Origin of the sequence: Cryobacterium sp. Y57 (genome assembly GCF_002929505.1) — a bacterium.
Taxonomy (GTDB): domain Bacteria; phylum Actinomycetota; class Actinomycetes; order Actinomycetales; family Microbacteriaceae; genus Cryobacterium.
Map to the genome: position 1 here is coordinate 1 of NZ_PJJL01000072.1, position 115343 is coordinate 115343.

The window sequence follows — 115343 nt, forward strand, 5'->3', positions numbered from 1 at the left end:
TAACCACTAGGTAACGACTACGAGATAACACAAAAAACGGGCTCTCACGGCGTCAGCGGTGAGAGCCCGTTCTGTGCGCCGTCTGGCCGCAGCGCGTAGGCGTTTCATCAGGAGTTCACAGGCGAGCTGTGCATCGAGGTGACCGAGTCATCCAAACCGATCAGGGATGTCGTCACCGCATATGGTGCCGCCCCCGCCTCTGCGAAATTGGCTGGGCTAGTCTCTGAGATTCATGGCGGCACGGAAACGAACTTGAAGCCGTTGGAACGGGCGCGTCGGGAGGACGTTGAGCGGGAAGTTCACGAGTGGAGCGTGAAGAGCGCATTCTTGGAAAAAGTCAGCGTGCACTTCGTGCGGGAGTGCGGTGCTGAGAGTCAGGAAAGCCGTTTTCAAGCTGATTCGGGCGCAGCTGGGTGATCGCTCACCGCGGCCAGAGGACCGTGCCCGCCACGTCCGCGATGGGAATGAACCCGTAATCCCTTGAATCGATCGAAATCGCGCGATTGTCTCCGAGCACGAAAAGATGACCGGCGGGTACTGTTACTCGGTGGAAGAACGTGCCGTCGGTTTGGCGCGAGTCCACGTACTGCTCAGCGATGAGTACGCCGTCAACGTAAAGTGCGCCGTCTCGAATAGCGACAGTTTGTCCTGCGGCACCAGCCACACGTTTCAACGTGCGCTTACCGTCCTCGGGGCTGCGAAAGACCACCATTTGGCCCACGGTCGGGCCGTCAAGCGACGGTACCGCAGAATGAACGAGAACGATGCTCCCCTGCATCACTGTGGGTTCCATGCTGTCGGACACAACCGTCATCGGCGCTGCCACCCACACGCGAAGTGCGAGCATGACAATGGCACCCACCATAATCACCGAGATGATTCTGGTGGGTGCCTTGGTCGCTATGCCTGGGTGTCCCGTACCGGAGGTGCCGCCGAAATCGGGTCGTGGGGGGTCGACGTCGCTTGCAGCTAGCCCGACGCTGAACTGCACCATCATGTCGTGGTTTTCGTGCGGAAGGTTGTGGCAGTGAATCATGTACTTGCCGCGATGCGGGCCGAACTTCATGAGCAGCCTGACGGTTTCGCCCTCTCCCACGTAGACAACGTCCTTCGGCCCCATCTCGGCGGGAAACGGCACTCTGCCATTACGGCCGAGGATCTGAAAGTCCATGAGGTGAATATATATGGGATGAAACCATCCTCCAGAACTATTCTCGAACTCCCAGATTTCTGTCGCGTCTAGCGCGGGGTCGGCGGCCACCTTGGTGAAGCCACTTTCGACGACTTCCTGCCAGGAACCGTCATCGATGGTCCACAGGTTGGTCAAATCATTGCGCTTCACCCGAAAATGCCGAGTCTTGGTTGATTGCGCGGCAAAGAGGCTCATGACCTCGCTGCCGACCAGGGTCGTCGGAATGGTGTTCCACGTCGGATCCATAGTGTCAACCGGGTCGCCGACCACGTCAAACGCCATGATTTTACTGGTGAAGTCGTAGTCAACGTTGTTCCTGTTGGAAAGGTTCCGAAGCTCGATCCGTTGACCAGTCTGATACTTGCGAAAGTCAATGAATACTTCGTACCGCTCAGCGCCCGCGTGTCGGTAGTTTGCGACGCTGCGGGACCGCGGCATGAGCCCACCATCTGTGCCAACAATTACGAGAGGATCTCCCGTGCTGAGCGTGGGCCTGAGGGAACGCGAAATGCTGGCATTGAGAATTCGAAACCGGTAAACGCGTTTCTGTACCTTCATCCTGTACCTTCATCACCGGCCACGGCTTGCCATTGACCAGAATGACATCGCCCCACAGGCCCGAGTGATCGTTGTCGTCGTACCCGAGTGAGCCACCTACTGCGAACATTGCGTCAGTTATGGTGAGCGGCACATCGAAAGGCCCTTGAGGCAGAAGAGCCCGCTCCAGGGGATCGTGCAAGTGATACTGCCCGGCAAGTCCCGAGTAGGCATTCTGCGCCGTGTTATGCACCCCGTGATCGTGATGCGAGAGCGTGCGTGCCGGCTGAAAGTTGGGGTACTGGTAGTCCTTGTAAAAGCCTGGACGCGTGATGTCACTCGCATACCCGTCGTACTGCGGCAACGACGCCGAGCCGTGCAAATGCGTCGACGTTGACAGGGCATGACCATCGAGCGGATGGGTAGCCGGCAGCTTGTTGCGCACTCGGAGCACCACCTTCGTTCCTTGGTCGACGCTGAGGGTCGGTCCGGGAAAAATCCCGTTATAGCCAAGAATTGGCGTTTTCAGGCGCGGCAAGATCGATGCACTCGCGGCGATTTCGGACACAGAGTAATAATTCACTGGCGCGCCGTCGAGCGGGTCGATGTCGACCCGGGTGGGACGAAGGATGGGTGCCTGCACGAGGGGCGTTCTGAACGGCCTCGGCATCTCGCTATAGGGAAGACGGCTGATAGATTTCGCGTTCAGAGTTTCGCGTGGCAGCCAGAAGGCACCCGCAGCACCGATTCCACCTATCAGCAACACCTAACGGCGTGTGATTGTCATTAGTTCTCCTCGGAAATTCGTGTATGACCAAAGGTCTCTCACGGTCCTTGTAGAAACCCTGCTATCAGCAGGTATGCTTCACGCCGCTTCATTGACCCGGCGCAGAAACGAGGAAAGCACCTGCTGCGCCGCTCGCACCGCAGCCCGCGCGTATGAGTCATCCGACGCCTCGAGTGGTCGCACGCTCCCGTTCGTGATGCGTGACAATTGCTTGTTCAGCACAAGGAGCGCCGTCACCGCATCCGAGAGGTCACTGTGACTGTTCGCCGTAGCAATGAGCATCCGCGAGTGAGCCTCTCGCAGGGTCGCGCTAGGCGCGCACCCGAGCTCACGGTCGAGCACCGACCGGTAGCGCGCGAACTCCCTGAGCCCCTCGGCGAGCTGGCCATCTTTCTCGAACCCGAGGATTACCGCAGTCCACGCAGCCTCATTCAACGGGTCATCGAGCAGAGCCTGATTCGCCCAGAAAATGGACTCACCGGTCCTACCGGTGGCGGCGGCCAATGCAGACGCGTACACGCGAGTGTTGGTCACGACAGCGGCGTGTCTGCGGCGCTCCTCCTCTGCCCAGACCGAACTCAACTCGTCAGTGAGAAGGGGACCGGTGGCAATCGAAAGCGCGTCCAGCAGGAGCGGGTATGCGGCCTCTGCGCTCACTCGCTGCGCTTCGCGCACCAGCGAATCAAATCGGGCCAGGTCAAGATCAACTGTCGTACTGTCGATCAGGTATCCACCCGTCGTCGTGCGCAACGGCCCGGTTTTCCCGTATCCTGGCTGCAAGTGCCGTCTCAGCACACTGACGTAACTTTCAACAGACACCATCGCTTTTTGTGGGGGAGCATCACTCCACAAAAGATCAATGAGGCTGCTTTTCGAGACCGGGCGGCCAAAGTTGATAAGCAGAATCTCCAGGATTTGTCGAGGTTTAGGCCCCCCTAAATCTTGGGCGTGGAGCACCGTATTTCCTCGTTGTATTGTTAGCGCGCCAATAATCTTCATGGACATTGTGAAGTCGTTGTCTTGCCGGGGACGAGTGAAAGTCATGGGATTCCTCGGTTTTGATTGGATTTTTCGATCTCCCCATCGTGCTGTCTAGAGCGTCACGGGGCCATCCCCCGCGTTTGGCGTTCGGTATCCCCAAAATTGAGGATCAACTCCCGATGGTGGCGAGAACAGGATCGAAGTTTCGCGCACCCAATCCCTGCATTGATTGGCGAGTTCAGCCGGTGTGATGACCAGCGCCAAGGGCAAATCGGGCCGCGTCCGTTTCGAGAATCAGATCAACCGCCTGGTTGGGAATTTCAAACACTTGCGTCGCGGTGATTACCTCCCCCTGCGCGAGGATTGCCGATTTTGGGTCCGCCCAAAGCAAACGCGATTTGACGGCGCCTTGCCCGGTGATCGTGAAGTCGTTGGCGCTGTACTCAAGCCCCTCCGCTTCGAGCGCGGTCAGTTCGAAGATGACGCGTATCCGGTGAGTCCCATCAGCCGCCGACTCGGTGAGGACAGTGGCGGGTTCTTCAGGCAGCCAGCCGTCGGTTTCAAGTGGTATCACACCGTTGATCCGAGCGATTCCGCCAGACACCGTTCCGGAAGCGCCGAGCAGCGTCCCCTCAAGCTGTTCCCCCGGAATTGCGACGACAATGACAGCAGCAGCAAGAAACAGCGCGCCAAGACCGATCAGGGGGACCTGTAGTCTGCGCCGTCGTCGAAGACTCAAAACGGTGGGCTCACGTATGGTGGCAGCTGCGGTGGGCGTAGGAAAGTCGTTCATGTTCAAATGTTGAACGTCGGCTCTTGGGAAAACCTTGACGAAAGCGAGGAAGGTGACCCGGCTTGAAGTCGATCTCATCCCGCAGGCACTCGCCTTCGCCCTGCTGGGTTTCTAGATTCTTTCACCGTAAATGATGGCTGTGGCATGGTCGGAAAAGATCTGCCAGTCGATTCGTAACGTTTTGAGGCACTGTTCGCCAGTCGCAGATATCGAATAGTACTTACGTTCAGGGCCACCTGTGCCTTCCCTCCTCGCGACAGCTTCCCGACGAGCGTGCTGTCTGAGCAGCGTCGTCGCGATCCCCGGCTACCAGGGAAGAGCATCCGCTACAGTCACATCGAACCTGGCGCGCTTGTTGAACGGCACCAGAAAGGCCTCCGACACGATGTCATCGGCGACTTGGGGACTGATCCACTGAGCCGCATATCGGTGAACTTTGACGGCGTGCCGACCGATCGCTCGATCGCTTTGTTGTCCGTGCTCACGCTTAGTATTGCTTATTCACGAAGAAAAAGTTCACGATTCGACTTTAGAAGCACGGGCAGGACGAGCCTGCATGATCCATTAGGGCTGCGTCTCTCTTGTGATCTAGCTAGACTTGCGGCGCGCTCTGAGTAGACTCGGGCGCATGGCAAACTCACAGCTTCGTGACCGCCCAGCATCACCCGCCTCCCTCGCGTTGTTGATCGGCGGGGGGCTACTGTTAGCCTCGGTCGTTATCACGGTGATCGCTCAGCCTTCGCTCTTCCCGTACGCCGAGACGGTGGGGCCCGCTCTGTTCTCCGCCGCCCTGTTGGTGTTCGCTTTCGGCGTGCGCGGCGAGGGCAGCGTTACAGCGCGCCGCCCGGTCGGCACTATCGCTCTCGCTTTGTTGGCCCTCTGGCTCCTTCTTGGATCTGTGCTGTATGGCGTTATTGGCGATGCCTTCTCGAACGACCCCACTCCGACCGTACTGATGACTTTCGCCTACGCGGACTCGTTCGTGCAATTCGCTCTCGCATTGGTCGCGGTCATGCAGATCGCCCGCCTCGGCGCCGTGCCGGTTCCGTGGAACTGGGTGCCAGCCGGGATCGTGGCGGCACTGACCGTGACCTGGCTGCTACTGCAAGTGCTGGGCGGGGGCTCGGCCACCACATACGGACCCAATCTGGTGACATGGCTCCTGATGGGACTGGATGGCCTCGCCCGGATCGGCGGTACGGTGCTGCTTGGTGTCATCGCCATTGTTCTCGCCGACCGCGTCAATCGCCGGGCGAGTGCCGATGTACTGCTGGTGCCCGAAGCACAGACCTGAGTTAATCCGCCAATTTCTTGTGGAACGTGGGCGCGCCACGGCCGTCCACTGGCAAGGTCTGGCCGCTCCCGGGATGATGCACGCTTACGGCCCGGCCCGGAATCGCCTCGCTATCGTTACGAGCGCCATCGGTGCCCAGCCGGCCGATACGGTTGCGCATGCCTGCAAGCACCCTTACCGCCGATCCTGTCGAACTCACCCGCGAGCTCGTCAGGTGCGCTTCGGTAGCTCCTGATGATCACGGGGCTCTCGCCATCGTGCAATCTGTGGCAGAACGCCTCGGCTTTACCGTTCCGATGACATCGAAGCTGCCCGGTTCCACCTGTTCGTTACGGCAACGACGATTTGCGGAGCTCAGTGTCTCGTCGTTGCTCGCTGGAGTGCTTCTTCAACAAACTGGTCAAATATCTCGGAACAAGTAGCGGTGTCTGGGCCGCCTCCGACAAGGAAGATACTCATGGCCATTAACTGATCGGCGGCGACAGAGTCGGGGACGCAATCGAGATTCCCCCGACCGCCAGCTTGAGCGCGCAAGACCCCGCCCACGGCTACGCCCGGTTTCAGCGAGCTAGCGTGTCCATGAACAGCACGAAGGCGCAGAGGATGACACTCGAAATGACGAGTATCCAGTTGGTGGCGATCAAAAATAGCCGGATGCCGATAGAGATCCGTGGCGTATCGGCCGACGAGGAGCCGGGTGGCACGATGGGGTCGACCTGATCGGAGTGTTGAAACTGGGCCCATAGGGGTGGGGCGATGAGCAGCACGACCGCCACAATAAAGACCGGTAGCGCGGGAACACTGAACACGATCCGGTCCGCTGACCACAGGGATATCAGCACAAAAACCAGCGTTACTGCCATCCCACCTGCCGCCGCCTCGACGAACGCTCTGACCTTACCGTGCGAAAGTGTTCGCTCGATAATGGTGGGGAGGAGTCGTGGCAGGAACGCAATAATAGCGAGCACTAGGACGGTAATCAGAAGCACCCCGAACCCGACTGTCACGTCTGTCTGATGCGTCAGCGGAAGTACCGTCTGGCCGAGCGCCATCAGCCCGACCAGGCCGAGACCGCTGCGCAGGGCGGCACCCCACACCCCTTTCGCGGCATCTGCGGTTGCCGGAAGGCCCAGCTCCGCGGCGTAGTGACGTGCGCTCCCGAAAGATTCCTCGGCCAGAGCCCCGGAGTCGGCCAGAAACTCGCGTGCGGTCGCCACGGCGTCGCCGATCCTCGTGCCGTTGACGTCGAGCAGGCGCAGCTCGATCGTCAGGCCTTCCAACCACTTCTCGTTCTCGGTGTCGCGGTCGTGTGCGTCGCGAATCTTACTGGTCGTCATGATTTGTCCGTCCCCGTGGTTAGTGCGGTGCTGCCTGTGGATGTGTTGTCGAGGTGCGCCAGAACCATGCCCGTAAAGTCGCGCCAGTTAGCGGTCTGGGTTGCCAACTCATCGCGTCCGGCAGTTGTCAGCGACAGGTATTTGCGCTCGGGGCCCCCGGCGCCGACCCGCCACTGGACAGCGATCCAGCCGGCCGCTTCACAACGGGCCAGCAAGGGATACAGCGTGCCGCCCTTGATCGTGCCGAATCCGTTCTCTTCCAACGCGGCCGCAATGGCATACCCGTAGGTCGGACCTGCCGCGAGAGTGCGCAGCACGCACAGGCCGAGGGCGGCCCGCATCCAATCACTTGGCCACTGTTTCGCGCTCATGACATATTCCTCCAACCGCTGCACTCATGACTACATAGTGTCACTGATTAGTCAGACTGTCTACTCGTTACTCGCGGGTCGGGGCCTGCCCCGCTGCGCCGCGAAAGCGGTCGGTCGGTCAAAGTGGCCCCGCTAACCGACGAGTCACCAGCCCTCGCGGAGATTGGCCGCGGCCACGGAGTCGAGCGTGCGGACTGCGCCTCTCCGTGGGAGGCGCATGTGTTGTGGGCTGCACGGCGTCGAAACTTCCTGTCGCAGTTGCTACGCCATTCGCGGTAGCGCGTTTCGTGGCGGTCATCCCGCTCACCTTGCTCACCGCCTGACGAACGATGCGCGTCCCATTTTTCTTCACCAGCCGATTCAACGCCGCGCTCTCGTCTTGATCCCAGATAGGGAACGTTGTGCGGGCGTCCAGATTGACGCTTGCATCGAGGGGAAACGCTTAGCGGTTTGAGCTTTCAAGACGAGCGCCGCGATGACCAGAGCAAGCAAGGAGTGTTCTCAAGTGATTTTCTATGGCCCCCTCGGGATCACGTTAGCGTTCGTACAGGGTGATGACGGAACGATTCGTTTGCTGCGAACTGGTGTCGAAGAACCCCATCGTGTGGAAGGCCGCGTTTATCTTCCGGGCAGCATCGGTACGTGTTGACCCGGCCGTGACAACCCAGATGCGTTCGAGTCCCACCAGCTTCAGCTCAATCTCGTCGAGTGGTCGTGTTTCATCCGAAAAAGTACCCGTCGTCGTGAAAGATGCCTCGAATGCAATGTCTTCGGTGCTGATGAACGCCGCCGGGTAGGCGTAGAGAGCCAGCCGCGGCCTGAGCGTGGATTTACCCGTATCCTGCAAGTAGATTCCGTCGCCCTGGACCGCGTTGAAGTGAATGTAGTCGGCAATCTGGGCGAGATCACTGCCGCCGTCCTTCGCGAACGGTCCTCGCTGGGAGATGTACGTGGGCGCGCTGGCCAACACAAGAACGCCAATCAATGCCCAGACGACGATCGCCCGCGCCGATAGCGTGAAAGCAATCGCCAGAAGAACGGCGACTGCCGGAGCGGTAAAGGAGAGATACCGGGCGTTGTACAGGGGGCCGACAAGGGCATCGGCGGTTAGGAGCACAACAAGCGGAACCGAAAACAAGGACGCAGCAAGCCGAAATGCGCTGCCGTGCGGACCTGACCAAATTCTTCGACACCGAAAAACGAGCACGAGCACGGCGCACCATGCGAGTACCGCAACAAGCCAGGAACTATCAAACGCCGGCTGCGCAAAAATAGTCCATAAAGTGACGACCGGCAGGTCGGATAGCCATGCAATCTGTTCCTTCTGCTGAACGCTCAGAACAAGAATTGGGAGTGCCGCCACCACTGCGCCGGATGCGGCGAACAACCACGCCGCGAGCACGCGGCGCGCGCGATAGTCCAAAAGCAGGAAAACAAGGTGCACAGCAAGGATGAGCACGGTATACAAGAAAATGTAGGTTCCGGCTGCGACAGTGACCGCGTAAAGAGCCCACCAGCGCCAGTCTCTGGTGCGCGCGGCCACCAGAAGGACAACGGTGACCCACACTGCAACCGCTGCACTCAGCGCAAACGAACGAGCTTCGATACCCATGGAGGTCGTGCGCGGGAGCACAGCAAAGATCACACCTGCGATGACGGCAACTCTCAGGCTCGTCATGGACGTGACCAAGATGACCAGCCCTGCAGCCGCAGCGCCAACGGCAAGCGCTGAGAGCGACCGTGTCGCCAACTCGGACTCGCCGAACATACCCACCCAGAGCTTTAGTAGGGAGTAGTACGCGGCGTGCACCGCATCCTTGTGTTCAACAAACGCAAAGAGCTCCTGACAGCTGAGCCGGACCGCCCGGAGTGTCGCGACCTCGTCACTCCAAAAAGCGGGAACCCCGGAGCCAGCGATTGAGGTGACGAGCGCAACCAGGCCAACGACCGCAGCTGCTTGGTTCCTCCTGCCTGGGGAATGAATGCTTACTGCACCCGCGAGGCGGACTCTCGAAACCACAATTGGAAGTGCGTGCACGGTTGGCCCCCTGATCAATTTCTGAGCCTATTCCAGATCCTTTGGCAAGGGCACGCACGTCCCGCAGGCCGAACCTGGGACGGACGGCCTTATCGCGCTACACCGGAGCAGAACACACCACGTCGCAGTCGTGCTTGCCAGTCGAATGCCTTGTGAAGTTCGAGATTCCGAAACAGCGGCTTGGGGAGCGGGGACCGTGGACTGACTTGGCTCGAATAGTTAGGCTTGGACAAACAGGGATGGGGATGAACTGGGATGCGCGTGATTGGCTTGGGCGTTTCGTGCTCAATGGACCACATGTCTAAGGACTCGCTCTCTTTTTCGCTTCAAGAATTTGTGTGCCTTGACGATTCCTCACAAGTTGCCTTTCGGAGTGATCGCGGGTTTGGAATCAGCTACCGCCCCAAGGGCCGTCAGTTGCAGATGGCGGAATCCGAGCTGCGGCATCACGTCTCGATGGCCTTGCTGCCCGATGAGGGAATTGTAAAGGATGCTGGAGAGCGGCTTCCTTGGCATGAATATTGTGAACTTCTGGAACGAATCGGGATAAGCGCATCGATTGAGATCTTGAAGAATAGTCCTTATATTTTGCTTTTCTCTCCCGAAGTGCGGCGACTACTTGACCTGGAGTAGTCGCGGGGACGATCATCCGGTCAGAAGAAAACAATCTGAAAGGAACTACGAGCGTTCCAATGATGAGTGGTGCGACGACCGATTGAATCCGCCGAACCGTCTACGGGCCACTATTCAAGTACTGGATGGCCGAGACACGGGACGGCACGGTGGCGACCTGGGGGCCGGGAGAAACCAGCAGGGGGTCGTCAGGTTGCGGTTGTTGACCCTGATCGGTGTGTTTCAAAGACCATGATCGGCGAGCCGTCGGTAAAGTTCGCCGGTGTCTTCTACCCGGTTGTGCGCGGTCAGTACGATCTGGCCAGGCTCCGCTTGTTTGACGTCGCACCATTCCCAAAGCGGTCCGCTGACGGTGTCGCCCGGGGCCAGCTCTACAGTGGCCCACTCCTCCCAGGCGCGGGCTTGCGGATTACGACTCTCGAATGCCAGCACGCCGCCGCCGCGGAGTGCCTCGCTGATGTCCCTAAGGCTCCGTTCCCACTCATTGTCGGGAATGTGTTGCGCGACGTTCCCGGTCATGACGGCGCAGTCGAACGGCTCGGCTGGTATGTCGCGGCTATCGCCGAGCATCCAGCGCACGGATCGGTTACGATTTCGCACTCAGGCGTTGAGGTCCCTCCAACAAAGTTTGTGTTCTCGCTCGTTTCCCCGTCTTGACGAAGAATTGCATCGGCTACGCACGCCATTGGGAGAAGAGTCTTGAACATCGCAATCATGTCTTCGCGGGACTGGCCTTGCCCAGCTGTCCGGTGGCGAGACTATCTTGAACTGGTATACATCGCATGTATACGTGTCGTGTATAGTTGCGAATATGGACAATACGCAGACTCTCTTGGGGTTGCTCGGAACCGGGCCAAGCTACGGCTAAGACTTGAAGCACGGTTATGACCGGCACTTCGGTTCGGAGAAACCATTAGCGTTCGGGCAGGTCTACGCGACTCTCGCGCGTCTTCTGCGCGATGGCCTGATCGACCTGCTCGGTGAACAAGCGGGAAGTGGCCCGGACCGCAAACGGTATGAGATCACCGAGGTCGGGCGGGCGCGGGTAACTGCTTGGATGTTCACCCCCGATACTCCCGAGCCGTTGCTGCAGAGCAATCTGTTTGCCAAGACGGTGATCGCCTTGCTTTTAGGGGATGACGCGAATCGCCTGTTGGACGTGCAGCGCGCAGCGCACATGAGACGGCTCCGGGAACTGACGGCGGCAAAACGCGGTGCTGATCTCATGAAAATTCTGGTCTGCGACCATGCAATGTTTCACATCGAGGCCGACTTGCGATGGATCGATTTGACGGGTGCGCGACTGACGGAATTGCAGACGCAGGTGACCGGCGCATGAGCATGCAGCTTGCGGGACCGGTGTTGTCAGGTTGAGATCTTCGGGTCGTGTTTGGAGCCACTGAAGCGTTGCGCGGCGTGGACATCGAGATTCATGCCGGTGAGATCGTCGCGGTGATGGGCCCATCTGGGTCAGGTAAATCCACGTTGTTACACGTCTTGGCTGGTGTGTTGAAGCCTGATTCTGGGACCGTCGTTTACCACGAGACCGACATCACTGGTCTCAACGAAGCCGAGCGTTCTGCACTGCGACTTAGTGAGTTCGGATTCGTGTTTCAGTTCGGTCAGCTACTTCCGGATCTAAACGCGATCGATAATGTCACCATCCCCCTGATGCTCGCCGGCATGAAGCGACGCGAGGCACTGCGTCAGTCCGCGACCTGGCTGGATCGCTTGGGCCTGGATGGACACGGCGGTAAGCTCCCTGGCGAGCTCTCGGGCGGGCAGGCGCAGAGAGTCGCAATCGCGCGGGCCCTGGTGACTGCACCCAAGCTGGTATTCGCGGATGAGCCGACGGGATTGTTGGATTCGCTAGCTGCTGAGAACGTGATGGTGACCCTCACCGAGTTGGCGCGGGCGATGGGAACCACCGTGGTGATCATTACCCATGACCCTCGAACGGCTTCGTATGCGGATCGCGAGATCATCGTCCGTGACGGCAGGATCACTGCCGGTCAGACGGCAGAAGCGGCGCACCGATGAGCTTCCAACTCACGAAACTCCTAACGGTAAACAACCGGGACGCGAAAAAGCGCCTGGTTGGAATCTCGGCCGGCGTCGCAATCGGAGTGGCATTGTTGCTGCTGATTTGGGGAGCGTATAACGGCATGCAACAGCGAGAACTTCGCTCCGCTTGGACGCAACTTGGCGGGCAATCGGCCGTGCATCTGACCGATCAGACAAACCCACGCACCGCCGGTCAGGTACTCGCATCGGTTTCTGGGGACTACTACCAGGGTCAGGCCATCACGCGCGTTACGGTCGCCGCGGAATCTGGCGCAACGGTCCGAATTCCGGGTATAGATCACTTTCCCGAGCCCGGAATCTTTCTGGCTTCGCCGGCACTCGCTGCACTCATCAACGCGGTGCCCGCCGATCAGCTCGGCGATCGGTACGGTACCTCCGGCGGCGAAATCCCGAAAGCTGCCTTGGCCAGCCCGGACTCCCTCGTCGTCATCGTCGGGCAGACGCCCGAGCTCCTTGCGACTGATGTGAGCGTCTATGTAGTCAGCGAATTCACTGGAAGCGCCTTTGGGGGAAACTGGGCTTATCTGACCCTCGCGATCATCGGCGGGATCGCCATCCTCATCCCCGTGCTCCTCCTCGTGAGTATCGTGACCGCGCTTGGGGCAACCCAGAGGAGAGAACGGTTTGCCCCTCTCCGACTCGTCGGCGCCACACCCGGCGTCGTGGCGCGCATTGCAGCAACTGAGACCGCAGTGACCAGTCTTGCCGGTGCCTTGGCTGGGGTGATACTGGCACTGATACTGGCGCCATTGGCCGCGCACGTACCGATCGATGGCTTAACGTTCTTCGTTGCCGACATCCTCGTCGACCCAATCAGTGCCACTGTCATCGTTGCCGCCACCGTCGCCGTGACCACGTTCGTCGCCTGGCGGCGCGCACGACGCGCGCGTTTCGGCCCGCTCGGCACCTCGCGCCAAGAGCATGAGCGCCCACCACGAGTGTTCTCCATCGTCCCCCTGGTCGCCAAGATTGTGGCCCTGGTCGCTACAGCAATCGCACTGAGCCACGACATCGTCATTCCAAGTGCCCCAGTCGTCATCCTCGCGGGATTCGTGCTCACCACGATCGGATTATTGATCGCGGGACCATACCTAACTTTTCTAACCAGCCGGATTGCAGCACGGCACGCGCAGAGTGCAGCCAGCGTCATTGCTTTCAACCGCATCCGTCGCCTCCCGCGAACGACCTTTCGTTCGGTCAGCGGCCTCGTCCTGGCCCTCTTCCTGGTGTCGGTCTTTGCTATTGCGGTGACCACAGTCAAAGAAGCCACCGCTGTCGTCGATGACGACGCGCACCTCTCAATGTCAACGCTAATCAACCGTCCGCTCGCCGATCCAACAGATGAGCAGATCGCGGCACTGACCCAAGCGCCCGGGGTGGACCACGTCGGACTCGCCTACTTCAGGTTGCTAGAGCTGGACGGGCCATTCCTCAGCCGTTCCGACGCCGAGCAACTCGGTCTGATCCCCGAGTCGCCCAGTGAGACCGATACGACCGACTTTGTAGCCATGAATCCGGGCTTCGAGAACAGCGAGCCCATCACGGTCACGGCCGCTCCAGCCATCAAGCGGGCCGAGCTAGGAAACTCAATATTACTCATCGCCACAGACGGTACCCCCGCTGGTCTTGAGCAGGCCCGCACCGCCGCCATTATCAGCGGGATCGAATCCTATAATGTGCCAAGCACGCGGGCGGAACTGCAAAGCAACGACACAAACACCCTTGCGAACAGCTTTGCCGGGCTTGCCAACATAGGCATCCTCATCACCGCGCTCATCTCGGTGATCTCACTCGCCGTGGCGACCATCGGAGGCGTCCTCGACCGACGTCGCGTATTCGGTCTGCTTCGGCTCATGGGAATGCCACTTCGCACCCTCCGTCGCATTATCGCCAGTGAAACCGCACTTCCCTTGGGGACCGTGTTCGGCGCGTGTATCGGTCTCGGCATCATCGTCGCCTGGACACTCGTGGCCGGGCTCTCCAACGGAGCACGCACTATCGACTGGCCCGGTCCCTCCTATTACATCGTCATCTCGCTCAGCCTGATTCTTGCCGCGCTTTCGGTACTGACAACATTCATCAGCGCCGAGAAAAACACAGGCATCACGACCACACGATGCGAATAGTCAACCGAGGGTGGCCGAGACCCACAATGTGGAACCGCGCTGTTTCATCATCTCTGTCCGGGGCACCATTCACGCGCCACATCGCCCGGTTCTTTTGTAGGAACATGACTATGGTCTCGGCGCCAGTTGGCTGCCTCAAGCAGCATCGCAGTGAGAAAGTCGATGTCCCCAAGCGCTTTCCGCAACGTTGTCCTGGTGCGCTTTGAACGCAGAACTGTTCTGGAAACACCCGTCGACCTGCTGCACTGCAAGATCGTCGGTCGACGTACCACTGGACGACAGGTATCCATGCTCCGCCCGCGTTCGAGCCGCGTGATCAAAAAGATGCTCAGCGACGACGGCCGCCTAATCCTGATCAAGGCAGACGAGTTACCCATACAGGTGCACTTGGCTCATGCCATGAGTGTATTCGCCGACCGGAGGGCCGTTCGGGGAATGGCGTCTACTGTGGCCCCGTAAGTCGAACGCTTTGCGGGACGGCGCGCCCCTTCCCGTAGTTCCTAAGCCTTGAGTAAACCTGTGGCGATGAACGCTTTACGGTAAATCTCTTTGATGACGAGTTCCTTGCGGGCGTTGTACTGCATGGAATGTTCGCCGGCGGCCCGTGACAAAGCTGCCGCTTCACGCTTGGTATCTGCATAGAGAACGCGATCGTCTGGATTGGCACGAAGCCAGTCGCGAAAGATTCGATGCTTGATTACTTCGGGACTGTCATAGCCAAAGACGTGCAGATGGCAAGCCGGCGCCAAGTGGCGCAGGACGCGATGTCCAAACCACCACGGTTCTCGAACCCGTAGTTCGAAACCGGCACGTTCAAGCGCCGGAACGTATGACGCCTCATCGTTTGGGTCGGCGACGATCAGGTCAATGTCAATAATCGGTTTGGCGGAGAGGCCTGGAACGGAAGTCGAACCAACATGTTCGATGACCAGCGCGTGCCAGCCCAGAGCATCCTCGATGTCCTTGGCGAGTAATTGGAATTGTGCGGGCCATGCAACACTCCAATTGACTATGTCGAAATCCAGTGATGGTCCGGCGCCAGAAACATAGGGGGATTGCCCTTCGGGAACAGATGGTTCGTGAAACGTCACGATATCGTTCGGGTGTGGCATGGCCCTATTCTCACGGATCCTTGCCGCTTCTGAGCTCTGCACGCTCTCCTAGCGGTAAAGCGCTCCGTAAGCCGAACCTTCAACGGGCGGTTTCTCGCTGCCTTTTTAGTGTGGTACCAGTGCGCGGTAAGAGCCTGCCGCGTTTCATCGAGGTGCGGCAGGGGCAGCCCACCGACACGCGCGCCACCGAAGCACGACCCATAACCCGCGAGCCTTGGACTATCTGATCGGTGTCCACATGCGGGACGTCTGAAGGACAATAAAGATGCTCGCGTGCTCAAACGTCAACTGAGTAGTTCAGCTCCAGCTCGTCAGCGGGCACTCCCCGAATGCCCCAGTTCGCACGTGGCGTCTCCGTGATTGTGATTTCCAGATCGTGCGGAGTGACGCCGACGGCTGCAATCTTGCTAATGAGTTCGCGGATGAAGTTTTTCTTCGTTTCCGTCGAGCGACCCTCAAATATGCTGACCTCGACGATGGTGTAGTCGATCGAACGATCCTTGGGCGTGACGAACTTGTGGGGGTCCAGGGTGATGAAACGATGGAATCGCTTTTCAACCGGCAGCTGAAGCGCCGATACCGCCGCCGCGTGGATCGCGTCGGACAGCGAAGAGATGCGCGGAGCAAGCGCCGATTTGTGACCGTAAACAATGATTTGAGCCATACCTCAGTTTCGCAGGTCGCCCAATGTGCGTCGTCCGAGCACACATGAATTGAAGTCCGAAAGGGAACGGCGGATTCAACCGGTCGTCGCAACGATGGGCTTTTCTGGCTCTGACAATAGTCGTTGCCTGGCTTGAGCGGGTGTGCTGCCGTCGAGTGCGGTCGCCATGATAGTTTGCGCTGTATTTCTACCGGAAGGCGCGGCTGATGCCTGCGGTGATCTGAGTGAGAGAGATCCAGTCCAGGAATCGTTGCAGGAGGCACAGCGGTGAGAATAGGAGGGTCTTCCACGTCGGGCCTGCTGTGCCAGATGACGTCGCGCGCACTTGGCAGCCTCCGGCTACCGCCGTGATTTGAATGCTCAGTTCGATTGCGCGACGCCGGGGGAAGTCGGGGTAACTAGACCGCCAGCTGATGCGATTGGGCTGCTCAATAACGAGTAGCTGCATCTGGTGCCGACGAAACCGCTCCTTGACCCGCACCGGGGTTCCGTCGGGTTGATGGGTAGGTGCCAGGACGGCCCAGATGACACCGGGGACGATCTCTGCGGCTGTGTCGACCTCGACCGACCCGATGAGGTAGTGCCATTCCGGGAGCCGGGCCGGGTCGGCAAGCAGGGTCCACACTGCGGCCGACGGGGCAGGCACGAAGATCTCCACGAGAACGCCTCTTTTGTCAGGCGACTTGCGTGTGCCGTTGGAGAGGGGTGTGGGTTGCGCTGCTTCGGCTGCTAACGCAGTTCGCACGGCGTCCGCTGACGTGTCGAGGTGGGCGAGAAGGTCATTCATCAGGCCGCTCGGTTCGGTCAGCAGTGCGCGCAACACCGCCTCCGCGTCGCCGGCGTTCTTGCCGCCAGCAGCCGTCAGCACGTCCATCGCACGAGGGGTCCATTCGTAGCCCCGTGTCTCATGAAAATTGATCCGCTGAGGTTCTGCCGTCATGGTCGTGACGCCGAGACGCTGCAGATGCGCAGCGTTCATCCTGTGAGTGGCATCGCGGACGCCCTCGAGCGAGAGACCGATCGTGCGGAGCGCTCGTCCGGCGAGCTGGTCATTGAGGACCAGGGCCGCAAAGAGGTGCTCCAAATCCCCCACCCGCAGCCCATGCCGCGAGGCTTCTTCCATGCCTGCCTGCGACAGTTGCTGCATAGTAGCGGCGGCAGTCCTGAAAGTGCTCACGGGTTTCTCCTCGGGACGGGGATGGTCGGATCGATACGACGGTGATATTTCTTGTGCACAGCCTGCCGCGTTACGCCAAGTGCTGCGGCGATCTCCGACCAGCTCAATCCGACGCGGAGAGCAGCTTCCACTTCTCGCAGCTCGAGCGCGTCAGCGTAGGCTCGGAGGGCGACGACAGCACGCAAACCGCTCCGCGGGTCGTTCCCGGATTCCGAGGCCTCTGCCGTGTCGTCATTCTCCACTCTGTTAACCTAAGTTGCTTGATCAAAATAAGCAACTCAAGTTGCGTGATTGTGTACAGGTGACATGCTCGACGCCGTTCGACGCCGTCCTGTTGCCGGCGCTACTTGGCGCAGCCGCCGTTACTTGACCCGGCGCGACCACGGTTCGTGATGGCTGTTGGCCGCCATCAAGACTCTCCCCGACCACTTGGCTAAGACTCTGACGCGGGATCAGGGAACCGAGCTGGCCCAGCACCGGCAGATCACGCTGGCCACCACAATAGCTATCGACAACTGTGATCCACATACGCCGTGGCAGCGAGGCACCAACGAAAACACCAACGGGCTGCTGCGCCAATATTTCCCCACAGGCACCGACTTATCCGTTCATTCGCCCGAGCGGCTACTCGAAGTCGCTACCGCACTCAACAACCGACCCCGCAAAACACTCGATGGCAGCACACCCGCTCAAGCCAAGCAACGACCATTGTCAGAGCCAGAAAAGCCCATCGTTGCGACGACCGATTGAATTCGCCGAACCCCTAATGGGACGACCGGAATTTGAATCCAATTACCGCGCCCACGTTGGAGGACTCTCGCAGATCGGCAGGGGAGATTGCCCTGTTTTCCTGTTTTTATCTGTTTACCGAATCCGCTGCACGAGGTAATCGCTGCTCACGTAGTGCACTATTCCGTCCTCGAATACAATTCCGCCCCGAGAAACGTTGATATTGACTTCGGACTCCTGAAGATATCCGCTGACGGGCTCGTTGGTGCCAGACGATCCAAGACTAATCAGGTAGGCCTTCTTGACCTCCCTTTGCTCAGCTGTCATCTCAAGCGCGGCAAAAACAGCGATTTGGCCGCTGTTGGACACACCGTATTCGCACACGAGCCCGTCATTCTCAACCATGAATTGCATGTTGTCGTTCCACATGCTGAAAACGATGGGGCGCAGACTCTCTGCCTCAAAGTCCGCATACGCGGCGGGTAGCAGGAGCATGTCACAGTCGACTGCGACGGGAGAGTCATTCCTCAGGAGAACCTGGTGACCCGATTATGCGTGGTCCAGGGCGTCAGATTACAGTGCGCGAGTTTGATGACCTCCCACGCTTTTTCGACCTCTTTAGAATGGAACCACTTGTAGCCCACTCGTGCTGCCTGTGCCGACGAGTCAAATCTGTTTCTTTAGTAATCGGTGGCCATTCTCGCCAGGATCGGTAACAGACTGGTAGGACAAGTAACAGGCTGGTATGACAATGGTGGCTCCTCCAAGCAAGCTGTTTTCATCGTCTACTTGCACGAAGAAGAGAGAGCTTCGTGAGTTGGGGACTGAATGTTAGTGATTGGGAGATGTCACGTGGCGGGCAAAAGCAACAAGCAACCCGCATCCAGGCAGTCTCGGTTGCCCAATGACGGCCGCGCGGGCCTTGTGCCGGCATACCGCGCCTGTACCCAATCGGCTTCTGATCCAGATGTCCACCACCCCCACCGTGTCAACCCCGTACAGGGACGTGCTGGCGATAGAACGTGCAACTCAATCACAGGTTGTGTAAAAGTAAATAGCGGCGAAAACGATGCAAATTAGCGAGCAACAAGGAGTGTCTAATAAACGAACGTTTATTGGGATTGCTGCGGTTAATCAATTTGGTAACTGGTTGACTTTTCTTTCGGTCATCGTGTTTGCACAGCAAACATATGGCTCAGCAGCAAGTGCTCTGATATTCCTCGCGCAAACCGTGCCGGCATTACTTGCGGCCCGCTCAATCAGTGATCGGATTCCTGTTAGGTACATTCGGTCTGCCTGGATACTTGGACAAGTTGCTTTGGCCGGAATCACCCTAGGAATAGCCTTCACTTATCACTACTTTGCTGTGATTCTTGCTTATGTAGCCATTTCGATGATGATTCGTGCGGTTCTCAATCCGCTATATATGGCGCTTCTGGTGGAGTCCGTTCCTCAGCCCCAACGACAATCGACGCTCACGGGAGTCGGTGCAGCAGGTTCTCTCGCAGTCGTGATCTCACCTGCTTTAGGGGGCTTGCTGCTTGCGACCGTGGGGCCGACCTACTTGTTCTTACTTGACGCTGCAACCTTCGTAGCTGTCAGCCTCTGGATGCTGATGACGAAAGGGGTCAAGTCGCCAAAGAGCGGTAACCCGCGAACAAGTCACTGGCGGAGTGGTTTGCCGTCACCTCGTGCTTTAGCTCGTGCGCCAGGCTTGGCGAATCGGCATGTCTGGGGTTTCCCGGCGTTGGCTGCCTGGATCTTCTTGCTTTTCGTGGGGGCATTGTTGAATGCACTTGAAACACCCTTGAGTTTCACCATGCTTCACGTATCTGAAGCCGAGTTTGGCTGGATCTTGGCATGTTTTGGCGCTGGTGGTTTGTTGGTACTTATCGCTTCACTATTTTCTGAGACCAAACTATTGAGGCCAGGACTCGCGGTGGTGGGGTATGCCTTCGGGCTCCTCGTGTGGATGGTATTGCCCACTTTTGGACCGTATCTCGGTTTCTTCATCGCGGGACTCTCGGCAGCAACCCTTTCTGGCTGGGTAAGGACTTCGATGGACGCGTGGTCACAAACCAACAATATTGATGCCAAACTGGTGTGGGGCTGGGCTAATCAATCCACACTTTTTGTGAATTTAGTGAGCTATGTCCTGGCTTCTGTTCTTTTTGGTTTAGGGCTTTCCCCGATCTATCTTGCGGCACTGCTCTTTCTCGCATTCGTACCATTGGCCGCATCTGTTCATAGGCAACTCAGAGCGAGCAGACGATTGTGATTTTTCCACAATTAGCAACCCGCATCCTGATGGGCCTGTCGTGTTGTGGCTCATTCGACAGGCTTTCTTCGCTGAACTGGGGAGCTTCCGAAGTTGGCCGATGTGTAACTCAGTGAGCTTCTATCGAGTGCAACTTTGAGGTCGAGGTGCGACCGATGAGCATCAGAGTGGTTCGAGCTCGACGTCCTGATCGCGGTCGGTGGCGTTGACGTCGATGTGCAGCCGAGACTTGCCCTTTTCCGGCTCATCCCTGCGACTGAGGATGATCGTCGGCTGCGCACCTCCGAACCCTTCGCGCGGCCCGATCTCCACCGTGCCGTCATCCTCGCGATCGAGCACGACAAAGTCCAGGACCTCGCACCAGAACCGCGCCAGCAACTCAGGGTCGCGGCAACCGAGCACGACCTCACTGATACGAGATGCCATGTACAAAACCTGCTTTCAGCCTTGGAACTGCCGGAGAGGTCACACGCGAATTTTATGGGCTCCTAGCAATCAAAACAGTGCCTGATATTACCGAACGAGCCGGTGTACGGGCAAGATGATCTCAGCGCCGCCGCTGTGCGAGCAGCCGGGTAAGGCGGTTGGCCAGGCAGTAGTGAAGCTGACCATGCTGTCGTCGCAAGTTTCTCTCACGGATGAAGACGGAAATGTGCTTCCAACACACTTCAAAACCATTTCGCTGCGCGTATCGCGGTGATGGAATATATCGAATCCTGGTAGAAGCGGCGCCGATCCCCACTCCCACAACGGAGGACGACAACCAACTGCCGCGCTGGCCGTGCACCACACTCGCAGCCAAACGGCAGTGGCGTAGAGAAGTAACACATCAGATTGTCTCGAGAACTTGACGGGCGCACTACGCCTGTCAGCGCATGCATCGCTGAGTAAAGGAGTGCAACGGAGAGCCGCTTGCTCGCAGCGTCTGCAAAAACACCGAGTAGGACCTCCTCCTTGCCTGTGACAACGACCTGGGGCACCCGCAGAGCGGACTCAAGCTGTGCAAGTTAGAGCCCTTCCACATGACAGGCCACGGCTGCGGTCAACGGCGCCGTGTAGTTGTCGTTACCGGTGCCGATGGAAGAGGGACCAAGACAGAGTACGTCGGCGGAAGATCAACTGCGGCTGGGTTTACCTCGTGACTCGGAGTGCTCATGGCGCCGTGTCCACCACGGTCGTCTCGATCGCGGTCAGCGACATCTGTTCGCTGACTCCCCATCCGAAGAGCGTTGTGCCGCTCATGGTCCGTTCGCCGATGACGAGGCCGGTGTCGGGATCGATGATGATTTCTTGGCGCTGTCCCGCTCTGAGCATCTCGTTCCGGCCGATCGCGATTCCGGTCACGCCGTCGAGATTGGCGACGTCGTCGGTGGCCGTAACTCCAGATATGCGAGAGAGCGCGTCGAGGAGAGCGGCGCGCTGTGGAGCCGGAACGAGACCGGAGCGGAGGATGTCCGTGATGCGCCCGAAGTTATCCTCGTCTCGGGATGCCGACCCACCGTTGTACTGAGCGTCGATCCACTCATACGCTGCGGCGCCGTCGAGGGGAATGTCTGCAAAGACGACATTCACCCATGAAGAATCCGGCCCATAAAAACGCCCGTCGACCGCTCGGGTTGTCTCGATCGACTCGCCGGTGAGCACGCCAGACATGTTGCCCCAATCACGGTAGAGCGTCCATTCCGCCCCGGGATCGGCGGGCATATACACGTCCAGGATCTGATCGTTCGGCTCGCAGCCTGTGTTATCGCAGACCCCCCAGCGAGCGTGCGTGTGTGAACGAAGGTACTGGTCGGAGCCAGCCACAAGATCTGCATAGTGGATGGTCTGGATGGCCGCGGACCGCAGCACGTCACTCGCGTAGGCCGACTGCGCGTTCAGAGTGACGTTACCCGCCACAAGGACGCCCGTCATCGCGGCGGCCACTCCCGCAGCAGCCCAGGTCAGCCGCGGCATCCAGCGCCGCTTCTTTCGATGCTGCGCCGTCGCGTAAGTCGCGTCGTCCGCGATGCGGCCGAGAAGCGCGGCCCGCCCCGCGGTCAACGCTGTCGGGCTCGGTTCGCGCGAGTCGTCACGCGTGTTGCGGAGCAGTGTCAGTTCGTCCATGGTCCGTCTCCTGTTCGAGGGTTTCGATGCCTGCGGCGCGGCGCAGCTGGCGCCGTGCCCGATTCAGTCGTGAGCGCACTGTTCCGACCGGTACTTCCATCGCTGTGGCGATCGAGGCGTAGTCGAGGTTGCCCCACGCGTAGAGCAGCAGGGTGTCGCGATCGATCTCCGGCAGTCGCCGCAGCGCCTTCGCCAACCGCTGGGTGAGGCGGTGAGCGTCAATACGTGCGCCGGCCAGGTCAATGAGGTCAGGGACGATCTGCGCCGCGAGGTCCGCTGTCATCCCCTTCCACGCCGTCGCCTCCAAGCGGACATGCTTCCGCATCAGCCGCGTGGCAATACCCAGCAACCATGGGCGCGCATCGACCACCGTCACGTCGTAGGCCGCCCTCCGCTCGAATGCCACCAGGAACGTCTCCGACATCACATCGTCCGCAGCGTGGTCGCCCAGCCGCTGTGCGGCATACCGGAAAACTGATGGCGCGTGACGGTCGTACAACGTCGCGAACACGGCCGGCTCACGCGCCGACCGCTCTATTACGTCGTTATCAGGGCTCATATTCGTATTGCTCGATTCAATCGATTGGGTTCACACCAATCTTGCTGCGCGCGAGCGTCCACGAGCGGAGGCGTTCTCCCGCGAGCTCGTCCAAGCATCGATGAACTCGATACTGTCCCATTGGAGGTGCTGCGGATCTTCCAGAGTGTCCACGGGTTTTGAGAAACTCAGGTTCCAAGACAGTTCTTTTCCTTGGGCAATGCGATCTGATAGCACCGCTCAACGCCGACGTTCGGTGCCCGTAAGACGAACGGTTTGCGGGCTTGGTACGGATGTGCTCACGAGCTCAGCCGTCGAATACCTCACCACTGGCGAAGGCCGCACCGTCAGGCATCAGCTCGACGAGGGCCGCCGGGCAGTCATCGAAAGTAACCCGACCCACAGAAGCCGCCACCTCTGGGGAGAAGTCGGCTTCCACCCGGTAACACGTGAAGACCTGGCTTGGGCCGTTGTAGTCCCGACCTCCATCGGTTGGAACATCGGGTCGAGGTCCGGAGGCAATGAATACTGAAAGCTCGGCCGCAGAATCCGACGAAGAGATGTCGTAGAGGACCACACCTCCCTCCCGAAGATCGAGCTCAAGTGTTGATGCAACCGAACCACTCCATCTCTCACCTGGGAGTGAGTCGAGGTAGTTGACCGGTTCATTTACTGATGGCTGGTAGAGGCTTCGGCTCAATGGATCCTCGAAGGAGGCGATCTGTCTCCACAGCGTGCCATCGATCCCGCTGTCGTGGCCGCGGTACTCGGTTTGGCAACCGGTGAGCGAGAGCGCAATCCCGGAGACCACCACGAGAGCACCCCACTTACACCTGCGTGCAAACAACGCGCGGCTTGCTGCTCCCGAACGATCCTCATCCATTCCCCTCGACGTCAACGAAAACGCTCCTCGTCGAACTGCTGAGTGCCACCCTCCATAGTCCACGCCGCAGCGAACGGCATCAGGCCCTCAATGGTGGCGACCCTAACGCCTTCGGCGGTCGGGAGCAGCACCCTGATACCCGGGTAGTAATCGAAAAGGACCTGTCTGTCACGCCCGCAAGGTCCAACAACACCTCGACCGTGATTACCCACAGCGACGATTGTCGTGATTTTTCGCCCGCCTTGTGCGCGCGCCGTACCAAGTGCAACCAACTCGGCACACGGCCCTCCAGTGAAATAGAACAGATTCACCCCAGCGAACATGCGGCCGTCGGCATCTCGAACTGCGGCGCCCATCGTGTGTGCACCATCTTCATTGGGCCCGGCATCCGTGCTTGCGTCGATGGTCTCTCTCGCGAGCTCGACCAGCTCCAGGTCTTCGGCCGTCGGCACCGCGAGTTCAACGTTGGGGAGCATGAGGGTAATCCTACGGATCGAACCGGATGCACTCCTGGCTGGCCTGCCCGTAAGCCGGACGGTCAACGCGACACCCGAACACCTGAGGAAGGCCAACGACGATCCGCAGAGTTCCGCGGGTGCGCGATTTCCGTATGCCCCGCCCGAGAAAATGCTTGGTGAGGGGGGATAACCGGGGCGCTCCAGAAGCACGGCCGGATGCTGAGGGCTACGCACGCGTATCCACAAACGACCGAGACCTCACCGCCCAAAGAACGCTTCCGAATCACTGAACTTTTCCGCGTCGCCAGTTCCATGGGTTACCGCGGCATCCAGGTGTCGGCGACACCACGACCTCATCCACTCAAATGCACATGCCAATTCACTGCCTACGGGCGGAGTCGGGGCGACCGGTAGACTTGGCGGGTCAAGCATCCGCTATCTCGGGGAGAATTCCACACGTGACCGCTGTTTCCAAAACCTCTTCCCGCGGCGTCGCCGACACCGTTTCCAACGCTATTGCGACGCCCGACAAGGAGCAGCCCTACGGTGCACTCGGGCTCAAGGCCGACGAGTACGCGAAGATCCGCGAAATTTTGGGCCGCCGCCCAACGAGCGGCGAGCTGGCCATGTACTCGGTGATGTGGAGCGAGCACTGCTCCTATAAAAGCTCGAAGATGTACCTGCGCCAGTTCGGCGACAAGGCCACCCCCGCCATGAAGAAAAACCTCATGGTCGGCATGGGTGAAAACGCCGGTGTGCTTGACGTCGGCGAGGGCTGGGCGGTCACGTTCAAGATCGAATCGCACAACCACCCCTCGTACATCGAACCGTTCCAAGGCGCTGCGACCGGCGTCGGCGGCATCGTGCGCGACATCATCTCGATGGGCGCCCGCCCGGTCGCCGTCATGGATGCCCTGCGCTTCGGCGACATCAACGATCCCGACACCGCCCGCGTCGTGCACGGCGTGGTCTCGGGCATCAGCTTCTACGGCAACTGCCTCGGCCTGCCCAACATCGGCGGCGAAACCGTGTTCGACCGGGTCTACCAGGGCAACCCGCTCGTCAACGCTCTCTCGGTTGGCGTGCTGCGCCACGAAGACCTGCACCTGGCCAACGCCCGCGGCGTCGGCAACCAGGTCGTGTTGTTTGGAGCCCGCACCGGCGGCGACGGCATCGGCGGGGCATCCATTCTCGCCTCGGACACGTTCAGCGCCGGTGGGCCCACCAAGCGCCCCGCGGTGCAGGTCGGCGACCCGTTCGCTGAGAAGGTGCTCATCGAGTGCTGCCTCGAACTGTTTGCGGGCAAACTCGTCGAGGGAATCCAGGACCTCGGCGCGGCGGGCATCTCGTGCGCGACCAGCGAACTCGCCTCCAACGGCGACGGTGGCATGTTCATCGAACTCGAGAAGGTGCTGCTGCGCGACCCCACGCTCACCGCTGAAGAGATTCTCATGAGCGAGAGCCAGGAGCGCATGATGGCGATCGTCACGCCTGAAAAGCTCGAGGGCTTTCTCGCCGTCACCAAGAAGTGGGACGTCGAGACCAGCGTGCTCGGCGAAGTCACCGATACCGGCCGGTTGATCATCAACTGGCACGGCGAAGAAATCGTCAACGTACTGCCGCGCACCGTCGCCGTCGACGGCCCCGTCTACGAGCGCCCGCTCGCCTACCCGACCTGGATCGACGCCCTGCAGGCCGACACTGCCTCCGTGCTGCCGCGTGCGCTCGACGGCGAGACCCTGCGCGAGCAGTTCCTCGACCTGCTCGGCTCGCCCAACCTCGCCGACCCGAGCTGGATCACCGACCAGTACGACCACTACGTACAGGGCAACACGGCGCTGGCTTTTCCCGACGACGGTGGAATGATCCGCGTCGACGAAGAAAGCGGCCTCGGTTTTGCCATCGCCACCGACGCGAACGGCCGCTACTGCCAGCTCGACCCGTACCGCGGCGCGCAGCTCGCTCTCGCCGAGGCCTATCGCAACGTCGCCGTGACCGGCGCGATCCCGGCCGGCGTCAGCGACTGCCTCAATTTCGGCTCCCCCGAGAACCCCGAGGTCATGTGGCAGTTCCGTGAGGCAGTAACGGCCCTCGCCGACGGATGCCTGGAGCTCGAGATTCCCGTCACCGGCGGCAACGTCTCGTTCTACAACCAGACCGGCGACCAGCCGATTCACCCCACCCCGGTCGTGGCTGTGCTCGGCGTGATCGACAACGTCGCACGCCGCATCCCGAGCGGCTGGCAGGACGACGGGCACAACATCTATCTGCTCGGCGAGACCCGCCTCGAACTCGACGGCTCAGCCTGGGCCGGTGTCGTGCACAACCACCTCGGTGGTCGTCCGCCGGTTGTGGATCTCGGCCGGGAGAAGGCCCTCGCCGGACTACTGCACGCCGCGTCGAAGGAAGCCCTCATCGACAGCGCCCACGACCTCAGCGAGGGTGGGCTCGCCCAGGCCCTCGCCGAAGCCGTGATGCGTTTCGGTGTGGGCGCTCGGGTCTGGCTCGGTGACATTCTGGATCGGGACGAGGTGGACGCATCCACTGCCCTGTTCTCGGAGTCGGCTGGTCGCGTCATCGTCAGCGTGCCGCGCGAAGACGACGTGAAGTTTCTCGGCCTGTGTGCCGGCCGGTACATTCCGGTGCTGCGCATCGGCGTGACCGACGCCACCCTGCACGCCCTCGAGATTCAGGACGTCTTCGCGGCCTCGCTGCCAGAGATGCACAATCGACACCGCGCCACCCTCCCCGCCGCCTTCGCCTAACCATCCTCGGTTTTTCGGTTTTCGGTTTTCGGGGCGTCGACCCGGGCATAACTCCTGCAATTTCTGCAGCGCACCACGCTCGGTCCCGGAATCACGCGGCGCTGTCGCCATCGGCGCGCAAATTGCAGGAGTTATGCGCCGAGAGGCAGGTCGACCGGATGGAAATGGTTAGAGGAACGGTTCGTTGATCAGGGTCTCGGCTCGCTCCCAGAGGCGGGCGGCCACCGCGCGGTCGCGGGAGGTTCGGGTGGCCGACTGGCGAGTCGGGGCGCCGCGGGTGAGCAGGCGCGGGCCGAAGTAGTCGCCGCCATGGGCATCCGGATCGATGGCCGCGCGCACGGTCGACCAGGCGCCGTGGTGCTTGCCCTGGGCTCCGATCGCGGTTTGCAGGCCGTCGATCACGCGTTTGCCGCGCGACACCTCGTTGATCGAACGGATGCCAGGGGTCAGCCCCGAAATGGAATATCCCGGATGCGCCACCAACGACTGCACCATTCCGGCACCATTAGCCCGCAGGCGCCGGTCGAGCTCGAACCCGAACACCTGCATGGCAATCTTGGACTGCGCGTAGGCTTTCCACCCGTTATACGTGGTCGCCAGCTGTAGATCGTCGAGCGAGGAGTCCATCAGCCGGGAGATCAACGACCCGAGCGATACCACCCGGCTCCCGGGCGTGCGGCGGAGCGCCATGAGGCTGCCAGCGGTGAGCGCGAAGTGCCCGAGAAAATTCGTGGCGAAGATCAGCTCGTTGCCGTCGAGGCTCACCTGGCGATCCGTGGACGGATGCACGATTCCAGCGTTGAGAATCAGACCGTCGAGGCGCGGCAGCGCGCGTAAGGTCTCACTCACCTCTCGCACGGACTGTAGGTCGGCCACGTCGAGCTGCAACACCGAGACGGATGCCCCCGGGACGCGGGTGCGGATGGCCGCCGCCGCGGCATCGGCTTTGGCGAGGTTGCGGCAGGCAAGCACAACGTGGGCCCCCGTGCCGGCGAGCTGCTCGCTCGTGAAGTAACCCAGTCCGGCGTTGGCGCCGGTCACGACGAAGGTCTTGCCGGACTGGTCTGGCAGCGAACGCGGGTTCCAGCTCACCCGGTTACGACGCTGCAATCGGCGACGATGCTGGCTCCGACCCGGCAGAGCGCCCCGGCTCGACGGGCTCGCCGCCGGCGATTCGAACGTGGTGGTGGATCACCTCGGCGATGATGAAATTGAGGAATTTCTCGGCGAAGGCCGGGTCGAGATGGGCTTCCTCGGCGAGGCCGCGCAGGCGGTCGATTTGCATGAGTTCACGCGCCGGGTCGGCGGCCGGCAGCCCGTGGGCCGCTTTGAGCCGCCCGACCTGCTGCGTGAACTTGAACCGTTCGGCCAGCAGGTGAATGAGCGCGGCGTCAATGTTGTCGATGCTCTCGCGAATGCTGTGCAGCTGCAGCGTCGCAGCCGCATCGGTGTCGGCGGGCAATTCCTCGTGTACGGCCATCCTTTTACGATAATGCATGCCCACCCGGTCAAGCGGATGCCGCCGCCCGGCTGCGCGCCCCGAACGACCGCAGCCGCAAACGTTTCTGCGTCAGCAGTATGCCGAGCAGCACCAACAGCGCCCCGGTCGGCTCGTGCCAGGAGAATGTTTCCGCGAGCACGAGTACTCCCAGCGCCACGCCGACCACGGGCGTCACGTAGGTCACCGTGGACGCATTGGTCGGACCCCAGGCGCGCAACACGTTGATGTTCCAGATATAGGCCAGGCCGGTGCCGAGCGCACCGAGCGCGACCAGGCACAGCACGATCGGCACGGTCAGCGCGACCGGGCTCCAGGCCAGCGCCGGCGTCAGAAGCAGCATGATGCCACCGGCAATGCCGATGTTCAAAAAGGCGAACGTCGATGCCGCGATCGGCCGCCCACTCAGAAAGCGGCGGGTGTAGCCGAAGGTGAAGCCGTAGCAGACGGCCGCGCCCAGGCAGGCAAACTGGCCCCAGAGATCGCCCGTGAGCGAGGAATACTGCCACGGTCCGATGATCACGACAACACCGACGATGCCGACCACGACGCCCGCGACCTGCGCGCGCACGAGTTTCTCCACTCGAAAGGCGAGCGTCGCCATCAACGCCGTCATGATCGGGGTGACCGCGTTGTAGATGCTCGCCAGGCTCGATGAGACGTATTGTTCGGCCCAGGCGAAGAGCAGGTGCGGAATCACGCATCCGCTGATCGCGATGACCAGGAAGTGTAGCCAGACCACGCCTTCCCGCGGCAGCACCGGCCCGTTCCTGATGCGCGGACGGGTCACGAGCACGATCAGCCCGAGGGTCAGCCCGCCGAGCACGAGTCGCGACCAGGCGATCTGCCCGAAGCTGACGCCATCGAGCGCAACCTTCATGAAAAGAAAGCTCGATCCCCAGATCATTCCCATGCCCAGAAACTGCAGCACGATGAGGCTCTTGCTTGCGGCAGTCGTTGAGGGCACTCCCCGAGCCTATAGCGGCCGCTGCCGAGCACGGGCCCGGCGGAGCTCAACGTCTCACAAGCACCGAACTATGGCAGCGGATGCCGCTCTCTACGAAGACGCGTCGGCTCCGGCGTTGCGCTCGGTATCCGGCGTATCCGGCGCACCAGACGCACCAGGCACATCCGGCGCACCAGGCACATCCGGCAGATCCGGCACATTCCCGGTGGCCCGACCAAAGCCGCCGTGTGGCCCGCCGCCCAGAATTGTGCCGCTCGGCCCGGTGGGACGCAGGTCGCGATAGGTCACGAACCGGCCCGCGAACGCGTCGAGGCGAGCGTGCAGCCCGGCGCGCACGGCCGGCCATTCGTCAGCGAGGATCGAGTAGACAGCGCTGTCCCGCCAGGTGCCGTCGGCCCGCGGGCAATCACGGCGCACGATGCCCTCGAACATGGCGCCGATGCCCAGGATAGCGGTGCGGGAACGCTCGTTGAGGGCATCCGCCTGAATCTTGACCCGGCCGAAGCCGTTCTCGAAGGCGGTACCGAGCACGAGCAGTTTGGTTTCGGCGTTGACGGGGGTGCCCCAAACGCGCGGGTCGTAGGCGGTCCAGCCGAGGTGGATGGATTCCTTGTCGACGTCGATGTCGCCGAGGGTGGTCGTTCCCACGACGTCACCGTCGTTCGGGCCGCCGAGCAGTCGGACCACGTAGGGCAGGGCCTCCCACTGAAAGTAATCGTGCGCCCACTTGATGAAGCCGTCAACATCGCGCTGCAAGGCGGCCGGGCCGCCACCATAGCCGGCCGCGAACACTTCCGGGTGCGCGATAGCGCGCGCCAAGTCGGGCAATACTGCACTGCCGAGCGGTTGAAGCTGCACAAAACGACCGGTCAGGGTCAGGGAATGGGGTCTCACGGCGTTCACCCAACCAGTGTGACAGGTCGAAGTGAGGAATTTTACACTCACCGCGCCAACCGGGCACATTGCGGGCCCGGTTGACGATTCAGATCTAGTCGATCAGGTCGTGACGCACCACGATGGCTTCACGGTCGGGGCCGACGCCGATCGCCGAAATGCGCGATCCGCTCATGCTCTCGAGCGCGAGCACATAATTCTGCGCGGCCTGCGGCAGCTTGTCAAACGTGCGCACGCCGGTGATGTCCTCGGTCCAGCCGGGGAAGTTCTCGTAAATCGGAACGGCGTGGTGAAAGTCGCTCTGCGAGACCGGCACTTCGTCGACGCGCACACCATCAACGGAATACGCCACGCAGACCGGGATCTCGGGCAGACCAGTGAGCACATCGAGCTTGGTCAGCACGAAGTCGGTGACGCCATTGATGCGCGCGGTATAGCGGGCGATCGGAGCGTCGTACCAGCCGCACCGGCGCGGGCGTCCGGTGGTGGTGCCGAACTCGAACCCATTGGCGCGCAGGTAAGCGCCCGACTCGTCGAACAGTTCGGTGGGGAACGGACCGCTGCCCACGCGGGTCGTGTAGGCCTTGACGACGGCGATGACCCGGTCGATGCGGTTCGGAGCGATACCCGAACCGGTAACCGCACCGCCCGAAGTAGCGTTCGACGACGTGACGAAAGGGTACGTGCCATGGTCGACATCGAGCATCGTGGCCTGGCCACCTTCGAACAATACGGTCTTGCCGGCATTCAAGGCCTGGTGCAAGAGCAGGGCGGTGTCGGTGACCATGGGGCGCAGGCGTTCAGCGTAGCTGAGCAGTTCGGTGACGATCTCCTCGACCTCGATGGCGCGACGGTTGTAGACCTTGACCAGCATGTGATTCTTCTGGTCAAGGGCACCCTCCACTTTTTGGCGCAGAATATTCTCGTCGAACAGGTCTTGCACGCGGATGCCGACACGGTTGATCTTGTCAGCGTAGGCGGGGCCGATTCCGCGCCCGGTGGTGCCGATCTGGCGCTTGCCGAGAAAACGCTCGGTGACCTTGTCGAGGGTGCGGTGGTACGCGGTGATGACGTGCGCGTTGAGGCTGACCTGGAGCCGCGAGACATCGACGCCGCGCTCGGCCAACGCATCGAGCTCTTCAAACAACACCTCGACGTCGACGACGACACCGTTGGCGATGACCGGGATGACTCCGGGGCTCAGGATGCCCGACGGCAGCAGGTGCAGCGCGTACTTCTCGTCGCCGACGACGACGGTGTGGCCGGCGTTGTTGCCGCCGTTGAACTTGACGACATAGTCGACCCGGCTGCCGAGCAGGTCGGTGGCCTTACCCTTGCCCTCGTCGCCCCACTGGGCTCCGATGAGTACGATCGCGGGCATCTAGTCTTCTCCTCGAATAACGAAAGCTTCGGTGGGTGGTGCCGGGTCGAAGCCCGGGCTGCCGGTGTGCAGGGTGGCGATGATGGAGATAGCGCTCGCATCGGCATCCGTCAGAAAAGCCGTCAGGCGGGAGACCTCGTCGGACTCACCGATCTCTTCGGCGCCCCGGCGCAACGCGAACAGGGCGCGCAGCACGCCGCGGTTGGGTTCGTGGCGCCACGGAATGGGACCGTGGCCGCGCCAGCCGGCCTTGCGCAGGGCATCAAGTCCGCGGTGGTAGCCGACCCGGGCGTAGGCGTACGACTCCAGGAGTCGACCCTCAGAGTGGGTGGCATCGGCCAATTCAGCCCAGGCCAGCGGAGAGGTCGGGTGCACCTGCACTACCGCAGCGATCTCGCTCCTCGCGGTTCGGCGCAGGGCCTCGAGCACCTCCGGTTCCGCGGGAAGAAGGGTCTCGGGCTCAGAAATCAAATTGTCGCCGGTCACACTCAACCCTACCAAGGCCCAGGTGCCCTCACCCCGGCGACGGGCCCGGTCGGCCGAAAACGCTAGGCCGGGCTTTGCTGCCGGGCTGCGACGCGCCAGCCGCCGTTCACGAACAGGTAGGTCGTCGACATGTTCAACTCGGCGACCACCTCTCCCCGGCGGGCGATCGCCTTGTAGACGACGACACCGGCGTGCTCACCGAGACGGATGATGGCGGGTTCGTGAATGCCGTAACTCTCCCACGGAGCTGCCTGGTCGAAATATGCGGTGACCTGGTCGCGAGTGATGACGGCACCGGGCACGATCATCAGGGCGTCGTCGGTCATTTCGCGCTGATAGTACGCGCCACCCTGCCCACCCAGGATGGCCTGCCAGCCGGCGTTTTCTTCGTGAAGGAGCCGGGCGGGAAGATCGTCAGTGATCGCAGTCATACCGTCACGCTAGCCCCAAACCGCCACCGAATACAGAAAAGGTCAGAACCGGTGCTGAACCACCCAGGAATGCATGGTGACGGCCGCGGCGGCCGAAGCGTTGATCGATCGGGTCGACCCGAACTGGCTGATTTCGACGATGGAATCGGCGGCAGCGATAGCCTCCTCCGACAATCCGGGGCCTTCCTGGCCGAACAGCAGAACGCAACGTTCCGGAAAGGTGAACGTCTCGATAATGACGCTGCCGGGCACGTTGTCGATGGCGATGATCGCCAGCGCCTCCTTCTCGCACCAGTCCACAAAGGCGGCGACGTCGGTGTGGTGCAGAACATGCTGGTAACGGTCGGTGACCATGGCGCCGCGTTTATTCCACCGCTTTCGCCCGATGATGTGCACGGTGTCGGCGCCGAACGCGTTGGCGCTGCGCACGATAGAGCCGATGTTCATGTCGTGCTGCCAGTTCTCAATGGCTACGTGAAACGGATGCCGGTGTTCGTCCAGGTCAGCCACGATCGCCGCCATGTTCCAGTAGCGGTAGCGGTCGATCACGTTGCGGGTGTCACCATGCTCGAGCAGGTCGGCGTCGTAGCGCTCCTCGCTCGGCCACTCCCCCGGCCACGGGCCGACGCCGTAGGTGGATCGCTCGGGCGTGGAGTTGTCGGCGGCGAAGGTTGGGGCGGATGGCTCGGTCACAACTTAACCGTAACCTGCCTACAGCCCTCACATTTGGGCTTTCGGTTTGCCGAAAGTCTGGCTATGGTTTCGGCATGACTAAAACGGATGCTGTCAATCCCGATCGCCTGCTCTCCCAAGCTCCGACCACGGTCGCCTCCAGCCGGCTGCTCTGGCTTCTCGGCCCGGCTCTCGTTGCCGGGGTCGCGTACCTCGACCCGGGAAACGTCGCGAGCAACATGACCGCAGGCGCCCGCTACGGCTATCTGCTGGTCTGGGTGGTCGTGGCCGGCAACGTCATGGCCTGGCTCATCCAATATCTGTCCGCCAAACTCGGCATTGTCACCGGGGCGAGCCTGCCCGAGATTCTCGGGGTGCGCATGACGCGGCCCACGGCGCGGCGCCTGTACTGGATCCAGGCCGAACTGGTCGCCATGGCCACCGACCTGGCTGAGATCATCGGCGGTGCCGTTGCGCTCAACCTCTTGTTCAACCTGCCGCTGATCTGGGGCGGCGTGATCACCGGCACGATCTCGATGATCGTGCTCATGGTGCACACCCGTCGCGGCCCCCGCATTTTCGAACGCGTGATCATCGCGCTCATGCTCATCATCACCGTGGGTTTCACCGCTGGTGTGTTCTTCTCGCCGCCCGAGGCCGGCGGGGTGCTCTCCGGACTCGTACCGCGGTTCGAGGGCTCCAACTCGGTGCTGCTGGCCGCATCGATCTTGGGCGCCACGATCATGCCGCACGCCATCTACGCGCATTCGTCGCTCGCCCGCGACCGGTTTCCCGAATGGCAAGGCGTCGTCGCTACTCGCCGCCTGCTCTGGGCTACGAAGTGGGACGTCACGATTGCCATGGCGATTGCCGGAACGGTGAACCTGGCGATCTTGCTGTTGGCGGCATCCGCTTTGCAGGGAGTGGACGGAACCGACACCCTGCAGGGGGCCTACGCCGCCCTGAAAGACACGCTCGGTCCGGCGATTGCGACGACGTTCGCCATCGGGCTGCTCGCCTCCGGTCTGGCCTCGACCTCGGTCGGTGCCTACGCCGGAGCCGAGATCATGCACGGCCTGCTACACGTGCGCATTCCTCTACTGTTGCGCCGATTGGTCACGCTGATTCCGGCGCTGGTCATTCTCGGTGTGGGGTTCGACCCGACCCAGGCGCTCGTGCTCAGCCAGGTGATTTTGTCCTTTGGTATTCCGTTCGCCCTGATTCCGCTGGTCTGGCTCACCGCGCAGCATGGCCTCCTCGGCACCTTCACCAACCGCTGGTTCACGACCGCTGCCGGGGTCGTCTGCGCCCTCGCCCTCGTCACGCTGAACGTCGTGCTGCTCGTACTCGTTTTCACCGGGGCATGACCGGTAACCTGAAATCGACATGACGCACACGACCGGCGCGGCCGAGGACTATCTCAAGACTATCTATGCCCACACCGAGTGGCAGCCCGACCTGATCATTCCCTCGGCGCTCGCCCTACGGCTGGGATTGGCACCGTCATCCGTTACGGAAATGGTGAAGAAGCTCGCTGCAGGCGGGCTCATCACCCACGTTCCCTACGGTCCGCTGGCACTGACGGATGCCGGCCGGCTGCGCGCGACCGCCGTCGTGCGGCGGCATCGACTGATCGAGACCTGGCTGGTAGGCGAGATGGGCTACGACTGGGACCAGGTGCACGACGAGGCCGAGATTCTCGAGCACTCCATCTCAGACCGGTTACTCGAGGCCATCAATGCGCGGCTCGGGTTTCCGGCGCACGATCCGCACGGCGATCCGATTCCGTTCGCCGATGGCACCGTGCTTCGACCGCCGGCCGTGCTGCTGGAGGGGGTCACGGTCGGGTATTCGGGCACCGTATTGCGCATCAGCGACCGCGACCCGGCCGTACTGCGCGAACTCGCCGCCGATCTGATCGGCCCCGGCACCGAATTCACTTTGGCGGCCCCGCTGACCATCGTTCTAGCGGATGGCCAGAACCGGCTGCTGACGACGGCAGCGGCAGCGTCGATCTGGGTGACCGCCTGAGTACGCGCGGCATCTGCTTATTTGTGTGGTGCCGGTTACCGTGGTGAAACTTGGCGAGGCTAGGCTGAGGACGACGAAAAGGAGCGCCTGATGGCACGACGCGACGAAATCGAATGCTGGCTCACCGACATGGACGGTGTGCTCGTGCACGAGAACCAGGCCCTCCCGGGGGCGGCCGAGCTGCTGCAGCAGTGGACCGACGCGGGCACGCCGTTTCTGGTGCTCACCAATAACTCTATTTTCACGCCGCGCGATCTGAGCGCGCGGTTGCGCGCAAGCGGGCTCAACGTGCCCGAGGACCGCATCTGGACCTCCGCCCTCGCAACGGCAGACTTTCTGAAATCTCAGGCCTCCAGCGGCACGGCGTTCGTGATCGGGGAGGTCGGCATCACGACAGCGCTGCACGAGGCCGGGTTCATCATGACCGAGACCGACCCCGACTATGTGGTGGTCGGCGAGACCCGCAATTACTCGTTCGAGGCGATCACCAAGGCGATTCGGCTGATCCTCGGCGGAGCGCGGTTCATCTCGACCAACCCGGATGCGACCGGACCGAGCAAGGACGGCCCGATGCCGGCGACCGGCGCTATTTCGGCGCTGATCACCAAGGCCACCGGCATGGAGCCCTATGTCGTCGGCAAGCCCAACCCGATGATGTTCCGCTCAGCGATGAACAAGATCGGTGCGCACTCGGAGAACACCGGCATGATCGGTGACCGCATGGACACCGACATCGTTGCCGGCATTGAGGCCGGGCTGCACACGATTCTCGTGATGACCGGCATCAGCGACGAGGCCGAGATCAACCGGTACCCGTTTCGTCCCGACGAGATCGTGGCCGGCGTGCACGAGCTACTCTCGACCGACCCGATCGAAAGTGACGAGATCTAGCGAACTCCTTCCGACCGGTTGTCGGGCGATCCGGCTGTGCGCCAGGCTCGCGCCGGCTTCAGGCGGTCGGACCGGCGCCCATGATGCTTGCCGTGAGCGGCTCGGCCGCGGCTCGGCTCGCGAAGCAGTAGTAGTAGCGCGGCTCAGCGGTCCACTGTTCTTCGCTGATCGGATAGCTCCCCTGCATCTGCAGATTCGGGTAGGCGCCGGCCGCATTCAAGTCGAGGATGCCGGGCACCGTGCAGAGCAGATTGATCTGGGCGGCCAGCACGGCTTCCCCCGGAAAGACTGTGGTCGCGTCGCTGCCAAGATTGCCGCGATACACCAACTGGGCCGTGTGTGCGGCTGCACAATCGAGGACCGTGAAGTTCTCCGCCCAGGGGGACTCGTACGGTTCGAGGCACTCGCCACCGAACAGGGTGTTCCACTCGTTTACCCCGGCAGGCTGCGCCGCCGTGATCTCCGGGGTCGGCGTTGGCGTGGGTGTTGGTGTTGGTGTCGGCGTCGCGGATTGGGTCGGTAGTGGCGCCGCCACGGGGCTCGCGACCAGCCGCTGGCCGAGAGAGAACAATCCCACGAGCACGATGAGTGCGAGTAATCCGACGACGGTCCAGACCAAAGCGGCCTGCGTTCTTCCGGGGGCACTGCCCCGGGACCGGTGGCGGCTCGGCGCCTCGGCGCTAGTGACCTCGGCGCTGGTGACCTCCGCCGTAGTTGCCTCGGTACCGTCCGTTGAGGCAAGCACCCCCGCTACCGGCACGAGCTCCGTCGGCCGGTCTGCCTCTGCCTCTGCTAAGCGGTCGCTCGACGCCGGGGCGGGCGCGATCTCGGCACCGGGGGTCGCGGCAAATTCTGGCTCAACCACGTCGGGTGCGACAACTTCGTGGCCGACACCAGCGAGCGGCACGACAGGATCTGATGACTCCGCGTGCGCAGCTGGTAGAGCCTCAGGGACGGGCGCGTCGGCCGGTTGCGGCAGCGGTGTCGTCCACCAGGGAGCTGGTCCAGCCGAAGCTGGTCCAGCCGGCGCTGCCGGGATGGATGGTTCCGGGAGTTCGGTGACCTCCGGTTGCGCCGGCACCGGTGTGGCGCGACGGGAGCGGCGGCCGAACCGGGTCACCAGCGGGGCGGCATCCACTGCGTCAGTAACCGACATCTCGTCCGCCGAGTCTTCATCAGCCGAGTCAGCGTCAGCTGAGTCTTCGTCCGCCGAGTCATCGGAGCTTTGCCCCAATTGCGACGCGAGCCAGTCGATTCCGCGCTCGTCGTCGTCTGCTGCCACTAGTTGAGCCCCAGATCCTCAAGGGAGATCGCGGCGAAATAAGGGTAGCCGGCAGCCTCGATCACTTCGCGGGCACCGGTGTTGCGGTCGACCACGACAGCGACGCCAGCAATCTCGGCGCCGACCTTGAGAAGGGCCTCGATGGCGGCGAGGGGAGAGCCACCGGTTGTCGAGGTGTCTTCGAGCACGATCACACGCTTGCCAGCGAGGTCGGGGCCCTCAACCTGGCGGCCGCGACCGTGGTCCTTGGGCTCCTTGCGCACGACGAACGCGTCATAGGTCGCGCCGCGAGCTGCACCCTGGTGCAGGACCGCAGCGGCAATCGGGTCGGCGCCCATGGTCATGCCTCCAACGGCGACCACATCCGGAACATCCTTGATGAGGTCGAGCATGACCTGCCCGATCAACGGGGCGACCCGGTGGTCGAGGCTCACCCGGCGCAGGTCCACGTAGTATGTGGCCTTCTTACCGCTGGTGAGAACGAAATCTCCGTGAAAAACGGCCTCGGCCGAGATGAAGTCGATGAGTTTCTGCCGTGTATCAGTCACAATTGTCAGTTTAGGGCATGCCCAGCAGGCCGAACGTGGTCGCCAACAGTCGCGACGGAAGAGGGGTTTTTCACGTGGTGTTCGAGTTTTCAGGCACGAGCAGGCCAGCCTCCGACTACCGCTGCTGGAACACTCGTCGCGAGATCACGATGCTCCCGAGAGACAGGGCCGCGATCGCCACGAGGTAGTACCCCGGAACGAGCAGTGAACCGGTCGTGCTGATGAGGAACGTGAGAATGAAGGGTGCGAATCCACCGAACACGGTCACGCCGATGTTGTAACCGAGAGACAATCCCGTCGTGCGGATCTGCACGGGGAACATTGCTGACATGATCGCCGGCAACGGGGCGAAGTAGGCCGTGGCCAGCACGCCGAGAACCAGCTCGATGCCGATCATGGTCAGAAGGTTGGGCGATTGGTTCAGCAAGAGGAACACGGGAACGCCGAGTACGAGCGTTCCCGCAGCGGCCCAGGTCATCACTCGGGCCGGCCCTACCCGGTCGGCGAGCTTACCGATGAATGGCGAGCCGACACTCATGATCACGCCGAACACCAATGTGGATACGAACGCCGCCGCGGTGGGCATGCCCAGATTCACGATGGCGTAAGTGGGCATGAACAGTGCAATGTACACACCCACCGACCCGAGCGCTACGACACCCACCATCGTCCAGAGGCGTCCGGCGTTCGCGATGAAGGTCTCCTTCAGCGGAGACGCCGACGGCGTCATGGTCAGAAATTCCGGGGTGTCCTGCATCTTTGAGCGGATGTACCAACCCACCGGCCCGATCAGGAGCGCGAAGATGAACGGCACCCGCCAGCCCCAGCTTTCGAGGCTCTGCTGGCTCAGGTAGTTGTTCAAAACGAAACCGAACAGCCCGGCCAACAGTATCGCGGCGCCCTGCGTGGCCACCTGCCAGCTTCCATAGAACGCCTTGCGGTGCGGTGCGTACTCGATGAGGAACGCGGTGGCGGTGCCGAATTCCCCGCCGGCGGCGAAGCCGGTCAGCAACCGGGCCACGAGAATGATCGCGGCCGCGGTCACCCCGATCGTGGCGGCCGTAGGTGCCAGCACGATCAAGAGCGTGCCGACGAACATCACCGAGATGGACACGAGCATGCCCGCCTTGCGCCCGGCGCGGTCGGCATAGCGTCCGATCAGGATTCCGCCGAGCGGCCGCATGATGAAGGAGACGCCGAACGACGCGAAGGCGAGCAGCAGCGACGCCGTCTCGTCGGCGGTCGGAAAGAACAACTTCGCGATGGTCACGGCGAAGGTGCCGTAGACGATCACGTCGAACCATTCCAGCCCGTTGCCAATGGATGCGGCCACGACCGCCTTGCGGGCCTGTCGCCGCTTCTCGGCGAGGGCGGGGCCATCTGTTTGGGACGTGCCGGTAACGGCGGGGACTGCTGACGCGTTGCTCATGGGTTTCTTTCTGTGCGGAAGGGGTGCGTTCAGGTCACTGCTGGTGCGCGAGGTGCCCGGCGAGTGCGCGCAGGAAATCTTCACAGGCACTGATTTGCGCCAGGTCGATGTACTCGTTCGCGGTGTGCCCCTGGCGGATACTGCCCGGACCGCAGACCACGGTGTCGATCCCGGCCAGCTGAAACAGGCCACCCTCGGTGCCGTAGCCGACAGTCTCTTCAGAGCTTGTTTTGGTGAGCTCGTGCACCAGCTGCAGCGCGGCTCCGGTTCCGGCCGCGCTCAGGGAGGGAACGGCGCCGATCGGGGCGAACGACACGTTGGCGGTTGCATGTTCGGCCCGCATCGCGGGGCGTAGTTCCCCGAGTACGAAGTCTTCGATGCGGGAGAAGATCGCGGAGGAGGACACTCCCGGGATCGCGCGAAATTCGAATTCGAAATCGCATCGCTCGGCGACCGTGTTCACGGCCGCCCCGCCCGAAATCGTGCCCACGTTAATGGTTGTGTACGGTACCTCGAAGCTGGGATCGAAGGGCCCGTTCACTCGGTGCTCGTCGGCGATCGAGCGGATGAACGCTATGGCCCGGGCCGCGTACTCGATAGCGTTGACGCCATTGGGTGTGTTGGAGGAGTGCGAGGCGAGCCCGGTGAAACTCACCCGATACAGGTGGCTGCTCTTATGCGCCGAGACCGCCCGCATGCTGGTCGGCTCCCCCACTATGCAGATCTCCGGTCGGATGCCCCGCGCGGCCAGGTCGGCCAGCAGGGTGATGGCCCCGTGGCATCCCACCTCTTCGTCATAGGTCCACGCGAGGTGCAGCGGTGTGGCAAGCGGCCGTGACACAAGCTCGGGCAACAACGCCAGGATGACACCGCTGAACGCCTTCATGTCGGCGGCGCCCCGGCCATACAGCCGGTCGTCGCGCAGCTCGGCGGTGAACGGGTCGCTGTTCCACGCCTGCCCGTCCACGGGAACCACATCGGTGTGGCCTGCGAGCATCACGCCACCCGTCGTGGACCCATCGTGAGCCGGGATGGTGACCACGAGGTTGGCCTTCGTACCATCGGAGTTGGGTACGAGCACCGGCTCCAGCCCGTGCTCCCGCAACTCCGCGTCGATCACGTCGATCAATTCCCGGTTGGAGTTGCGGCTGGTGGTGTCGAAAGCGATCAGGCGGGTGATCCACGCGAGGGTGGTGGGCGCGAGAACGGTGGAGTGAGTGATGAGAAAACCTTTCGAGGGAGGAGTGCTGATTAGCCGATGCCGAGCTGCACAAAGCAGAGCCACACGAGCACGGGCACGACGGCGATCATGACGACAGCCCAGACCAGCAGCGCGCGGAAGAATAGCCGCTCGTCCTTGGGCGGGGCGCTGGCCATGAGCAGTGCCCCACTTGTGGACATGGGGCTGACATCCACCACGGATGCGCTGATGGCGATTGCCGTAATGACACCGATGGGGCTGAGCAGCGGGTCGACGGCGATGGGCGTGACGAGCGGACTGATCACGCTCAGGGTGCCGGTGGTCGACGCGAACGCCGAGACAATCGCCACGACATAACTCGTCACGAGGGCCGCGAGCGAGCTGTTACCGAGCCCGGCGATACCGTTCTGCAGTTCCTCGAGCGCACCGATGGCTTCGAGCATGCCGACATAGGTGACGATCCCGGTGACCAGCAGAATGGCCGACCATGGCATGCTCTCCACGGCCGCCTTCTGCACGCTCGAGTTCACCACGATGAGCGCGAGGGCGATCACGAACGAGGCCACCCCCACATCGATACCGAGCACGGTCGTGAGTACGAGCAGCGCCCCGAGGCCGATGAGCGTGAGCACCCGAATCGGCGTCGCGGCGACCTTCACCGGTGCTGTCTTTCGGGGTGTCACCTTCACCGGGCGGGTCAGAACGGATGTCCCCCCCTGTTTCACGGAGGCGGGGCCGCTGACGCCGGCGCCCGTCACGATCTCGCGGGTACCGTCGCCCGACAGCGCGGCCGCACGGCGAAGACGCCCGCCCATGATCTTCTGCGCTGCCGCATAAGCGACGAGGGCGAGAAGCGCATTGAACACGAAGCAATATATGAAGAGCTTGAGTGAGTCGGCGCTGGCGCCGGCATCGTCCAGCATCACGTTCGCGAGCACGCCGAACGGGTTGACCGGCGAGAACGCGCCGGCATTTGCGCCCTGCACCACAACGAGGCCCATGGCCAGCGTGCTGATTCCAAAGCGGCTACCGAGCGCAAGCGCTACCGGGGCCACGATAGCGATCGCGGCCGGGGTGAAGGCACCCGCCGTGGCGAGCACGGCCGTGAGCAGGAACATGAGCACGGGTACCAGTAGCTTGCGGTCACCCGCGAGACGTTCGGCCCAGTAGGCGAGCAGGTCGATCGTGCCGTTGATACGCACAATGGCAAAGAGCAGCGTCGCTCCCACGAGAACGAAGAACAAGCCAGATGGGAACTCGCTAATCACCTCTGTGATAGGCAGGCCAGCCACGAGCGTGCCGACGCCGAAGGCCGCCACGAGCGCGATGAGCCCGGCGTTGATCTTGGTGAACGAGCCGATGGCGAAGGCCGCGATCAACACGAGGAAAGCGATGAGTGCGATGGACATGGCCCTGCCCTACGCGGCGGTGCGAATGCGAGGAACCAGAGATGCCAGGGTGCCGGCCAGCAGCCCGCCGGCGTTCGGGATCGCCGGGGTGTGGCCGAGCAGCTGGAGGATTTCCCAGGTGGTCGCGGTCGCCGCGGTGATCACGGGCAGGCCCAGCTCGTCTTCGACGGCCTGCACGGCGGGAAGCGAGGGCATCTGTACGCAGGCTGAGAGCACGATGACGTCGGCTCCCTCATGCTTCAAGTTGCGCGCGAACTCGGGCAGATCGAGCGGATTGAGACAACCCACGGCCAGGTTGTCGTCCACGCCCAGGCTCACAGTGTCGAGCACCTCGATACCCGCTCCCTCGATGTAGTCGCTCACCATTTGGGTGAGCGGTTCCATGTACGGGGCGACCATCACCACGCGGCGGGCGCCGAGCTGCTGCAGTGTGCGCACGAGAGCGCCGGCACTACTCGTCACCTCGGCCGGGTGACCGTTGTCCAGGGTCGCCTGGCGGATAACGTTCTCGGCCGGCTCGTGCGCGCCGGGGCCCTGCGCCATGACGGCCACGAGGCAGGCATACGCGATCACGTCCACGTCGGCGTCGGAGACGGCCGTGGCGCAGTCGGCAGCCTTCGCGGCCATAGCGAGCAATTCCTCTGTCGTCACGTTTTTCAGCGCGGCACGGGCGGAGTGAAAGGTGTAGTTGTGGCCGGTTGCCGCGGTCTGACGACGAAAAAGCTCCGGCAGCTCGGTCTCCATGGTTGTGTTGGAACTCGGGACGATCAGGCCGATTCGCGAGGACCCGAGCCGGCTCGCAGTCATCATGGGGTCCGTTATGAGGTTGGACGGTGTCATTGCTGTCTCCACGTCGTTGTGTACTGAGCTGAACTGAGCTGGGCTGGGCTGAGCTGAAGTTGCAACCCATCAGATAGGTCGCAGTCCCATCATGTGGGTTACGTTGGATTCTGTCAAGGCGCGGCAACCCGTCGGAGCCGGCACGGCCCTATTCTGGAGTCGATGCCTAGAGCAGCTAAGTAGGAGCAACAATCGTGTCAACGGAGCAGGTGAATCGTCGGTCACCCACGCTGGTGCTGCACAAAATCACCGAGATTCTCAACTGTTTCCGGGTGGATGCCCCCGAACTCACCCTGCAGCAGGTGATCAAGAAAACCGGCCTGCCATCGAGCACCTGCCAGCGCCTCGTGCAGGACATGGTGCATGAGGGACTACTTGATCGCGATCAGGATCGGTACCGCATTGGAATCGCAGTGGTGCGCTGGGCTGCGCCCGGCACGCTCGGCCTCGACGCAGTGCAGCTCGTGAAGCCGGTGCTGCAGGACCTGCGCGACGAGACCGGCGAGACGGCATGCTTCTACGTTCGCGACGGCGCCTTCCGCACCATCGTGGCCGTAGCCGAGACGCGGCACGTGGTGATCCGGCCGTTCATGGTCGGCATGGTCATGCCGCTGCACGCCGGCGCTCCCGGAAAGATTTTTCTCGCCTTCGATCCGGACGCCCGCGCCGCCATCGAGAGGTCTGATCTCGAGGCATTCACGGGTTCCACGCCAACCGATTTGGCACTCCTCGATGCCCAGGTCACGAGCGCGCGCGCGCAGGGCTACTACGCCGCCTTCGGCGAGCGCAACCCCGGCGTGGGCTCCATCAGCGCACCCGTCTTTACACACATGGGCGAGCTAGCCGGGGCTATCGGCCTGGGCTTTCCCACCCAGAGGGTCACGCCCGACGACGTCGACCGACTCGGCCCGCTTGTGGCCCGGGCGTCGATCGAGGCGAGTCGTCGCTTGGGCTACGACTCGGCCGTGCGCGGGTAGAACTCCCGCCCCGTGACGGGGTACAGCCGAGGGGCCAGGCCTCGATGCAAGAGGCTTCTGCTAGAAGATGCGAACGAGGTTGCGACGCTCGACCTGGCGGTAGCCATCGCGGTGTACCTCGACGACGAGGGCAATGATTGAAACAACGGCAACGAGCACGATGGCGGTAAGAATGAACACGAGGTGCCTTTCACAAGAAGTGGACTGGCCCGGCACGGAGGCGACACTGCTCGTGTAAGACTCTCTTATTCGACCACCCCTGACCGTGCAGCACAATCGCTTTTTTCTGCATGAATTATTTAGACTAGCTACATGGACGTGCAGCGACTCGAACTGCTCCGTGAACTCGCCGACCGCGGCAGCATCACGGCCGTCGCCCTCGCCACGCACCGCACACCCTCGGCCGTCTCCCAGCAACTCAAGGTGCTCGAGCGCGAAGCTGGCCTGCAGCTCACCCAGCGGCACGGGCGTGGCCTCGTACTCACCGATGCTGGCCGCGCCCTGGCTCGCAGTGCAACGGATGTCGCGGTGTCGCTCGCGAAGGCAACCGCGCTCTGGGACGAATTTCGCAACAACGCCACCGGCGACGTGAGCCTCGTCACCTTTCCGACGGCCGGTCAGATGCTGTTGCCCGGGGTGATTAAAGACCTGGGGCCCGGGCTCGTACTCAACTGCGCCGACGAAGACCCCGAACTGAGCGACTTTCCCGCCCTCACCGCCGAGTATGACATTGTGCTGGCCCACTCGATCAGCGGACAATTGTCCTGGGCCGGCCGGGGCCTCACGGTCGTTCCGCTGATGAACAAGCCGCTGGATGTGGGACTGCCGGTGGGGCATCCGCTTGCTGATCGCGCCTGGGTGCGCCCAAGCGACCTTATCGGTGAGACCTGGATCGGGGTTAGCGACGGTTACCCGTTCGAGCGTATTCTGCACGCGATCGAGCAGGAAGCCGGCGCTCACTTGTCAATGGCGCAGCGCTTTGCCGACCTCGCCTTGATCGAGTCGTTTGTGATTGCCGGGCTTGGCATCGCCCTCGTGCCGCGCTACACCTCCAGCGGGGGCCAGCCCGGCCGCCTCGTATTGAAGCCCTTGCGGGGCGTCGAATCCCAGCGCCAGATCGTGGCGCTCATGCGCCCCGACCGAGCGGAGCGCTTAGCGGTGCGCACCGTACTGGGCGCCCTTCGCGCCCAAGCGTTGCAGGTGCAACATTCTCACACGGTGAAATAGGTCGGCCTTCGCGGCGTTACTGGTTCTGAGGAAAGCCCAGGTTGATACCGCCGTGGCTTGGGTCGAGCCAACGGCTCGTCACGGCCTTCTCGCGCGTGAAGAAGTTGACCCCGGCGGGGCCGTAAGCCTTGGCGTCACCGAACAGCGAGTTCTTCCAGCCTCCGAAGGAGTGGTAGGCGACCGGCACGGGAATGGGCACATTGATGCCGATCATGCCCACCTGCACCTCGTTCTGGAACCGGCGAGCGGCGCCGCCGTCGTTGGTGAAGATCGCGGTGCCGTTTCCGTACTGGCTGGCGTTGATGAGGTCGAGGCCCTCCTGGTATGTCGCCACGCGCACGATCGACAACACGGGTCCGAAGATCTCGTCGAGGTAGACGGCCGAGTCGAGGCTGACCTTGTCGAACAGGGTCGGGCCGAGCCAGAAACCGTTCGGGTCACCGTCAACTGTGATATCCCGACCGTCGATGACGATGTCAGCTCCGTCATTTTGGGCGATGTCGATGTACCCGGCAACTTTGTCGCGGTGCACCTTCGTGATCAGCGGGCCCATGTCGCAGCCGCGGGTGCCGTCTCCGACCGTGAGGCCCGTGACCCGTTCGGCGATCTTCATGATGAGGTCGTCGGCGACCGGCTCGACGGCCACGATGACGCTGATGGCCATGCAGCGCTCACCGGCGGATCCAAAACCGGCGTTGACGGCGGCATCCGCGGTGAGGTCGAGATCGGCGTCTGGCAGCACGAGCATGTGATTCTTCGCGCCGCCGAGGGACTGCACACGCTTGCCGTGCTTGGCCGCCGTCTCGTAGATATAGCGGGCGATGGGCGTCGAGCCGACGAAGGAGATCGCCTGTACGTCGGGGTGCACGAGCAGAGCGTCGACAGCTTCTTTGTCACCGTGCACGACGTTGAGCACACCCTCGGGCAGCCCGGCCTCGGTGAACAGTTCGGCGAGCCAGTTCGACGCGGAGGGGTCTTTCTCGCTCGGCTTGAGCACGACGGTGTTGCCGGCCGCGATGGCGATCGGAAAATACCAGAGCGGCACCATCGCCGGAAAGTTGAACGGGCTGATGATGCCCACGACGCCAAGCGGCTGGCGCAGTGTGTAGACGTCGACGCCGGTCGAGACGTTCTCGGAATACTCGCCCTTGGACAGGTGCGGCATGCCCAGCGCGAATTCGACGACCTCGAGCCCGCGAATGATCTCACCGAGCGCGTCGGAGGTCACCTTGCCGTGTTCGGCGGTGAGAATGTCGGCCAGGTCACCTTTTCGCGCATTGAGCAGCTCGCGAAAGTTGTACATGATGCTCTGCCGGCGGGCCTGGCTCATATCGCGCCAGGCCGGGTAGGCCGCCTGGGCGACCGCGACGGCGGCGTCGAGGTCGCGCGCGCTCGCGAGCAACACGTTCTTGGCGACTGTGCCGGTGGCCGGGTTGAACACCGGCGCGGTGCGCGAAGAAGTACCGACGGCTGCTGCGCCGTTGATGTAGTGCGAAATGGTGGGGACGTCGGTCATGGTTGAGCCTTTCCGTGGATCGGTTGAGAAAGCAGGTCGAGGCTGAGCACCTCGTCATAGATGGCGAGCGCTTCAGCCACCTCCGCATCGGTGACGACGCAGGGCGGCACAACGTGGATGCGGTTCTCCACGAGGAACGACAGCAGGCCGCGGCCGAGCAGTTCGCCCTTCACCCGGGTCATGACGGCGGCACTCACCGGCTCGCGGGTCACCGGGTCGGCCACGAGTTCGAGCGCCCAGAAGACGCCGACACCGCGCACTTCGCCGATAATCGGGTGTTGTGCCTGCAGCGCCTTCAGGCCCGGCTCGAGCACGTCTCGACCGATGCGGGCGGCGTTCTCGACGATGCCCTCGGCCTCCATCGCGTCGAGCGCGCCGACGATCGACGCCATGGCGAGCGGATGCCCACTGTAGGTGAGTCCGCCGGGAAAGACTGTCTCGTCGAAGGTGGCCGCGATGGCATCGGAGATGATCACACCGCCGGTGGGTATGTAACCGGAGTTGACACCCTTGGCAAAAGTGATCAGGTCGGGCACGACGTCGTACGCTTGAAACGCGAACCAGTGGCCGGTGCGACCGAAGCCGCACATGACCTCGTCGAGGATGAGCATGATGCCGTACTTGTCGCAGAGCGCGCGCACACCGGGCAGGTAGCCGGCCGGCGGCATCATGATGCCGGCGGTGCCGGGAATGGACTCGAGCAGAATGGCGGCGATCGACGCAACGCCCTCGCTCTGGATGACGCGTTCGAGGTGGTGCAGGGCACGCGCGCATTCCTCGGCCTCGCTGGTCGCCCAGAATTCGCTGCGATACAGGAACGGGCCGAAGAAGTGCACATGGCCGCGCGAATACTCGTTGCGCATGCGGCGCCAGTCGCCGGTGGCGACGATGGCCGCTCCGGTGTTGCCGTGGTACGACCTGTAGAGCGAGAGCACCTTGTCGCGGCCGGTATGGAGGCGGGCCATGCGTATGGCGTTCTCATTGGCATCCGCTCCACCGCTGGTGAAGAAGACCTTGTTGAACCCGGCCGGGGCACGGTCGGTGATGCGCCTGGCCGCTTCACCGCGGGTGAGATTGGCCGTGGTCGGCGCGATGGTCGTCAGCAGGGCGGCCTGCTCGGTGATGGCTTTCACGACAGCCGGATGCTGATGGCCGATATTCACGTTCACCAGCTGACTGGAGAAATCGAGATAGGTTCGTCCGTCGTGATCCCAGACGCGGCAGCCGAGCCCACCGGCGATGACGAGCGGCTTCAGCGCCGCCTGCGCCGACCAGGAGTGGAAAACGTGCGCGCGGTCGAGTGCGCTGGTGTGCGCATTGAGGCTTTTGGTGCTGGTGTCAGTCACGGATATCGCTGGCTTTCTGTGTGGGTGGTGGAGATGAAGAATGCTGTTTTCTGGCCGTGATGGTGTCGGTCATGGCCGGAATCACGGTCTCGCCGTAGACGCCCATCGTTTCTTCCTTGTTGTCGTGCTGCAGGTACCCGGCAAACTGGTCGACACCGAGTTCTTTGAGCGCCTCGAGCTTCTCGATGTGGTTTTTTGCGGTGCCAAGCAGGCAGAACCGGTCGACGATCTCGTCGGGCACGAAAGCGGCGTGCTCATTGCCGGCCTTGCCGTGCTGGTTGTAGTCGTACCCCGCACGGTCCTTGATGTAGTCGGTGAGCGCCTTCGGCACGGTCGAATCGGCGCCGTACTTGGCCACGATGTCGGCCACATGGTTGCCGACCATGCCGCCGAACCAGCGGCACTGGTTGCGCATGTGCTCCCAATCCGCTCCGATGTAGGCGGGGGCGGCGACGCAGAACTTGATCGACAGGGGATCGCGGCCGGCGTTGGAGGCGGCGGTGCGCACGCTCGCTATCATCCACTCGGCGACATCGAGGTCGGCCATCTGCAGGATGAAGCCGTCGCCCACCTCTCCGGCGAGCTTGAGCGCGAGCGGGCCGTAAGCGGCGACCCACACGTCGAGCCTGGAGCCGCGGCTCCACGGAAACTGCACCGTGGCGCCGTTGTATTCGACCGGGCGGGAGTTGGCGAGCTCCCGAATGACGTGGATCGACTCGCGCAGGGTCTTCAGGGTGGTCGGGGCCCCGTTGGTGGTGCGCACGGCCGAGTCGCCGCGGCCGATGCCGCAGATGGTGCGGTCTCCGTACATCTCGTTGAGGGTCGCATAGGTCGACGCCGTGACCGTCCAGTCGCGGGTGGCCGGGTTGGTGACCATGGGACCGACGATGATCGTGCTGGTCTCGGCCAGGATACGGCTGTAGATCACATAGGGTTCCTGCCAGAGCAGGTGCGAGTCGAAGGTCCAGACGTGGCTGAAACCGTGTGCCTCGGCCAGTTTGGCCAGTTGCACGGTGCGCGCCGACGGCGGGTTGGTCTGTAGCACTGCTCCAAAATCCATGGTTCCCCCTAGATGAGGTACTGGCTCAGGCCGCGCGTGATGAAACGACCGTCGCCCTTGGTGCCGAGGTAGGTGAAATCGTCGACGACGACCTTGCCGCGGGAGATCACGGTGTCGACGTGGCCGTCGATCTCGTAGCCCTCCCAGGCGGAGTAGTCCATGTTCATGTGGTGTGTCTTTTCCACACCGATGGACGTGTGCCCGTTCGGGTCGTAGATCACCACGTCGCCGTCGGCGCCGGGCGCGATCACACCCTTCTGGCCGTACATGCCGAACATTTGCGCCGGGGTGGTGGAGCACACCTCGACCCAGCGTTCGAGCGAGATCTTGCCATCGACCACTCCCTGGTACAGGAGGTCCATGCGGTGTTCGACCGAGCCGATGCCGTTGGGAATCTTGGAGAAGTCGGTCAGTCCCAGGTCTTTCTGACCCTTCATGCAAAACGGGCAGTGGTCGGTGGAGACCATCTGGATATCGTTGGTGCGCAGGCTCTGCCACATGTGATGCTGGTGCCCATCAGCCTTGGCGCGCAGCGGCGTGGAGCAGACCCACTTGGCCCCCTCGAAACGGCCCCACTCGTCGCTCTCTGCGCCCAGATTGTCCTCGAGCGAGAGGTAGAGGTACTGCGGGCAGGTTTCGCCGAACACGTTCTGGCCGTTGTCCCTGGCCTGTGCAATCTGGGCCACGGCCTGCTGGGCTGAGACATGCACTATGTAGAGGGGTGCTCCGGTGAGGTCGGCGAGCATAATCGCCCGGTGCGTGGCTTCTTCCTCGGCCTGCCAGGGTCGGGTGAGCCCGTGGTAGAGCGGACTCGTCTGGCCGGCAGCGACCGCCTGCTGCACGAGCAGATCGATGACGCTGCCGTTCTCGGCGTGCATCATGATCATGCTGCCGTTCTGGGCAGCCCGCTGCATGGCCTTGACGATCTGGCCATCGTCACTGAGGAACACGCCCTTGTAGGCCATGAACAGTTTGAAACTCGAGACGCCCTCGTTCACGAGTTCGTCCATAGCGGTGAGGGAGCTGTCCTGCACGTCGGAGAGAATCTGGTGAAAACCATAGTCGATGGCACACTGGCCGGAGGCCTTCTCGTGCCAGGCGGCGTAGCGCTCGAGCACACTCTCGCCGGCGTACTGCACGACGAAGTCGACGATGCTCGTGGTGCCGCCCCAGGCGGCGGCGCGGGTGCCGGTTTCAAAGGTGTCGCTGGCCTGGGTGCCCCCAAACGGCATCTCCATGTGGGTGTGGGCGTCGATGCCCCCGGGGATGACGTACCTGCCGCCGGCGTCGATGACGCGGTCGACATTGGCCGCCACATCGAAGCCGAGCAGGTTCGCGCCGGGCGCGAGCACCGCGGCGATTTTCTCACCGTCGATCAGCACATCGGCGAGCCCTCGGCCCGTGGCGTTGACCACGGTGCCGTTCTTGATCAAAGTCTTCATGGCATCCGCTCTAATCCGTGGCAGCTAGGGCGCAACGAGGGGCTCGTAGGAGTCGGGGCGGCGGTCGCGATAGAACTGCCAGGAGTTGCGCACCTCACGGATCACGCCGAGGTCGAGGTCGCGCACGACGATCTCCTCGGTGTCGGTCGAGGCTCGTTCCCCCACATAGTTGCCCATGGGATCGACGAAGTAGGAGCTGCCATAGAAAGTCACGGCCTCGTCGCCGAACTCGGCTTTCTCGTTGCCGATGCGGTTGTTGGCGCCGATGAAGTACTGATTGGCCACGGCGGCGGCCGGCTGCTCGAGCTCCCACAGGCGGTTGGACAGGCCAGGCTTGGTGGCCGAGGGGTTGAACACGATCTCGGCGCCGTTCAAGCCGAGTGCGCGCCAGCCCTCGGGAAAGTGGCGGTCGTAGCAGATATAGACGCCGATCTTGCCGTACTTCGTGTCGAAGACCGGGTAGTCGGTGTTGCCGGGGCGAAAGTAGAACTTTTCCCAGAACTGCGGCAGGTGGGGGATGTGGTGCTTGCGGTATTTGCCGAGGTAGGTTCCGTCGGCGTCGATGACCGCTGCGGTGTTGTAGAGTACGCCGGGCTGCTCTTCTTCGTAGATCGGCACAACGATGACCATCGTGAATTCGGCGGCGAGCTTTTGAAAGCGCTCGACGATAGGGCCCGGCACGGCTTGAGCGTAGTCGTAGTACTTGGCGTCCTGCACGATGCCGAAATAGGGGCCGTGAAAGAGTTCCTGAAAGCAGATGACCTGTACGCCCTGGGCGGCCGCGGTACGCACGAAACCCTCGTGCTTTTGGATCATGGATTCTTCGTCGCCGGTCCAGGTGGCCTGGGTGATCACTGTTCGAACGATGTTTCCACTGTCAACACTCATGCTGTGCCTTCCACTTGCTTTCGTTCGTCAAAGGCAACACGAACCGCGCTGTTCGTGTTGTTATTCATTGACGTAAACATTTCAAATGTGTTTTTCTATGTATCGCACGCATTAGTTATCCTGTCGGCCAGCGCACCCGGAGGCAAGGGCAATGCAGAACTTTATCGGCGAGATCGAGCAGCGCTCCCCCGCTGGGATTGCCGCGGCCATCGGCCGGCTGATTGCCTCCGGTCGGCTCGCACCGGGCGACCGCTTGCCCACCGTTCGAGTGCTGGCCGGCGAGCTCGGCGTGAGCCCCGCCACGGTCAGCCACGCCTGGCAGGCGCTTTCCGCGGTCGGCCTGATCACGTCACGCGGGCGCGGCGGCACCTTCGTGCAGGACACCGCGCCCCAGTGGCTGCCGGCCCGCAGCCAGTCCATGATTGGCGCGGTTGGCGCGGTTCGCCTCGATCTCTCGCGCGGCACGCCCGACCCACAGTTATTGCCGAAGCTGGGGCCCGCGCTCTCCCGGGTTTCCCAGCGGGCGGTGACGCCGAGCTATCAGGATCTGTCGATTATTCCCGAGCTGCTCGACGTGCTGCGGGTTTCGTGGCCCTACCCGGTCGATTCCATCACCATCGTCGACGGCGCCCTCGACGCCATCTCGCGCAGCCTCGACGCGGTGACCCACTTCGGTGACCGGGTCATCGTGGAGAACCCGTCGTTTCCGCCGTTCTTCGACCTGCTCGACCAGCGCGGGCTCGAGCGGTTACCGGTCGCCGTGGACGAGCACGGCATCGTTCCGGCCGGCTTCGCTGCAGCACTGCAGCTCGGCCCGGCGGTTGTGCTGTTGCAGCCGCGCGCGCACAACCCCACCGGAGCGTCGATGACAGCGCATCGGGCCGAAGAACTGGCCCGGCTGCTGCGCACGACTGCGGCGAGCGCTGACACCATCGTGATCGAAGATGACCATTCCGCCGAGATCAGCATCGCACCCGACGTGAGTCTTGGCGTCTGGCTGCCGGAGCGCACGCTGCACGTGCGCAGCTTTTCCAAATCGCACGGCCCCGACCTGCGCATTGCCGCCCTCGGCGGGCCGGCCGCGCTCATCGACCCGATCGTGTCACGGCGCATGCTCGGCCCCGGCTGGACCAGCCGCATGCTGCAGACCATTTTGCACGACCTGCTCACCAACGGTGAGAGCATGGCGCAGGTCAGCGAGGCCCGCCGCATCTACTTCGCCCGCCAGCGTGCCCTCGCCAACGCCCTGGCCGAGTTCGGGCTCGACGTGGTGCAGGCCGACGGCATCAACACCTGGCTGCCGGTGCACAGCGAACGTGACGCCATGGTGCATCTCGCTGCGTCGGGCATTCGCGTGGCCGGTGGCTCGCCGTTCCTGGCGAACACCGGTGGCCCCGAGTTCATTCGAGTGACTGCCGGCGCCCTGCCCGACGACATACGACCTGTAGCTGAGGCGCTCTTCGCCGCGGCGCATCCGCGTGATGCCGCTGTGCATCCGGTCGCTGCGCGCTGGTCGTAGCCCTGCCGGGGGCCTAGGGTTGAGGCAGACCACCGGTTTGCTTTGACCGGTTCTGCTGGCCTGGATTTGGGCTGAGGTCCACCACTGCTGTGTCACCAACAGCGTGCCAGTCTGCGCCTGATTTGCCTGGAGCATGGGGCCGCACAGAGTCGAAAGAAACCCCATGCCACGAACTGTCGCGCGCCTCGCCGCACTGGCCGCTGCATCCCTCTTGCTCTGCGGATGCGCCGCCACGGTCGCCCCCGCCACCACCAGCACTGACGCGCCGGCAGCCAGCGCGAACTACCCGATCACCGTCGACAATTGCGGCACGAGCGTTACCGTCACGGCCGCCCCCGAACGCATCGTGTCGATCAAATCGTCGGCGACCGAACTGCTACTGGCCCTCGGCGTCGGTGACCGCATCGTGGGTTCAGCCTTTCTCGACGGCCCGGTGCCAGAGTCGCTCGCAACGACAGGCGCCGACCTCAACGTGATCAGCGACTTTCTGCCGGGTCAGGAGGCCGTGCTCGGGCTGAACCCCGACTTCATCTACGGGGGCTGGGAATCCAATTTCACTGCGGACGGCGCGGGAGAACGTGACGCCCTCACGGCTCTCGGCGTGGGAACCTACGTCTCCCCCGCGGCTTGCAAGGGCGAGCGGATGCCGAACCCACTCACCTTCGACACCGTGTTCGCCGAAATTGAGGAGGCTGGCGCAATCTTTGGGGCAGCGCCCGCAGCCGCCGACCTGGTCAGCGCCCTGCAGCACGAATTGGCCGCGCTCGAACCGGCCTCCACGGACACCTCGGCCCTCTGGTACTCCAGCGGTACCACGACTCCCTACGTCGGCGCCGGCATCGGTTCGCCGGAAATGATCATGCAGGCCGCCGGCCTGAGCAACATCTTCGCTGACGTGAAAGACACCTGGACCTCGGTGGGCTGGGAATCGGTCATCGAGGCCAACCCGAGTGTCATTGTGGTGGTCGACGCCACGTGGAACACGGCCGCCTCGAAGATCGCCCACCTCGAATCGGACCCGGCCACCCAGGTGCTCGATGCCGTGAAGAACCAGCGCTACATCATCTTGCCGTTTGCCTCGACCGAGGCCGGTATCCGCAATGTAGAAGCGGCGTCCTCCGCGATCATCCAGCTAGCCGACCTGAACGAGTGACCTGGTCCAGTCGGGAACTGCGGTGACCCGGAGCAGGTACCTCGGGTGGCTCCTCGCGGCCACCATCACGTTGATTCTGGGGTGCGGGGTGGCGGTGACCATTGGGCCGGCCGCCGTGTCCCTTGGACAGGTGATGAGCAGCATCGGCGCCCACCTCGGTGTCGCGACGGAACCGGTTCCGCTCCTCATCGACTCCATCGTCTGGCAGCTGCGGCTGCCGCGCGTGCTCACGGCTGCGCTGGTCGGCGCCGGCCTTGCGCTGAGCGGCGCCGTGATGCAGAGCGTGACGCGTAACCCCCTCGCCGACCCGTACCTGCTCGGGCTTTCGAGCGGGGCATCCGTCGGCGCGGTCTGCGTTGTGATTCTCGGAATCGGCTTTTTTCTGCCGGCGGCGGCTTTTGCCGGCGCACTACTCGCCCTCGTCGCGACGCTGAGCATCGCCAAGGTCGGCGGCACGATCACGCCGGTGCGAGCCGTATTGGCGGGACTCGCTATCGCGCAGCTCGCCGGCGCCCTGACATCATTCATCATCTTTTGGGCCGCCAAGGGCGACTCTTACCGCGAGATCCTCAACTGGCTGCTCGGCTCGGTGGCTGGCGCCACCTGGCAGAGCGTTGCGATCGCCGCGACGGCCGTGGCCGTCGTGGGCACGGGTATCCTGCTGTCGGCGACCCGGCTGGACGCCTTCGCCTTCGGTGATACCTCGGCGGCAAGCCTGGGCATCAACGTGAACCGCACCCGCTGGGCGCTGCTCGGATCGGTCGCGCTGCTGACCGGGGCGATGGTGGCCGTCAGCGGGTCGATTGGATTCGTCGGGCTTATTCTGCCGCACCTCGTGCGCGGCGTCAGCGGCCCGGGGCACCGCCGGCTGCTGCCGCTGGTAGCGGTTTGCGGCGCGCTGTTCCTGGTCATCGCCGACACGCTCGCACGCACGGTGTTCGATCCGCGCGAACTGCCGGTGGGCATCATCACCGCGTTCATTGGCGTGCCCGTCTTTATTCTGCTGATCAAGAGAAAGAAGTCGCACCTGTGGGCGTAGACCTCGACCAGCTGTCGTTCACCATCGACGACACCATAATTCTGCGGGACGTCTCGGCGTCACTGCCCACCGGCAGCGTCACCGGTCTGCTCGGTCCGAACGGTGCCGGCAAATCCACCCTGCTGCGGCTCATCGCCGGCATCGACAAAGCGGATACCGGCGCTGTTTCCCTCGACGGCACCTCGGTCGGGTCGTTGCCCCGGCGCGAAGCGGCCCGCCGGATCGCGTTGCTCGAACAGAATGCGGCGCCGAGCGTGGAATTGACCGTGCTCGACGTCGTGCTGCTCGGCCGCATCCCGCACCGCACCAAGCTGATGGGGTCGTTCGGCGGTGACGACGACCGCGCCGTCGCCTTCAGCGCCCTCGAGGCCGTCGGCGCGGCGCCGTTGGCCGACCGGTACTGGCAGACCCTGAGCGGCGGGCAGCAGCAACGCGTGCAGATTGCCCGGGCCATGGCGCAGCAGCCGAGCCTGTTGCTGCTCGACGAACCGACCAACCACCTCGACGTCAGCGCCCAACTCGCTCTGCTGGGGCAGGTGCGTGAGCTCACAGTGACGGCAATCATGGCCTTGCACGACCTCAACCTCGCGGCGGCGTACTGCGACCAGCTTCTGCTGCTCGATGGCGGCCGGCTCGTAGCCTCGGGCACCCCCGAAGAGGTCCTCACCCCCGAGATCATCGGCGAGGTCTACGGCGTGGACTGTTTCATTGTGCAACACCCGCGCGGCGGGCATCCGGTCATCGTGTACTCCGCCGCCACGTCGAAGGGCAACTCATGAGGAACGTCACCGTGCTGGCCGGCGGCGTCGGCGGCGCCCGCTTCACCCGCGGGCTGCTGGCCCACCTCGCCGCGGCCGCCCCCGACGCAGCCGTGACGGTGATCGTGAACACCGGCGACGACATGTGGCTCGACGGGCTGCGCATCTGCCCCGACCTCGATACCGTCATGTACACCCTCGGCGGCGGCATCAACGAGGAGCAGGGGTGGGGCCGTCCCGAGGAAACCCAACGGGCCTCATCGGAGATCGCCGCCTACGGCCGGGGCTGGTCATGGTTCACGCTCGGCGATCTCGACCTCGCCACGCACATCGTGCGTACCGATCTGCTGCGAAACGGGTCGACCCTCAGCGAGGCAACCGCGTTTCTCTGCCGACGCTGGCAGCCCGGGGTGCAGTTACTGCCGATGACCGACCAGCCCGTCGAGACCCACGTATGCCTCGCTGAGAATGTGGATGAGCACGCAGCCGGTGATTATATTCATTTTGAGGAATGGTGGGTGCGTTACCGGGCCCGGGTGGCCGTAACCGGTTTCGAGCAGCGCGGGCTGGCCGACGCGGTTGCAGCGCCCGGCGTGCGTGAGGCCATCCGAACGGCCGACCTCATCGTGCTTCCACCTTCAAACCCGGTCGTATCGATCGGCACAATTCTGGCCGTGCCCGGCGTTCGCGACGCCCTGCGTTCCACGACCGCCCGGGTGGTCGGAGTATCCCCGATCATCGGCGACGCGGCCGTGCGCGGTATGGCCGATGCCTGCCTGCGCACGATCGGAGTCGAAACGAGCGCCCTTGCCGTCGGACTGCACTACGGCTCCCGCAATCGAGGCGGGCTGCTGGACGCCTGGCTCGTCGATGAAACGGATGCCGCGGCGCTGCCCGCGCTGGCGGCCGCCGGCATCCGCTCTGCTGCGGCGCCACTGTGGATGAGGGGCCTGACCGCCACGACCGCGATGGCCGCCGCCGTACTCGCCCTGTGAACTACAGCCCGGTGAACTACAGCCCTGTGAACTAGAGCCCGGCGAGCAGCGCGCTCGTGTGCGGGCCGAACCCGAACGCCCGGGCCACGTCGAGGTCGACAACGGTATCGACATCGTGGCGCAGCGTCGAAGTGGACGACAGGTTAAGCACAACGTGTCCGGCGGCCTGGTGCGCGGCGCGTGAGCCGACACCGAACTGCGGCGTGAACACGATGCCAGCACGGGCGAACAAACTCGTCGTTCCCACGCCTTCGGCGTCGGGCACCACAGACCGCGGGTGCTGGGCGGCGAGCGCGAAAGCGTCGTCGAGGTCGGCCGGGCGCAGGGCGGGCAGGTCCCCGGTCAGCACGGCCAGGTGCGCGTCAGGCTGGCTCAGTCGGGCGGCAGCGATGCCCTGCATGATCGCAGTATTCAACCGGGCATGCCCCGTTTCAGCTCCCGCCGCCTCACGCACGATGACCGCGCCGAGCCCGGCGAGCAGCGCGCCCACACGCGCACTCGGGGTCACCACGAACACGCGCTCCACAACGGATGCGGCCACCAGAGCCGCCACCGTGTCGAGCGCGAACGCATCGGCGAACGCTGCCCGTTGGGCCCCAGCCCCGAGTCGGCTCTTCGCTTCCGGGCTTCCCTTGATGGGAACGACGACCACCCAGCTCGCCGTGCCCGAAAGCGCCGACGGCCTTCGGTCGGCTGCGCCGCAGGTCTGGTCCATAGTAAAACGCTAGCAGCGTCGTGCGCACTCGGGGCGCGGTAGCCTCACGGGTCGACTGCAACCATACGACGACCGTTGTCACCCGCGTCGAGGGCAACTTTTCGGGCCGCAGCGTCGAGCAGAACTACCGTTTCACGCTCCACACCGAGAGCGGCCTGATCGAAGCCCTCACGATCTCGATCTAGGCCGTTCCGGCCGCGAAGCCGGCGGCATACCCCTCGGCGTACCCCTCGGCACAGGCCTCCGCCGTGCCGAGACGGAACATGTCGCTGTCGCTCGGGCGTTGCAGCGCCCGAGCGCCGGAGAGCGCCAGGTCACCGACCAGGCGGCCGAGTCCGCGTACCACGGCGACCGGGTTGCCGCTGGTCTTGCCCTTGACCAGATCGGCAGCGGCAGCGATCTCGTCGGCGACGGCCGCGACGGTGACATCGAGGCGGCGGCCGGAGGTATCCGCTGTGCCGCGCAGGTCGTCGAGTACCGCGAAGCCGGCTGCGCCAATGGCCAGGTCAGTCTGGCCTTCCCGCCAGGGGCGTCCGGCGGTATCGGTCACCAGCACGCCGAGCCGCAGCCCGGTGCGCTCACGGAGGGCCGCGCAGATGATGCGCGCAGATGAATCCGGATCAACCGGCAGTAGCAGCACCACGCCATCGGGCGCGTTGCTGGTGTCGACGCCCGCTGCGGCCATGACCAGGCCCTGGCGGTTTTCGACGATGCGAGTGACCCCGCCGGGGTACGCCCGCGACGCCACGACGCGCACCGTCTCGTCGGTGATTGCCTGCTCCCGGTCCACCGCCGCGACGACGCGACCCTCGGCTTTTGAGACGATTTTGCTGGTAACTGCCACAATGTCGCCGTCGAGCAGGCGTGACTGCGCCGCCTCCGCGATCAGACCGGCAAGGTCGTCGCCGGCCTCAATCTCGCCGAATCCACCGAGCGTGAACACCTTGAGGCCGAACAGTTCCATAGCGCCCACTTCGGCGGCGGCAGCGTCGGGCTGCGAATCGTGCGTCATCTACCGAACGAGCTTCGGCAGAACGGATGCCCCAAAAACGTCGATCCACTGCTTCTGGTTGCGACCCACGTTGTGCAGGTAGATGCGATCGAAGCCGAGGTCGACGAACTTTTGGATGTACTTGCGGTGCTCGTCGGGGTCGGCTGAGATGATCAGGCGACCCTCGAAGTCTTCCGGGCGCACCAGCTTGGCCATCTGCTCGAACTCGAACGGCGAACGGATGTCGCCCTTCGGAAACTTCATGCCACCGTTCGGCCACTCGTGCAGCGCGCTGGTCATGGCCTCTTCGTCGCTCTCGGCCCAGCTCATGTGCAGCTGGAGCACCTTGGGCATGATCGAGGGGTCCTTGCCGGCTTCGCGGGCACCGTCGTCGAACTTGCCGAACAGCATCGAGATCTTCTCCAGCGGGGCACCGACCGTGATGAGGCCGTCGGCGAGCTTACCGGCACGCTTGGCGGTGACCGGGCCGGCGGTGGCGACCAAAATCTCGGGGGCCACCTCGGGCATGGTCCACAGCCGAGTCGACTCGAGCTTGAAGAACTGGCCGGAGTGCTTGACATCCTTGCCCGCGATCGACCCGGCGAACAGCTTCGAGATGATTTCGATTGCCTCGAACATGCGATTGATGCGCTCGGGTGCTTCCGGCCAGTAACCACCAACGATGTGCTCGTTCAGGGCCTCACCGCTGCCGAGACCGAGCCAGTGCCGGCCGGGATACATCGAGGCGAGGGTCGCGGAGGCCTGGGCCACCATGGCCGGGTGCCAGCGAAAAGTCGGGGCGGTCACGCCGGGACCGAAATCGCCCGTGGTGCGCTCGGCAATGGCGGCGAGTACGCTCCAGACGAAACTCGACTGGCCCTGGGCCGGTACCCACGGTTGAAAGTGATCGGCCGCCATGACGCCGGTGAAACCATGCTCCTCGGCGTACGCCGAGAGCGCGACCGCCTCAGCCGGTGCGAACTGCTCCAACATGGCCGCGTAGCCAATCTGCAACTGCGTCATTGTGCCCTTCCTGCGCCTCAAGATTTTCTACTGATTCACTCGCACCCTATTCAATCGCACCCTGAGGAGAACTGCATTCGATACCGCGGGGCGGCATCCGCTCGGCGCCTTATAGGCTGGAAGCATGCGCATCGCCACCTGGAACGTCAACTCAGTTCGTGCTCGTTCCGGGCGTATCGTCGACTGGCTGGAACGTGAGGACATCGACGTTCTCGCGATGCAGGAGATCAAGTGCAAGCCCGAACAGTTTCCGTTCCAGGTGTTCGAAGACGCCGGCTACGACCTCGCCATTCACGGTCTGAGCCAGTGGAATGGCGTGGCGTTTGCCAGCCGCGAACCGATGACGGATGTCGTCACCGCTTTTCCGAATATGCCCGGCTTCCAAAAAGGTGCCGTCGGTCCCGATCAGCCGCTCGAGGCGCGCGCGCTCGGTGTGACCGTGAATGACCTGCGGCTCTGGAGCCTGTACGTGCCGAACGGGCGCGCTCTCGGCGACCCGCACTACTCCTACAAACTGGCCTGGTTGAACGCCCTCGAGGCCCACGCAGCCGAGGAACTGAGCCGGCACCCCGCGCTCGCCCTGGCGATGATGGGCGACTGGAACGTCGCGCCCCGCGACGAAGACATGGGTGACCCGAGCTTCGTGCCCGGCACCTCGACCCACATCTCGCCGGAGGAACGCAAAGCGTTCGACGCCTTCGAGCAGGCCGGCCTGACCGACGTCGTGCGGCCGATCGTGCCGGAGGGTTTCACCTTCTGGGACTACAAGCAGCTGCGATTTCCGCGCAACGAGGGCATGCGCATCGACTTCATCCTCGGCTCGCCAGCCTTTGCCGACCTCGTGACGGATGCCAGCATCCACCGCAATGAACGCAAGGGCGACGCGCCGAGCGACCACGTGCCGGTGCTCGTGGACCTCGACCTCGGCGGCGATGACGACGATCGCCCGATGATTTTCTAAATCCTTCGGCCGGCTACGTGCTACGTGCTACGCGGAGATCTTCTCCCGTGCCTGGTACTTCGGGTGGGCCTGTTCGGCAGCGGCATCGAACTCGGCGTCGATGTCAGCGTTGGGCTTGTAGGTCGCGAGGGAAACGACAACGGCCACGATCAGGCTGGCAGCGAAGCCGGGCACGATCTCGTACAGGATGTCGCCGAGCGCGGAGTTGCCCCAGACGAAGACGACGACGGCACCGGTGGTCATGGAGGCCAGCGTACCGGCGGTGGACAGCTTCTTCCAGTACAGGGAGAGGAGGACGACCGGTCCGAAGGCAGCTCCGAAACCGGCCCAGGCGAAGCCGACCAGGTCAAGAATGGTCGAATTCTGCTGCAGGGCGATGAGCCCGGCAACGACCGCCACGACCAGCACGCCGAGGCGTCCGAACGTGACTAGCTGCTTCGGGGAGGCCTCCTTGCCGACGATTCGATACAGGTCCTCAACCAGTGCCGAGGATGACACGATCAGCTGTGAGGAGATGGTGCTCATGATGGCGGCCAGCACCGCAGCCAGCACGAGGCCGGCGATGAACGGGTGGAACAGGGTCTGCGAAAGCAGCAGGAAGACCGTTTCCGGATTCGCGAGCGATAGGTCGGGGTTCTGCTGGAAGTACGCGATGCCGATAAGCGCCGTGGCTACGGCACCAAGAGCGGTGAGAATCATCCATCCGATTCCGATGCGGCGGCCGGCCTTGGCATCCTGCGGGGTGCGCATGGCCATGAACCGCACGATGATGTGCGGCTGGCCGACGTAGCCAAGGCCCCAGGCCGCGGCCGAGATAACGCCCAGAACGGACCCACCAGCGGTGAGGGAAAGCAGGTTCGGATCAACTTCGCGGATGGAGTCGAGGGTGGCGGTGATGCCGCCGGTGGCGTTGAGAGCTACGAGCGGAACCGCAATCAGCGCGACGAGCATGAGCAGGCCCTGGGCGACGTCGGTAAGAGTCGCTCCAAGGAAACCGCCAAATAGCGTATAGAGCAGGGTGACGCCGGCCACGATCAGCATGCCGGTGAGGAATGTGGAGCCGAAGGACTCCTCGAAGAACACGCCGCCAGCCACCATGCCGGACGACACATAGAACGTGAAGAACACCAGGATGATGATGCCGGAGACGACCCGCAACAGGCGCGACGTGTCCTTGAGCCGGTTTTCGAAGAAGCTCGGAATGGTGATCGAGTTGTTCGATACCTCGGTGTACGAACGCAGCCTCGGAGCAACGAACTTCCAGTTCAACCAGGCACCGATGGTGAGGCCGATCGCGATCCAGGCCTCGACGAGGCCGGACACATAGATGGCTCCGGGAAGTCCGAGCAGCAGCCAGCCGGACATATCGGAAGCGCCGGCGCTCAGCGCAGCGGTACCGGGTTTGAGGCCGCGGCCGGCGAGCATATAGTCGTCAAGATCTTTGGTCTGCCGAAAAGCAAAATACCCGATGGCGACCATGCCAGCAAGGTATAAAACGATCGCGATTATCTGAAATGTTTGATCCGTCAATGGGATTCCTTTGTTGGGATGCCCGACGTACAGGACGTGATTACCCGCGTTGCGGGCAAGGTCAAAACTTCAGTCTCGCAGAAATACGGGCTTTATGCCACGTTTGACCACCCATTTGCCTACGTAACCGTTTGGTGACAGAGGGGCTTACCCCCTGCCCAAGGTTGCACTCAGCCCGTCCAGAATGACCTCACACGGCCGACGGCCCCGCAATCCCCTCCGTCGGTTGACAGAATTGGATACAGTATCCAGATGATTGGGAATGTTGACGCAACCCTCACGACCGGGCCGCTGGACGGCATCCGTGTTGCCGATTTTTCCCGCGTGCTCGCCGGGCCATTTGCCACGCTGAGGGTGGAGCGCCGTCGGCACTGACAAACAGTTCAGCACCCTCCTGCAGTTCAGCACCCTCCTGCAGATGGTCGGGCTACCCGAACTTAGCGGCGACGCCCGCTTTGAACCAACGCGAACCGCCTCGTGCACCGCACCGTGCTCAAGTCCTTGCTCAAGAAACAACTCAAGACGCGCTCCGTCGCCCCGCTCGGCGAGCACACCGGTGCCACATTCTTCGATAACCGGCCTTGCTGAGCGCCGCGCAGCCTGACCGATCCTAGAAACCGACCGTAAGCATCCGCTTCACCGACCGAAAGACGACTCATGCCCGCTGCCGCCCTGAGCAATGCCGAACCGACCGAAACCGACCTGACCGATGCCGCCGACCTCGTGGGCATCGATTCCCTGCTGACCGAGACCGAGACCGCTCTGCGGGGCGAGGTGCGAGCGTTCGTCAACACCACCATCAAGCCCAACATCGCCGGGTGGTATGAGAAAGCGGTCTTTCCGCTCGAAATCATTCCGCAGATGGCCAAACTCGGTCTGCTCGGCATGCACCTCACGGGCTATGGCTGTCCCGGACGCAGCGCGGTCGAATACGGACTCGCCGCTCTCGAACTGGAGGCCGGCGACTCCGGGCTGCGCACCTTTGTGAGTGTGCAGGGCTCGCTCGCGATGAGCGCTATCCACAAGCACGGCTCCGAGGATCAGAAGAAGGAGTGGCTGCCGCGCATGGCCACCGGTGAGGTGATCGGCTGCTTCGGGCTGACCGAGCCCAGTGCCGGCTCCGACCCGGCCAGCATGACCACCTTTGCGCGCCGTGACGGCAGCGACTGGGTGATCAACGGCATCAAGCGCTGGATCGGCCTGGCCTCGGTCGCACAGGTCGCGATCATCTGGGCGATGACGGATGAGGGGATCCGCGGCTTCGTCGTGCCCACCGATACTCCCGGTTTCCTGGCGACGCCGATCGAGCAGAAGCTCTCGATGCGTGCCTCGATTCAATGTGAGATTCAGCTGACCGAGCTGCGCCTACCCGACTCGGCGATGCTGCCCCAGGCACGCGGCCTGCGCGGACCATTCGAATGCCTGAACGAGGCCCGATACGGCATCGTCTGGGGCGTCATGGGCGCGGCCCGCGACAGCTACCTCACCGCGCTGGCCTTCTCGAAAGAGCGGATGCAGTTCGGCACACTGCTCGCCGGCTTCCAAATCACCCAGCAGAAGCTGGTGAACATGGCCCTCGAAATCAATAAGGGCACCCTGCTTGCATTGCAGCTCGGCCGACTCAAGGACGCCGGCACGCTCGCCCCGCACCAGATCTCGTTCGGTAAGCTCAACAACTGCCGCGAAGCCATTGCCATCTGCCGCGAGGCTCGTGCGATGCTCGGCGGGAACGGCATCACCCTCGACTATTCCCCGATGCGACATGCCAACAATCTGGAGAGCGTGCGCACCTACGAGGGCACCGACGAGGTGCACACCCTCATTCTCGGCCAGCAAATCACCGGCATCGCGGCGTTTCGCTGAGTCGCCTTATTCGTTGAGTTAGGGTTTTCACCGTGCCTTCCCCCGAGCGAACCCAGCATCCAACAAAGCGCCCGCCGACCGTTCCGGCGTTCGTGCTCGGTGAGCTTCGCCGGCTGATTGCCGTCGGCGAGCTGGTTCCCGGCCAGCCATTGCGGCAGGAAGACCTGGCCGAACGCCTCGGCGTCAGCCGGGTTCCGGTGCTCGAGGCGCACAACACGCTCGAATCCGAGGGCATGTCGTGCACGAGCCGCATTACGGCTACCGGGTGACCGAGCTGTCCCTCGCCGACCTGATCGAGGTCTACCGGCGGTTTCACTTCGTGCTTGTGACAAGCGCCGGGCTTCCGCGGCTCGAACGTATTCTGCGCGCGCTCTGAGATTCAACCGAAGCCTACCGCCGGCTTTACTATGAGGATCCCGGTAACCGGGCGCTGGTCGAAGGCGAACACGCTGGGATCGTCAACGCGTTCGCCGCCGGTGATGGCGAGTTGGTCATCCTTTTGCTGGATGAGCATCGCGGCCATGCAATGACTGCCCTCGGTGCGCTGCTGGAGCATTGAGGCTGCGGTCAGACCACGCGAAAGGTGAGGTCACCGACCCCGTCAATGCCGGCGGTAACGACGCTTCCCGGCTCAATTCGGCCGACACCGGCGGGAGTGCCGGTAAAGATGAGATCACCGGGCCGCAAGGTGACAAACCTCGATAGAGCGGCGATCACGTCGGGCACGGGCCAGATCTGGTCGGCAAGGTCGCCGTCCTGATGGGTCTCACCGTCGACGCTGAGCCAGATTCGAGCCGAAGCGGGATGGCCGATAGCGTTGGCGGTGACGAGCGGCGTGCAGGGTCCGGAGAAATCGAAGCCCTTGGCGAGATCCCACGGACGACGCAGCGCCTTGGCAGCATCCTGCAGGTCTCGCCGGGTGAGGTCGACACCGGCGCCGTAACCGACGACGTGGGTGAGGGCATCCGCTCTGGCGATATCGGCGCCGCCGACGCCGATCGCGACCACGAGCTCCATCTCATAGTGCAGGTTGTCGGTCTCTGGCGGAAAAGGAACCGTGTGCGGAGCGACCTTGTATGCGGAAACGCCCTCGTCGACCGCGAACACGGCGTCGGCTGGCTTCGCGAAAAAGAACGGCGCCTCACGCTCAGGGTCATTGCCCATCTCCCGGGCATGCGCGGCGTAGTTGCGGCCGACGCAATACACCCGGTGCACGTAGAAGCGCTCAGCCGAGCCGACGATCGGCAAGCTCGTGGGTTCGGGTGCCGTGAACGGGCCAGAAGTAGTCATGCGGTCCTTTCGGGACTCAGGCGAGCAGGGCCGCGATCACGAGCAAAGCGGGCATCGACAGAATCGTGGTGAGTAAAACGGTGTCCCGCGTGACAACCAGGGCTCGATCGTAACGCGAGGCGAAATTGAAGATGTTCTGCGCGGTCGGCAACGCTGACACGGCGACTACAGCGAATAGTTCGGCGCCCTCAAGGCTGAAGACGAAGCGTCCGAACAGAAACGCGATAGTCGGCATCAGTACGACCTTGATCAGGGTGGCTGCTACGACCTGTTTGCGTCCGGTTCCGGCCTTCAGCAGTCGTTGGCCGTGCAGCGACATGCCAAACGACAGCAGCACCAGGGGAATGGCGGCTCCGCCGATCAGTTCGAACGGTGCGAGTATCGGGGCTGGAACCGTGATTCCGAAGGCCGCTACGAGCACGCCGGCTAGCGAGCCGAGAATCATCGGGTTTCGAAACGGCTGTGTCACGATCGACCCGAACGAGGCCCGTCCTCGGGTGGTCATGTCGAGCACGGCCAGGATGGCAGGTGCCAGAATCACCAGCTGCAGCAGCAGCACGGGAGCCACATACTGGGCGCTGCCGAGCACGTAGATGGCCACGGGCAGACCGATGTTGTTGGCGTTGACGTAGGTCGCGCTCGACGCACCGAGCACAGTCTCGGCCAGCGGCGTTCGAAAGAACAGCCGCGCGAGGGCGATGTAGATGAGCACGCCGACCACGATGGTGCAGACAATGGTGACCAGAAATTTAGAGAAGAGCACCGACACGTCCGCGTGGGAAAGCACGGTGAACAGCAGCGCGGGAGTTGCGACGAAGAAGGCCATACGGTTGAGTACCCGGCCTGCGCCCACCCCGGCAATGCCGAATCGCTCGACAAAGTACCCGATCAGGATCACAAACCCGATAATCGAAAAACCGACCACAACACCGCCCATTCTGACGATCCTAGGGCGTGCCCGAGCAGGAACCCGCGCGGCCCTTTCGGCCGCGCGATCGACGTTGCTACGCTCAACGCATGCCCCGACTCGACGTTTCTGGCGCTTCCCTCTACTACGAGACCTACGGAGACCCCGACTCACCAGCCCTGCTCCTGTTTCACGCGGGCATCGCGACCCTGCGCATGTGGGACCCGCAGATCGCCGCCCTTTCGGCTCACCACTACGTCATCCGCTTCGATACCCGCGGTTTTGGCCAGACTACGACCGAGAATGTTGAATTCTCCAATCGAGCGGATGCCACGGCGCTGCTCGATCATCTCGGCGTGGCTCGGGCCACCCTGATCGGGTGCTCGCGCGGAGGCACGATTGCCATCGATCTTGCCGTGGAAAGCCCCGAGCGCGTCGCGGGCCTGGTCACGATCGGGTCAGGACCCAGCGGCTTTCCCGATGTGGAGCTCACCGAACGTGAAGACGCGCTGTTCGACAAGCTGGATGCGGCCTTCACCGGCCGCCAATGGCCGCGACTGGCGCGGCTCGAGGTTGCACTGTGGGCGGTCGGGCCGACCCGCAAGGCGGCCGATATCGACCCCGCTTTTCTAGCCCTCGCGCAGGAGCTCAATCTGCGCAACGTCATCCACGCCACGGAAGCGCCGATACCGATTCCGCTCGAGCCCGCCGCGCTCGACCGGGTCAGTGACATCGACGTTCCGGCGCTGGTGACCGTGGGCGAGCTCGACGTCACGTCGTCGCTGGCTCACTACGAATTTTTGTTAGAGATGCTGCCGCAGGCCAGCGGCTGCACGTTCCGCGACACCGCGCATCTGCCGAGCGTCGAGCATCCGCTGGAATTTCAGCGCGTGCTGGTCAGCTGGCTCGCGACCAACAACCTCTGATCCTTCCGTCTCCTCCCCCGCCCTCCGCGTCGACAATTCTTCACCCCCTGCGGCGGGGTCTGCCCAGGTTTTCTGTGCCCGGTAGCCTGTGGGCAGAGTGACCGACCGCGGGGAGATCGATGTCAGAGCACGAGCCAGTCCAGAGCGGAGAATTCTACCTCCGGCATGCCGGTCGCATCATGTGGCCGCGCGATGCGCGGGACCTTATCGATACGGCGCTCTGCCCGGCCTGCCACACACCGCTGAGGTCGCCGGTCTGTTCCAGTTGCCGGCTCGACCTGCAGCACGGGACCGCAACCGAATTACTGGTCAGTTCAGCGGATGCCGCAGCAGCGCTGCAACGTCGCGCCGAGCTGATCGGGCGCATCCGCTACGAAACGGAGACCAGCCGGGTCGCCGTACTTCGGCCTTTCAGCACAGATTCGGTTGCCACGACGTTGGCGTCACCGGTTCTGCCGGTTCTGCCTGTTCTGCCTGTTCTGCCGACAGCCGCTCCCGCCGTACCGCCCGCCCCGCCCACAAAGCCCCGGCGTTCCAGCGTGCAGGTCGTACTTCTCTTCATCGGTGTGCTGTTGGTCTCGGTTGCTGCGATCTTCTTTCTCACCGTTGCGTGGATCGTCGCCGGGCTGGGATTCCGCTTTGTTGTCGTCGCGCTGCTGACCGTGGCGGCTCTCGTGGTCGCCGCCCGGATGCATCGTTCGCGGCTGACATCCACGGCCGAGGGAATCGGAAGCTTCGCAGTGGTGCTCGTGCTTCTCGACGTATGGGGCATGCGGCAGAACAACCTCTTCGGCCTCGCCGCCGGAGATGGGGCGCTCTACTGGGGAGCCGCCCTGATAGTGTGCGCGACGCTTTTTCTCGGCTGGCACAACCGATCGAAGCTGCGCGTGGGCAGTATCGCCGGTTTCGTCGTCGCGGTTCCCGGTGTCGGACTCTTCGCGGCCGGTCTCTTGCAGGGCCAGAACACGCTCACTCGCGTTTTCGTCGGCTTTGTCGGTGCCGCCATCGCAGCCCTGCTGCATCGTGCAACGTTGTCCCGGCCCGCGGATGGGCGCCGCTCGCCGGCCTTCGATCGATTCCCCGAGCGGATACTGCTGCTCGCGCTGGGCGCGCTCGCCCTGGTCACGGCGGCCATCGTCGCGGTCTTCGTAGAGTCCGACAGCCTGATCGCGCCCGTCTGGTGCCTCGGCGCGGTCGCGCTTGTTGCCACGGCCCACGCCGTGCTCGTACTGCGCGCGCCGCGGTCCGCGTTGATCGTTGAGAGCGTCGACGTTGCGCAGCCGGCCCGGCACATGGGGGAATACCACGCTTTCGCCTATCTGGCGGCGTCTCTGGCCGCGTTCGCGGCGGCTGGCATCGCGCCGGTCGTTGCCGGTCGCTCCGACAGTCTGCCGTTTTCACTCACCGTGCCCCTGCTCGTCGCCACCGCTCTGGCCGTGGCACTCGAACTATTCGCTCGTCACCTCGCTGCGCCCTCAGCCGCACGTACGGCCGGGTTGGTGGCAGCCGTTTCGGCCAGCACCGTCGCAGCCATTCCGCTACTCCTCACTGCCGGGTATGCCGCCTGGCCACTCATCCAGGCCATAGCAAGCGGGCTACGCGGCCACGAGGTCGTCCTTGACCTTGCCAACGCCGACAACGTCTGGGCAGTGCTCGCACTGGTCGGAGTCGGCGCGACACTGCTCATCGGCTGGGCCCTGGGCGGTTTGCTGCGCGCCCGGCGCCAGATCGTGACCGCGCTCGCACTGGCCGTTGTCATTCTCGCGGTGCCCCTCTGCCCCTCCATCGGGGTTATCGTCGCGCTCTACCTGCTGCTGGGCGCCGGCGCACTCATCAGCCTGCTCCGCGCTCGATCGCCTGAGCCAACTTCGGTGCCGCCCACAGTGAATGACGCCGGTCGGTTCTCGCTCGGCTTTCTGGCACCGGCCACCGTCGTGTTCCTGGTCGCCGGCGAGACGTTGGGCTATGTCATCAGCTGGGCACACCCCACAACTTGGTGGTTCGGCACGGTATCGCTCGTACTCGCGCTGTGGTTTGCCCGCCTGTTGGTCACGCACAGGGCTTCAAGCCCTGCGCTCACCAGCCCAACACTCGCGAGCGCCTCCCACGCTCACGCCCGCGGAGCTCTGTTGGCCGCGGCGATCGCTATCACCTTGGTCGGGGTTGGTCACGTTCCACTGGCCCTCGCGCCGGAACTGCAGTGGTTTGACGCGATCAATCTGGCCAACGTCACGGCAGCTATCGCCCTCGTAACGGCCCTCCTGCACCTGCTCGTCGCTGCGGCAGCACTTCGGCCAAGGGCGCTCTCCCTTCTCGATCGGCGCTGGGCATTCTTCACCCTCCTCGTTCCGAGCGTGGTTGTCTTCGTCCTTCCGATTCGAATGTGGTCGCTTGCCGCCGGCGAATCCCTGCTGCAGCCCGAACCTCTCGGATCCATCCTGCGCGCCAGTATTCTGGTCGCCGCGTGCTCTTCGTGGATCTTTCTGCGCGCCAACCATGGCGGGCTGCACTCGGAACGTGCAATCGCTGCCATCGCCTTGGCCCCGGCGGTGTACTTACTGACATGCGAGGTTCTCTTCATAACGGCTGCCGTCACATCCGTTTTCACACTCGCCGCACCGGCTGTCGCCCTCGTAGTCTGCTCGCTCGCGCTGTTGCGCGGTACAAACCGTGACGGCGGTGCAACCCTGAGCGGCGGTGCGACCGGCACCCTGGATGTGGATTCGACGGCACGCCGCGACCGGATTGCCCTCGAAATCGGTGCCGCGATTGTGCTCGTGCCTGCCGTGTTCGCCGCGGTAGGCACGGCAAACACGTTAGGCACCGCAGGCACGTTCCGCTCCCTCGGCTGGCTCGTGATCGTGTTCGCCGGCATCGTGGCGCTCATTATGGCGATCGCGCCCGACGGGCTGTTCGGCTCCCGGTCGAATCGCCGCCACTTTGGCTGGCTTGCCCTGTTGCTCGGCACAGCCGGCCTCTGGCTCGGCCTCGATCAGGCAGGTATCGTGGCACTCGAACCGTATGTGCTGCCGGTCGCCGGAATCGTGCTCACCACGGCCGCACTGATTCGCCACTATGGCATAACCGATCGCTTGAGCGAAGCAAGTCCGGTAGCCGGTGTGCTGACTTTCGCCGGGCTGCTCATTGCTCTGGTACCGCTCGCCGTGTCGTCCGAGTCGGGGTCGCTGGTGCGCCCCATCGTGCTCGCCCTCGTGTCTGTGACCCTCATGATCGGCGCCGCACTGGTGCGATGGGCTCCGCCGTCGTCAACCTATCTGGCTGCGGCCGGTCTGGCCGGCTCGATAGCCCTCGTCGTCACAGTCTTTGCACAGACGCAGCGTCTGGTCGGGGCGCCCGGCGCTCCCGATGGGCGACTCGAGCTCTGGCTGGTTCTTCCCACCCTGGCGGCGATCATGACCGCGGTTTTGCTGGTCCGCCAAACGGATGCTGAAACCACGGCGCTGCGACGCGGCACGAGCATCGCGCTTGTACTGGTGTGGGCATCCGTTCTGACCTGGGTCGAACTCACCGTTGTCAGCGCCCCCGCAGATGCCGGGCTGTCAACGCCTCGGGCCGTTCTGCTCGTGCTCGCTCTCTCTGCGGTGCATGTGATCGCTCTCGCGCAGCCCCGAGCGCCGTTAGGGGCAATCACCGCCTGGATCGTACTCGGGCTGGCCGGCTTGGCCGCTATCACGGTGGCCGGCTCTGGCAAGGTCGACCCGTTTGAACTCGTCACCGTACCGGTGGCGTTGGCGCTGATCGGGTCGGGCTGGCTGCGCCTGCACAGCGATCCACGAGCGCGCAGTTGGCCCTGGTTTGGTCCGGGACTGTCGTTGCTGCTGGTGCCGTCGCTGCTGCTCGATCTCACGTATAACGACCTGTGGCGCATCGTCAGCCTCGGAATTGCAGCGATCATTGTGCTTGTGATCGGTAGCACGTGGAAATTGCAAGCGCCGTTCGTGATTGATGCTGTCGTGCTGCTCATCCACGGTGTCGCCCAGCTCTGGCCATGGATCGCCCTGACCTACAGTGTGATTCCGTGGTTCCTCTGGCTCGGTGGCGGCGGCATTCTGCTCATCGTGCTCGCTGCACGCTACGAACAGCGCATCGCGAACCTCAAGTCGGTTGCCCTGCGCATCAGTGCGCTGCGGTAGCCGAGCGGCGCGGCGCGGTGCCGACCGGTCTTCCAAACGGGCGGGGCTGCGAACCCCGCACCTAGAACGGCTGCGGGTTGGGGTCGGTTATGTCCCAAGCAGAGGCTGTCGAGTCGGGCGGGGTAGAACTGGGCGGAGTCGGGTCGAGTGTGGTCGGGTCGAGTGTGGGCCCGGGTTGCAGTGTGGGCCCGGGTTGCAGTGGTGATATGTCGGCCTGTTGTCGCGGCGGACTGATGCGGGTGGCGGGATCGGTGGCGTAGTGCTTACCCGCCGGACTGGTCCAATTCACGGTACCGTCGGGGTCGGCGATGACGGTCCACGCGGAGTAGTGCTTGAGGTTGTGGTGGGAGGGAGAGAGAAAGTGCAGGTTGGTGGCAGTAGTGGGGCCGCCGAATTGTTTGTCGCGGGTGTGGTCGAGGTCGCTATGCCCGGCGGAGCGGTTGCAGCCGGGAAACCGGCACGTTCCATCACGCAGGCGCAGGTATTTCTTCAGGCTTGCTGGCACTCGAAACGGTTCTGCGCTGACGTCGAGCACGATGCCGGTGTGCGGATGCGTGAGGATGCGCAGAAAACTCGTCGCGGTTCCCGCCAGCCGGCGGGCGGTCTCCGGCTCAATCGGCCCGTACCCCTCGAGTTCCCCCGGCTCCTCGCTCTTCCCCATCAATGTGAGGACCGGCACAGTGATGTTGACGTTGGCCGTCAGGCCGGCGCCGAGGCCGGTGCTGGTGACCCCTTGGGCGAGCAGGTCGACGGCGACATCGGCGCGGAGTTGACTGAGCGTGCGGGGCTCGTCGGGGCCCTGCAAGCTGATGGCGGCGTCGGTGACGCGGGTGTAGATGCCGTGGAGGTCCTCACCGGCGGCGCGCAGCCAGAGCGTGGCCATGCCGTCTTTGTCCGGAAAGAACATGACTTTGCGGTCGGCCAGGCACTTGGTACGGCGAACGGTGATGCTGTCAGGGTGGAACCGTTCACGCAATTTTCGGGCCTTACCGTCGAACTGTGCCGGAGTAAGCGTGCGGGCGTGCGGCAGCAACACCTCTTCCAGCTCGGCCCGGGAGGGCTGGGGCACAGAGTCGAGCTGGTCAAGCACCCGCCGCGCATGACGCAGGGAGATCTTCCCCGCACGGAGCGCATCAAGGGTCTGCGGACGCGATTCGACCAACACCTGGCTCTCGTGTAGAAGACCGGACGCGGTGCCGCACGGGATGCGCAGCGCACAGGCCATCTCCGCGACCAAACCCTGCTGGGCGGCAAAGGTGGCATCCCAATCGTGTTCGTGTTGCGGCCCAGCCTGCGGTCGGCCGGTCTCGGCGGTGTTGGTGGTGTAATCCCACGCCGCGGTAAGAACCTCAGCCTTGCTCGCTTGCGCCCAGGCAATGACCCTCTCGAGATAAAGCACCCGGTCGACGAACTGCGCCTGCCGGCGCTGGAACGGGTTCACGTCACTGGGCACGTCCTGCGCGGGCACGTCCTGCACGGGCGGGTCAGCGCGGAGCTGGCGAGCGGTGTACTCAGCGAAGAGAAACTCCTCGCGGAGGTTCTCGTCGAACAGGCGCTCGGGCGGGACGGCAGCGAACACTTCAGCCAGGTCGAGGTCGGCTGGTATGGTCGGACCGTCGGCGAGCTGCAAGTCCTGCTGGATTTCTACCCCAACGGTCGCGGCGGCTTGTGCCGCGACTTCGTCTTCGGCCTGCCACTCGGACAAGCACTGCAGCCGGAACGCGTCGAAGAATGCACGGTCTTCAACCGAGAACGACCACTCGGCGAATTCTGCCTCGGACACCCCGTCGGAGTCGGAGTCGGAGTCGGAGTCGACTAGGCCCGCTTGGGGAGTTTCGCCGCTCTGGCTCATGCTTGAATTCTACCAAAATCAAGGCTATTAGTCGAGGAAGTCTCAGTGTTTTTTAGATTTCAGTACGAAGTTATATTCGGGACATCGTTCGCGTTTTGAGACCGTTTCGCCTTCGTTGACGGAGCCTCGACAGACTCGACCAACGGCGCTCAATTCAGAGTCCCCATTTGTTTCGGCTTGCGTCAACGCTGAAGTGACGCCGGACGATGCGTTGGCGATGAACAAGTCGGTTCAGCACCGGTGCTGGCGTTCCTGGAGCCTGTCACCCTCACCGAAACTGGGCAGCTATCCGCGACCGACCCAGCGGTCCATTGACCGGTAGACACCGAAAACGCGACCGGCCACGGCGTCCCACGCGGCCAACGGCAGCACGCCGCGAAGCACCTTCGACAGGTTCACCGTCCACGGCAACAGCAGTTGCGGCTTGCCGGCCAGCATCGCCCGCCAGACCCGATCAACCACGTATTCCGGCGTCATCAGTGAGGTGAGCAGCGGCCCGCGGGCCCCCGTGAACATGCCAGTGTCGATGTAGCTGGGACACACCGTGGTCACCTTGACATAGCCGTGCCCTTGCTGCACCAGTTCGAGCCGCAGCGAATCGCTCCAGCCGATCATGGCCGCTTTCGAGGCGGCATAGACACTCATCCGCGGGGTGCTGAGGGTGCCGGCGGCCGACGCGATGTTCACGATGCGTGACTCGCGCCATCCGCTCGCAATCATCGCCGGCAGAAACTCGCGCGCGATGTACATGGGCGCAAGCGCATTGATCTGCATGGTCGGGCGGGTGTCTGCACCGTTGTCGTGCTCCCAGAAATACTTGCCCCGCACGATGCCGGCATTGTTGATGACCACGTCGGGGTCGCCGATCTCCGTACGCACCCGCTGCGCGGTCTGCGCGATGGCGCCGAGGTCGGCGATATCAACGACGTAGGGGGCGACCCGCGTGCGTCCGCGGGAACGTTCCGTCAGGATGGCAGTGGTCGCGGCGAGCGCGGCGCCGTCGCGGTCCCACAGGATGACGGTTTTCGCCCCCTCGGCGACGCAACGTTCGGCATACAAACGGCCCATTCCCCGGGCGGCTCCGGTAATCAGCACGCGGGCTCCGGCTACGGTTCGACTCATACCCCCATCATGCCGCCTGCGCCTTCTCTTGCGGGACTACGCTCGGGCTAGCAGCAGAATCGGGGAGGTGCGTATGGACTTTCATACCCTCGCGATCATCTCCGTGATCGCCCTGCTCGGGCCGCTGCTGGCGACACCGCGCCGGTGGAACATTCCCGTCGTGATTGGTCAGCTCGGTGCCGGTGTGATCGTCGGCCGCACCGGTTTCGGCTTTGTCGACGCGGGCGACCCCACGCTGACCCTTCTAGCGGATGTCGGCTTCGCGTTGATCATGTTCGTGGCCGGCACGCACGTGCCCGTTCGTTTCGGCGCAATTCGCGCAGCACTGTCGGCCGGCCTGGTGCGGGCGATTCTGGTGACCCTCTCGGCGATCGCCCTCGGCGTGGCCATCGCGTTGATCTTCGGCACAAATCATGCACTCCTATATATAGTCCTGCTGGCCTCCTCGTCGGCCGCGCTCGTGCTGCCTCTTATTCACTCGCTGGGCTTGCGTGGCCGATCGATGCTCGAGCTCACCGCGCAGGTCGCGATCGCTGATATTGCCGCGATCGTGGCGCTGCCGCTGGCCATTGACCCGCCGAATGCCGGCCGCGCCGCCCTCGGGGCCGTCCTCGTCGCGCTGCTGGCCGTGGCGCTCTACGTTGTGCTGGCCTGGTTGGAGCGAAACGGCTACCGCCTACGACTGCACAAGTTGTCGGCGAACCGCAAATTCGCGCTCGAGCTGCGCATCCAGCTGGCCATTCTGTTCGCACTCTCGGCGGTGGCCGTGTTCAGCCACGTCTCGGTCATGCTCGCCGGGTTCGCTTTCGGCCTCGCCGTCGCGGCCGTCGGCGAACCGCGCCGCCTAGCCCGGCAGCTCTTCGCCCTCGCCGACGGATTCTTCGGACCCCTCTTCTTCGTCTGGTTAGGCGCCTCCCTCGCCCTGCGCGACCTCACCGATCACCCGCAGATGATCGGCCTCGGCCTCATGCTCGGCGTCGCCACCCTGATCACCCACGCGACCACGCGCGTGCTGGGCCTCCCGCTGTCGCTTGGAATGCTCTCAGCCGCCCAGCTCGGCATTCCGATCGCGGCCGCGACCATCGGCACCAAGCTGCAGGTGCTCGCCCCCGGAGAGGCAGCGGCCCTGCTGCTCGGGGCGCTTTTGACCATCGCGGTGATCGCGGTGGCGAGCGGATGGGCCAAGCCGCGCGCGGCATCCGTTTCTGGGCCGACGGGCGGTTAGAGAAACATCAGCACGATACCGGCCACACCGGCGAGAACGCCAATACCCAGCAGCACCAGACCGATCAGGCGCAGTCCCTTGCCGTCGAGGTCGGGGTCGTGCGTGCGGCACTTCTCCGGCCAGCTATTGCGAAACCAGACGCGCACGTCATCGCCCGGCACCAGATGCTGCGTCTCGTGGGTGTCGGCTGGGCACTCGTGCACATCGCCGTCGTTATCAAACCAGCGGATGACCGTGGCGGGCCCCGATGCGGCCGTACGCGATGCGGCCGTTCTCGACGCGGCAATCACGGCGGTCGAGCGAGTCCAGCGGCCACTGATGCCGCGCACGGACAGGCCGACCAGGTAGAGGAGCGCTCCGATGATGAGGCCGACGAAAGTGAGAATCTCGCTCATAATGCCGGCGAAGTCGAGAGCGTGCACTGTCACCGCCGTCCGTTGTCTATCGTCTGCTCGCGGCACTTACCCCGATGGCTAAAGCGTATCGTTTAGCTTCGCACCGGCGGGCCTCTAGGCTGAATCCATGTGATTTGGACTCTTTGTACCTCAGGGCTGGCGACACGATCTGGTCGGAATCGAACCGGCCGCGCAGTGGGCGACAATGAGGGGCCTGGCCGCCCACGCTGATGCCGGTGCGTGGGAATCGATCTGGGTCTATGACCACTTTCACACCGTTCCAGTGCCGAGCGAGCAGGCCACCCACCCACGAGGCTTGGTCCCTTATGTCCGCTTTCGCGGCGACGACGAAACGGGTGCGCCTCGGACAGATGTGCACCTGTATGAGTTACCGCAACCCGGGATACCTGGCAAAGGTCGCCACGACCGCCGACATCATCTCGGGCGGACGCATCGAAATGGGTATCGGCGCCGGTTGGTACGAGCACGAGTGGCGAGCCTATGGCTATGGTTATCCCCGTGCCGGCGAGCGTCTGGCCCGCCTCGACGAGGGCGTGCAAATCATGAAACAGGCCTGGACCACGGGCACCGCCACCCTCGACGGTGCGCACTACCAGATGGACGGTGCCATCTTTCAGCCGCTCCCACTACAAGAGGGTGGCATTCCCATCTGGATCGCCGGCGGCGGCGAAAAGGTCACCCTGCGCATTGCCGCGCAGTACGCCGACTACACCAACTTCGACGGCTCACCCGAGGGCTTCTCACACAAGAGCGCGCTGTTGGCCGAGCACTGCTCGGCCCAGGGCACCGACTTCGATCGCATTGTTCGCTCGGCGAACTACAACACGGTGATCGGTGCGACCGAGGCCGAGGTTACCGAGCGGCTCGACGCGATTGAGGCCCGGGTGACCCCTTATCTCGGGGTTGAAGGGGCCGCCGCGTTCATGGCCGAGTATCGTGACGGCGACGCACAGGGTGTTGGCACGCCGGAACAGATCGTCGAGCGCCTGACCGCGATGAAGAAGCGTGGCCTCGGTTACGCGATCCACTACTTTCCGGAGGCCGCCTACGACCGGTCGGGGATTGAATTGTTCGAGCGGGAGGTCATGCCCGCCCTGACCTAGCGTGCGTCAGCGGGTGGTCAAGGAAGCATCGAACTCCCGTATGAAATCGATGAATGGGGCGTTGGAGACAATGCCGACCCGCCGAGTGTTCATATTGTGTCCTCTTCTCGCGGGGCGAGATAGGCCCGGGATTGTCAGGGTTGGGCCGGCTAGTTTGAGAGACCAGCGCCATCCACCGTGTCGTGGTGATCTCGAATCGTGGCGGCAGTCTGCATGACGTGAGCCATCATGCACACCGCTGCCCGGTCGCCGTCGTGCTCGCGCAGCGCCTCATAAATCTGGCGGTGTTGCTCCCACGAACCGGCGGCCCGCGTCACGACAACCTGGTAGAAATACCATCGGATTCGTCGCTGCAGCACCCCGAGCATCCGCGCAATCACGGAGTTGTCTGCGGCCTCCACGACAATATTGTGAAAACGGTCGTTGAGCTGCAAGAGGTGCTTGGCGTCCTTGGCCGCGATCGCTGCATCACCATGCCCCAGCAGTTCCCGGAGTCGGTCTAAATCAACGTCTGAAATATTCTCGGCGGCCAACCGAGCGCAATCGCTTTCCAGAAGTGAGCGGGCGTGGAAAACCTCCTGCACTTCCTTGTCACTGGGAGCGTGCACGAAGGCACCCTTCTTTCCTAACCGATGTTCGACGAATCCGTCGTGCACGAGCCGCTGAATGGCCTCACGCACCGGGTTTCGGCTCACCCCCAGTTGCCTGGCGACTTCGTCTTCGCGCAGGTGGGAACCCGGTGCGATGACACCGTCGACAATGGATTCTTCCAACACCTCGTAAACCCGTTCGCCGAGGGTTTGCGCAGCTTTGAGCAAGCCCAGCGTGCTCAAATCATCCCCTTTCGACTCTAAGACGTCCCACACTTCAACTACTCCTCTTCGCCCATTCCTACATTGCGGATCGTCATCTGCCGCCGTCCGGCGCGCATAAACATTTGTTGATTATGCCGCAGTTCTCTGGGCGCCTCACTCAGTGCCCCGTGCGACTAGCGCCCGACGGCGTAGCCCTGGTTACCCCGGGGGTTGGCGGCAGCCTTGAGCCAGCCGCCATCGCGCGCCACAGCGCTTACCCGCCCTTCGGACCACGGCCCACCAACCACGACGAGGTGGCCGCGACGCCGCAACTCGTCGAGCACGGCCGGATCAAACCGGCTCTCCAGATGCACCTCAGCTGGATGCGCATCCCGTGGGAAGAAGGAGTTGGGCATGTGGGTGGAGTGAAAACCGGGGGCATCGATGCCCTCCTGCAGATTCATATTCCCGTGCACGAGGTTCAGAAAGTAGTTCAACGACCACTGATCCTGCGCGTCGCCACCAGGGGTTCCGAAGGCGAGCCACGGCTTACCATCGCGCAAAGCGAAGGACGGCGTCAACGTGGTTCGTGGACGAGCGCTAGGGCGCAGTGAGTTCGGCAAGCCTTCCTGCAGCCAAAACATTTGTGCGCGAGTGCTGAGGCAGAAACCCAGCGCGGGGATTGTCGGCGAGGATTGCATCCAGCCACCACTGGGCGTGGCCGAGATCATCATTCCGTTGGCGTCGACAACATCGACGTGGCACGTGTCCCCCCGGGTTTCCCCCGACTTAGCGATTGTCGGCTCGCCGGATCCGATCAAATTCTCATAACCACCTGGGGACGCCGGGTAGCGCGGCAGCCGCGCCTGGACTCCACCGGGGTTACCGGGGCGCAGTTCCACGGACGCCGTGTCGGTGATCAGCAGGCGACGTTGGGCGTTGTATTCCGGGCTGAGCAGTGCGGCCATGGGCACATCGGTGAAGTTGGGGTCGCCGTACCAAGCCTCACGATCGGCAAACGCGAGTTTGCAACTTTCGAGGACGGTGTGCACCCAGTCAGCGGAACCGGGTCCCATCGCGCTCAGATCGAAGCCTTCGAGCAGCGCAAGTTGCTGCAGAAAAACGGGTCCCTGCCCCCATGGGCCCGTCTTGCAGACGGTGTAGTTGTGATAATCGTAGATAAGCGGCTGTTCAACCGTCGGCTCCCACAGTGCCAGGTCAGTGGCCGTCAAGAGTCCACGATGACGTTCCCCTGAGGTGTCCATCACCTCATTGTCCGCGCAGAAGTCACCGATGGCTTCGGCGACAAAGCCGCGGTACCAGCAGTCCCTGGCGGCTCGGATTTGCGTTTCTCGCGACCCGCCGGCAGCTTCGGACTCCGAAATTATCCGTCGCAGGGTCGCCGCCAGCACAGGATTTCGGAAACAGCTCCCCGCTGTGGGCACCTGTCCGCCCGGCATCCAGGTCGCAGCTGAGCTGAGCCACTCGTTCGTGAACAGCTCCTGCATCGTTCCAATTGCATCGGATACCCGTTTGAGCAGCGGATGCCCATCCTCGGCATAGTGGATGGCCGGTTCGAGCACCTGACGCAGCGTCATCGTTCCGTGTCGTTCCAAGAGGAGCGTCCACGCGCCAAAGGCACCCGGTACGACCGCGGGCAACAGGCCCGTCCCTGGCATAACGTCCAGACCCAATCCGGTCACGGCCTTGATGGTTGCCGCAGCCGGCGACACGCCCTGACCACAAATGGTGGATACTTCTTGATCAGTTTCTGACCACACCAAAATCGGAACCTCGCCACCGGGGCCGTTGAGGTGCGGCTCAACAATTTGCAGCACGAAGCCGGTAGCTACGGCGGCATCGGCGGCGTTGCCCCCGCGCTCGAGCACGCTCATTCCGGTGGCGGAGGCGATCCAGTGAGTTGATGCCACCATGCCGACATTTCCAATGAGCTCAGGACGCGTTGTGAACAAAATTCTTGTCTCCTTGGTGAATGAGCGGCGCACCGTTTTCTGCGGTGACGAGGTGGCATGCGCTTTGGTGATCAGGGCCGGTTACACCGAGCAGCAGTGGTGCTTCGCTCGTGCAGCGATCAATCGCAACCGGGCAACGGGCGTGGAACGGGCATCCACTTATTTCTTCGGTCGGACTTGGCAGGTCCCCGCTGAGAATGATGCGTTCACGACCGCGGGCGCTGGCGGGGTCTGCCGTTGGAGCCGCCGAGAGCAGCGCCTGGGTGTACGGATGCTGTGGGTCACGAAACAGCTCAGCTCGCGTTGCCGTTTCTACAATTTTTCCCAGGTACATCACTGCGATGCGATCGCTGATGAATTCAACGACTGACAAATCATGGGTAATGAAGAGGCAGGAGAACCCGAGGTCGATCTGCAAATCGAGAATAACATTGAGAATGGATGCCTGCACCGATACGTCGAGCGCCGAAACCGGTTCGTCCGCGATCACGAGTGAGGGGCCGAGCACCAGCGCGCGGGCCAGTGCGACACGCTGGCGCTGGCCACCGGACAGCTCATGCGGGAAACGGCCCACCAACTCCAGGCTGAGTCCCGTGCGTTCAAGCATGTCAGAGACGGTCCGGTTGCGTTGGGCTCGAGTGCCGCGATGATGCTGCCGCAACGGCTCGGTGACGATCTGGCCGACCGTCATACGCGGATTGAGTGACGAGTACGGGTCTTGGAACACCACGTGCACTTCGGAACGGAGCGGGCGCATCTCCCGTCGGCTCAGGGTGGAGATATCGCGGCCCAGCAGGCGGATGGTTCCGCTCCTGGGCTGCGTGAGCCGGGCAATGCAGCTTCCCACAGTGGATTTCCCGCTGCCGGATTCGCCGACCAGACCGAGAATTTCGCCGCGTCCGATGGTCAGATCAACGCCGTCGACGGCCCGAACCACTGTGCGCCCTCCGCCCCAACGCGAACCGGATTGGAAATGCTTCACCAAGTTGGAAACTTCCAGGATTGGTTGTTCGCTCATAGCATCGCTCCTACTGCGGGGTGGTAACAGGACACGCTGTGCCCCACCGCGACGAGGTCCGCTGCGGGGCGGGCGGCGGTGCACGCGCCACTGGCGCTGGCGCAACGCGGGGCGAATTGGCATTCGTCCGGGTCGGTCGACGGTGAGGGCACCAGGCCGGGAATGTCGGTGAGGCGCCGACGGCCATCCGTCTGCATGACCGCCCGCGATGGCAGCGCGCCGAGCAGCCCACGCGTATATGGGTGGGTGGGAGCTGCGAAGATCGCGACGGTTGGCGCCATCTCCACGATTCGACCGGCGTACATGATCGCGACCCGGTCGGCGATGTCGGCGACAACTCCCAGGTCGTGCGTGATCAGCACGATCGACGTGCCCAGGTTGTCCCGCAGCCGCCGGAAGATGTCGAGCACACCGGCCTGAATGGTTACATCTAAGGCGGTGGTGGGTTCATCGGCGATTAGAACGAGGGGGTCGCACGCCACCGCGATAGCGATCATGACGCGCTGACGCATGCCGCCGGAGAGTTCGTGGGGAAAAGCAGCAATGCGACGCTGGGCATCAGGAATGCCGACCAGTTCAAGTAATTCAACAGCACGCGCCAGGGCCGCTCGGCGGGACAGGCCCTCGTGCCGGAGCAGCACCTCCGAAATCTGGCTTCCCACGGTGTAGGCGGGATTCAACGAGGTCATCGGTTCCTGAAACACGACCGAGATTTCCTTGCCGCGCACCGCCTGCATCCGCTTTTCGGAAAATGCCGACAGGTCGACACCGTTCAGGCGCACCGATCCGCCGAGGGTGACGTTCGAGTCTCCCAGGAGTCGGGGAATGGACATGGCCACAGTGGATTTCCCGCAGCCGGATTCACCCACGAGGGAAAGAATCTCACCCTTCTCCAGCTTGAACGACACGTCTTTGACGGCGATGACCGGTCCATTCTCCGTGCCGAATTCAACCCGAAGGTGTTCGACCGCCAACACACTCATCGGGTCTCCTTGGGGTCGAGTACGTCGCGAAGTCCATCGCCAAGCAGATTGAAACCGAGCGCAGTGAGGGCGATGGCGATTCCGGGGAACAGGGCCAGGTACGGTGCCTGAGCGAGGTATTGCTGCGCGCTGGTGAGCATGATCCCCCAGGACGACATGGGTGGCTGAACACCAAGGCCGAGAAAGCTCAGAGTGGACTCGCCGATGATGGCCGCCGGAATGGAAACAGTCGCCTGCACGATGAACGCGCCCATAGCGTTAGGGGCGATGTACCGGAACATGATCGTCGCGTCCCGAGCGCCGTCGGCGACAGCGCCCCTGACGAACTCCTGTTCCCGAATCGCCATCGCCTCGCCACGTGCAATACGGATCACTTCCGGAACCTGTGACACCGCCAGCGCGATGATGACGTTCGTGAGAGACGCGCCAAGAATAGCGGCCAGTCCGACCGCGAAGATGAGAAAAGGGAAGGCCAGCATCACGTCAACGATTCGCATGACGACGACATCAACCCATCCCCGGTAGAAGCCGGTGATCAGGCCGATGGAGATGCCGATGATGAGTGCCAAGGCCGTGGACATGACGCCAGCCATGAGCGAAACCCGGGCGCCGTTGGCAATCCGGGCGAACACATCCCGGCCCAAATCATCGGTGCCCAGCAGGTGCGCAAACGAGGGGGTCTGGAGGATAGCAGTGAAGTCCTGCTGATTCGGATCGGTCAACAGGATCGGTCCGAGAAGGGCGAACAGTACGAAACTGACGACGAGAATCAGTCCGGTCACGGCCATTGGGCGGCGGCCAAAACGCCGCGCAACGCGCTGCCACCGCGGTCGGGGTGTGCTGCTTGCGGCTTTCAGTTTGGACGTGATCGTTTTCTGGCTCATCGGGCTCCTCCCGCCAGGCGCATACGCGGATTTAGATAGGCATAGGCGATATCGACCGCCAGGTTTACCAGGACGTACCCGGTGACGGCTACGAGCACGGCACCCTGCAGTACGGGATAGTTGCGCGCCGACACGGCGTCAATGATGAGCTTGCCGAAGCCCGGAATGACGAAGATCTGCTCCGTAATGATGGCTCCACCGATCAGCGCACCGAGTTGGAGTCCGAGCACCGTGACGACGGTGGTCAGGCTGTTTCGCAGAGCATGCTTGACTTCGCGACTACGGCTCACGCCCTTCGACCGTGCCGTTCGCACGTAGTCGGCCGATAACTGTCCCAGCAGAGCTGCTCGGGTTTGCCTCATCAAGACCGCCGAGAGTCCGGTGCCGAGTACCAGCGCCGGGAGGATCATCCGTCTCAGGTTTTCGGCCGGATCTTCTGTAAATGCCACGTAACCGGAGGCCGGAAGAATCTGCAGATTGATAGCAAAAAACAGAATAGCTAACATCCCAAGCCAAAAGTGCGGCACGGACAGGCCGATGAGTCCGAACACGTTGGCGGCGTAGTCCGCAAAACTTCCGCGCTTCACGGCCGACACGATGCCCGCCGTCAAGCCGATGAGCACGCCAACCAGGATGGCCAGTCCGGCCAGTTCAAGGGTGATGGGCAGCCGCTGCAACAAAATCTCGGCCACGGGAATGCGATCTCGGGTGGACACACCGAAGTTTCCTTGCAGCGCCTGCCCAACGTAGTTGAAATATTGGATCCATATCGGCTGATTGAGACCGAACTGTTCCCGAATTGCCGCGACAACGGCTGGATCAGCGGTCTCGCCGGCCAGCACTAAGGCGGGGTCGCCCGGAAGGAGGCGCACCCCGACGAAGACAACGATGCTAGCGAGAAACAGGGTGACGATTGAAGTGATCACCTGTTGGAGCATGAAGCGAGCCACTGGTCCAGCCGTTCCGTCTCGGTATTCGGGCTACTTGGTCAATTCGGCGGTCTTGAAGCGCGGGATCGCGTCGGCGGAATATTCCACCCCGGTGATGCCGTCCAGACCGAGGAACCAGGTGTCGTGATACAGGTAGATGAGCGGCTTGATCTCATCGATCCGGTCAAGGACCTGGGCGTAGAGGTCCTGGCGAGCATCCGGTTCGGTGACGGACGCCGCCTCGGAAATCAGGGAATCCACCTCGGAATCAGCCATTCGCGAGTAGTTATTGGTGCCACCGGTAGTGAGCAGGTCATTCAGGTCGCCATCCGGGTCCATGCGGCCCGACCACCCGATCAGGAACATGTCGAACTCGCCAGCACGGCCCAAGTCAAGCGCTGAGACGAATTCGACCGGCTTGATCGTGACGTCGAAGCCAACATCGTTCGCCATTTGCTGAATGACTTCAGCTGTTTTCTGGTCGGTTGGTCGGGCGGGAATCAACAGTTCGACCGGAATCGGAAGCGTCTCGCCCGACGCCTCTACCAACGCACGAGCGGCGTCGGGGTCGAAGTCCACGCACTGGATGTCATCGGGTCGGAACGCCATTTGTTTCGGCAACGGCACGCAGTCCGGAGTGGTCTGACCAGCAAATACCACCGCGTTCAGGGCATCGCGGTCAATACTGAGTTCGAAGGCCTTACGCAACTCGACCGAGCTAGCCAGGGGGCTGGACGACATCGTCGGGTCGATGTTAATGGTCAGACCCTGATAGCCAATGGCGCTGACGCTCCGAACGTCGACCCCGTCGGCGCCCAGCTGGTCGACATCGCTTGCGTTGAGGCGCTCAGCAACGTTGAGATCGGATGAGCGCAGGTTTGCCGCCCGAATGTTCGGGTCGGTGATGAACTTATAGGTCACGCCATCGAGCTCGACCAGATCCTTGTCGTAGTAATAATCAGACTTGGCGAAGTTGATCTCACTGCCGGGAACTCGGTCCGTGAAATCGAACGGACCGACGCACACCGGGTCGGTTCCGAAGTCGAGGCCGAGCGTCTCAAGTGCAGTGGGGGACATTATCGCCCCCGCGCGGTCGGCGAGTTGGGCACCCAGGGGACTAAATGGGCGCGACAGGATCAGGCGAATGTTGTTCTCATCAACGACCTCGACGCTCTGAAGTGCAGCCAGTTCCTTCTTCCGTGACGAGGTATCGAGTGTGAGGTTGCGATCGAGGGTGATCTTCACTGCGTCTGCATTGAACGGTGTTCCGTCATTGAAGAGGATGCCTTCCCGCAGTGCGATATCAACCGTCAGACCGTCAGCGCTAGTGACCGGCAGGGACGCAGCGAGTTGCGGCACCAGCTCGAGGCTGTCGTTGGAATCGTAGAGTTTCTCGCAGAAAGCGGTGAACACGACCCTGGCCACAAACGTGTTGGCGACCGTGGGGTCCAAAGTGTCCGGTTCGTCCGACAGCGCGACCACGGCAATTCCGCCGGCCACGACTTCGTCAGCACTGGGCGAGGCCGACTGCGTGGAGGCACACGATGCCAGCATCAACGACGCCGCGGCCATACAACCTATGTTCAACGCTCTTCGAAGCATCATGTCTCCAGTGGAAGTAGTGAAAAAGTTCGTCTGTTGTTTGGATACTGTATACGGTATAGAGACAGATCGTCTACGAATAGGACACCAACCATGGAAATTGAGATAGGCCTTCTCAATGGCACGATTATCTTCGTGGCGGGGATCGCGGCCGGAATCATCAACGTGGTGGCCGGCGCGGGAACGCTGATCACTTTTCCGACCCTGCTCGCCCTCGGCATCCCTCCGATCACCGCGAATGTGTCGAACACCGTTGGCCTGGTACCGGCCTCAATCACTGGCACCTACGGCTACCGACGAGAACTCCAGGGGCAGTGGCACGCCGTGGGGCTCATGGCCGTCTTCTCTGCCATTGGCGGGATCACCGGCGGCATCCTGCTACTCGTTCTGCCGGCATCCGCCTTCTCCGTTGTTGTTCCGTACCTGCTGCTCCTCGCGGGCGTGCTGTGCGCAATCCAGCCGCGCGTCGCGAGATTCGTACGGCGCAAATCTGACGTAGCCCATGCGGACACCCGCCCGGTGACGATTGGCCTCATCCTCGGCGTGTTGGCGACGGGCGTGTACGGCGGCTATTTCGGTGCAGCCCAGGGCGTCGTACTTCTCGCCCTTCTCGGGATTCTCTGGTCGACCGACATGCACCGCGCCAACGGGGCCAAGAACGTTCTGGCCGGCGTCGCCAACGTCGTGTCGGCGGTGATTTTCATTTCCAGCGGCACAGTCGACTGGATGATTGCCCTTTTGATCGGCGTGGGCTCGGCCCTCGGCGGCTGGGTCGGCGCCAGAATCGGACGGCGCCTGCCCGCTCCACTATTGCGCACGATTCTCGTGATCGTCGCGCTGACGGCCGCGGTCGTTCTGCTGGTTGCCTAACTAATCCGGTCAGGCGTTCTGACAGACTGGATGAAATGATGCTCACCGACAACGATGTCCCGGCCTGGTGGCGTCGCCTCGGCCTACCCGGACTCGTCGACCTGCACACCCACTTTTTACCCGAACGGATGCTGCGGCGCGTGTGGGCCCACTTCGACAAGATCAAACCGTTGATCGGTCACGAGTGGCCGATCCAGTACCGAGACGATCAACAGTCGCGGCTGGCGACGATGCGACGGCTGGGTGTACGCCGATTCACCGCGCTGTCCTATGCGCATCGACCGGGCATGGCGGCTTCCCTGACCGATTTCTCGCTCGGTCTGGCCGCCGAAAACGCCGATTGCGTGCCGAGTGCCACGTTTTACCCAGAAGAGGGCGTGCTCGAGCAGGTTCAATCCGCCCTCGACCGCGGCGCTCGGGTGTTCAAGATTCACGCGCAGATCGGCGCGTTCGACCTGCGCGAACCCCTGCTCGATCCGGTCTGGGGGTTGCTCGCAGACGCCGGAATTCCGGTCGTGATCCATGTCGGCAGCGGGCCGGTGTCGCGGCCGGGAATCACCGGGCCGGACAAGCTTGCGGGGGTGTTGGCACGGCATCCGCTATTGACGGCCGTCGTCGCCCATCTCGGCGCCCCGGAGTACGGGGAGTTTCTCGATCTCGCCGAACGCTATCCGTGGGTGCACCTCGACACCACAATGGCGTTCACCGACTTTTTCGAGCGGCTCGCGCCGTTCGACCCCACGCTGCTGTCACGGCTGGCCGACTTGCCCGACCGGGTAGTGCTGGGCAGCGACTTTCCCAACATTCCGTACCCATACGCGCACCAACTGGAGTCGCTCGAACGCCTACGTGACCGGGAACCGCGCCTCGACGACGACTGGCTGCGCGCCGTCTGCTGGTACAACGGGCTACGGCTGATCGGCGAGTAGGGCGCCGCGCACCTTGGTCAGGCCGTATTTGGGCAACTCCGGGCAAGACTGCCGCTACCGGTAATATGATCCACTTTATTGCTTTATCGAGCATTATTCATCCAACCGCTATGCCGAATTCGAGGACGACCATGACACCGGCCACCGATCTCTCCCGCCGCGCCGTTATTTTGATCGGAAGCGCAGGTACCGCTGCAGCGCTTGCCGGATGCTCGACCGACGCATCCGCCGGGGTGGATGCTGGTAGCCAGACGGCGACGTCCGCGGGCGGGAGTGCGCCCCAGGAGGTCGCCAAACTTGCCGATATCCCGGTCGGCAGCTCCATTTCAGCCACCCTGGACGGGAAACCGATTCTGGTCTCCCAGCCGCAGGAGGGCAGCATCATCGCCTTTAGCGCCATCTGCCCGCACCAGGGCTGTGTCGTCAAACCCGGCAACGGTGAATTCGATTGCCCATGCCATCAGTCACGCTTCAACACGGCGACCGGCGAGGTACTCGGTGGCCCCGCGCCCTCGCCACTGGAAAAGATTCCAGTGCACGTCACCGGCGGCGTCGTGCTCTCCGGTTCCTGAACGTACGGGCGGCCATCCGCGAGTGAGCATCCACAATGGTCTGCCCGGTCAAGAAAGTAATTAACTCTGTGGGAGATCTGCGGACTCAGCGCAGGACACAGCCCGCAAGACAGACCATAGAGCGGGCTACCGACTCGTCTGAGTCGATAGCCCGCTCTGGCGCATCTCGGCGCTAGCCGTCGTTGCTTCTGTTTCTGCTTCTGCTTCTGCTTCTGTTGCCAAATTTGAAGCAGCCGCTGTCACCACCGACATCAGGGTCGAAGTTACTGCCTCACCGTCCTCCGTCGCTGTCGTCCGGAGCGTCGCTGGCATCCGGAGCGTCGCTGACGTCGTGCGCTGGGTCGTGCGCGGCATCATCCGCGGCGTCATGGCTATGATCCGAAGGAGCTTCGGTGCCTGCGGGCGAGGGTGCCGGCTCGTTTGCCATATCCACGCCAACCCCGGCGGTCGAGCGGGAGGAAACGATGACTGCTTCCGGCTTGGTGTGCGCCGCGCGTGCCATGCCGTTTTGAACCGAATTTATCAGCTCATCGCTCAGGAGCGGACCGGTGTAGGTAACGTCTAACTCACCGGCGCGCAGGGTGGTGGAGTAGTTGCCGAGCGCGTCAGACAAGATGCCTTCCTTGGCGATGGACTCCTCCAGTGCGGCCGGGCTGGTCGCCCGAACTGCGAACCGGAGATCGTGCACCAGGACCTCAGCGACGTGGTAGTGGTCCACCTCGGAAACCGCTGGGTCTTGGAAGTAGGCACGATCGACCAGTTCCCCAGCTTCGGCAACGGTACTCCCCGCCGGCAGCGCCACGATCAGCTCCGGCACGAAGTGCTCCAGCGAGGCGGGGTCCAGCACGTCGGGGGAGATATCGATCAGGTTTGTCTGGCTCTGGTTGGCCGCTTTGTCCAGCACAGTGCGGAGCGCGGTGACGTCGGCGTCGGGAGTCGAGTGGATTGCGATCACTACCCGACGTCGAACCATCAGCCCGTCGAAGGTCACGATAGGTCGGTCGTTGCCCGCATCGGTACCCGTCTCAGCGGAGCCGATCAATCCGGTCGAGATGGGAGTGCCGGTAGGGGGCGTAGCCACGGCGGTACATCCACTCAGTGCGAACGCAATGAGTACCGCCGTGACCACCCTGGTGGCATTGTACATCTCAGGTTCCCGGGGCAAATTCCGGCCGGTACACCGGCGGATACGAATCCATGGGGGTGGTGTCCACGACCGGATAGTCCGAGCTGACCGGGTCGTTGTTTTGCCAGTCGCCCACCGAGAACTGCACCATCATGTCGTGATCTTCGTGCACCAGGTTGTGGCAGTGCACCATGTACCGCCCACCAGTGTGAGCACCGGTGTTGAACTGCATCAGCACGGTGACGGATTCGTTCTCTCCCGCATAGAAGACGTCTTTCGGCCCCCCCCTCCCAAGGGAACGGCTTGCCGCCGTTGGTGTTTCGGCCGATGATCTTGCCGTCGATCAGGTGAATGTGTAACGGGTGGAACCAACCTCCCGACTCGTTCGTGATGGTCCACTGCTCAACGGAGAATGGCTGAGTGCTGGCGAAGCACCGGGAGAATCCGGAGGCTTCCACGTCCTCCCAGGTCTCATCGTTGATGGTCCACTCTCCGCCCTGGCGCTTCACCCGAAGTATTCGCTTCGCCACCGCCATGTCCGGCGTCAGCTTCATCACGTCGAGGCCGCCGAGCTCGGGATTCGGTGAGCCGCCGTCGTCGAGAGTGGTCGGGACGGCGGAGATCGATCCGGCCGTGGAACCTGAGTCGGCCACCACCTGGAACCGCATGATCTTATTCGTGTTGGCGTAGTTGACGTTGTTCTTGTTACTCAGGTTGCGCATCTCGATCATCTGGCCGACCTTGTACTTGCGAAAGTCGATCAGGATTTCGTAGCGCTCCGCCGTCCCTTGCCGCCAGGACTGCACCGCCTCCACCTTGGGCGTCATGCCGCCGTCAGTGCCGACGATGTGGAACGGATCACCGGTGGACAGTGTGGGTCGATAGGAGCGTGTGATCGAGGCCACGAGCACGCGGAAGCGATAGATGCGCGGCTTGACCTTCATCGTCGGCCACGGAACCCCATTGACCATGATCACGTCACCCCACAGACCCGCGTGGCCGTTGTCGTTGAATCCCAAAGAGCCGTCGGCATTGAACGTTGCGTCCGAAATCATCAGCGGCACGTCGAACTCGCCCTGAGGCAGCTGCGCCTGCTCGAACTGGTCCGACATCGGGTAGAAACCTGCGAGTCCCGAATACACGTTCTGGCTCGTGACCAGGTGGTCGTGGTCGTGGTACCAGAGTGTGCGCGCGGACTGCCAGTTGGGGTACTGGTAGTTCTTGACTTTGCCCGGAGCAGTGAAGTCGTTGGCATACCCGTCGTACTGGGGCAACGACGCTGAGCCGTGCAGGTGGGTGACGGAGTTGAACGCCGACGCGTGCAGGAGCCCCGTAGCTGGCAAAGCGTTGCGGATGCGTATCTCGGATCGTGTTCCCTGTCGCACCCGAATGGTCGGACCAGGAAAAACACCGTTGTAGCCTGCCAGGGTGGTGGAGAGCCCCGGAAGGATTTGGGCCTGTCCGACCTTCGCGGTGAGGGCGAATTTGGCGAATGGCCGAGCCGGGTCGCCGTCATCGAAGCCCGTGGCGTACGGCACCAGCTCGGGCGGGCGACGGAATACGCTCCGGTACGGCACCGGCTTGTTCGCGGGGGCCAGCACGCTGGGGACCGGGTCCGCCATCTTCGCCATGCCAAGAGCGCTCATCGCACCCGCGGCGCCCACTGCGCCCAACTGCAGTACTTCCCTACGTGTGGTCATAATCACTCCAGAGTGGTGCATCGATATGAGGTCACAGGAAAGAATGCCGTGGCGGCCTTGTGAAAACCTTGCCCGCTGAAGTGAGTTGGTGCACGTTCGGAACCGGCCCCGTTGCCCGATTGCTGGTCACAATCAAACAGCGTTGTCGTGTCTCGGCTCGTCATTCGACAAGTCACGATGAATTCGAGCGCCACTGCGCCCCAGGAGCGACGATTCGTTGCGAGAAATCGCAAGAAAACGCCGGGCATCGCCCGATATTCTGAAGTGGCACGCCCGCCGCAACCGCGACACTCATTCGAATCGGAGGTTCCCATGTCGATATCTGTTGAAAAAACACACGTAGCTAAAGCTCTGGTCGGAGAGCCCGAGGTTCTCGAAGACGGCCTCGCCCGGCATCCCTCCTGGCTCAGCCTCAAGGCAGCGGCGACCTCGCTGCAGGCGGCGCAGTCGCAAGACGGGTCGATTACCGACGCGGGCCGGCACGCGGATGCCGCGGCATCCGTTGCGCGCATCACCGCGGCCGTCACCGACCTCGCCCCGCACTTTGCGCACGACGCCGCGTATCTGGCCGCTCTGGTTGTGGACTTCGACCGCTGGACGTCAGACGGGTTCGGTGTACCCGACTTCTACGACTCCCTGCTGGCCTTCCAGCCACAGCAACACCGCGTGAACGGGCTGCGCCACCTCGTGGTGTTCCCGATGTACACGCAAAACGGCAGCGCCAATCGCCTGGTCGAAGCGATGCTGATCGAAGTCATCTGGCCGGAATTCGTCGGCGAACTCGAAGCCGGGTACACGAACAAGCTGTTCGTGCCGATTCGTTTTCTCGATTTCACCCCCGGATACGACACCAACTCGGCCGTGTTGTTTCCGGAGACGGTCGCGATGCGCGAGATTCCCACGTTCACCTGGGGGGCGATCTTCGCCGACCGCGAAGCCGCCCGTTTTCGCCGGGTCGTACGCGCGGCCGCCGAGATCACGCGGCTCGAGCTGCCCGCCGATGCGGCCCTGCTGCTGAACGACCAGCACCTCACTGAAGAAACCTTCGTGATGTGGGACCTCATCCACGACCGCACGCACATGCGCGGGGATCTGCCGTTCGACCCGTTCATGATCAAGCAACGCATGCCGTTCTTTCTCTACTCGCTCGAGGAGTTGCGCTGCGACCTGACCGCTTTTCGCGAATCGGTCACGATCGAGCGCAGTGAGCTGGCGAGCCCCGAGGCTCGTCGGCACGCGAAACTGGTGCAGTACGCGGTCATCTTCGACCGCATCTTTCGGTTCGCGATCACCGGCAACCGGGTGCGTAACTATGACGGCCTCGGCGGTCAATTGTTGTTCGCCTGGATGCACCAGCACGGCGTGCTGCACTGGACCGACACCCGGCTCACCTTCGACTGGGACGCCGTGCCCGACGTGGTCATCGCACTCGGAGCGCAGATCGACGAGCTGTACTGGGCGTCGATCGACCGGCCGAAGAAGGCGCACTGGCTCGCGGCCTACGAGATGATCTCGAAGACCCTCACGCCGAATCCGGCCTCGGCCTGGGCTCGCGGGCTGCCGCTCGAGGTGCTCGCCGGTTCTCCCAAGGGCTACACCGACCAGGTTCTCGACGACGAATTCCCGCTGTCGATGTTCTTCGAAGCGCTCGAGAAAAAGATGCGCACGGTCATCGAGTCGACGGCCGGTATCACCGGCAGCGCGGTCGACTAATGGGGGCCCGTCCGGCCGTCGCTGGCCGCACCGTGCTGATCGCCGGGGCGTCCAGTACGGCCGGTCTGGCCGTCGCCGCTGCACTGGCGGACGCCGGCGCGCGCGTCGTCGCCGTCGGCTCCAATCTCAAACGCCTCCAGCCGGTGCTGGCCGTGGCACCGGAGGCGGCGCTCTACGAATGCGACCTGACGGATTTTGCCGCAGTGACCGCTTTGGCGGCTCAGCTCTCGCCCATTGACGGGCTCATCCACCTGGTCGGCGGCTGGCGCGGCGGCGGCGGCCTGGCCGGCCAGAGCGACGAAGACTGGGCTTTTCTGCACTCGCACGTGGTCACCACGCTGCGCAACACCACCCGAGCGTTCAACGCCGACCTGCTGGCCTCTTCGGCCGGGCGGCTCGCGATCGTGTCGAGCGTGTCGGTCGACCAGCCCTCGGCGGGCGGCGCGAATTATGCGACAGCGAAGTCCGCAGCCGAAACGTGGGTGTGCGCGGTCGCGGCGGGATTCGAGAAAGCCGGCGACACCGCCGCGGCGGTGATTTTCGTCGTGCGTTCCCTGGACGGCTTGGAAATAGAGCTGGCTACCGGCGTGACGAGTCTGTGGGATGAGTCGGCGGCATCCGTCAATTCCAGCCGGGTTGTGCTGGCTCGAAAGGCCCCCGCAACCTGACGCGTACTCACGTCGAAGGCTTCCTTCACCCCCAGTCCGGCCGGAACGCGTTTCTGGACCGGGTGCATCCCATATGCTGCACCCAGGGGTCTTTGCAGCGCAACAATACTTTGTGGCCAGAACTTGAGCCAGCGGATAGGCGGACTCCCCGCCACGATCAGCTTTTTTCGACCAGTGATTCGCCAACAGCGCGACTTCCACGTTCCAACATCAAGATTGGCTCCAATGACTTTTGCACGTTCTCGTTTACGACACCGTGGCTCTACCGTGGCCCTGACGATCGCGGTCGTACTCGCATTCGGCACACTCTTCGCCGCGCCTGCCAGCGCCAACAGCGCTGAATCGGGCCCGGTCACCATCGTCGGCGACCCGATCATCGGGCAGACCCTGACCGTCGACGAAGGCACCTGGGACGAGGGGACGACCTTTGCGTATGAGTGGCGCTACGGATCGGGCAACCCCATCGAAGGTGCAACCTCAGATTCGTTCGCTCCAACCGAAGCGCAGCGTTTTTACTACATCTACGTTGCGGTGACCGGGACTCTGTCTGGTACCTCTGAGATGGTGGCCTCTGCGTCCGTTAGAGTCCTCCGGCCGCTCATGGCCACGGGCACCGTCTCTGTCTCCGGCTCCGCAGTCGTCGGCAGTGTCCTCACTGCAACGGCGGGTAACGACTGGCCCGAAGGCGCCACTCTCTCATACTCGTGGGAATGGAGCAATGGCGAGTGGGGTGACGGGATCGAAGGTGCGACCGGCACGACGTTCGTCGTGCCCGCAGCTCAAGTAGGCCGGCAGATTGTGGGCGTTATCGAGGCGAGCCTCGATGGGTTCGAGCCAGCTCGGGCCTACGCGTCCACTGCCTTCGTGACCGCAGCCCCCACCCCGGTCGCTCCCGTCACCACCCCGGTCACCCCAGTGACGGCAGCCCCCACCCCGGTCACCCCCGCCTCCTCAACACCGGCTTCCACCGCCGCGGCACCGGTCGCTACCTCGGCCGAGCTCGCCGCATTCCTCACCGCGGCCCGCGTCGAAACGCGCACAGCGGCATCGGCTGGCCTGCCGGCCACCGGCCTCGACGTGACCAAGCCCTACACGGCCACCGTGGACTGGGCCGCCGCCGACGGCTTCGTTGACGTCTACGCCTACTCGACGCCGACCCTCGTCGGCACGTTCCCCGTCGTCAATGGCAAGGTACAGGTCGTTCTGAGCAGCGCCATGCTGGCATTGCTCGCCTCGGGCTCACACACCCTGGTCTTCACCGGCCAGTCCTCGGGTGCCGTATCGGCGGTTGCGTTCAGCATCGCAGCTGTTGCAGCAGCTCCCGCCCTCGCCGCCACCGGTGTCGATCCCATCGTGCCGCTCGGTTCTGCCGCGCTTCTGTTTCTGCTCGGTGCCGCGCTCGTCGTCGTGCGTCGCCGACTCACGCTCGCGTAATACGGCAACAACGTAAAGGGGCGAGGCCAACTAGCCACGCCCCTTTTCTGTGCACGCTAGCGTGGAGTCATGAGCACCACAGACTCCCCCCTCAGCGACGAGTGGCAGAGGCCCAGCCCCAGCGGGCCGAGCCTGCGTAAAGACCTGTGGGTCGCGCTGGTTCTGGCCGGCGCTACTGCCCTGAGCGTGTCGCTCACTCGCAGCGCCGGCGTCTTCACCGAAGCGCCGGTCTGGCAAGTGGCGCTCTGGGTAGCGCTCATCAGCCTGCCGCTCACGCTGCGTCGTCGGTGGCCCGAAATTGTGGCCATCACGGCATCCGTGGTCTTCGCCGCCGGCACAATGCTCGCGGCGAGCGACATGCTTTTCTCCAACATCTGCCTCTACCTGGCCATCTATTCGGTCGGAGCCTGGAGCCGCCACCGTGTTGCCGCCAAGTGGGTGCGGGTCGCGATCGTTGCCGGCATGTTCACCTGGCTGTTCGCGCAGATCATGGTGCAGGCCAACCAGATGACCATGATGCCCGAGCTCTCACGCGACGGATTCTTTTCGCCCTACGCAGCATTCGGGGTGTTGCAGGTTTTCATCAACCTGGTCTACTTCGGTGCGGCCTGGTATTTCGGGGAATCCGCGTGGAACTCCGCCCGCAATAATGCCGCTTTACAAAGCAGCACCACAGAGCTCGCCGCCGAGCGCGAACGCAGCGCCGCCCAAGCGATCACATTGGAACGCGTGCGCATCGCCCGCGAGCTGCACGACGTCGTCGCCCACCACGTGTCGGTCATGGGCGTGCAGGCCGGCGCAGCCCGCCGCATCCTCTCAAGCGATCCGGGCCAGGCTGCCGACGCGCTCACCATCATCGAACAGAGCGCACGCAGCGCCGTCGACGAGTTGCACACCATGCTCGGCGCCCTGCGCGGTGACGACGCTCAGGGCGCCGAACCGACTAGCCAGAGCAGCAGCACGCGCGGCATCGCCCAGCTCGGTGAACTCGCCGACGAAAGCCGCACCGCCGGCGTTCCCGTGCGCCTGTCGGTCATCGGCGACGAACGAATGATTCCTGCGATCATCGGCCTGAGCATCTATCGCATTGCCCAGGAAGCCCTGACCAATACCCGTAAACACGCCGGCCCCGGTGTTAGAACCGAGTTGCGGCTGCGCTACGAAACGGATGCGGTCGAGCTCGAGATCACGGACGACGGAGTCGGCCCCCGGCGTCAATTCGCCGCGACCGGTGCCAGTGGCGCGAGCGTTGAAGCGACCGGGCTCGGCCAGCGGGGTATGCGCGAACGGGTCGCTGCCGTCGGCGGCGAACTGCACCTTGGCGGTCGACCACGCGGCGGCTACCTCGTACGCGCGCGGTTTCCCCTCGTGAACCGAGAGAACGCATGAGCGAGGCGGCCGGCATCCGCGTGGTCCTCGTCGACGACCAGGCGCTCGTGCGCGCCGGGTTTCGCATTATTCTGCAGTCCGAGCCGGGCATCCACGTTGTCGGGGAGGCCGCCGACGGCGCCGCCGCGGTCGATCTGGCTCGAACACTTCAGCCCGACGTCATCTGCATGGACGTACAGATGCCCGGCGTCGATGGCCTCACCGCCACCCGGTCCATCGTCGACGACCCATCGATCCACGCCGCTGTTCTCATGCTCACGACCTTCGACCGCGAGGACTATCTCTTCGCCGCACTGCAACACGGTGCGAGCGGGTTCATCCTGAAGAACTCCACACCTGACGCGCTGATCGACGCCGTGCAGGTGCTGGCCCGCGGCGACGCACTGCTGGCCCCCGACGTCACCCGGCGCGTGATTGAGCGGTGCGTGAACCTGAGCGGGGCATCCGTTTTGGCGACACCCCCGCCCAAAGAATTACACGAGCTGACCGAACGCGAGTCCGAGGTGTTTGCGATGCTCGCCCAGGGGCTGGCCAACGCTGAAATCGCCGCGCAACTCTTTCTCGGTGAGGCCACGGTGAAATCGCATGTCTCAAAGGTGCTGATGAAGCTGGGGCTGCGCGACCGCATCCAAGCCGTCGTCTACGCCTACGAGCACCGCGTCATCGTGCCCGGCGGCGCGCTCGAAGCCTAGCTCCCCCGCCAGGTGGAGCCCGGTTTCACCCGCCAGGCGGATGTTCCACCCCGCTGCCCCGCGCTACCGTGAAGATACGCACGACGAAAGGGCGGGAATGCTTGACATCAGGGCAGTCACCAAGCGTTATGGCACGAGAGAGGTGCTCACCGACGTGAGCTTCACGGTCGGGGATGGCCGCATGACCGGCTTTGTCGGCGCGAACGGTGCCGGTAAGACCACAACTATGCGCATCATTCTCGGTGTGCTGTCGCCGGACTCGGGCACCGTGCTCATCGACGGAGTGCCGGTGACAGCGAACGACCGCCGACGGTTCGGGTACATGCCCGAAGAACGCGGCCTCTACCCGAAGATGAAGGTTGCCGAACAGCTGGTGTACCTGGCGCGCCTGCACGGGCTGGCACCAGCATCCGCCCGGCGCAATACCGACGATCTGCTCGAGCGCCTCGGCCTCACCGAACGCGCCGGTGACACCGTCGAATCACTCTCACTCGGCAACCAGCAGCGCGCTCAGATCGCCGCTGCTCTCGTGCACGACCCCGAGTTTCTCGTGCTCGACGAACCGTTCTCCGGCCTCGACCCGCTCGCAGTGGAGGTGGTGATGAGCGTGCTCACCGGCTACGCCGCGCAGGGCGCGCCCGTGCTGTTCTCCTCGCACCAGCTCGATATCGTCGAGAGGCTCTGCGACGACCTCGTCATCATCGCCGACGGCGAGATTCGCGCGCACGGCTCCCGCGAGGCGCTGCGCGAGCAGCACAGCAGCCCTCGTTTTGAGATTCGCACCGCGGGCGACACCGGCTGGATCCGCTCGCAACCCGGCATCACCGTCATCGACTTCGATGGCGACTTCGCCGTCTTCGAAAGCGAAACGGATGCCGCCAGCCAAGCCGTTCTGCAGCGTGCGATCGCGCTCGGAGCTGTACACACCTTCAGCCAGCAGCGCCCTTCGCTCGCCACCATCTTCAAGGAGGTCATCGCATGAGCAACGTGACACGTCCGGTGCACACCGCGCCCACCTTCGCCCAGAGCGTCTGGCTGGTTTCCAACCGCGAGATCACGGCACGCCTGCGCAGCAAATCCTTTCTCATCGCGACCGGCATTCTGCTGCTCATCTCCGTGGCGTCGGTCATCGTCGGCAGTCTGGCCAGCCAGAATGAAAGCCTCACCAAGGTGGCCGTGGTCGGCACGGCCATCGGCGTCGTCGAACAGACCAAAGCCTTCGATATCGTCGAATCCGACACTGTCGCAGGCGCCGAAGCGCTCGTGCGTGACGGCACCGTCGATGCGGCCGTAGTGCCCTCGGACAGTGCCGATTCGCTGCTCGGCATCACGGTGATCGCCCTGGATTCGGCCCCGCGTGATGTTCTCGGCACGCTCAGCGTGAGGCCCGAGGTGAAAATTCTCGAGCCGGCCTCGCAAGACGGTTTTCTCGCCTACCTCGTTGCCATCGGCTTTGGCATCATCTTTCTCATGTCGGCGACCACCTTCGGCGCCACCATCGCCCAGAGTGTGGTCGAAGAGAAGCAGACGCGCATCGTCGAGATTCTCATGTCGACCATCTCGGTGCGGGCGCTGCTGGCCGGCAAGGTGCTCGGCAACAGCTTGATGGCGTTCGGACAGATCGTCTCCATCGGCCTGCTGGTGTCGATCGGCCTGGCGGTGACCGGGCAACGGGTGCTCCTGGCCGACGTCGGCCCGGCCATCGTCTGGTTCGCCGTGTTCTTCGCCTTCGGATTCGTGTTGCTCGCCGCGCTCTATGCGGCAACGGCGTCTATGGTGTCCCGGCAGGAAGACGTGGGCTCAGCGACCTCACCGGTGCTGTTCCTCGTCATGATCCCTTATTTCATGGTGGTCTTCTTCAACGACAACCCGCTCGTGCTGGCGATCATGTCGTATGTGCCGTTCTCGGCGCCGGTCGGGATGCCGGTGCGCATCTTTCTCGGCCAAGCCGAATGGTGGGAACCCGTGCTCTCCCTGGTCGTGCTGGCACTGTCGACAATGGTGGTGATTTTGATCGGGTCGCGCATCTACTCCAACGCGCTGCTGCGCATGGGCGCCCGCGTGTCGCTGCGCGACGCCCTGCACAAGTAAGACCGTGGGCGGACGGCCAGCCGAATGCGGGAAGATGGAGGAGTGACCCAACTCCATGATCTGTCTTCTCGCGGTTTCGCCTCCGACAACTACTCTGGAATCCATCCGGAAATTCTGGAGGCGATTGTAGAGGCCAACGGTGCCCACCAGATCGCCTACGGCGAAGACGTCTACACGACCCGGTTGCAGGAGGTCTTCGCCCGACAGTTTGGCGAGGGCGTCGAAGCTTTTCCGGTGTTCAACGGCACCGGCGCCAACGTCACCGGCCTGCAGTCGATGCTGCCGCGCTGGGGCGCCGTGATTTGCACAGCCACCGCGCACATTCACAATGACGAGGGCGGCGCTCCCGAGCACGTCGGCGGGTTCAAACTGCTTCCGGTGATCACCTCAGACGGCAAGCTCACCCCTGAGCTCATCGACCAGGAAGCCTGGGGGTGGGGCGATGAGCACCGCGCGCAGCCGCTCGTCGTGGCTATCACCCAGACCACCGAGCTCGGCACCGCCTATACGGTCGACGAGGTGCGCGCGATCGCCGATCACGCCCACTCCAAAGGCATGACGCTACACATGGACGGTGCTCGCATCTCCAATGCGGCGGCGAGCCTCGGGGTGCCACTGCGTGCCTTCACGCGCGATGCCGGCGTCGATGTGCTCAGCTTTGGCGGCACCAAGAACGGCATGATGCTGGGTGAGTGCATCGTGGTACTCAACCCCGCAGCATCCACCGGCCTGAAATTTCTGCGCAAGTCGAACATGCAGCTCTCCAGCAAGATGCGTTTCGTCTCGGCGCAGCTCATCGCGCTGCTTGACGGGGACCTGTGGCAGCGAAACGCGAGCCACGCAAACGCGATGGCCGCCCGTCTGCGCGACGCGCTCGAAAGCGCAATCGCCGAGGGCACCATCACCGGGCTGGCCTTCAGCCAGACCACGCAGGCCAACGCCATTTTCGCCACCCTGCCCGCCGGCGTCGCCGACCGGCTGCGTGAACATTTTCGCTTCTACGACTGGGACGCCAGCAAGAACGAGGTGCGCTGGATGTGCGGCTTCGACACCACCGAGGACGACATCGATCAGTTCGTGGCTGCGATCACCCGGGAGTTGTCGTGACCTTCACGAGTCGGCCGTGGCTCGCCTCGTACGCCCCCGGCGTTCCCGGCACGATCGCCGAGATCACCGAAACCCTCACCGACATGATGGAGACCTCGGCTGAACGGTTTGCGCCGGCGATCGCACTGGACTTCTTCGGCTCCAGCACCACCTACGCCGAGCTCGGAGAACAGATTTCCCGGGCCGCGAACGGCCTGCGCAAACTCGGCGTGAGCCCGGGCGACCGCGTTGCCCTCGTGCTGCCGAACTGTCCGCAGCACGTCGTGGCGTTCTACGCGGTGCTGCGCCTCGGTGCCATCGTGGTCGAGCACAATCCGCTCTACACCGACCGAGAACTGCGCCATCAGTTCGAAGATCATGGCGCGCGCGTCGCGATCGTCTGGGACAAGGTCTACGAGGCGGTGCGCATGTTCCCCAAAGATATGGGGGTAGTGGATATCGTCACCGTCGACCTCACGCGTGCGATGCCGTTCTCGAAACGGCTGGCCCTCCAGCTGCCGATCAAGAAAGCCCAGGACGCTCGTGCTTCTCTGACCGCCGGGCCCGGAAAGGGCGCGATCAGCTGGGAGTCGATCGTGGGCGCCCGCAAACTGCACCCGTCACACCAGCGGCCCTTGCTCACGGATACGGCCGTCCTGCAGTACACGAGCGGCACGACCGGAACCCCGAAGGGCGCCATCCTGAGCCATTACAACCTGCGCGCCAACGCCGCGCAGGGTTCCGCTTGGGTAGCAGGCCTCCGACCCGGTGATGAGACCGTCTACGGCGTTCTTCCGATGTTCCATGCCTACGGCCTCACCCTTTGCCTCACCTTCGCGATGAGCATCGGCGCCCGTCTCGTACTGTTTCCCAAGTTCGACGAGAAGCTCGTGCTCGACGCGGCCAAGCACGCACCGCCCACCTTTTTGCCGGCGGTGCCGCCGATCTACGACCGCTTAGTCACGGCCGCAGCGAAGAAAAAGGTGAGCCTTGCGGGCGTTCGCTTTGCTATTTCGGGCGCGATGAACCTGCCGGTGTCCATCGTGGAACGCTGGGAGAACGCCACCGGCGGGCTGCTGGTCGAGGGTTACGGCATGACCGAGGCGTCACCGATCGTCGCCGGTAACCCGATCGGCCCGAGCCGTCGCCCCGGAACGGTCGGTGTGCCATTTCCGAGCACCGACATTCGTGTGGTCGACCCGGAAGACCCCACGATCGAGCGCGGATTCGACGAGGAGGGCGAGCTGCTCGTAGCCGGCCCGCAGGTCTTCTCCGGTTACTGGGACCGCCCGAGCGAGAGCGCCGAGGTACTGCTCCCCGGTGGCTGGCTGCGCACCGGCGACATCGTGCGAGTCTCGGCCGACGGCTTCATCACCATCGTCGACCGCCTGAAGGAACTCATCATCACGGGCGGTTTCAACGTGTCGCCCTCCGAAGTTGAAGAGACTCTGTTGTCGCACCCCGACATCAACGACGCGGCCGCGGTCGGGCTACCGAGCCCGACCGGCGGCGAAGACGTCGTGGCGGTCGTGGTGCTGCGGCCCGACGTCGACCTCGATGTGACTGCGGTGCGTGAGTACTGCCGTACCCGGCTGTCGTCCTACAAGGTACCGCGGCGCATCGTCGAGGTCGACGACCTGCCGCGCAGTCTGCTCGGTAAAGTGCTGCGCCGCGAAGTGCGTAACCGCCTGCAAGGCAAATAGGCTGCGCGGTCAACACTGAAGCCTTAGGCAAAATAGTACGCACTCCGAATGAGATCGCTCCGGCGCAAGCAAAATGCCCGTTGGCCTCAGCCAAACGGGCATTTTTTGCTGTCGCGGGAGGGTTATGGTCGCAGCAGCACCTTGATGGCTCGGCGTTCATCCATCGCGGCGTAGGCTTCGGCCACCTCGGACAAGGGAAGCTCCAGGTCGAAGACTCGACCGGGGTTGATTTGGCCCGAGAGAACCTCGGGTAGTAGTTCCTCGATATAGCCACGAACGGATGCCACGCCGCCGTTCACGCCCACGTTGCGTCCAAAAAGCGAGCGGATGGGCAGTTCAGCGCCGCCGTTGGGCACGCCGACGTAGCCGACCATCCCACCGGGCCGGGTTGACCGGATGGCCTGATCCATGGATTCCTTGGTGCCGACGCACTCCAGCACGCAATCGGCGCCGATTCCATCGAACAGTGCCTGCACCGCGGCAACACCCTCATCACCACGTTCTTCGATGATGTCCGTCGCACCGAATTCTCGAGCCACGGCCTGTCGATCAGCGTGACGGGACATGGCGACGATGCGGCTCGCGCCGAGTCGCTTGCTCGCGAGTATGGCGCAGAGCCCGACGGCTCCGTCACCGACGACAACAACGGTACTGCCGGCGGTGACGCCGGCAGACACGGCCGCATGGTGACCGGTGCCTAAGACGTCCGAGAGGGTCAATAGTCCCGGAATCAAAGCGTCATCCGGCACCTCGGCGGTTGCCAAGAGCGTGCCATCGGCATGGGGAACCCGTACCCGCTCGCCTTGAGCGCCGTCGGCGAAGCCGCCCATGTCGTCTTTCTCGCCCCACGGAACAAGGTGGAGGCAGGAAAAACTCACGCCATTGCGGCAGTTGACGCAGGTATTGTCACAGTCGTAGAACGGCGCAATGACGAAGTCTCCGACCTTGACGGTGGAAACGTCTGGGCCGATTTCCTCGACGATGCCCACAAACTCGTGGCCAATGCGGTGTGGCTCTTTAGTAGCGGTCACCCCGCGGTAGGGCCACAGGTCAGACCCACAGACGCAGGCCGCGACCACCCGAACGACGGCGTCGCCACCGGTCGAAAGTACAGGGTCAGGAACTTCTTCGAGGCGAATATCTCGTTCGCCATAAATCACAGTTGCTTTCATTGATAAACTCTAACCCGCCCAACCCGGATCTACCCCCCTTTCGGGTCACATTGTCGCGGCGAGCGACGGAGCGGATGCCACGGTGAGCGCGTCACCGTCGGCCGCCAGCGCCACCAACACCGTGTCGCCGTCACGAATATCGCCGGCCAGCAGCGCCCTCGCCAGGCGGTCGTCGATCTCGCGCTGCATGAGACGCCGTAGCGGACGCGCACCGTAGATCGGGTCGTAACCACGCTCGGCCAGCCAGCGGCGGGCATCCGGTGTTACGGCAAGGTCCAGCCGGCGTTCGGCGAGGCGCTTCTGCAATCGGTCGACGTCGAGTTCGACGATTTCGCCGAGCTCGTCGGTTGTCAGCGAGGAGAACACCACGATGTCGTCGAGCCGGTTGACGAACTCCGGCTTGAAAGCCTGCCGCACGAGGCTCTGCACTGCCGCCTCTTTCTGTTCCACCGACAGGGTCGGGTCGATCAGAAACTGCGAACCGAGATTCGAGGTGAGCACGAGAATGGTGTTGCGAAAATCTACCGTGCGCCCCTGACCGTCGGTGAGGCGGCCGTCGTCGAGCACCTGCAACAGTACGTCGAACACCTCGGGGTGCGCTTTCTCCACCTCATCGAACAGAATCACCGAGTATGGGCGACGCCGCACGGTCTCGGTGAGCTGGCCGCCCTGCTCGTAGCCGACATAGCCCGGAGGCGCCCCCACCAGGCGAGACACCGAGAACTTCTCGCCGTACTCACTCATGTCGATGCGCACCATGGCTTTTTCATCGTCGAACAGAAACTCGGCGAGCGCCTTGGCCAGCTCGGTCTTTCCGACGCCGGTCGGGCCGAGGAAGAGAAAGGATCCGGTCGGCCGGTCGGGGTCGGAGATGCCGGCACGCGAACGCCGCACGGCGTCGGCGACCGCGCGCACGGCGCGCTTCTGCCCGATCAGGCGGTGGCCGAGCTCGTTTTCGAGGTTGAGCAGTTTGTCGGTTTCGCCCTGCAATAGCCGGCCGACCGGAATGCCTGTCCACGCGGCGACCACGGCGGCGATATCCTCGCTGGCAACCTGATCGTTCACCATGCGTGGGCCGACGGATTCCTCCTGTTCGGCGTCGGCGAGCGCGCGCTCCATCACCGGAATGTCACCGTAGAGCAGCCGGGATGCCTTCTCGAGGTCTCCCTCACGCTGTGCCCGGTCCGATTCAATGCGGGCGGCATCGAGCCGCTCACGCAGCTCGCCGACCCGGTTCAGCGAGGCCCGCTCGCTGTCCCAGCGTGCTTGCAACTCTTTGAGGGTGGCCTGGCGCTCCACCAGATCGCTGCGCAGCTTCACCAGACGTGCCTTCGAGGCATCGTCCTTCTCCTTCTTGAGAGCGAGCTCTTCGAGCTTGAGCCGATCGACGCTGCGCCGCAGTTCGTCGATCTCCACCGGCGAGGAATCGATCTCCATGCGCAGCCGGCTCGCGGCCTCGTCGATGAGGTCGATGGCCTTGTCGGGCAGCTGGCGAGCGGTGATATAGCGATTGGAGAGGGATGCCGCGGCCACGAGGGCAGAATCGGCGATGGTCACCTTGTGGTGAGCTTCATAGCGTTCCTTGAGCCCGCGGAGGATGGCAACGGTGTCCTCAACCGACGGTTCATCGACGAGTACCGGCTGGAAGCGGCGCTCGAGCGCGGCATCCTTTTCGATGAATTCGCGGTATTCATTGAGGGTCGTGGCACCGATCAGGCGCAGTTCGCCGCGGGCGAGCATGGGCTTGAGCATGTTGCTGGCCGCGACGGAGCCTTCGCCGCCACCAGCACCCATCAGAGTGTGCAGTTCGTCGACGAAGGTGATGATCTGCCCGTCGGCGTCGTTGATCTGCTTGAGTACGGCCTTGAGCCGTTCCTCAAATTCACCGCGATATTTGGCACCGGCTACGAGGGCAGCGAGGTCGAGAGAGACCAGTTGCTTGTCTTTGAGTGAGTCGGCGACATCTCCGGCCACGATGCGCTGGGCCAGCCCCTCGACCACGGCCGTCTTGCCGACGCCGGGTTCCCCGATCAGCACGGGGTTGTTCTTGGTGCGCCGGGTGAGCACCTGACTGATCCGGCGAATTTCGGCGTCACGCCCGATCACCGGGTCGAGCTTGCCGCTGCGGGCGATGTCGGTGAGGTTCACCCCATACAACTCGAGGGCCGTCTTGGCGTCTTGCTGCGGTGGTCGCTGACCGGCTTGCATCGCTGTCTCCTCTAAACTTGAGCCTTACTGACTCAAGTTTAGTACCCCGACCATCTTCCCGGCGTCGAATATTCGCGGGCTGAATATCTCGTCGGCCACAGGCGGCTGACACCAGTCATCCGCCGGTATCGCGGCACTTGTCAGAGTTCGGGGCACCCCGGGTTAGGAGCGCCAACGTCACCGACACGTGCCGCGAGAGCGGCGGAATCAGCGCGGGGCCGTGCAGCCTCCCGTGAGACAATAATCGTTGGTCCCTTTTTCTTACGGAGCTCCCCCACCTATGGCTCATTCCCTCAGCACCCACGAGATCGCCCGCATCGTTGGCAGCCAGTCGTTCTCGCGCGGTGAACGGTACGCCCGCAACGGGCACGTCACCGAGCAGTCCTGGGCCTCGTCGGGAACACACCTCACCGGTCGAGTGAGTGGCACCAGCCCGCAGCCGTACACCGTGCTCGTCTCGTTCACGCTGAATGCTGCCGGCCAGGCTGTGCGGGCCAGCGGAACCTGCACCTGCCCCATGGGCAGCAACTGCAAACACGTCGCCGCCCTGCTCCTGGCCAGCCGCAGCACGCCCGCCGAACTGAACGCTGAGCGCGCAGCCTCGAACATGCGCGCCATCGGCGACCGTCGCACGCCGGTGTTCGAATCGACCTTCGTGCCGGGCGCATACCAGCCGGCCGCCCCAGCACCGGTCATTCCCATTCGCCCGCCGGTGCCCGCCTGGCGCGCCGCCCTGGGGCCGATCGCCAAGTCGACTGCCGGCGCCGCTGTCACAAGCACGGCCCTCGCGCTGCAATTCGACCTGCTCGACCCGGCCTACAGCCCGAGCAAACGTCCGGCCCCCCGCCGTCTCGGCGCACGCCCCATGGTCATGGGCAAGAAGGGCAAATGGATCCGAGGCTCCCTCACCTGGGACAACCTGTCCTGGACCCCCGGCACCTATAACCGCGGCCACCGCAAAATACTGAACGCCCTCTACGCCCTCTCGGCCACCGGCCAGCGCTATTACAGCTACACCGACCACTGGCTCTACCTCGACAACTTCGAGAACAAGGCCTTCTGGGACCTGCTCCACGAAGCACAGTTGAGCGGGCTGCCCTTGGTCTGCGCTACGGATGCCCAGAATCCCGTTCTGCTCTCGCCCACGCCGGCATCGCTCGAGTTGAACATTCGCCGCGACGATGAGGGCCTGCAACTGACCCCGTTGCTCATGCTGGGCGAACAGCTGCACCGCGGCGCGGAATTCGGATTCATTGGCGACCCGGCGCACGGCGCTTACACGTTCACGAGCCCCGCTGACCCGCTCGCAACCGGCAGGCAGCTCGTTCTCGCACCACTGAATGTGCTGGTCAGCTCTGAGATCCGTGCGCTCGCCGTCACCGGGGGCTTTGACATTCCAGCCGACGACGAGCCCTCATTCCTGTCTGATTACTACCCGTTTCTGCAGCAAAAACTGACCCTGACCAGTCACGACACCTCGTTCGAGCTGCCCAGAACGGCCCGACCCCAGCTGGCGCTGACGATCACCCACCAAACGGATGCCCGCATCGCCGTCGCATGGGAGTGGCTCTACGTCGCGCCCACCGAATCGAACGCCGAATCGGTCCCGGATTCGATCAGCACGGACGCGGTCGAACCGGCCTCCGTGCTGTACCGCCACCCCCTGCGCCCGACGCCCGGCGACACCCACTTTCGCGACCTCACCCGCGAACACGACACGCTGCAAGCGGTCAACCGCGAAATCGCCTCGTTCACGGAGCTCTGGCAACCGGCCACACCGATCAGCCCGGCCCGACTCCTCGAGCAGTCGGAACTGCGCAGCGCCATCATGATCACGTTTCTCGGCGAGGCCGTGCCGAAACTCGAGGCCGCCGGCATTGCCGTGCAGATCTCGGCCGACGCCCCGAGCTACCGTGAAGCCGACGAAGCGCCGGTGATCAGCCTCGCCACCACTGAAAGCACCGACACCCGAGACTGGTTCGATCTCGCCGTCACCGTGACGATCGAGGGCGAAGACATCCCCTTCGACGATTTGTTTCGGGCGCTGGCCACCGATCAAGACCTGATGATCCTCGACAGCGGCACGTACTTCAGTCTCGACCGGCCCGAACTGCAGCAACTGCGGCGGCTGATCGAAGAAGCGCGCGGCCTGCAGGAGAGCAACGCAGGCACGCTTGGTCTCAGCCGTTTTCAGGCCGACCTGTGGGACGAACTGCAACTGCTCGGTGTCGTCGCCGAGCAGGCCGCGTCCTGGCGCAGCGCCGTCGAGGGCCTCGCCGCCCTGCACGGCTCGGCTGAGGCCGCGCCCATCGCCCAACGCCCGCTCCCGCCGGCCGTGCACGCCACCCTGCGTGCCTACCAGCAGACCGGATTTGACTGGCTCAGCTTTCTCTACGACCACCAGCTTGGCGGCGTGCTGGCCGACGACATGGGACTCGGCAAGACGCTGCAGGCCATCGCCCTCATCGCCCACGCCCGCGACAGCCAACGCGCTGCGGAAGGCTCCACTCGCAAGCCCTTTCTCGTGGTCGCTCCCACCAGCGTCGTCTCCAACTGGGCCACCGAATGCGCTCGGTTCGCGCCTGACCTGACGACAACAGCCATCACCCAGACCACCGGAAAACGCGGCTCCAGCCTGCTCGATGTAATGGGCCAGGCAGACGTTGTGATCACCTCATACACGCTGTTCCGACTCGACTTCGAGGAGTACAACGCTTACGACTGGGCCGGGCTGCTGCTCGACGAGGCCCAATTCGTCAAGAACCACCAGAGCAAGGCACACGTGTGCGCCCGCCGCCTGCGCACTCCCTTCAAGCTCGCTATCACCGGCACCCCGATGGAAAACAACCTGATGGAGCTGTGGTCGCTGCTCTCCATCACCGCTCCGGGCCTGTTCCCGAGCCCGAGCCGCTTTGCCGACTACTACCGCAAGCCCATTGAAACGGATGCCGACGCCGACCGGCTCGCACAGCTGCGCCGCCGCATCCGTCCCTTCATGCTGCGGCGCACGAAGGCTGAAGTCGCCAGCGACCTGCCCGAGAAGCAGGAACAGGTGCTCGAACTCGACCTGCACCCGAGGCACCGCAAGGTCTACGACATGCACCTTGCCCGCGAACGGCAGAAGGTACTCGGTCTGATCGAGGACATGAACGCGAACCGGTTCGAGATTTTTCGCTCACTCACCATGCTGCGCCAGCTCAGTCTCGACGCGAGCCTGTATGACGCGAAGTACGACAGTATTCCCTCGACCAAGCTCGACGCCCTGCTGGAACTTCTGGAAGATACCGTCGCCGAGGGTCACCGAACCCTGATTTTCAGCCAGTTCACCCAGTACCTCGGCAAGGCACGGGACCGGCTCGACGCCGCTGGGATCAGCTACTCCTACCTCGACGGCAAGACCCGCAACCGGGCCAAGGCCATCAGCGACTTCAAAGAGGGCTCGAGCTCCGTTTTTCTGATCAGTCTCAAGGCTGGCGGATTCGGCCTCAACCTCACCGAGGCCGACTACGTCATTCTGCTGGACCCGTGGTGGAATCCGGCGACCGAAGCCCAGGCCGTCGACCGCGTACACCGCATCGGACAAACAAAGAACGTCATGGTCTATCGCCTGGTGTCCAAGGACACCATTGAAGAAAAAGTCATGGCCCTCAAAGCCACCAAAGCGCGCCTGTTCGAAAGTGTCATGACCGACGGAGCGCCGCAGGGTGCCGCCCTGACCGCGGCCGATATTCGCGAGCTCCTGGCCTGAGACGACACCAACAGTTCATCCATACCCCCTAGACTGCACGCGACGGCACCACGTCGCACACTGCAGAAACGGTCCTATGTCCACCATTTTTGATCGGGTCGACGCCCGCCTTGCTCGCATGCTCACGCCGGCTCGCCGCCTCACACTGCAACGCCCACGCACCCTCGCGCTGGGTTTTCTCGGTCTGCACGCGGTGTTCCTGTTCGCCCTGCTGCCCACCATCCTGACCGGCCGGGTACTCGGCGACCTTCCGCTGTACCGCACCTGGGCGGAACTCGGCTTGCAGCACGGCATCTGGCAGGGTATCGACACCGGGTGGGTGTACCCGATCGGCGCCATGCTGCCGATCGCGTTTGCGGGCATCGCCGGTCCGCTGCTCTACCAACTCCTGTGGTACCTGCTGACCACGGCGTTGAATGCCGTCGCGGTCGGAGCGCTCACCGATTGGGGACGTCGCCGCGGCGGCTTCAAATCGGCCTGGTACTGGCTGTTCGCGTCGTTTCTGCTGAGCCCGGTCGGGCTACTGCGACTGGAAGGACTCACCGCACCGCTCGTCATCGTCGCACTCGTGCTGCTCGCGCGCCGGCCGGTCGTCGCCGCGGTCGTGCTGACCCTCGCCACCTGGATCAAGGTGTGGCCAGCGGCCGTGTTCCTCGCAGTCGCCACCGTGTCGCCGCGTCGCCGCACGGTGGTACTTGTCGGTGCGGCCGTCTCGTCGGGGGTGGCGGTATTCGTCTGGCTGGTGGGGGGCCTGCAATATCTCATCAGTTTCGTCACCCAACAATCTGACCGCGCACTGCAACTCGAGGCGCCCATCACCACTGTGTGGGTGTGGCTGGCCACACTCGGTCACCAGAGCACGTTCATCTACGAGAATTTTGCCATCGCCACCCGTGAGGTGAGCGGACCCGGTACCGACGTGGTCGCTTCCCTGATGACGCCGGTCATGTTCGGCGCCATCGCGGCGATTTTCGTGCTGATGCTCATTGCCCAGCATCGGCGAGCAGATGCCGGCCAACTGCTGCTCGTTGGAGCCCTCGCCCTGGTCAGCGCGTTCATCGTCTTCAACAAGGTCGGTTCACCGCAATACATGTTGTGGCTGGTGCCGGTGGTTGCGGTCGGTGTCGGCCGCAGCTGGGCTGAGTGGCGGGTCCCCGCCACGCTGACGCTGGCTATCTCCGGCCTGACGACGCTCGTCTTTCCCATTTTCTACCTGCCGCTCATCGACGGCGATCTGTTCTCCCTGCTGCTGCTGACGGCGCGCAACGCGCTGCTCGTCGTGCTGCTGGCCTGGGCGATCACAGACCTGGCCCGCTTGGCTGGGGCTCTGCCGAAACGGGAAGCGCGCATTGTGGCCCGCCGCGCACTCCCAGTCGGCCAAGGCAGAATAGATCAGTGACCACGACGACAACCTTCGCCCTCATCCGCCACGGCCAGACCGATTGGAACGCCGCCGCGCGCATCCAGGGCGCCACCGACATTCCGCTCAACGACGTGGGGCGCGGTCAGGCAGCGGATGCCGTCGCCCCACTCTCCCGGTATGACTGGGATTTCATTGTCTCGTCGCCGCTTTCTCGTGCGGCCGAAACCGCTGATCTGATCGGCGAAGAGCTAGGCCTCGACGCGGCCCGCCGCATTCCGGGTCTGATCGAGCGCGATTACGGACCAGCCGAGGGCCTTCGCGCCGGCGCCCAGCTCGACGCCCTGCGTTTTCCGGGCGGATTCCATGGAGCCGAGACCGAGGAAAACGTCGCCGCGCGTGGCATCGACGCCCTGTGCGAGCTCGCCCGAAATCACCCCGGAGAGCGCATCATCGTCGTCGCCCACGGCACGCTCATTCGACTGAGCCTCGAAAACGCCCTGGACCAGTCCATCGGCAGCATCAACAATGCCTCGATCAACCTCGTGCATCACCACTACGACCACGCGGATGGCGCGGCCGCGTGGGAGCTCGAGGTACTCAACGGCGAACTGCTCGTGCGCGCCTGACCACGGCGAAACGTCAGCGGCCGGTCGACACCGTCACCGTGAACTTGGTGTTGCGGCCAACCTGGCGGGTCGAACCGACGATGCGGGTGAGCATCGGGCGGTAACCCAGGTGGGTATTCCACACGGTCCACAGTTCGCCGCCGGGTGCCAGTACGCGCGCCGCGTCGATGAAGAGTTTCTCAGCGAGGCCAGCATGCACCGACGCTCCAATATGAAACGGCGGGTTGAGCAGAATCAGATCAGCCGAGTTATCCGGCTGGCCAGAGAGGCCATCGGCGCGCACGACGGTGACACGATCGGCGAGTGCGTTGGCGTCGATCGTTGCGCGAGCGGATGCGACGGCCACAGCCGACTGATCCGTCGCGAGTACCTGCAGCAGCGGGCGCTGGGCAGCCAGGGCCGCGGCGAGCACTCCGGTGCCGCAGCCGAGGTCGATGGCGCGCTCGGCGTCGGGCTTCATCCGGTCGAGCACCTCAAGCAGCGCTCGGGTGCCGATGTCGATGCTGGTTCCGGCGAACACGCCACCGTGGCCGCGCACGGTGAGGTCGAAGTCGTCGTGCTTTTCGCTGCGTGGCCAGTCGCTCGTCGACGAGGCCAACGGTGCGGAAGCGATGAGCACGCGGGACTTCTGGCGGGCCGGGCGCACATTGAGGGCTCCGAAGTGGCGGCGCAGCACCTCATTCATGCTCACGGTCATGTGCTTGATACGGCCGCCGGCAAAGACGATCACGTCGGGAGCGGCGTACTTGGCGATGGCGCCGGCGATCTCGTCGAGCGCGTCGAGGCTCTTCGGCAGCTGTAACAGCACGACGTGGGCGTCTTTCAACAACTCTTCGCCGAGCGGCAGTGAGCGGTAGGCATCCGTCAGGTTGACGCCGGAGGCATTGCTGTCGAGCGCGTATTCGCCCGAGAGCGCATCCTGGTAGACACGGATGCCGCGGGCGTCGTGCAGGGCAGCGGCGCCGAGGGTCAGGGCGCCATAGCGATCCTCGAGCACGACGACGCCACCGGAACGGTATGCCGCGAGTGCGCCGGCGGCTTCATCGAGAATGAGGCGGTCACTCGCGTCGACGGCGAACAGGTTCTCCGCCTCAATGTCGGGGCGACGACGCAGGCGGTCGAAATCGAACCCGTTCATGCTGTCATTCGACACGGCCCCGAACTCGTCCGACATGGTGTTTTTCGACGAAGTGTTGGCGTTCCGCAGCGCGGACTGGTCATACGCGTCCGATTTGGACATGGATCCCCCTGAGAGAAGTGCTGGTGCAACCAGTTCGTGCTGTGGGGCAGAAACGTGAAGCTTGTTACAGATAACTGACTATGGTCTGGGCTGCCGCCAGATGACAACCTGGTTGCTGCGCCTGGTGCGGGTGCCCGCCTTCATTGAAATAACATCACCAGCCGAGCCAGCCGCGAAAACGCGGCGGCCCGGTCGGTTCAGTAGTTCGTCGGCGAGCGTCGATTCCAACTCGCGCAGGCGATTTTCGAGCCCGCGCACGTGATCCTCGAGTTCGAGGATACGACGGATGCCTTCCAAACTCACGCCTTCAGAGCCCAGTTCCGCAATTTCACGGAGCTTTGCCACGTCGAGCATGGAGTACCGTCGGCTCTTGCCGGGGGTACGTTCTGGGCTGACGAGGCCCAGGCGATCGTATTGACGCAGGGTTTGCGGGTGCATTCCCGCCAGCTCGGCCGCCGTGGAAATCACGAAAACCCGGGTGGTCTCGTCCATAATCAGCCCTTGGCCCGAGCAATCAATTCATCGCGCGGGTTTTCCTTGGGCAGCGCATCGGCGAACGCGGCCAGTTTCTCTTCCGCATCCTTCGACAAATGTGAGGGCACAGCGACCTGCACGACGGCGAGCAGGTCGCCCGTGCCCTTGGCCGTGGTGACGCCGCGACCCTTGACCCGCAGCACCCGGCCACCAGGAGTACCGGGGGCAACGCGCAACTTGACGGGGCTGCCGCCGAGGGTGGGTACCTCGATCGTCGCGCCGAGGCTGGCCTCGACGAAAGTGACCGGTACGGTTACCCGCAGATTGAGTCCGTCGCGTTCGAACACCGGGTGCTTGCGCACGGTGATCGTCAGCACGATATCGCCGGTTTCTCCACCGTCCGGGCTCGGCTGCCCCTTGCCACGCAGTCGAATCTTCTGCCCATCGGCGACTCCGGCCGGAACCTTGACCTTGATCGGTCGACCGTCCTGAGTTTGCAGACTGATCTGGTCGCCCTGGGTGGCTGTGATGAAATCAATGGTCGTCGAGGCGATCACGTCCCGCCCGCGCGTCGGTGCGCCCGAGCCGCGGTAGCCACCGGTCGGGTTGCCGAAACCGCCCCCACCTTGGCCACCTCGTCCGAACATACCCCCGAGGATATCGTCGAAACCGCCCTGCTCGAAGGTGTAACTCTGCTGACGGCTTCCGCCGCCGAACATGCCTCCGAAAGCGTCCTCGAAGCCGCCACTCTGAGCCCGGCCGCCGGGCGCGGCGAACCGCGCCCCGCTGCCCATTGCCCGTACGGCGTCATATTCCTTGCGCTGGGCGGCATCATTCAGCACCGAGTGCGCCTCACTCAATTCCTTGAACTTTGCCTCAGCGGCGGGGTTCCCCGGGTTGGAGTCCGGGTGGTATTTACGAGCGAGTTTGCGATACGCCTTCTTCAACTCGGCCGGCGTGACATCTTTCGATACCCCGAGAACCTTATAGAAGTCTTTGTCGAACCAGTCCTGGCTAGCCATCGCTCGGTACCTGAACGACGACCTTGGCCGCACGCAACAGCGTGGAACCGAGGTAGTACCCCGTCTCCGCGACGTCGCCAACGGTTTCGGTGTCGACGACCGCACTGGGCTGCTGGAAGATCGCCTCGTGCATAGTCGGGTCGAAGGGGTCGCCGACCGCGCCGAACGAGGTGAGTCCAAGTCGCTCAACGCTCGACCGCAGCTTGGCCGCGATCGTGGCGAAAGCCGAGTCGGGCACGAGATCGCCGTGCTTCTCCGCCCGGTAGATATCGTCGAGTACCGGAATCAGTATCTTGACGATATCCCCGGTGACGCGCTCTTTCTCAATGGCACGGTTGGCCTCTGTACGCCGACGATAGTTGGCGTACTCTGCCGTCACACGCTTGAGGTCGGCGAGGTGTTCACTCGTCGGCTCGGCAACTTCGCGCTCTGCCGCGTCCAGAATGTCCTGAACGGTCAGCTCGTCTTCTTCGATCCCGTCGGCCGAGGCATCAGCGTCGGCAGCGGATGCTGCGTCGGGCGTTGCGTCATCGGGCGCGCCCGCGGCGGTGCCGTCATCCGGCACTCCCGCAGCGGACGCGTCGTCGTCTGGATGTTTCTTGTCAGCCATAGTTGCGGCCTACTTCTTTGTCTTGTCGTCTTCGTCGTCGTCAACAACCTCGGCGTCGACAACGTCTTCGTCTTTGTTCTCCTCGGCGGGAGCCTGATCGGTACCGGCTTCGTCAGAGCCGGCTGCGGCATCCGCCTGGCTGGACTTGTAGATGGCTTCGCCGAGCTTGCCCTGGCTTTCGTTGAGCTTGTCGTACGCGGTCTTCACCGCGTCGTCGTCGTCGCCCGCAAGAGCAGACTTGAGGGCGTCGACATCACTCTGCACCTCATTCTTCACGTCTTCGGGCAGCTTGTCGACGTTGTCCTTGATCAGCTTCTCGATCGAGTAGGCCAGTTGCTCGGCCGTGTTGCGGGTCTCGGCGACTTCGCGCAGGCGCTTGTCTTCGGCGGCGTGCTCTTCGCCCTCGCGTACCATGCGCTCGATGTCTTCCTTCGCGAGCGAGGATCCGCCCGTGATGGTCATCGACTGCTCGGTGCCGGTGCCCTTGTCCTTGGCGGACACGTGCACGATGCCGTTGGCGTCGATGTCGAAGGTGACCTCAACCTGCGGAATTCCTCGCGGCGCCGGGGCGATACCGGTGAGCTCGAAGGTTCCGAGGTTCTTGTTGTCCCGGGTGAACTCACGCTCGCCCTGAAAAACCTGGATTGCAACGGACGGCTGGTTGTCGTCGGCCGTGGTGAAGGTTTCGCTGCGCTTGGTCGGGATGGCCGTGTTGCGCTCGATCAGGCGGGTCATGATGCCGCCCTTGGTCTCGATGCCGAGGCTCAGCGGGGTGACGTCGATGAGCAGAACGTCCTTGCGCTCGCCCTTCAGCACGCCAGCCTGGAGGGCAGCGCCAACGGCGACGACCTCGTCCGGGTTGACGCCCTTGTTCGGGTCCTTGCCGCCGGTCTCGCTCTTGACGAGCTCGTAGACGGCGGGCATGCGGGTGGAGCCACCGACGAGAACGACGTGGGCGATGTCGCCGACCTTGACGCCAGCCTCACGGATGACGTCCTGGAAGGGCTTCTTGGTGCGGTCGAGCAGGTCTTCGGTCATCTTCTCGAACTGGGCGCGGGTGAGCGTCTCGTCGAGGTTGGCCGGGCCGTTTTCGGTCAGCGACAGGTAGGGCAGCTGGATGCTCGTCGACATGCTCGACGAGAGTTCCTTCTTGGCCTGCTCGGCTGCTTCCTTCAGGCGCTGCTTGGCGATCTTGTCCTTGGACACGTCAACGCCGGTGGTCTCCTTGAAGCGCTTGATCAGGTGATCAACGATGCGCTGGTCCCAGTCGTCGCCGCCGAGGCGGTTGTCACCGGCGGTCGAGCGCACCTGGATGGTGGAGAAGTCGTCGTCCTTGCCCACCTCGAGCAGGGACACGTCGAAGGTTCCGCCGCCGAGGTCGAAGACCAGGATGAGCTCGTCTTCCTTGCCCTTGTCGAGGCCGTAGGCCAGCGCGGCGGCGGTGGGCTCGTTGATGATGCGCAGCACGTTGAGTCCGGCGATCTCGCCGGCCTCCTTGGTGGCCTGGCGCTCGGCGTCGTTGAAGTATGCGGGCACGGTCACGACGGCGTCGGTGACCTTCTCGCCCAGGTACTGCTCGGCGTCGCGCTTGAGCTTGGCGAGGATACGCGCCGAAATCTCCTGCGGGGTGTACTTCTTGTCGTCGATGGCGACGTTCCAGCCGGTGCCCATGTGGCGCTTGACGCTGGAGATGGTGCGGTCGACGTTGGTGACGTTCTGACGCTTGGCGGTTTCTCCGACGAGAACCTCGCCGTCCTTGGTGAACGCGACCACCGAGGGGGTCGTGCGCAAGCCTTCAGCGTTGGCGATGACGGTGGGTTCTCCACCTTCGAGCACGGCCACCACAGAGTTGGTGGTTCCGAGGTCAATACCTACTGCACGA

The 115343-nt window shown here is 63.4% G+C and carries 101 protein-coding genes and 6 pseudogenes (1 of these 107 running past the window's edge); 42 read left to right on the plus strand and 65 right to left on the minus strand.

Translation table 11 applies throughout. The features are described from left to right. Window positions 1–421: 421 nt before the first annotated feature. From lepB to CXY72_RS15650, 5 genes and pseudogenes are all read right to left on the minus strand, one after another. Window positions 422–1630, minus strand: coding sequence for a signal peptidase I (lepB, locus tag CXY72_RS20215; RefSeq protein WP_233197882.1), 1209 nt, complete (start codon window positions 1628–1630; stop codon window positions 422–424). Further along, a complete protein-coding gene (locus CXY72_RS20220; RefSeq protein WP_233197883.1) occupies window positions 1584–2297 on the minus strand; it encodes a multicopper oxidase family protein in 714 nt (237 codons plus the stop codon). The genes lepB and CXY72_RS20220 overlap by 47 nt, the downstream gene beginning before the upstream one ends. A gap of 297 nt (window positions 2298–2594) precedes the next feature. Further along, window positions 2595–3266 carry a bacterial transcriptional activator domain-containing protein gene (locus CXY72_RS15645; RefSeq protein WP_233197884.1) on the minus strand — a complete coding sequence of 224 codons (672 nt, stop codon included), beginning with the start codon at window positions 3264–3266 and terminating at the stop codon, window positions 2595–2597. 3 nt (window positions 3267–3269) lie between these two features. Next, window positions 3270–3560 (minus strand): annotated as a pseudogene (locus CXY72_RS20710) (winged helix-turn-helix domain-containing protein); the annotation flags it as partial. A gap of 175 nt (window positions 3561–3735) precedes the next feature. After that, the gene (locus CXY72_RS15650; RefSeq protein WP_104128620.1) at window positions 3736–4290 is read right to left on the minus strand and encodes a hypothetical protein; all 555 of its coding nucleotides are present in this window, start codon (window positions 4288–4290) and stop codon (window positions 3736–3738) included. Between the two features lie 628 nt (window positions 4291–4918). Between CXY72_RS15650 and CXY72_RS15655 the strand changes: the two genes are divergently transcribed. Beyond that, a complete protein-coding gene (locus CXY72_RS15655; RefSeq protein ID WP_104128621.1) occupies window positions 4919–5584 on the plus strand; it encodes a hypothetical protein in 666 nt (221 codons plus the stop codon). Window positions 5585–6144: 560 nt separating this feature from the next. Here the strand turns inward: CXY72_RS15655 and CXY72_RS15660 are convergent. The 3 genes from CXY72_RS15660 to CXY72_RS15670 form a co-directional block, all read right to left on the minus strand. After that, a complete protein-coding gene (locus tag CXY72_RS15660; protein ID WP_104128622.1) occupies window positions 6145–6921 on the minus strand; it encodes a hypothetical protein in 777 nt (258 codons plus the stop codon). Further along, entirely contained in the window at window positions 6918–7292 is a 375-nt protein-coding gene (locus CXY72_RS15665; RefSeq protein ID WP_104128623.1) for a PadR family transcriptional regulator, read from the minus strand. The genes CXY72_RS15660 and CXY72_RS15665 overlap by 4 nt, the downstream gene beginning before the upstream one ends. Window positions 7293–7827: 535 nt before the next feature. Further along, window positions 7828–9102, minus strand: a complete 1275-nt coding sequence (locus CXY72_RS15670) for a glycosyltransferase family 39 protein (protein WP_104128624.1) — start codon at window positions 9100–9102, stop codon at window positions 7828–7830. A 525-nt stretch (window positions 9103–9627) separates the two neighbouring features. Here CXY72_RS15670 and CXY72_RS15675 point away from each other — a divergent pair. Further along, window positions 9628–9963, plus strand: coding sequence for a hypothetical protein (locus CXY72_RS15675; protein WP_146071207.1), 336 nt, complete (start codon window positions 9628–9630; stop codon window positions 9961–9963). 222 nt (window positions 9964–10185) lie between these two features. On the opposite strand, the gene CXY72_RS15680 is transcribed toward CXY72_RS15675, so the two are convergent. After that, window positions 10186–10563 carry a class I SAM-dependent methyltransferase gene (locus CXY72_RS15680; protein WP_158252604.1) on the minus strand — a complete coding sequence of 126 codons (378 nt, stop codon included), beginning with the start codon at window positions 10561–10563 and terminating at the stop codon, window positions 10186–10188. A gap of 271 nt (window positions 10564–10834) precedes the next feature. On the opposite strand from CXY72_RS15680, the gene CXY72_RS15685 reads away from it, so the two are divergent. The 3 genes from CXY72_RS15685 to CXY72_RS15695 all read left to right on the plus strand — a co-directional run bounded on the left by CXY72_RS15685 (window position 10835) and on the right by CXY72_RS15695 (window position 14174). Then, window positions 10835–11302, plus strand: a complete 468-nt coding sequence (locus CXY72_RS15685) for a PadR family transcriptional regulator (RefSeq protein ID WP_233197885.1) — start codon at window positions 10835–10837, stop codon at window positions 11300–11302. Between the two features lie 77 nt (window positions 11303–11379). Then, window positions 11380–12003 carry an ABC transporter ATP-binding protein gene (locus CXY72_RS15690; protein WP_233197886.1) on the plus strand — a complete coding sequence of 208 codons (624 nt, stop codon included), beginning with the start codon at window positions 11380–11382 and terminating at the stop codon, window positions 12001–12003. Then, window positions 12000–14174, plus strand: a complete 2175-nt coding sequence (locus tag CXY72_RS15695; RefSeq protein ID WP_104128628.1) for an FtsX-like permease family protein — start codon at window positions 12000–12002, stop codon at window positions 14172–14174. The genes CXY72_RS15690 and CXY72_RS15695 overlap by 4 nt, the downstream gene beginning before the upstream one ends. A gap of 500 nt (window positions 14175–14674) precedes the next feature. On the opposite strand, the gene CXY72_RS15705 is transcribed toward CXY72_RS15695, so the two are convergent. The 4 genes from CXY72_RS15705 to CXY72_RS20225 form a co-directional block, all read right to left on the minus strand. After that, window positions 14675–15286, minus strand: a complete 612-nt coding sequence (locus CXY72_RS15705; RefSeq protein ID WP_104128630.1) for a GrpB family protein — start codon at window positions 15284–15286, stop codon at window positions 14675–14677. A 277-nt stretch (window positions 15287–15563) separates the two neighbouring features. Beyond that, window positions 15564–15950, minus strand: a complete 387-nt coding sequence (locus CXY72_RS15710; RefSeq protein ID WP_104128631.1) for a tautomerase family protein — start codon at window positions 15948–15950, stop codon at window positions 15564–15566. 187 nt (window positions 15951–16137) lie between these two features. Then, on the minus strand, window positions 16138–17127 hold the full coding sequence (locus CXY72_RS15715; RefSeq protein WP_146071209.1) for an SRPBCC domain-containing protein: 990 nt from the start codon (window positions 17125–17127) through the stop codon (window positions 16138–16140). After that, window positions 17124–17369, minus strand: a complete 246-nt coding sequence (locus CXY72_RS20225; protein ID WP_104128633.1) for a hypothetical protein — start codon at window positions 17367–17369, stop codon at window positions 17124–17126. Before CXY72_RS20225 ends, CXY72_RS15715 begins: the two co-directional genes overlap by 4 nt. Window positions 17370–17523: 154 nt before the next feature. Here CXY72_RS20225 and CXY72_RS15725 point away from each other — a divergent pair. Further along, a pseudogene (locus CXY72_RS15725) lies at window positions 17524–17877 on the plus strand (IS30 family transposase); the annotation flags it as partial. A 114-nt stretch (window positions 17878–17991) separates the two neighbouring features. On the opposite strand, the gene CXY72_RS15730 reads toward CXY72_RS15725, so the two are convergent. Further along, a complete protein-coding gene (locus CXY72_RS15730; RefSeq protein ID WP_104128634.1) occupies window positions 17992–18351 on the minus strand; it encodes a hypothetical protein in 360 nt (119 codons plus the stop codon). 574 nt (window positions 18352–18925) lie between these two features. Between CXY72_RS15730 and CXY72_RS19335 the strand changes: the two genes are divergently transcribed. Further along, window positions 18926–20134 (plus strand): MFS transporter, encoded by a 1209-nt coding sequence (locus CXY72_RS19335; protein WP_146071210.1) that lies wholly within the window; start codon window positions 18926–18928, stop codon window positions 20132–20134. A 165-nt stretch (window positions 20135–20299) separates the two neighbouring features. Here the strand turns inward: CXY72_RS19335 and CXY72_RS15735 are convergent. From CXY72_RS15735 to CXY72_RS15755, 5 genes and pseudogenes are all read right to left on the minus strand, one after another. Further along, window positions 20300–20560, minus strand: a pseudogene (locus tag CXY72_RS15735) (VOC family protein); the annotation flags it as partial. 726 nt (window positions 20561–21286) lie between these two features. Continuing rightward, window positions 21287–22240 (minus strand): hypothetical protein, encoded by a 954-nt coding sequence (locus CXY72_RS15740; RefSeq protein ID WP_104128635.1) that lies wholly within the window; start codon window positions 22238–22240, stop codon window positions 21287–21289. Continuing rightward, window positions 22206–22799 carry an RNA polymerase sigma factor gene (locus CXY72_RS15745; RefSeq protein WP_104128636.1) on the minus strand — a complete coding sequence of 198 codons (594 nt, stop codon included), beginning with the start codon at window positions 22797–22799 and terminating at the stop codon, window positions 22206–22208. The genes CXY72_RS15740 and CXY72_RS15745 overlap by 35 nt, the downstream gene beginning before the upstream one ends. Window positions 22800–23085: 286 nt before the next feature. Continuing rightward, window positions 23086–23661: a hypothetical protein gene (locus tag CXY72_RS15750; RefSeq protein WP_158252605.1), complete on the minus strand. Its 576-nt coding sequence runs from the start codon at window positions 23659–23661 to the stop codon at window positions 23086–23088. 11 nt (window positions 23662–23672) lie between these two features. Continuing rightward, a complete protein-coding gene (locus CXY72_RS15755; protein WP_199184067.1) occupies window positions 23673–24137 on the minus strand; it encodes a cytidine deaminase in 465 nt (154 codons plus the stop codon). Window positions 24138–24490: 353 nt separating this feature from the next. Between CXY72_RS15755 and purL the strand changes: the two genes are divergently transcribed. After that, window positions 24491–26884, plus strand: coding sequence for a phosphoribosylformylglycinamidine synthase subunit PurL (gene purL, locus CXY72_RS15760; protein WP_104128638.1), 2394 nt, complete (start codon window positions 24491–24493; stop codon window positions 26882–26884). 168 nt (window positions 26885–27052) lie between these two features. Here purL and CXY72_RS15765 read toward each other — a convergent pair whose 3' ends face one another. From CXY72_RS15765 to CXY72_RS15800, 8 genes are all read right to left on the minus strand, one after another. Continuing rightward, window positions 27053–27994 (minus strand): SDR family NAD(P)-dependent oxidoreductase, encoded by a 942-nt coding sequence (locus CXY72_RS15765; protein WP_233197887.1) that lies wholly within the window; start codon window positions 27992–27994, stop codon window positions 27053–27055. Further along, entirely contained in the window at window positions 27981–28364 is a 384-nt protein-coding gene (locus CXY72_RS15770; RefSeq protein ID WP_104128640.1) for a chorismate mutase, read from the minus strand. Before CXY72_RS15770 ends, CXY72_RS15765 begins: the two co-directional genes overlap by 14 nt. Before the next feature lie 28 nt (window positions 28365–28392). Further along, window positions 28393–29349 carry a DMT family transporter gene (locus tag CXY72_RS15775; protein WP_255409295.1) on the minus strand — a complete coding sequence of 319 codons (957 nt, stop codon included), beginning with the start codon at window positions 29347–29349 and terminating at the stop codon, window positions 28393–28395. A gap of 90 nt (window positions 29350–29439) precedes the next feature. Continuing rightward, window positions 29440–30252, minus strand: coding sequence for a GNAT family N-acetyltransferase (locus CXY72_RS15780; RefSeq protein WP_233197888.1), 813 nt, complete (start codon window positions 30250–30252; stop codon window positions 29440–29442). Between the two features lie 85 nt (window positions 30253–30337). Further along, complete coding sequence (locus tag CXY72_RS15785) at window positions 30338–31624, minus strand: adenylosuccinate synthase (RefSeq protein ID WP_104128642.1); 1287 nt, start codon at window positions 31622–31624, stop codon at window positions 30338–30340. Continuing rightward, a complete protein-coding gene (locus CXY72_RS15790; protein ID WP_104128643.1) occupies window positions 31625–32110 on the minus strand; it encodes a DUF3151 domain-containing protein in 486 nt (161 codons plus the stop codon). 62 nt (window positions 32111–32172) lie between these two features. Then, window positions 32173–32541, minus strand: coding sequence for a nuclear transport factor 2 family protein (locus CXY72_RS15795; RefSeq protein ID WP_104128644.1), 369 nt, complete (start codon window positions 32539–32541; stop codon window positions 32173–32175). A gap of 42 nt (window positions 32542–32583) precedes the next feature. Next, window positions 32584–33234 (minus strand): TrmH family RNA methyltransferase, encoded by a 651-nt coding sequence (locus tag CXY72_RS15800; RefSeq protein ID WP_104128645.1) that lies wholly within the window; start codon window positions 33232–33234, stop codon window positions 32584–32586. Between the two features lie 74 nt (window positions 33235–33308). On the opposite strand from CXY72_RS15800, the gene CXY72_RS15805 reads away from it, so the two are divergent. From CXY72_RS15805 to CXY72_RS15815, 3 genes are all read left to right on the plus strand, one after another. Then, on the plus strand, window positions 33309–34580 hold the full coding sequence (locus CXY72_RS15805) for an Nramp family divalent metal transporter (RefSeq protein ID WP_104128646.1): 1272 nt from the start codon (window positions 33309–33311) through the stop codon (window positions 34578–34580). Between the two features lie 19 nt (window positions 34581–34599). Beyond that, window positions 34600–35244 (plus strand): metal-dependent transcriptional regulator, encoded by a 645-nt coding sequence (locus CXY72_RS15810; protein WP_104128647.1) that lies wholly within the window; start codon window positions 34600–34602, stop codon window positions 35242–35244. Between the two features lie 90 nt (window positions 35245–35334). Continuing rightward, window positions 35335–36135 (plus strand): HAD-IIA family hydrolase, encoded by an 801-nt coding sequence (locus tag CXY72_RS15815; RefSeq protein ID WP_104128648.1) that lies wholly within the window; start codon window positions 35335–35337, stop codon window positions 36133–36135. Between the two features lie 58 nt (window positions 36136–36193). On the opposite strand, the gene CXY72_RS15820 is transcribed toward CXY72_RS15815, so the two are convergent. The 6 genes from CXY72_RS15820 to CXY72_RS15845 form a co-directional block, all read right to left on the minus strand. Further along, window positions 36194–37417 (minus strand): hypothetical protein, encoded by a 1224-nt coding sequence (locus tag CXY72_RS15820; RefSeq protein ID WP_104128649.1) that lies wholly within the window; start codon window positions 37415–37417, stop codon window positions 36194–36196. Then, entirely contained in the window at window positions 37417–37965 is a 549-nt protein-coding gene (gene pyrE, locus CXY72_RS15825) for an orotate phosphoribosyltransferase (protein ID WP_104128650.1), read from the minus strand. Before pyrE ends, CXY72_RS15820 begins: the two co-directional genes overlap by 1 nt. A gap of 115 nt (window positions 37966–38080) precedes the next feature. Beyond that, window positions 38081–39394, minus strand: coding sequence for an MFS transporter (locus CXY72_RS15830; RefSeq protein WP_104128651.1), 1314 nt, complete (start codon window positions 39392–39394; stop codon window positions 38081–38083). 34 nt (window positions 39395–39428) lie between these two features. After that, window positions 39429–40679 carry an acetylornithine deacetylase gene (gene argE / locus CXY72_RS15835; protein WP_233197889.1) on the minus strand — a complete coding sequence of 417 codons (1251 nt, stop codon included), beginning with the start codon at window positions 40677–40679 and terminating at the stop codon, window positions 39429–39431. After that, window positions 40646–42004 (minus strand): SLC13 family permease, encoded by a 1359-nt coding sequence (locus CXY72_RS15840; RefSeq protein ID WP_104128652.1) that lies wholly within the window; start codon window positions 42002–42004, stop codon window positions 40646–40648. The genes argE and CXY72_RS15840 overlap by 34 nt, the downstream gene beginning before the upstream one ends. A gap of 9 nt (window positions 42005–42013) precedes the next feature. Beyond that, window positions 42014–42844, minus strand: coding sequence for an Asp/Glu racemase (locus CXY72_RS15845; RefSeq protein WP_233197890.1), 831 nt, complete (start codon window positions 42842–42844; stop codon window positions 42014–42016). Between the two features lie 194 nt (window positions 42845–43038). Between CXY72_RS15845 and CXY72_RS15850 the strand changes: the two genes are divergently transcribed. Together CXY72_RS15850 and CXY72_RS15855 are read left to right on the plus strand one after the other, a co-directional pair. Next, on the plus strand, window positions 43039–43821 hold the full coding sequence (locus tag CXY72_RS15850; protein WP_104128653.1) for an IclR family transcriptional regulator: 783 nt from the start codon (window positions 43039–43041) through the stop codon (window positions 43819–43821). Window positions 43822–44133: 312 nt separating this feature from the next. Further along, window positions 44134–45048: a LysR family transcriptional regulator gene (locus CXY72_RS15855; RefSeq protein WP_104128654.1), complete on the plus strand. Its 915-nt coding sequence runs from the start codon at window positions 44134–44136 to the stop codon at window positions 45046–45048. A 16-nt stretch (window positions 45049–45064) separates the two neighbouring features. Here the strand turns inward: CXY72_RS15855 and CXY72_RS15860 are convergent, their stop codons facing one another. The 5 genes from CXY72_RS15860 to CXY72_RS15880 are packed head-to-tail and all read right to left on the minus strand — an operon-like array spanning window position 45065 to window position 51300. Next, window positions 45065–46564 (minus strand): CoA-acylating methylmalonate-semialdehyde dehydrogenase, encoded by a 1500-nt coding sequence (locus CXY72_RS15860; RefSeq protein ID WP_104128655.1) that lies wholly within the window; start codon window positions 46562–46564, stop codon window positions 45065–45067. Beyond that, window positions 46561–47910: an aspartate aminotransferase family protein gene (locus CXY72_RS15865; protein ID WP_104128656.1), complete on the minus strand. Its 1350-nt coding sequence runs from the start codon at window positions 47908–47910 to the stop codon at window positions 46561–46563. The genes CXY72_RS15860 and CXY72_RS15865 overlap by 4 nt, the downstream gene beginning before the upstream one ends. Then, complete coding sequence (locus CXY72_RS15870) at window positions 47903–48970, minus strand: TIGR03842 family LLM class F420-dependent oxidoreductase (RefSeq protein ID WP_104128657.1); 1068 nt, start codon at window positions 48968–48970, stop codon at window positions 47903–47905. The genes CXY72_RS15865 and CXY72_RS15870 overlap by 8 nt, the downstream gene beginning before the upstream one ends. Window positions 48971–48978: 8 nt before the next feature. Further along, entirely contained in the window at window positions 48979–50412 is a 1434-nt protein-coding gene (gene hydA, locus CXY72_RS15875) for a dihydropyrimidinase (protein ID WP_104128658.1), read from the minus strand. Between the two features lie 24 nt (window positions 50413–50436). Then, window positions 50437–51300 (minus strand): nitrilase-related carbon-nitrogen hydrolase, encoded by an 864-nt coding sequence (locus CXY72_RS15880; protein ID WP_104128659.1) that lies wholly within the window; start codon window positions 51298–51300, stop codon window positions 50437–50439. Window positions 51301–51451: 151 nt separating this feature from the next. Between CXY72_RS15880 and CXY72_RS15885 the strand changes: the two genes are divergently transcribed. The 5 genes from CXY72_RS15885 to cofD all read left to right on the plus strand — a co-directional run bounded on the left by CXY72_RS15885 (window position 51452) and on the right by cofD (window position 56764). After that, on the plus strand, window positions 51452–52819 hold the full coding sequence (locus tag CXY72_RS15885) for a PLP-dependent aminotransferase family protein (protein ID WP_104128660.1): 1368 nt from the start codon (window positions 51452–51454) through the stop codon (window positions 52817–52819). Between the two features lie 163 nt (window positions 52820–52982). Continuing rightward, on the plus strand, window positions 52983–53972 hold the full coding sequence (locus CXY72_RS15890; RefSeq protein ID WP_104128661.1) for a putative F420-0 ABC transporter substrate-binding protein: 990 nt from the start codon (window positions 52983–52985) through the stop codon (window positions 53970–53972). A gap of 22 nt (window positions 53973–53994) precedes the next feature. Then, the gene (locus CXY72_RS15895; RefSeq protein WP_104128662.1) at window positions 53995–55011 is read left to right on the plus strand and encodes a putative F420-0 ABC transporter permease subunit; all 1017 of its coding nucleotides are present in this window, start codon (window positions 53995–53997) and stop codon (window positions 55009–55011) included. Continuing rightward, window positions 55002–55790, plus strand: coding sequence for an ABC transporter ATP-binding protein (locus CXY72_RS15900; protein ID WP_104128663.1), 789 nt, complete (start codon window positions 55002–55004; stop codon window positions 55788–55790). Before CXY72_RS15895 ends, CXY72_RS15900 begins: the two co-directional genes overlap by 10 nt. Continuing rightward, a complete protein-coding gene (gene cofD, locus CXY72_RS15905; protein WP_104128664.1) occupies window positions 55787–56764 on the plus strand; it encodes a 2-phospho-L-lactate transferase in 978 nt (325 codons plus the stop codon). Before CXY72_RS15900 ends, cofD begins: the two co-directional genes overlap by 4 nt. 31 nt (window positions 56765–56795) lie before the next feature. On the opposite strand, the gene cofC is transcribed toward cofD, so the two are convergent. Continuing rightward, window positions 56796–57479 (minus strand): 2-phospho-L-lactate guanylyltransferase, encoded by a 684-nt coding sequence (gene cofC, locus CXY72_RS15910; protein ID WP_104128665.1) that lies wholly within the window; start codon window positions 57477–57479, stop codon window positions 56796–56798. A gap of 20 nt (window positions 57480–57499) precedes the next feature. On the opposite strand from cofC, the gene CXY72_RS19645 reads away from it, so the two are divergent. Beyond that, window positions 57500–57664, plus strand: coding sequence for a hypothetical protein (locus CXY72_RS19645; protein ID WP_158252606.1), 165 nt, complete (start codon window positions 57500–57502; stop codon window positions 57662–57664). Here the strand turns inward: CXY72_RS19645 and CXY72_RS15915 are convergent. Both CXY72_RS15915 and CXY72_RS15920 read right to left on the minus strand, forming a co-directional pair. Then, on the minus strand, window positions 57661–58443 hold the full coding sequence (locus CXY72_RS15915) for a coenzyme F420-0:L-glutamate ligase (RefSeq protein ID WP_104128890.1): 783 nt from the start codon (window positions 58441–58443) through the stop codon (window positions 57661–57663). The genes CXY72_RS19645 and CXY72_RS15915 overlap by 4 nt on opposite strands. 48 nt (window positions 58444–58491) lie before the next feature. Further along, on the minus strand, window positions 58492–59493 hold the full coding sequence (locus CXY72_RS15920) for a TIGR03557 family F420-dependent LLM class oxidoreductase (protein WP_104128666.1): 1002 nt from the start codon (window positions 59491–59493) through the stop codon (window positions 58492–58494). Window positions 59494–59617: 124 nt separating this feature from the next. Between CXY72_RS15920 and CXY72_RS15925 the strand changes: the two genes are divergently transcribed. Beyond that, complete coding sequence (locus CXY72_RS15925) at window positions 59618–60454, plus strand: exodeoxyribonuclease III (protein WP_104128667.1); 837 nt, start codon at window positions 59618–59620, stop codon at window positions 60452–60454. 27 nt (window positions 60455–60481) lie between these two features. Here the strand turns inward: CXY72_RS15925 and putP are convergent, their stop codons facing one another. Next, a complete protein-coding gene (putP, locus tag CXY72_RS15930; protein ID WP_104128668.1) occupies window positions 60482–61984 on the minus strand; it encodes a sodium/proline symporter PutP in 1503 nt (500 codons plus the stop codon). Window positions 61985–62236: 252 nt separating this feature from the next. On the opposite strand from putP, the gene CXY72_RS20230 reads away from it, so the two are divergent. The 3 genes from CXY72_RS20230 to CXY72_RS20235 all read left to right on the plus strand — a co-directional run bounded on the left by CXY72_RS20230 (window position 62237) and on the right by CXY72_RS20235 (window position 64116). Beyond that, entirely contained in the window at window positions 62237–62359 is a 123-nt protein-coding gene (locus CXY72_RS20230; protein WP_233197891.1) for a CoA transferase, read from the plus strand. A gap of 282 nt (window positions 62360–62641) precedes the next feature. Continuing rightward, on the plus strand, window positions 62642–63847 hold the full coding sequence (locus CXY72_RS15935) for an acyl-CoA dehydrogenase family protein (protein WP_104128669.1): 1206 nt from the start codon (window positions 62642–62644) through the stop codon (window positions 63845–63847). A 32-nt stretch (window positions 63848–63879) separates the two neighbouring features. Further along, complete coding sequence (locus CXY72_RS20235; protein WP_233197892.1) at window positions 63880–64116, plus strand: GntR family transcriptional regulator; 237 nt, start codon at window positions 63880–63882, stop codon at window positions 64114–64116. A 110-nt stretch (window positions 64117–64226) separates the two neighbouring features. On the opposite strand, the gene CXY72_RS20240 is transcribed toward CXY72_RS20235, so the two are convergent. Genes CXY72_RS20240 through CXY72_RS15950 form a run of 3 tightly spaced genes read right to left on the minus strand, consistent with a single transcriptional unit; the run spans window position 64227 to window position 66074 of the window. Then, a complete protein-coding gene (locus CXY72_RS20240; RefSeq protein WP_233197893.1) occupies window positions 64227–64403 on the minus strand; it encodes a hypothetical protein in 177 nt (58 codons plus the stop codon). An 11-nt stretch (window positions 64404–64414) separates the two neighbouring features. Beyond that, window positions 64415–65137 carry a fumarylacetoacetate hydrolase family protein gene (locus CXY72_RS15945; RefSeq protein ID WP_104128670.1) on the minus strand — a complete coding sequence of 241 codons (723 nt, stop codon included), beginning with the start codon at window positions 65135–65137 and terminating at the stop codon, window positions 64415–64417. A gap of 16 nt (window positions 65138–65153) precedes the next feature. Beyond that, complete coding sequence (locus CXY72_RS15950) at window positions 65154–66074, minus strand: AEC family transporter (protein WP_104128671.1); 921 nt, start codon at window positions 66072–66074, stop codon at window positions 65154–65156. 80 nt (window positions 66075–66154) lie between these two features. Here CXY72_RS15950 and CXY72_RS15955 point away from each other — a divergent pair, with 80 nt between their 5' ends. Both CXY72_RS15955 and CXY72_RS15960 read left to right on the plus strand, forming a co-directional pair. Beyond that, the gene (locus CXY72_RS15955; RefSeq protein WP_104128672.1) at window positions 66155–66970 is read left to right on the plus strand and encodes an alpha/beta fold hydrolase; all 816 of its coding nucleotides are present in this window, start codon (window positions 66155–66157) and stop codon (window positions 66968–66970) included. Between the two features lie 119 nt (window positions 66971–67089). Further along, entirely contained in the window at window positions 67090–71124 is a 4035-nt protein-coding gene (locus CXY72_RS15960; protein WP_146071211.1) for an SCO7613 C-terminal domain-containing membrane protein, read from the plus strand. 61 nt (window positions 71125–71185) lie between these two features. Here the strand turns inward: CXY72_RS15960 and CXY72_RS15965 are convergent, their stop codons facing one another. After that, entirely contained in the window at window positions 71186–72976 is a 1791-nt protein-coding gene (locus CXY72_RS15965) for an HNH endonuclease signature motif containing protein (RefSeq protein ID WP_104128674.1), read from the minus strand. A 285-nt stretch (window positions 72977–73261) separates the two neighbouring features. After that, window positions 73262–74098, minus strand: a complete 837-nt coding sequence (locus CXY72_RS15970; protein WP_104128675.1) for an SDR family NAD(P)-dependent oxidoreductase — start codon at window positions 74096–74098, stop codon at window positions 73262–73264. 73 nt (window positions 74099–74171) lie between these two features. Between CXY72_RS15970 and CXY72_RS15975 the strand changes: the two genes are divergently transcribed. Continuing rightward, on the plus strand, window positions 74172–75323 hold the full coding sequence (locus CXY72_RS15975; protein WP_104128676.1) for a cation:proton antiporter: 1152 nt from the start codon (window positions 74172–74174) through the stop codon (window positions 75321–75323). Here the strand turns inward: CXY72_RS15975 and CXY72_RS15980 are convergent. Then, window positions 75320–75751, minus strand: coding sequence for a DUF3592 domain-containing protein (locus tag CXY72_RS15980; RefSeq protein WP_233197894.1), 432 nt, complete (start codon window positions 75749–75751; stop codon window positions 75320–75322). The two genes, CXY72_RS15975 and CXY72_RS15980, sit on opposite strands and share 4 nt — an antisense overlap. A gap of 172 nt (window positions 75752–75923) precedes the next feature. On the opposite strand from CXY72_RS15980, the pseudogene CXY72_RS15985 reads away from it, so the two are divergent. Further along, window positions 75924–76842: pseudogene (locus tag CXY72_RS15985) on the plus strand (LLM class F420-dependent oxidoreductase). Window positions 76843–76991: 149 nt separating this feature from the next. On the opposite strand, the gene CXY72_RS15990 reads toward CXY72_RS15985, so the two are convergent. From CXY72_RS15990 to CXY72_RS16020, 7 genes are all read right to left on the minus strand, one after another. Beyond that, window positions 76992–77675 carry a GntR family transcriptional regulator gene (locus CXY72_RS15990; RefSeq protein WP_158252607.1) on the minus strand — a complete coding sequence of 228 codons (684 nt, stop codon included), beginning with the start codon at window positions 77673–77675 and terminating at the stop codon, window positions 76992–76994. Between the two features lie 155 nt (window positions 77676–77830). Further along, the gene (locus CXY72_RS15995) at window positions 77831–79570 is read right to left on the minus strand and encodes a gamma-glutamyltransferase family protein (RefSeq protein ID WP_104128678.1); all 1740 of its coding nucleotides are present in this window, start codon (window positions 79568–79570) and stop codon (window positions 77831–77833) included. 19 nt (window positions 79571–79589) lie between these two features. Continuing rightward, window positions 79590–80627 (minus strand): ABC transporter ATP-binding protein, encoded by a 1038-nt coding sequence (locus CXY72_RS16000; protein ID WP_104128679.1) that lies wholly within the window; start codon window positions 80625–80627, stop codon window positions 79590–79592. Continuing rightward, window positions 80624–81610, minus strand: coding sequence for an ABC transporter ATP-binding protein (locus CXY72_RS16005; RefSeq protein ID WP_104128680.1), 987 nt, complete (start codon window positions 81608–81610; stop codon window positions 80624–80626). The genes CXY72_RS16000 and CXY72_RS16005 overlap by 4 nt, the downstream gene beginning before the upstream one ends. Further along, the gene (locus CXY72_RS16010) at window positions 81607–82494 is read right to left on the minus strand and encodes an ABC transporter permease (protein ID WP_104128681.1); all 888 of its coding nucleotides are present in this window, start codon (window positions 82492–82494) and stop codon (window positions 81607–81609) included. Before CXY72_RS16010 ends, CXY72_RS16005 begins: the two co-directional genes overlap by 4 nt. Continuing rightward, complete coding sequence (locus CXY72_RS16015) at window positions 82491–83432, minus strand: ABC transporter permease (protein ID WP_255409296.1); 942 nt, start codon at window positions 83430–83432, stop codon at window positions 82491–82493. The genes CXY72_RS16010 and CXY72_RS16015 overlap by 4 nt, the downstream gene beginning before the upstream one ends. 42 nt (window positions 83433–83474) lie before the next feature. Then, a complete protein-coding gene (locus tag CXY72_RS16020; RefSeq protein ID WP_104128683.1) occupies window positions 83475–85028 on the minus strand; it encodes an ABC transporter substrate-binding protein in 1554 nt (517 codons plus the stop codon). Between the two features lie 90 nt (window positions 85029–85118). Between CXY72_RS16020 and CXY72_RS16025 the strand changes: the two genes are divergently transcribed. From CXY72_RS16025 to CXY72_RS16035, 3 genes are all read left to right on the plus strand, one after another. After that, the gene (locus CXY72_RS16025; RefSeq protein WP_104128684.1) at window positions 85119–85895 is read left to right on the plus strand and encodes a sulfite exporter TauE/SafE family protein; all 777 of its coding nucleotides are present in this window, start codon (window positions 85119–85121) and stop codon (window positions 85893–85895) included. A gap of 35 nt (window positions 85896–85930) precedes the next feature. Next, window positions 85931–86824: an amidohydrolase family protein gene (locus CXY72_RS16030; protein ID WP_104128685.1), complete on the plus strand. Its 894-nt coding sequence runs from the start codon at window positions 85931–85933 to the stop codon at window positions 86822–86824. 131 nt (window positions 86825–86955) lie between these two features. Then, complete coding sequence (locus tag CXY72_RS16035) at window positions 86956–87396, plus strand: ubiquinol-cytochrome c reductase iron-sulfur subunit (RefSeq protein ID WP_104128686.1); 441 nt, start codon at window positions 86956–86958, stop codon at window positions 87394–87396. Window positions 87397–87667: 271 nt separating this feature from the next. Here the strand turns inward: CXY72_RS16035 and CXY72_RS16040 are convergent, their stop codons facing one another. From CXY72_RS16040 to CXY72_RS20720, 3 genes and pseudogenes are all read right to left on the minus strand, one after another. Further along, window positions 87668–88477: a hypothetical protein gene (locus tag CXY72_RS16040; protein WP_146071212.1), complete on the minus strand. Its 810-nt coding sequence runs from the start codon at window positions 88475–88477 to the stop codon at window positions 87668–87670. 67 nt (window positions 88478–88544) lie between these two features. Further along, window positions 88545–88781, minus strand: a pseudogene (locus CXY72_RS20715) (multicopper oxidase domain-containing protein); the annotation flags it as partial. Between the two features lie 913 nt (window positions 88782–89694). Further along, window positions 89695–90243 (minus strand): annotated as a pseudogene (locus CXY72_RS20720) (multicopper oxidase domain-containing protein); the annotation flags it as partial. Window positions 90244–90534: 291 nt separating this feature from the next. On the opposite strand from CXY72_RS20720, the gene CXY72_RS16055 reads away from it, so the two are divergent. The 9 genes from CXY72_RS16055 (at window position 90535) to CXY72_RS16095 (ending at window position 100998) form a co-directional block, all read left to right on the plus strand. Further along, on the plus strand, window positions 90535–91935 hold the full coding sequence (locus CXY72_RS16055; protein ID WP_104128689.1) for a DUF6421 family protein: 1401 nt from the start codon (window positions 90535–90537) through the stop codon (window positions 91933–91935). Continuing rightward, the gene (locus tag CXY72_RS16060) at window positions 91935–92603 is read left to right on the plus strand and encodes an SDR family NAD(P)-dependent oxidoreductase (RefSeq protein ID WP_104128690.1); all 669 of its coding nucleotides are present in this window, start codon (window positions 91935–91937) and stop codon (window positions 92601–92603) included. The genes CXY72_RS16055 and CXY72_RS16060 overlap by 1 nt, the downstream gene beginning before the upstream one ends. A 225-nt stretch (window positions 92604–92828) precedes the next feature. After that, the gene (locus CXY72_RS19650; protein WP_158252608.1) at window positions 92829–94037 is read left to right on the plus strand and encodes a hypothetical protein; all 1209 of its coding nucleotides are present in this window, start codon (window positions 92829–92831) and stop codon (window positions 94035–94037) included. A 69-nt stretch (window positions 94038–94106) separates the two neighbouring features. Next, the gene (locus CXY72_RS16070) at window positions 94107–95426 is read left to right on the plus strand and encodes a sensor histidine kinase (protein WP_104128691.1); all 1320 of its coding nucleotides are present in this window, start codon (window positions 94107–94109) and stop codon (window positions 95424–95426) included. Continuing rightward, a complete protein-coding gene (locus tag CXY72_RS16075; protein ID WP_104128692.1) occupies window positions 95423–96118 on the plus strand; it encodes a response regulator transcription factor in 696 nt (231 codons plus the stop codon). Before CXY72_RS16070 ends, CXY72_RS16075 begins: the two co-directional genes overlap by 4 nt. Before the next feature lie 97 nt (window positions 96119–96215). Beyond that, window positions 96216–97100, plus strand: a complete 885-nt coding sequence (locus CXY72_RS16080) for an ABC transporter ATP-binding protein (protein ID WP_104128693.1) — start codon at window positions 96216–96218, stop codon at window positions 97098–97100. Beyond that, window positions 97097–98209, plus strand: coding sequence for an ABC transporter permease (locus tag CXY72_RS16085; RefSeq protein ID WP_104128694.1), 1113 nt, complete (start codon window positions 97097–97099; stop codon window positions 98207–98209). Before CXY72_RS16080 ends, CXY72_RS16085 begins: the two co-directional genes overlap by 4 nt. Window positions 98210–98233: 24 nt before the next feature. Beyond that, window positions 98234–99316, plus strand: coding sequence for a low specificity L-threonine aldolase (locus CXY72_RS16090; RefSeq protein WP_104128695.1), 1083 nt, complete (start codon window positions 98234–98236; stop codon window positions 99314–99316). Then, window positions 99313–100998: a long-chain-fatty-acid--CoA ligase gene (locus tag CXY72_RS16095; RefSeq protein ID WP_104128696.1), complete on the plus strand. Its 1686-nt coding sequence runs from the start codon at window positions 99313–99315 to the stop codon at window positions 100996–100998. The genes CXY72_RS16090 and CXY72_RS16095 overlap by 4 nt, the downstream gene beginning before the upstream one ends. A gap of 122 nt (window positions 100999–101120) precedes the next feature. On the opposite strand, the gene CXY72_RS16100 is transcribed toward CXY72_RS16095, so the two are convergent. Together CXY72_RS16100 and CXY72_RS16105 are read right to left on the minus strand one after the other, a co-directional pair. Then, complete coding sequence (locus tag CXY72_RS16100; RefSeq protein WP_104128697.1) at window positions 101121–102170, minus strand: zinc-dependent alcohol dehydrogenase family protein; 1050 nt, start codon at window positions 102168–102170, stop codon at window positions 101121–101123. A gap of 45 nt (window positions 102171–102215) precedes the next feature. Continuing rightward, window positions 102216–104378 carry an ATP-dependent Clp protease ATP-binding subunit gene (locus tag CXY72_RS16105; RefSeq protein ID WP_104128698.1) on the minus strand — a complete coding sequence of 721 codons (2163 nt, stop codon included), beginning with the start codon at window positions 104376–104378 and terminating at the stop codon, window positions 102216–102218. A 280-nt stretch (window positions 104379–104658) separates the two neighbouring features. Here CXY72_RS16105 and CXY72_RS16110 point away from each other — a divergent pair, with 280 nt between their 5' ends. The 3 genes from CXY72_RS16110 to CXY72_RS16120 all read left to right on the plus strand — a co-directional run bounded on the left by CXY72_RS16110 (window position 104659) and on the right by CXY72_RS16120 (window position 110115). Beyond that, window positions 104659–108126 carry a DEAD/DEAH box helicase gene (locus tag CXY72_RS16110; protein WP_104128699.1) on the plus strand — a complete coding sequence of 1156 codons (3468 nt, stop codon included), beginning with the start codon at window positions 104659–104661 and terminating at the stop codon, window positions 108124–108126. A gap of 76 nt (window positions 108127–108202) precedes the next feature. Next, the gene (locus CXY72_RS16115; protein ID WP_104128700.1) at window positions 108203–109525 is read left to right on the plus strand and encodes a glycosyltransferase 87 family protein; all 1323 of its coding nucleotides are present in this window, start codon (window positions 108203–108205) and stop codon (window positions 109523–109525) included. After that, on the plus strand, window positions 109522–110115 hold the full coding sequence (locus CXY72_RS16120) for a histidine phosphatase family protein (protein WP_104128701.1): 594 nt from the start codon (window positions 109522–109524) through the stop codon (window positions 110113–110115). Before CXY72_RS16115 ends, CXY72_RS16120 begins: the two co-directional genes overlap by 4 nt. A gap of 13 nt (window positions 110116–110128) precedes the next feature. Here CXY72_RS16120 and CXY72_RS16125 read toward each other — a convergent pair whose 3' ends face one another. The 5 genes from CXY72_RS16125 to dnaK all read right to left on the minus strand — a co-directional run. Beyond that, entirely contained in the window at window positions 110129–111253 is a 1125-nt protein-coding gene (locus tag CXY72_RS16125; RefSeq protein WP_104128892.1) for a class I SAM-dependent methyltransferase, read from the minus strand. 180 nt (window positions 111254–111433) lie between these two features. Continuing rightward, window positions 111434–111847 carry a heat shock protein transcriptional repressor HspR gene (locus CXY72_RS16130; protein ID WP_104128702.1) on the minus strand — a complete coding sequence of 138 codons (414 nt, stop codon included), beginning with the start codon at window positions 111845–111847 and terminating at the stop codon, window positions 111434–111436. 2 nt (window positions 111848–111849) lie between these two features. Further along, entirely contained in the window at window positions 111850–112851 is a 1002-nt protein-coding gene (locus CXY72_RS16135) for a DnaJ C-terminal domain-containing protein (RefSeq protein ID WP_104128703.1), read from the minus strand. After that, window positions 112844–113461 (minus strand): nucleotide exchange factor GrpE, encoded by a 618-nt coding sequence (locus CXY72_RS16140; RefSeq protein WP_104128704.1) that lies wholly within the window; start codon window positions 113459–113461, stop codon window positions 112844–112846. The genes CXY72_RS16135 and CXY72_RS16140 overlap by 8 nt, the downstream gene beginning before the upstream one ends. Window positions 113462–113470: 9 nt before the next feature. Next, window positions 113471–115343 carry the 3' portion of a molecular chaperone DnaK gene (gene dnaK, locus CXY72_RS16145; RefSeq protein ID WP_104128705.1) on the minus strand. It continues 5 nt past the right edge of the window, so only the last 1873 of its 1878 coding nucleotides appear in the window; the start codon falls outside the window, past its right edge; the stop codon is at window positions 113471–113473.

What these genes read in the sequence shown, in the direction of transcription:
- lepB (WP_233197882.1), bottom strand. Translation starts at nt 1,630, where the DNA reads ATGCCGCGGTCCCGCAGCGTCGCAAACTACCGACACGCGGGCGCTGAG.
- CXY72_RS15650 (WP_104128620.1), bottom strand. Translation starts at nt 4,290, where the DNA reads ATGAACGACTTTCCTACGCCCACCGCAGCTGCCACCATACGTGAGCCC.
- CXY72_RS15655 (WP_104128621.1), top strand. Translation starts at nt 4,919, where the DNA reads ATGGCAAACTCACAGCTTCGTGACCGCCCAGCATCACCCGCCTCCCTC.
- CXY72_RS15660 (WP_104128622.1), bottom strand. Translation starts at nt 6,921, where the DNA reads ATGACGACCAGTAAGATTCGCGACGCACACGACCGCGACACCGAGAAC.
- CXY72_RS15665 (WP_104128623.1), bottom strand. Translation starts at nt 7,292, where the DNA reads ATGAGCGCGAAACAGTGGCCAAGTGATTGGATGCGGGCCGCCCTCGGC.
- CXY72_RS15675 (WP_146071207.1), top strand. Translation starts at nt 9,628, where the DNA reads ATGTCTAAGGACTCGCTCTCTTTTTCGCTTCAAGAATTTGTGTGCCTT.
- CXY72_RS15695 (WP_104128628.1), top strand. Translation starts at nt 12,000, where the DNA reads ATGAGCTTCCAACTCACGAAACTCCTAACGGTAAACAACCGGGACGCG.
- CXY72_RS15705 (WP_104128630.1), bottom strand. Translation starts at nt 15,286, where the DNA reads ATGCCACACCCGAACGATATCGTGACGTTTCACGAACCATCTGTTCCC.
- CXY72_RS15710 (WP_104128631.1), bottom strand. Translation starts at nt 15,950, where the DNA reads ATGGCTCAAATCATTGTTTACGGTCACAAATCGGCGCTTGCTCCGCGC.
- CXY72_RS15730 (WP_104128634.1), bottom strand. Translation starts at nt 18,351, where the DNA reads ATGCTCCTGCTACCCGCCGCGTATGCGGACTTTGAGGCAGAGAGTCTG.
- CXY72_RS19335 (WP_146071210.1), top strand. Translation starts at nt 18,926, where the DNA reads ATGCAAATTAGCGAGCAACAAGGAGTGTCTAATAAACGAACGTTTATT.
- CXY72_RS15740 (WP_104128635.1), bottom strand. Translation starts at nt 22,240, where the DNA reads ATGGACGAACTGACACTGCTCCGCAACACGCGTGACGACTCGCGCGAA.
- CXY72_RS15745 (WP_104128636.1), bottom strand. Translation starts at nt 22,799, where the DNA reads ATGAGCCCTGATAACGACGTAATAGAGCGGTCGGCGCGTGAGCCGGCC.
- CXY72_RS15750 (WP_158252605.1), bottom strand. Translation starts at nt 23,661, where the DNA reads ATGGATGAGGATCGTTCGGGAGCAGCAAGCCGCGCGTTGTTTGCACGC.
- CXY72_RS15755 (WP_199184067.1), bottom strand. Translation starts at nt 24,137, where the DNA reads ATGCTCCCCAACGTTGAACTCGCGGTGCCGACGGCCGAAGACCTGGAG.
- purL (WP_104128638.1), top strand. Translation starts at nt 24,491, where the DNA reads ATGCCAATTCACTGCCTACGGGCGGAGTCGGGGCGACCGGTAGACTTG.
- CXY72_RS15770 (WP_104128640.1), bottom strand. Translation starts at nt 28,364, where the DNA reads ATGGCCGTACACGAGGAATTGCCCGCCGACACCGATGCGGCTGCGACG.
- CXY72_RS15785 (WP_104128642.1), bottom strand. Translation starts at nt 31,624, where the DNA reads ATGCCCGCGATCGTACTCATCGGAGCCCAGTGGGGCGACGAGGGCAAG.
- CXY72_RS15795 (WP_104128644.1), bottom strand. Translation starts at nt 32,541, where the DNA reads ATGACTGCGATCACTGACGATCTTCCCGCCCGGCTCCTTCACGAAGAA.
- CXY72_RS15805 (WP_104128646.1), top strand. Translation starts at nt 33,309, where the DNA reads ATGACTAAAACGGATGCTGTCAATCCCGATCGCCTGCTCTCCCAAGCT.
- CXY72_RS15810 (WP_104128647.1), top strand. Translation starts at nt 34,600, where the DNA reads ATGACGCACACGACCGGCGCGGCCGAGGACTATCTCAAGACTATCTAT.
- CXY72_RS15815 (WP_104128648.1), top strand. Translation starts at nt 35,335, where the DNA reads ATGGCACGACGCGACGAAATCGAATGCTGGCTCACCGACATGGACGGT.
- CXY72_RS15830 (WP_104128651.1), bottom strand. Translation starts at nt 39,394, where the DNA reads ATGAGCAACGCGTCAGCAGTCCCCGCCGTTACCGGCACGTCCCAAACA.
- CXY72_RS15840 (WP_104128652.1), bottom strand. Translation starts at nt 42,004, where the DNA reads ATGTCCATCGCACTCATCGCTTTCCTCGTGTTGATCGCGGCCTTCGCC.
- CXY72_RS15845 (WP_233197890.1), bottom strand. Translation starts at nt 42,844, where the DNA reads ATGACACCGTCCAACCTCATAACGGACCCCATGATGACTGCGAGCCGG.
- CXY72_RS15855 (WP_104128654.1), top strand. Translation starts at nt 44,134, where the DNA reads ATGGACGTGCAGCGACTCGAACTGCTCCGTGAACTCGCCGACCGCGGC.
- CXY72_RS15860 (WP_104128655.1), bottom strand. Translation starts at nt 46,564, where the DNA reads ATGACCGACGTCCCCACCATTTCGCACTACATCAACGGCGCAGCAGCC.
- CXY72_RS15870 (WP_104128657.1), bottom strand. Translation starts at nt 48,970, where the DNA reads ATGGATTTTGGAGCAGTGCTACAGACCAACCCGCCGTCGGCGCGCACC.
- hydA (WP_104128658.1), bottom strand. Translation starts at nt 50,412, where the DNA reads ATGAAGACTTTGATCAAGAACGGCACCGTGGTCAACGCCACGGGCCGA.
- CXY72_RS15880 (WP_104128659.1), bottom strand. Translation starts at nt 51,300, where the DNA reads ATGAGTGTTGACAGTGGAAACATCGTTCGAACAGTGATCACCCAGGCC.
- CXY72_RS15885 (WP_104128660.1), top strand. Translation starts at nt 51,452, where the DNA reads ATGCAGAACTTTATCGGCGAGATCGAGCAGCGCTCCCCCGCTGGGATT.
- CXY72_RS15890 (WP_104128661.1), top strand. Translation starts at nt 52,983, where the DNA reads ATGCCACGAACTGTCGCGCGCCTCGCCGCACTGGCCGCTGCATCCCTC.
- cofD (WP_104128664.1), top strand. Translation starts at nt 55,787, where the DNA reads ATGAGGAACGTCACCGTGCTGGCCGGCGGCGTCGGCGGCGCCCGCTTC.
- cofC (WP_104128665.1), bottom strand. Translation starts at nt 57,479, where the DNA reads ATGGACCAGACCTGCGGCGCAGCCGACCGAAGGCCGTCGGCGCTTTCG.
- CXY72_RS15915 (WP_104128890.1), bottom strand. Translation starts at nt 58,443, where the DNA reads ATGGAACTGTTCGGCCTCAAGGTGTTCACGCTCGGTGGATTCGGCGAG.
- CXY72_RS15920 (WP_104128666.1), bottom strand. Translation starts at nt 59,493, where the DNA reads ATGACGCAGTTGCAGATTGGCTACGCGGCCATGTTGGAGCAGTTCGCA.
- CXY72_RS15925 (WP_104128667.1), top strand. Translation starts at nt 59,618, where the DNA reads ATGCGCATCGCCACCTGGAACGTCAACTCAGTTCGTGCTCGTTCCGGG.
- CXY72_RS20230 (WP_233197891.1), top strand. Translation starts at nt 62,237, where the DNA reads ATGATTGGGAATGTTGACGCAACCCTCACGACCGGGCCGCTGGACGGC.
- CXY72_RS15935 (WP_104128669.1), top strand. Translation starts at nt 62,642, where the DNA reads ATGCCCGCTGCCGCCCTGAGCAATGCCGAACCGACCGAAACCGACCTG.
- CXY72_RS20240 (WP_233197893.1), bottom strand. Translation starts at nt 64,403, where the DNA reads ATGCTCCAGCAGCGCACCGAGGGCAGTCATTGCATGGCCGCGATGCTC.
- CXY72_RS15945 (WP_104128670.1), bottom strand. Translation starts at nt 65,137, where the DNA reads ATGACTACTTCTGGCCCGTTCACGGCACCCGAACCCACGAGCTTGCCG.
- CXY72_RS15950 (WP_104128671.1), bottom strand. Translation starts at nt 66,074, where the DNA reads ATGGGCGGTGTTGTGGTCGGTTTTTCGATTATCGGGTTTGTGATCCTG.
- CXY72_RS15955 (WP_104128672.1), top strand. Translation starts at nt 66,155, where the DNA reads ATGCCCCGACTCGACGTTTCTGGCGCTTCCCTCTACTACGAGACCTAC.
- CXY72_RS15960 (WP_146071211.1), top strand. Translation starts at nt 67,090, where the DNA reads ATGTCAGAGCACGAGCCAGTCCAGAGCGGAGAATTCTACCTCCGGCAT.
- CXY72_RS15965 (WP_104128674.1), bottom strand. Translation starts at nt 72,976, where the DNA reads ATGAGCCAGAGCGGCGAAACTCCCCAAGCGGGCCTAGTCGACTCCGAC.
- CXY72_RS15970 (WP_104128675.1), bottom strand. Translation starts at nt 74,098, where the DNA reads ATGAGTCGAACCGTAGCCGGAGCCCGCGTGCTGATTACCGGAGCCGCC.
- CXY72_RS15975 (WP_104128676.1), top strand. Translation starts at nt 74,172, where the DNA reads ATGGACTTTCATACCCTCGCGATCATCTCCGTGATCGCCCTGCTCGGG.
- CXY72_RS15995 (WP_104128678.1), bottom strand. Translation starts at nt 79,570, where the DNA reads ATGGTGGCATCAACTCACTGGATCGCCTCCGCCACCGGAATGAGCGTG.
- CXY72_RS16000 (WP_104128679.1), bottom strand. Translation starts at nt 80,627, where the DNA reads ATGAGCGAACAACCAATCCTGGAAGTTTCCAACTTGGTGAAGCATTTC.
- CXY72_RS16005 (WP_104128680.1), bottom strand. Translation starts at nt 81,610, where the DNA reads ATGAGTGTGTTGGCGGTCGAACACCTTCGGGTTGAATTCGGCACGGAG.
- CXY72_RS16010 (WP_104128681.1), bottom strand. Translation starts at nt 82,494, where the DNA reads ATGAGCCAGAAAACGATCACGTCCAAACTGAAAGCCGCAAGCAGCACA.
- CXY72_RS16015 (WP_255409296.1), bottom strand. Translation starts at nt 83,432, where the DNA reads ATGCTCCAACAGGTGATCACTTCAATCGTCACCCTGTTTCTCGCTAGC.
- CXY72_RS16020 (WP_104128683.1), bottom strand. Translation starts at nt 85,028, where the DNA reads ATGATGCTTCGAAGAGCGTTGAACATAGGTTGTATGGCCGCGGCGTCG.
- CXY72_RS16025 (WP_104128684.1), top strand. Translation starts at nt 85,119, where the DNA reads ATGGAAATTGAGATAGGCCTTCTCAATGGCACGATTATCTTCGTGGCG.
- CXY72_RS16030 (WP_104128685.1), top strand. Translation starts at nt 85,931, where the DNA reads ATGATGCTCACCGACAACGATGTCCCGGCCTGGTGGCGTCGCCTCGGC.
- CXY72_RS16035 (WP_104128686.1), top strand. Translation starts at nt 86,956, where the DNA reads ATGACACCGGCCACCGATCTCTCCCGCCGCGCCGTTATTTTGATCGGA.
- CXY72_RS16055 (WP_104128689.1), top strand. Translation starts at nt 90,535, where the DNA reads ATGTCGATATCTGTTGAAAAAACACACGTAGCTAAAGCTCTGGTCGGA.
- CXY72_RS16060 (WP_104128690.1), top strand. Translation starts at nt 91,935, where the DNA reads ATGGGGGCCCGTCCGGCCGTCGCTGGCCGCACCGTGCTGATCGCCGGG.
- CXY72_RS19650 (WP_158252608.1), top strand. Translation starts at nt 92,829, where the DNA reads ATGACTTTTGCACGTTCTCGTTTACGACACCGTGGCTCTACCGTGGCC.
- CXY72_RS16070 (WP_104128691.1), top strand. Translation starts at nt 94,107, where the DNA reads ATGAGCACCACAGACTCCCCCCTCAGCGACGAGTGGCAGAGGCCCAGC.
- CXY72_RS16075 (WP_104128692.1), top strand. Translation starts at nt 95,423, where the DNA reads ATGAGCGAGGCGGCCGGCATCCGCGTGGTCCTCGTCGACGACCAGGCG.
- CXY72_RS16080 (WP_104128693.1), top strand. Translation starts at nt 96,216, where the DNA reads ATGCTTGACATCAGGGCAGTCACCAAGCGTTATGGCACGAGAGAGGTG.
- CXY72_RS16085 (WP_104128694.1), top strand. Translation starts at nt 97,097, where the DNA reads ATGAGCAACGTGACACGTCCGGTGCACACCGCGCCCACCTTCGCCCAG.
- CXY72_RS16090 (WP_104128695.1), top strand. Translation starts at nt 98,234, where the DNA reads ATGCGGGAAGATGGAGGAGTGACCCAACTCCATGATCTGTCTTCTCGC.
- CXY72_RS16100 (WP_104128697.1), bottom strand. Translation starts at nt 102,170, where the DNA reads ATGAAAGCAACTGTGATTTATGGCGAACGAGATATTCGCCTCGAAGAA.
- CXY72_RS16105 (WP_104128698.1), bottom strand. Translation starts at nt 104,378, where the DNA reads ATGCAAGCCGGTCAGCGACCACCGCAGCAAGACGCCAAGACGGCCCTC.
- CXY72_RS16110 (WP_104128699.1), top strand. Translation starts at nt 104,659, where the DNA reads ATGGCTCATTCCCTCAGCACCCACGAGATCGCCCGCATCGTTGGCAGC.
- CXY72_RS16115 (WP_104128700.1), top strand. Translation starts at nt 108,203, where the DNA reads ATGTCCACCATTTTTGATCGGGTCGACGCCCGCCTTGCTCGCATGCTC.
- CXY72_RS16125 (WP_104128892.1), bottom strand. Translation starts at nt 111,253, where the DNA reads ATGAACGGGTTCGATTTCGACCGCCTGCGTCGTCGCCCCGACATTGAG.
- CXY72_RS16130 (WP_104128702.1), bottom strand. Translation starts at nt 111,847, where the DNA reads ATGGACGAGACCACCCGGGTTTTCGTGATTTCCACGGCGGCCGAGCTG.
- CXY72_RS16135 (WP_104128703.1), bottom strand. Translation starts at nt 112,851, where the DNA reads ATGGCTAGCCAGGACTGGTTCGACAAAGACTTCTATAAGGTTCTCGGG.
- CXY72_RS16140 (WP_104128704.1), bottom strand. Translation starts at nt 113,461, where the DNA reads ATGGCTGACAAGAAACATCCAGACGACGACGCGTCCGCTGCGGGAGTG.